The following is a 115,343-nucleotide window of genomic DNA, read 5'->3' on the forward strand; positions in this document are numbered from 1 at the left end:
ACAGGGCAAGCTCGAGCTCGTACACGAATCCTCGCTGACTGCCTTCGGCGGGCAGCCTGATCAGGCTGACCACCGAGATCCGGGCCGTTTTGCCGGCCGTCGGAGTAAGCAGGACCGATGGGTCGACAGGTGTTCCTCCGCCGCCCAGCATCGTGTAGATGATCATCGCGGCCTTGAGGTTCTCCGCCAGGATGCACGCGGGCTTTTCGGTGTCGGTCAGTCCACTCATGTCATCCGTCATCTCTGACAGGAGGGCGACGTATCTGGCGATTGACCCGCCGCCTTCTCGGCTATACAGCGCTATGGATCGTATGAGGATGGCTGCTTGCGGAGCCGCTTTCGGGCCGCTGACCCTACGCAGGTTTGAGCGCGGACACTCCGGCGCGACGGCCAGATCGAACTCGTCCGGGTTTTCTTGGACGGCCGCAGAATCGGGAGAGGCTGAAAGCTCAACGGGCGCCACCGCTAAGTCCCGCCGTCCAGATCACGGCCTCGACGTTCGCGAAATAGTCGACTGCCTTCGCGGCATCGTCGCCGGACCATGCTGGCGGCGGGTCGCGCCAGGCGGTTCCGAGCTTCGAGCAGGTCGTTGTTGGGATCGAGGATGATCGCGGAAACGCCTTGCGGTGCTCATCCTTCGATCAGCCGCCAGATCATCACCGTCTTTGCCCGAGCCGGAGCCGGCGAGGATCGCTGTGTGCTTGCGCAAGGCCTCGAACTCGACAGTGGCCTCGCGGACTTCGCGACACCGAGCCGGATGGTGGTCGATACGGTGGTTTGGGGTGAAACCGCGGGAGCTGGCTCGTCGACGGGTGGGACGACCGGGGTTTCGGCGGTGGTCTCCGCGGACACCACCGGCGTCGTGAAGCAACGTCCTTCTGGTTCCGAGGCGACTGGCTCGGGTTCGGGATTTTGGCGTTGATTCCCGCTGTTCCGAGCGAACTGGTCAGCAGGTCGACGTCGTGGGCCGGTTGTCGACCGTGCAGCCAGGTGTCGCGTCCGGCCGGCGTCTTCTTCAGCATTCTTTGAGCGCAATGTTTCGCGATGTCGGATGCCGAGAACCTGGCCGCCTTCAGCCAGGTCGGAGACCACGTCCGCGGTCTTCGGTCCGCCGGGCCATTCGACGTTCCGCAGTATGAAGAGCTGACGCCGGGACGCGGTCATCGCCAGACCCGCGTCAATGGTCGCGTTGCGTAGACGCGATTCGACGGCTCCGGCATGGGTGGCCGAGATGGCCCGGAACGCCCAGTACTGTTCGTCGTCGATCTGGGAATCGAGGGTTTGGCGGAGCCAAGAGTGAATACAAAACTGGCTGCCGATCGGATCGAGAACGAATTCCGCGCCCGACCCGGATTCGATGACCCAGGCCCTGCAGACCTGCACTCAGCAAGGGGGTGGCACGACGGTATCTTCCTTCTTGGGTCGACGGCTGCGGCGGTGAGCGCATCGCTGATGTGGCGTTGGTAGATGCCGTCGAGGCCTGCGGGCGGTGTCTCGACCTTCGAAGTGGTCGCCTTCGAAGACAACTTGGTCGACTCACTGACGAGGAATTCGAGTTCGGTGACCTCGTCAGCGCCCAAGTATTCGTTGATGTGCCGGTCGACGTGTTTGATTAGCAGCCTCGCGTTGAGCGTGGCCGCTTCGGCGAAGGCCTCGTCCTCAATTGGCCAAGTGGGGTAGGGCGGCTTGAAAGCAGCGCCTGCATACGACCGGTGAGGCGCCGTTCGACCAGGTGCCTGCAACTGTGCCGTTGGGAAGGATAATGTGCTGCGGAACTGACTGATCCGGAACCGAAGCTCGCTTGTGTCTCAATGATCGTCCATACCGACGGGAGGCAGGACACCACCGTCACCGTTCGCAGCAGCACCTCGCGCAACGACATCAACCCGTGCGCGACCTGGTCAACCACAAGGCTGGGATTCGATGTTCCGGGTGAAACATCGGTGCGAAATCGATATTGAGCCTGCATTGTGTCGATCTGATCGATCGCCAAAACGGTGGGCCCACTTGCGGCCAACTACGAATATGCGTGGACGGTCTGATCATGCGGGAGGGCGCGCGGCGGCAACTGCCACTCAGTTCGTTCGGTGGCGTCGATCTCGCCGATGTTGTTTCTTGAGTTACGCAATTCCTAGATCGTTCAGTTGCGGACTCGGCGCCGCCGTCAACACCAGCGCGCGCAGCGTGGCGTGGTGACTGCGGATTAATGGCGCTGGCGGGTCTGATCCTGGGTTACTCCTTCCTGGTGGGTTGCTAATCTACTGGTTGGTGATCGCCATCGTGGCGATCGCCGACAGCGGTTCGAGTTACTAAAAGCCCGTCCCTGTATTACCTTGTTTAACTATCTAATTCGGAGTCATCAACTCGATCTCGTCGACTCATTTCGCCCGAGATCGGGTACCGGGATGTGTCATCATCGCCTACGTCGGTCGTCCATTCGGATCGGGGCATGATGCCAAACAAGAAGTCGCGTAGTGAATGGCTGGCCAGCGTCACACCGCCGTTCAGAATCGCCGGTCATCGCGTCGCCGCTGCGGCTGTCGCCGGCGCGCTAGTCGTCGGTGCGGCCCTGCTTATCTGGAAGATCGATGAAGCGTCGCCGACGGGTATCGTCGCGTACGAGTTCGGTCAGAACCCGATCGATGCAGACGCCGCTCGCACTGCGATCGAAGCCGATTGGTGGTTTCTCGCCGGCTATGGCCTTATCTTGCTTGCCTCGACATTGAGTGCACGACTGCTTGCGTTCTCCGATTTCGGTAAAGGCGTCACATCATTCGGTGTTGCCGCAGCGGTGGTGACGATAGTCGCTGATGTCGCCGAGAACTGCCTGTTGTTAGGCCATGACCGCAATCTCGCGGCAGTCGCCGCGACCATCAAGTTCGTGGCGCTCATCCCTGCGCTGGTTGTGGCATTGATGTCGGTAGGAGCTGTTCTTCGGCTGTGCAGATCTCGATTCCTGGTTCGCGGCGGCGGCCTCTGGGGCGACGTCATCGAGCGAGATGCAAGAACGGCGCGTGGTGAAGATGAACTGCGTTGGCACCGGGGATACTGGATCCCCCGCGAAGGTAGAAAGGCCGGGGCAACCGCAATTTGTCTGTCCGGCGGTGGTATTCGATCGGGGTGCGTGGCAATGGGTGCCATGCAGACCTTCTCGGGCACCAATCCCGATCCGAATGGCAAGGATCTTCCCAAGGTGATCGACGAAGTCGACTACATCATCTCAGTCTCGGGCGGTGGCTACAGTGCCGGTGCTCGGCTGTTGGCCATGCAGAAAAAGGAGGGTGACAGCATGGCACCCTCCAAGCTATCCGACAGATACGCGGCCGGCTCGCCCGAGTTCGAGCACATGCGCAAGCACTCTAGCTATATCGCTGATACGCCGGCCCAGCTGCTCGACGCGTTGACAAAGGTCGCGAAGAACATGATCTTGTCCCTCGTTGTTCTCTTTGCGCCGGCGGTAGTGCTGGGTGTGCTCGTCGGTCTTTTCTACGACCAGGTACCGCTGGCGGCGTTTGTTCCGGTTCCAGATGCTTTCCTTGGCGAGACCGACAACAACTTGATCGGCGGATGGACCGCGTCCATGGATCCTCCGGCGTCGGGCCTCGTCGACAATTCAGGAGCTGTGTGGCTGGCCGTCGTAGTTCCTGCTGCGCTGGGGATTGTCATGTTCTCGTTCAGTGTGCTGATCGAAGTCTTTTGGACCAACGAGTGGGCCGAGAGCTGTCGCTACGCCACTCGAAAGGTCGCCATGGCGTGGACAGCATTCACGCTCCTGATGCTGCTGATCGTCGCTGGTCTGCCAGCCTTGATCCGCGCATGTGCGGCATTGGCGAACGATGACGGCGAAACTGCCTTCGTGCTGGCCGGTTCCACGGCTTCGGCAGTGGTGGTGCTGAACTACTTCGGGGTCCTCGCCGCGATGGCGTGGAAGAACAAGGCATTCTTCTCGCGGTTTGCTTCGAAGTTCGGCGCCGGAGGAGTTAAGCCAGGAGCCGCCAAAGCATTGCCACGAGGCGTCTTCCAGCTCATACTCGTTGTCCTGACGCTGGTTGTCTTGGCCGCGGCCTGGCTGGCGACCGTGGGCGGGGTGGGTGCTGTCATCTTCTATGTTGCTGCGACTAACGGCGATCCGTTGGTGCCAAGAGCTGCCTGGACAACTCTCCTGGTGGCATTAGTTGCAATCGTGGTGGTTGGTTGCCCCGACGTCACGTCGTTCAGCCTCCATCCGTTTTATCGGCGTCGGCTGGCGCGTGCGTTCGCGGTGCGACGACGCAACCGCGCCGGTCGGGTCTTCGCGGAGCCCTACCCCGACAAAGAAGGCACTCGCCTCGACGAATACGGGTCTGTCGGGGGGGTCGACATTCCTGAGTTCGTATTTGCGGCCGCCGCTACCGTCTCAGGTGAGATGAAGCCCGCGCCCGGCCTGAATGTCGTCTCGTTTGCGCTAGGACACAATTACATTGGTGGCCCCGACGTCGGCTGGATGAAAACCGGGAAGCTATTTGAGAAGTCCACCAGCCGGATCAAGCGCGACCTCACTGTGGAGGCGGCTGTCGCGGTCAGTGGTGCCGCGTTCGCCTCCGCCATGGGGCGGCAGAACAACGGCTACCAGACGCTACTGGCGGTGTCCGGAGCTCGCCTGGGGACGTGGCTGCCAAACCCGAACTACCTGCGGTTGTCGATGGAGGAGCAGAACCTCCAGGCGTGGTCGTGGCCTCAGGGACTGCCGCGTTTCCGTGGATTCACATACCTGCTTCGGGAGGTGTTCGGTATCAACCCCGATGCTGGCCGGCTGGTGCAGGTCACTGACGGTGGGCACTATGAGAATTTAGGGCTGGTCGAGGCGCTGCGGCGACGGTGCACCCTGATCTACTGCATCGACGGCAGCGGGGACACTCCGCCACGTCTAGGCACCCTGGCCGACGCGTTGCGGCTGGCCAAATACGAACTCGGCGTCGACATCGTCTTCGATCACGGTGACGACTTGAACCCGAGCAACCTGGTGCCGGGAAGTGGTACGACCTTCGGGCCCGATGACCAGTTCGAGGCGCTGAACGACCGCATAACCAAAGGAGCAGTGATCCGCGGGCAGATTTACTATCCCGACGCTGCAGGACTGCCAAAGGACACAGGTGCGACCCTCATCTACGCGAAGGCGGTTCTGTCGGAGCAGTGCCCGCTTTGGCTGCAGACGTACGCCGGTGCGAACGACATCTTCCCCCATGACAGCACATCCGACCAGTGGTTCAATGAGGGCCAGTTCGCGGCGTACACGGAACTGGGCCGATTGATCGCCGCCGAGGCGTTGACAGCGGTCCTTTCGGCCTCGGCGGCTCCCTCCGATCAGCAGGACACCGCCTCATAGTGATTCAGTTCCCGCCGATGACCACCGGAAGCACGTTCCACGGGCGATCGGTGAGCCAATCGATGACGTTGGAGAGCCCTGGTGTCTCGTCCGCATCGAGGTCGTCGAGAAGCGGATCCCGTGTGGGGTCGCCCTCGGACACACCGGCATTAGGTGAGGGCTCGTCGCACACGATCATCGTGTTGTCGGCTTCGCCCCATGCCTCCTCGAACTCGTCGAGTGGGACTTCCATGCGGTCGCCGTCGGGATGCCCTGGGTCGCTGAGGTAGACCACGCCTTTGTCGGTGTCGATCTCGCTGATCACCACACAGTGATCGCCTCCCTGGTCGCGACCCATGGCCTCGTCGCGCTCCTCCTGCTCCGGATCCCAGTACTCTCCGGAGTCGACGTACAGCATGACGCCGCGCCCTTCCTCCAGAGCCGTCGCGAGGTCGTTCATCGTGCCCGTCTCGACGGTGGCCGGGATCCCGTTCTGTTCGAGCAGGTCTGCCGCAGCGTAGATGGGCATGCCGTTCTCGATCTCGCCGTCGAGGAAGTAGCCGTTGTCCTGGGCCATCTCGACAAAGGCTTCTTCGCTCTGGATGTCTTCGCCGGTGTACTCCGCAACGATCTGGGCGACACTCGCCGGCACACAGGTGCCGTTCACGGCTTGCTGGAACCAGTGTTCGGAGTATTCGTCGGCGTCGCCGCCGACTCCGTCAGACGGTTCCGCGGGCTCGTCCGGCGGAGCCGCATCCTGATCGGGCCACAGTTCGGTCAGCACCGACTCGAGTTCGTCCAGTGCGCCGGTGTCGTCGGCCGCCGACGCTGTCGAGCTGTCCTGCGGGCCGTATTCGGCATCGCCTTCACCCATGGCTGTTCCCTTCGATCAGATCCGATGTCGATTGGATCGGCGTCATGGCTCGAATGTTCCCGTGATGAGCGAACCCGGAATGTCGGGCGTCCAGGAAGCTCACAGCCAGGTGCCAGAGTTCTACGAGTTCGCGTTTCTACCTTGTGAGGAGTCGGCCCGGGCAAAACAGGCCGGGCTTCAGGAAGGGAGGACAACATGCAGGTCAAGAAGGCGTTCACGCGGACGGTGGCAACGGGGGCAATCGGCCTGGCTTCGCTGGGAGTCGGCGGGGCTGTGGCCGAGGCGACGGCAGCGCCGGCGGCGACATCATCGACAACGACGCAGGAGGGCCCCACCCGGACAACCACATCGTCCCCGGGCGCGGTCAAACGCCCGGATCTTGCGACATTCACTTTCCGCGGGCAGGAGGTCACCCCCACCTACGACCGGTACAAGCGTGGTTGGGGCTTCTGGTTCTTCGGCTTCTGGGTCCCAGTCGTTCTGTGACAACCGCTCGGCAGCCTCAGTCGACGTGACGAAATAATTCGGACCACGGTCCGGTTATGATGAACGTAGCTTTTACCGAGGAGGTAGCCATGCAGTTCGGAATCTTCACCGTCGGCGATGTCACCGTCGACCCCACCACCGGTGTGGAACCCACCGAGAACGACCGGATCAAGGCAATGGTCGCCATCGCCAAGAAGGCGGAAGACGTCGGACTCGACGTATTCGCCACCGGTGAGCACCACAACAAGCCGTTCGTACCCTCTTCTCCCACAACGATCCTCGGCTACATCGCGGCCCAGACCAAGACTCTTCAGCTGTCGACATCGACCACACTGATCACCACCAACGATCCGGTGAAGATCGCCGAGGACTTCGCGATGTTGCAGCACCTGGCCGACGGTCGTGTCGATCTGATGCTGGGCCGCGGCAACACAGGCCCGGTCTATCCGTGGTTCGGCAAGGACATCCGTCAAGGCATCCCGCTCGCGATCGAGAACTACCATCTGCTGCACCGACTCTGGACCGAAGAGGTGGTGGACTGGCAGGGAAAGTTCCGTACGCCGCTCACCTCGTTCACCTCCACGCCGCGACCGCTCGACGGCGTCGCGCCCTTCGTCTGGCACGGGTCGATCCGTAGTCCGGAGATCGCCGAGCAGGCCGCCTACTACGGGGACGGCTTCTTCGCCAACCACATCTTCTGGCCCAAGGAGCACTTCCAGCAGCTGATCGGTTTCTACCGCGAGCGCTACGAGCACTACGGTCACGGCACCGCCTCCCAGGCCGTCGTGGGACTCGGCGGGCAGTTCTTCATCCGCCCCAAGTCGCAGGATGCGGTCAACGAGTTCCGGCCGTACTTCGACAACGCGCCGGTCTACGGCCACGGCCCCTCGCTTGAGGAGTTCACCGCGGACACACCGCTGACCGTCGGCAGCCCACAGCAATTTGTGGACAAGACGCTGAGTTTCCGTGAGCACTTCGGCGACTACCAGCGCCAGCTGTTCCTGGTCGACCATGCGGGACTGCCGCTGAAAACCGTACTCGAACAACTCGACCAGCTCGGTGAGGTGCTGCCGCAACTGCGGGCGGGATTCGCCGAGGGGCGCCCCTCGGACGTTCCGGACGCGCCCACCCACGCATCGCTGGTGGCCGCACGAAGCACTGCGGTCACCGGTGAGGACACAGTCGAGGCGGAGGCGGTCAGCCGATGAATCCGACTCGTGTGGTGGTCGTGAGTGCCGGGGCCGGTGAACCGTCGTCGACTCGGCTACTGGCCGACAGGCTCGCCGCTTCGGTTCAGGCGCAACGTGATTCGGTTGTCGTCGAGACCGTGGATCTGCGGGAGATCGCGGTGGACATCGCCCGGAGCATGATCACCGGATTCCCGGTGGGTGCTGCGGATCCCGCGGTGAAGGCTGTTGTCGAATCCGATGCCGTCATTGCCGCGACGCCGGTGTTCAACGCGTCCTACAGCGGATTGTTCAAGTCGTTCTTCGACATCATCGACAAGGACAGTTTTGCCGGTAAGCCGGTGCTGATCGCTGCCACCGGTGGTAGCCCGCGACACTCGATGGTTCTCGATCACGCTGTGCGGCCGATGTTCTCGTATCTGCGCGCTGTGGTGGTCCCGACCGGTGTGTATGCCGCGTCCGAGGATTGGGCGGGTACCTCCGGCGACACCGCCACGCTTGCCGACCGGGTGGATCGTGCCGCCGGAGAACTGGTGGCGCTGTTGGGCGGCACCCGTACGACGCCATCGCCGGTCGACGGAGACGAAGCCGGGATCGCCAACTTCGCTCGGCTGCTGGGGGAGTCCTTCCACCAACCGAACTGATCGCGCGATCGGCCCACGGACACACTCCATGGCATCAGCGCCCCCGGCAACACTGCCGGGGGCGCCTTCGCGTCAGCGGGCTGGACACCGGATGTGCGAGGTCAGCGGTGGCCTTTTGATCTACATAGGCGATTCGATCGCGTCGGCGAACGGTGGACAAGCGCCGAAAATTGGGATCGGTAGCCCCTCGGCCGGGCTTTAGTTGTCCCATGCCGGAGCCACACGGAAGGCGCCGCACAACGAAAGGAAGACCAATGAAACGAGTCCTCACAGCCACCCTCGGACTGATCGCCAGCGCAACCCTGCTGATGGCCTGCTCGGACGACAGCAGCAGCAACGCAGACAGCAGCCCCGCGGCCAACCCGGTCGCAACCAGCCAGACGAACGGAACCGAGGTTTCCACCGGCGGCGACACCGAGGTGAAGGTAGAGGGCAAGGATCTCGCCGGCGTCGACCTGAACTCGGTGAGCTGCGTGAAGCAGGGCGGCAAGATCAACGTCGGCAGCGGCTCCACCGGCGGCCAGCAGGGCCTGGGCATCGTGATGACGGATGAGGCCACCCCGAAGGTCGAGTCGCTCGGACTGGTGGTCGACGGCAACGCGCTGGCCGTGACCAACGGGATGGGGATGTCGGTCGGATCGGCGAAGGTCTCGGTGGACGGTGACACCTACACCATCACCGGTGAGGCCGAAGGCGCTGACATGAAGAACCCGACGGCCGGGATGATCAAGAAGGAGTTCAGCATCAAGGTGAGCTGCAACTGATCTGAACCGATGAGAATGCGGCGGACGTGCATCGCACGTCCGCCGCTTTCGTGTGTGGTGCCCGTGTACGCGGTTGCCCGCTGGTCCGCGATCAATATGATGCAGCCATGTCGGTGGCCGGTGATCTCGAGCGCGCGCGTGACCTCGCCTGCGCCGACGACCACGCCGCGGCCCGCGATCTGTTGTTGTCGCTGATGCCGAAGATCGAACAGCTCGACCGAGACGATCTGATGCTCGAGGTGTTCGCCCAGCTCGGCGCGATTTACCTGACTCGCAGCGCTCACGACGGGGTCGTCGAGTGTATCCGCAGGATTCGCGATTGCGTCGGTGTCTATTCGGAGATCCTCGCCGGGAAGATGCCCGAAGCCGAGGCGCAGGTGACCATGTCATCCGACGACATCACCCGGATGGTCCACCGGTACACCGGGCACGCGGATGTCCTCGACATCGGCTTGGCATCAGCTCGCGGTGACCACGACGAAGCGGCGCGGCGGCTTGCGCATCTGAGCGGCAACGCAGTGGGCGACCCCGATTCGGACCCCGACCAACGATTTCATGTCACACATGCACGCATCCTCACCGCGATCGCGCTCGGTGATGTCGACGAGCACATGGCCGCAGCGCCCCTTTGGGAACTCGGCCTCGAAGAGTTGCACACCTTGAGGCGGAGCGTGTCGGAACCCGGCCCGCCCTCGCCCTCCGATGCCTGGAGCGGTCCGGGCCCGGTAGATGTCGACCGGCTTCAGGTGGACGCTGGGATCGGCTACGGCAGATTCTGTGTGCTGACCGGCCGGCTCGACGAGGCCGGCTCGCAGCTTCGTCGTGCAGGTGCGCTTGCGTCGCAACGCGACTGGCCGCTGGCATCGGCGCGGAGCGAACTCGAACGCGCGGCTCTCGCCTGGGCTCGGTCCGACCATGCGGACACCGAACGCCTGGCCCAGGCTGCGTACCCGGTGTTGGCCACGTATGCGGTCGCGGATGACGTCTCCAGATGCTGGTTGTACCTGGGACTCACCCGGATGGCCGCGGGCGAACTGCAGGCAGCCGACCACTGCTGGGAACAGGCGCAGCGGCACTGGGACGAACTGGGTATACCCCTGCATCGTCACCGGATTTTGATGCAGCGCAGTTGGATACCGGTGTTTTGTGGACAATTCGATCGCGCCCGGGAAATGGTCGGGCAGGCCCGGATGCTCCTGGACGCGACCCCCCAAGCGACTTGGCTGCATCACGCCCGCCTCGATGACCTGACCGGATCGATCTGGCGAGCAGAAGCCCTCGCCGACATGGGTTTCGACGGCATCGGTGATCCGCTCGCCGACTGGAGTTCGGTGGAGGCGCGGGTTGCGATGTCGGAGGGCATCACCACGGCGACCGACGGGACGGCCGGCCATCTCTCGGCCCAGCCCAAATTCGAACGGGCCGCCGCGCTGAAGATACCCGCGGCGCTTGCCGTCGACAGTGTGCGGCATTCGATGCCCGACGCCGAGGCTCGTTCGCGCTGGGCCCGGTCGGTCTCGGCCCCGGTGATGGCCGGCGCCTTCGCTGTGGCGTGGGAATGGGACAACACCTCATTGGTCGCCGAGATGATCGAATACGTCAGTGCACGGGGAACATTCGGCCTCGACCCGAGTGTGTCCGATGCTGTCGGCAGTGAGTGGGCACTGACTGCGACGGGGGCCACCCCGGTGCACTCCGTTGCCGACATCGACGAGAACCGCGCGGTGGCTGCCGGGGCCACGACCACCGCGGTCACCGGCGGTCTGACCCGGCTGGGTCCGTTGCCCCCGCTGCAGATGGACCGCGGTGGCGGCGCGATCCTGGCAGAGTATCGACGGCTGGCCGCCGAACGCTACGGACGCGAGGTCACGAGTGACGAGCCGATGTGGCCCACGTGGAGATGACCAGCGCGCCACCAACAAGATTGGTCCTGCGGTTTGCCGACGTGGGAGTTGCGACATACGCCAGTCTGCGGGTGGTGGGCGAGCCCGCACGCACCGTCACCTGGGTGGTGGAGGAGCCGTTTGTGGTGGCCGCGATCGAGCAGGTGGCCGATGCACTGCCCTCGCCGCGCGACGGCGAGACGATGGTGGATGCCCTTCAGCGGTCACTCCTGTCGGGCCCGTTTGCCGATCCGTCGACCGAGTTGCGTGCGTCGTACCATCTCGGGCTGCTGTTGCTCTCGCAACAGGCATGGTCTCTTTTGCTCGAATGTGTGGCGGCCATTCGCCCCGTTCTGCATCTCACTCCCACGGCGCGGCTGGCACAGATCCCGTTCGCCCTGCTCGCGTTGCCATCGGTGTATCCGACCGCCGACCAGTTGGTGCGCGCCAAGGCCGGGGCCGTGTTGGCCACCGGAGAGGTACTCGCGCGACTGCCCTGGGAGGCAGGCGATCTCACCGCGTACACCGAGGGTTACCGGCTGATGGAACTGGTGGATCTCGTGATGTCGCCCCCGGCGAACATCGTCCACGCTCCGAGACGCCCGGCGCGCTGGGAGGAGCGCCGCACCTCACCTCCGGTTCTCATCCTCGATCCCCGCGTGCCCGGGCAGACACCTTCCTCGCCTCTGGGTTCGGTGTTGGGCAGACCGTCGCCGGACAGCATGGTGGCGGAACACTTCGCCGGAGCACTGACGAGCCATGCCGTGTATCCGCCGGTTTCGGACACGGTCGAGTTGTTCAGGCGCCGCGACACGGACCGGAACTGGTTGTCGGTTGTGTTGCATGACAAGCCGAGCAGGCTGCTGTTCGTCGGTCATGCCAGTGCGGCCGCGAGCGAGGTGGGCTACGCCGAGCGGTCGGCGTTGCACCTGTCGTGTACAGCTCTGCATCCCGGGCTGGCGGATGCAGTGGGCAGCCATCGACCGTGGACGGCCGCCGACCTCCTCGCCGACACCGAGCGCTGGCCGATGCCCCCGCGAGTGGCCTTGGTGGCGTGCGCATCCGGCACCGATCACCGGTTCGACGAGCCGAACGGTTTGGTCGCGGCCATGATCCTGGCCGGGTCGGAACTGGTGACGGCGACGTTGTGGTCGTTGCCGACAACGGCCGGGTATCGAAGCCTCGCCGAAGGCGATACCGCCATCGACCCCATGGGGGAGTTGATCACAGCCGTGGACAGCGCCCACGAGAGCGATGACCCGGTGGTGGTACTCGGTCGGTGGCAGCGCGCGCAGATGAGACGCTGGCGATCGGGGGATGTCACTGCGCACCCGGTGTTCTGGGCGTCCCTGGTCACCTTCTCAGTGCCTGATCGGGAACGTGAGATCGGTGCTGTGCCGGCTCAGCTTCGTGGGACACAGACCGCGACACGGGAGGAATCAGAGGAGCGGTAGTAGGTGTCGATGATGCTGCCCGGTTCGACGTTCGTCACCGAGCTGGCCGGAATGAACGTAACCTCGTGTGCGGGGAACTGGCCACCTTCGGGCCGGTTCACGATCACGTCGAGTTCGACCTCACGGTAGTCCTCGCACACCCGGCCGGTCGGCTGCATGGCCGTCACCACCGCATGCGACCTGACGCCCCGCCGGATGAGGTCGAGTTTGTCCGCCGTGGTCAATCCCTTACGGATGAGCATGGTGTCGAAAGCCGCTCGCGCTGCGGTCATGTCGTCGGCCAGTCTGACTTCGGACGGTCGTGCGGGGTCGAACCGGACGGCGAGCACCACACCCGGCCACAGGGTGGCTCGTGAGCCCTCGGCGTCGAATCCGTGGTGATTCAGTTGGCCCCGAAAGTGCTGTCCGGACACGGTTTCGACGTCGACGATGATCGTGGGTGCCGCGGCCCTGTGGCCAACCGCGGCCCTGTCGTCAACCCAAGCGCTGTCGCCGACCGGCGGCATGTCCTCGACGGCATGGACTGTGGCCATGCCGATACCCGGTTCGTCCAGAGGCGCGGGCTTCGGTTCGTCGTCGGAACAAAGGCTCATGCGGGACGACGGCCGCATCTCGCCGAACGACACCAGAGCCGCGCCGGCGAGGGCAACGGCCCCGACCGAGACCAATGCGGCGCTCGGCAGGAGGAATGCGACGGTCGCGATCAGCGCGACCGTCGTCCACGACGCCAAGGTCGCCACCGCAGGAGTCGAGGTCGAACCGAACTGGGGGTGGGGTGCTTGTTTCATGGATCAAGGGTCACTGCAGGTGCCGGCTACCGAACCCAACTTCTCGCGCCACGCGGCTCTGGTCGAGCGCACAGTGCCTCGTCTAGCATCACCTGGTGACTACCGGGTACGACGTGGCGACGGAGGTCGCCCTCGCCCGTCCACGTCGGGCGGTCATCGACGAGGCCTGGCGCCGGCTCGGTCCCGGTGTGGAGGTGCTCAGCGGCAGCGACGGTGGCCCGCTGCGCCGGACCGTGAAGCGTATTCTCGATCCGCTGGTGCTGCGGCTTCGTGTGAATCCTCAGTTCTCGGCAGCGATCCTCGCCCCCGACGTGGCGCGCGACCTACATGACGTGATCATCGCGCACGGCGATCAATTGCTCCGCACCGCACAGTGGTTCGAGGTGCTCAAGAAGAGTCGCAGGCGGCTGCGCATCACCACCGGCAACGCGCAGGAACTCTATTTCCCGGTCTCGTACGAGCTGGCCGTCACCCGCGGCGCGGCAACGGGGGACGTGGAAGCTGTCGCCGATTCCGTCCTACGTGACGTTCACTCGGATCGGGACCGTACCGCGACCGCAGCTCTGGACAAGCATCTGGCTGTGTCCCAGACCATCTTGACCCTCACTCGACAACTGGAGAGGAGCTGGCGCGACGTGCGTCCCGGTGGGGCGATCACCGGGCCATTCCTGTCGGGACTGAGCACCGTACTGGCGGAGACGGGCGACCATCGGGCGCGGGCGGCACGGCAACGGGTGTGGACGGCCTTGGTCGCCGACGACACGCCCTTCAATCTAGGGGCGGGCGCTCGGGTCGATCCTGCGGCGTTGCCCTGGCGGTTGGTGGACCTCGGTCTGACATCTACTGAGCCGCAACGACGTCCGCATCTGACGGAGAGGTCCTCCGGGGAGCGGCCGCTCGACCGGGCCGTGGTGGACCGTGTCCGCGCCACACTGCGTCGAGCGCTCGACCGCGACGAACTCCCCGACATCCCGCTGTTGTGTGCCGAGGAGGTGGACCGGGCGTGTTCTCCCTGGGGTCTGCTGGCAGAGGACATCCAGGCAACTCTAGTTGCCGGCATCGAGGTGGCTGTGGAGTTGATGCCGCTGGACGAAAGACACAGCGCCCGACACGGATTGGCAGCGCTGATCCAGGCCCGGCTGCGCAAGGAGGCCTACGTGTTGCACGCTCGCCGCTGCCTTGCCGCCGGCGCCCCCGTTCATCCGCGTCAGCAGAGGGTCGTCGACGACCTACGCGCGTTTCGCCGCCCGTATCTCGGCCGGCTGTGGGCACGGCTGCACGGGCGTGATGTCTGGCAGGAGTCCTGCGACGATGTCGAGGACATTCGATCACTGCTCGATGGGGTCGCCCGGTCGGCGAGTCTGGACCAGCGGCAGCGGATCAAGGCCATGCTGGCGAACGTGAGCGGGTCCGAGATCGAGGTGGCCGGGTGAGGGTCGTGTCATGAGAATCGGAGTCGAGTCGGGGCTGTGGACCACTGGCAATGTGGAGCGTGCACTACCGCTGGTGACGGTGCTCGAGGTGAGCGGCGCGGTGATGTCCTGGACGCTCGACGAGCAGAGCGCGCCGCAGATCGAGTTCACCGACGCATCGCGAGCCGACTGGCTGTGGCGAGTGGTCGGTGAACGCGGCCATGTCGTGGTCGTGGCGGTCACCGACGGCCCGACCGATTCCGCGGTGGCGATCGAACTCGACGGCATCGACATGGATACAGAGGCCGTCGAGATCCCCCGACGACTCGCCTTGGGACATTGGCTGCGCAGATGGTGGCCCGCCGGTGTCGGCGATGGCATCACCGCTCTCGACCGGCCTCTGCTCGACGCGGAGATCGCGATTCTCACCTCTGCCGCGGAGGTCTTCTTCACCGATGACACCATCGATTCTGGTGTCGCCGAACTGCTCTCGCAACACGCCGCAGCGCTCACCGAACATGTGCGTTGGGGCGATCCACGTGTGGTCGAGATGGTGCGTCGATGCGTGGACCTGGTGGAGGAGGTGGGGATCGACGATCCGGTTCACCGGTCCGAGTGGGCTGAGCTCTCGGCACTCACTGCGCACATGGACGCCCTCGCTACACCGCCATCGGGACGTCAGGATGACTACGCCCTGGCAGCGGGAAGTGGTTCGGCGCCCCGAACCGATGCGATTGCCGCCGGCACCGACACGATTCGCTGGGGTGGTGTGCCTGCGGAAACCTTCGATTCCGCCGAAGACACCGTCGACTGGTACGTGCGAGCCGATCCGGCTGTCGCCGTGATCATCGCGGCGGCAGTGGTACCGGGCGCCGACCCGGCGGGCATCGATGTGTCGGTGCGCGCCGGCGGTGTCAGCGGCTCGGCGGTCCTGGGATCAGACGGCCGCGCGAGTGTCCCGCTGGTGGACACCGACGGTGAGCCGATGAACGACGACCAGGCGTGGTCCCACGACTGGTCGTCGACGTCGGTCACGGTCGGGGTCCCCGTCGAGGAGACACGCGAAACCAGGGACCGGGTGCGAGCATTCGCGCGCCGCCGGCTCGATGAGCCAGGGCCGGACGCTTTCCTGGCGGAGATCCTGGCCGCGGAGGCCGACTACTGACAGTCGTTCACCTCAGCGGCTGGCGACGGTCCGGTAGCGCCACAGCGACAGCGGGACGAACACCAGCAGGATTGCCAGCGAGGTGATCAGTGAGTATCCGACGGCATGGTCAGCCACCCAGCCGGTGGCCTGCGGGAAGTCCGGGGGCGCGGAGTTGCCGAGCAGATCACGAGCCGCCGTGGCCACCGCGGTGATCGGGTTCCATTCGGCGATCGCCTTGAGTGGTCCGGGCAGGCTCTGAGCCGAGATGAACGCACTCGACAAGAACGTCGCCGGGAACATCCACACGAAGCCGACGCTCTGCGCCACCTCGACGTTGCGGGCCATCAATCCGGTGAAGGCGCCCACCCACGACATGGCGAAGGCCAGCAGAAGGATCAGACCGAGCGCGAGCAGGGCATCAGCGAAGCTACCGCGGATACGCCAACCGATGACCAGTCCGGTGATGGCCATCACGGCAACACTGACGATGCTGACCACCAGATCGGAGAGCGTTCGGCCGAGGACCACCGCCAACGACCACATGGGCAGGGTCCGGAGCCGATCGACCAGGCCCGATTGCAGATCGCCTGCCAGTCCGACGGTGGTGAAGGCGGAGTTGAAAACGACTGTCTGCGTGAAGATGCCGGCCATCAAGAACTCGCGATAGGACGCCCCGCCCAGCGTTGCACCGAAGACGTACGCGAAGAGGAACACGAACATGAACGGCTGAACGGTCGCGGAGACCAGCAGGGTCGGAACGCGGCGGATGGTGAGCAGGTTGCGTCCGGCCATCACCGAGCTGTCGGAGAAGAGTCCGCCACCGGACATCGTCGGTGTGGATTTCGAGGAGGCGGCACGCGGTGCGCCGGTCCTGGCGGATCGGGCCTCGGTGGTCGCGGTCATGCGGCGTTCTCCTCGGGATCGGGCGTGGGATTGGACGTGAGGGAAAGGAACACGTCGTCGAGCGTCGGTGCTTCCACCGAGAAATCGTGCACCGCGACACCGGCCTCGGACAGGGCCTGGATGATCGTTGCGGCGCTGGCAGTTCCGTCGCTCACGGCAACCTGCCACTCGGTGGAGTGCGCGGTTCCGTGCGGTTCCGAAGACCCGTGCTGGGACAAGACGCGGTGCACCAGATCCCGGTCGATGTCGAGCCCGACCTCCACGGTCAGCAACGTCGACTGGCTCGCGGCCTTCAGCTCGGCGGCCGAGCCCATCGCAACCACTTCGCCGTGATCGATGACGGTGATGGTGTCGGCCAGTGCGTCGGCTTCCTCCAGGTACTGGGTCGTCAGGAGCACCGTGGTGCCGCCGCGCACGAGCTGATTGATCAGAGCCCACATCTCGCGTCGGCCGCGGGGGTCGAGTCCGGTGGTCGGCTCGTCCAGGATCACCACACCGGGCTGCGCGATCAGGGCGCCGGCCAGGTCGAGACGGCGACGCATGCCACCGGAGTAGGTGCGCGCCGGACGGTCGCGCGCTGACTCGAGGCGGAAATCGTTGATCAATTCATCGGCACGGGCGCCGGCTGCACGTTTGGACATCCCGTAGAGACGCGCGACCATCCGGAGGTTCTCCCAGCCGGTGAGGTTGCCGTCGACGGCCGCGTACTGACCGGATACGCCGATGCTGCGGCGCACCTGTGCCGGATGCGCGAGTGCGTCGATGCCGAGTACGTGCGCCGAGCCTGCGTCCGGCTTGAGCAGGGTGGAGATGATGCGCACGGTGGTGGTCTTGCCCGCGCCGTTGGGACCGAGCAGCGCGTGCACGGTTCCTCGGCGCACCTTCAGGTCCACCCCGCCGAGTGCCTGATGGGATGCGCCGCGGCCGAAGCGGCTCCCGAATGTCTTGAACAGGCCCGACACCTCGATGGCGAACTCGGACCCGTCACCCACCGTGTTGTCGGGCGCCTCACCGTCGGGCCCCTCGTTCACCGGGTGGTCGAGGTGCGTCTGCGTCTCCTCACCCATTGATCCACCACTCGCCGTCGCGAGCCGAAGCCGCGACGGCCTTGCGTTCAGGCATTGTTCGCTTCAAGCTCGCCGGCGCGATGTCGCGCCAGTTCTGCTCGACGAACTGCAGGCAGTCCTCGCGTCCGGACGGCCCGTGCTGCGAGGTCCACCCGCCCGGGACGGGCGCGAAATCGGGCCACAGCGAATGCTGCCCCTCGTGATTGACCAGCACGCGGAAGGTGCCCCGCTCGTCATCGAATGGATTGATCATCATTGGTCCCTTCATCAAGTGTTGCAAGGTGATCGCCGAGTGCCTCGGCGACCGGATGGACGTGATCACCGTCGAGTAGCTGGCTGTGCCGGCAGTAGGCGACGGTGTGCCCGATGTCCCCGGCGACGTGGTGACGCCAATCGTCGACAGCGGGCCGTCCCGGCGGTGGGTCTTCGGCCGCGGTGACGAACATGGCTGCGCCGTCGTACACCCGCGGCGTCCACTCGCGGGCCACCGCAGTGGCAGCGACGTAGGCGTCGTACAACGACTCGAGATCCGATACCGACAGATGCGCCAACGGGCCCTCGGAGGCGCGGATGATCTCGGTCGCCTCGTCGATGCCGATGTCGCCGCCCACATCACCGGTCAGCTCACCGTCGCCGAAGCCGAACTCCGTCAGCAACTCTCCGACCGACGGTGTCACATCGAGCTCGGGACGGCCGGGGATCACATACGAATCGAGCAGCATCAGTGTCTCGACCTGGTGGCCTTGCTCCCGTAGTTGCACCGCCATCTCATGTGCGATGGAACCGCCCAGGGACCAGCCGATCAGGTGATACGGACCCTCGGGTTGCACGGCCCGGACCTGCTGCAGGTAGTACGCGGCGAGGTCGGGCACCGACCGGAGTCGGGGACCGCCCGACAACGCCGGGTTCTGTAGCCCGTAGAGCGGCCGGTCGGAATCGAGATGCGGCAGCAGTGCGGTGTAGCTCCACGCGACACCGAGCGCCGGGTGCACCGCGAAGAGCGGAGCCCGGGTTCCCTGCGCCCGCAGGCCGATCAGCGGAGCCAGCGCCGGATCGACACCCGGCGCGGACCCGGTGTCAGCCTGATCGCTGTCAACGCCCTGCTCGTCGATCCGTGCCGCGAGCTCCTCCGGGGACGAGTCGCTGAACATCCAGCCGACCGGAACCGCGATACCGGCCTCGTCGCGGAGCGTCGCGATCACCTTGGTGGCCAGGAGCGAGTTGCCGCCGAGATCGAAGAACCCGTCGACAGCGCTGACTGATTCGACGTCGAGGGCCTTGGCGAAGGCCTGCGCCACAATGGTTTCCGTTCCCGGGGCCGGTTCGCGTCCGGGTTCCGACGAGAATTCCGGCTTGGGAAGCGCGTTCTTGTCGAGCTTGCCCACCGGTGTCAGGGGCATCGAGTCGATGACCGTGATCGCCGACGGCACCATGTGACGAGGCAACTTGTGGGCCAGCTTGTCGCGGAGAGCGGCGGTGTCGATGTCCGCACCGTCATGGGCCACCACATAACTGAGCAGCCGTGCGGAATGGCCCGCTTCCTCACCGGTGTCCACGATGGTCACCGAATGCCGTACCTGCTCGAGGCCGGACAACACGGCGTCGATCTCACCGAGCTCGATGCGGAACCCGCGCACCTGAACCTGATCGTCACTGCGGCCGACGTACTGCAGCGTGCGGGTTGCCGTCCAACGCACCACGTCACCGGTGCGGTACATCCGCTCACCACCGACACCGGTCGGATTGGCGATGAAGCGGGCCGATGTGAGGTCGGGGCGCCCGAAATAGCCACGGGTCACCTGATCCCCGATGAGGTAGAGCTCACCGGCCACCCCGACGGGAGTGGGGTGCAGGCGGGAGTCGAGCACAAGCGCCCGGACGCCGCGGTTGGGCGCCCCGATCGTGATCGGGGCGTCAGGGGCCATCGGTTCACTGCTGGTGGTGATGATGGTGGTCTCGGTGGGGCCGTACACATTCAGCATCAACCGGTCAACGGACCACCGGCGGACTAGATCGCTGCCGAATGCCTCGCCACCCACCGCGATGGTGCGCAGTCCGCGGACCCGCCGGTGATCCAGACTGGCCAGTGCCGCGGGGGTGATGAAGGCGTGGGTGACCGCGCTGAGCTCGAGGAAGTCGGCGAGCTGATCGCCACCGAAGACATCGGTCGGGCTGATCACCAACGCGGAGCGCCCTGAGATGGCCAGCAACATCTCGAGGATCGACGCGTCGAAACTCGGCGATGCGAAATGCAGCACCCGCGAGGCCGATTCGGGCGACATCTTCGCCTTCAGCTCGTCGTGCACGGCCGCCAGACCTCGATGGGGCACCATCACACCCTTGGGCCTGCCGGTGGAACCGGAGGTGTAGATGATGTACGCCAGTTGATCGTGCCGCGTACCGTGCCCGACCTCGGCCGGGGTGAGGGGCAGTGCAGACATCGAGACGGTTGCCCCCTGCACGGCGGAGTCGTCGAGAACGAACCAGTCCACTGCAGGTGGCATCGACTGTGCGTACTGCTCGATGGTGATACCCACGCGCACCCGGCTGTCGGCGAGCATGTGCTCGATGCGGCCTGCCGGGTACGTGGGATCAACCGGCAGAAATGCCGCACCGGTCTTGCTGATGGCAATGGTCGCGATGATTGCGTCCACCGACCGCGGAATCGCCATGGCCACCAACGAATCCGGACCGAGTCCACGCCGCAGCAACAGCCTGGCCAGTTTGTTCGATCGGGTGTCGACCTGCCGGTAGCTCACACTCGTGTGAGCGTCGATCAGCGCGGTGCCGTCCGGATTGTCGTTGACCGCCGCGGTGAACAGCTCCACCAGTGACCTGGGCCTCGGGGCGGGCAGACCGCGCACAGGGGCCAGGGTGGCCTCCTCGACGAAATCGGTGACCGGCGTGTCGCCGACGGGCATCGTCGGTGAGTCGGTGACCGCCCGGAGAACACGGATCAACCGCGCCGAGATGGCCTCGGCGGTCCGCTGGTCGTAGCGAGCCCGTGCGTAGGTCATCTTGATCCGCGCCTGACCTTCGGCGCCGGGGTTGATGCCGGTGACGGTGAACTGCAGGTCGAACTTCACCGACTCCGTGTCGACCTCGGTGACCTGGGCCAGGAGTCCGGCGCCGGCATCGAGGTTTCCGCCGAGGCCGGTCTCGGACCAGTCGTGAACCGACAGGGCGACCTGGAAGAGGGGATGACGTCCGGGTACCCGCTGAGGGTTGACGGCGCTGACGACATCGTCGAACGGTACGTCGACGTGCGCGAGTGCTTCGAGGTCGCTCTCGCGGATCGACGACAACAGCTCGGTGAACGACGCCGCGGGATCCAGCGTGCTCCGCAGTGCGAGGGTGTTCACGAACATGCCCACGACTCTTTGCAATTCGGGCTCGAACCGGCCGGCCACGGGGGTGCCGATCAGCACATCGGACCCCGAACCCATGCGGTACATCAGAACCGCGAGCGCGGCGTGCATCAGCATGAACGGGCTGACACCTTCTCGGCGTGCGAGTTCCGCGATGGCGCCGCGCAGATCATCGTCGATGGTCAGCACCGTGTGTCCGCCACTGTGCGCGGCGGCAGCATCGAGGTCTGCGGTTGTCTCTGCCTGCGAAGGGATCGTGGAATCGACCGGGGCATCGGCGAGTACACCCCGCCAGTAATCGATCTGCCGGGCCGCGGCGCTGCCGGGATCGTCGGGTGAACCCACGGTGGTGTGTTGCCACAGGGTGTGGTCGATGTAGCTGACAGGCAACGGGTCGAACTGCGGTGCCTCACCCCCGCTGCGCGCCCGGTAGGCGAGCATCAGATCACCGAGCAGCGTCGGCAACGACCATCCGTCCGCGGCGATGTGGTGCAGCACCACCACCAGCGTGTGGCTCAGGGGCCCGGTACGCAGCAACCGGACGCGGATGGGCGGCTGGTTCGACAGGTCGAAACCCTGTGCAGCGGTGGTCAAGACCAGGCTTTCCAGGTCAGCGGTGTCGTGATTCTCCACCAGTAATCGGTGACCGATCACCTTCGCGGCGTCGGGCTCGGGCACCTGGGTGGCCTCCCCATCGACCTCGGGGAACAGCGTCCGCAGACTCTCGTGCCGCTCGACCAGGTCGATCAAGGCCGAATGCAGTGCGTCGACGGACAGTTCACCGTGGAACTCCACCGCGAAAGGCACGTTGTACGCCGCCGACTCCGGATCGGTGCGGGAGAGGAACCACAGGCGCCGCTGCGCCAGTGACAGCGGTGCGGACGTGGCGTGGTCGCGGTGGCTCAGCGTCGCTCGCTCACCTCGGTCCGCAGCCACGTCTCCGGTTGCGGCGAACCCGGCGAGGTCGGAGACCCTCGGATGATCGAAGACAACCCTCACGGGCAGTTCGGTACCCAATGCCCGGTTGATCCGGCTGATCAACTGGGTGGCGGTCAGCGAGGTACCGCCGAGTTCGAAGAAGTCGTCGTCTGCCCCGATCTGGTCGGCGGGTATGCCGAGCACCTCGGCGAACAACGTGGCAAGGGCCTCCTGGGCATCGCCCGTCACGGGGCGGCGATCGGTGTCGGTCCCGCCGACCACAGGTTCGGGGAGGGCAGCGCTGTTCAGTTTGCCGTTGGGGGTCAACGGGATCGAGTCGATCGGTGTGATCGAAGCAGGCACCTGATGGCGCGGCAATCGGGCCTGCAGGTGGCGCCTCACGTCGTCGAGATCCACATCGCCGTCGACGGGGACGACATAACTCGCCAGCGTGGCACCCTCCCCGCGACCGCGCACCACCGTCACCGCGAAGCGGATGTCGGGTCGTGCGGTGAGTGCCGTGTTGATCTCACCGAGCTCGATCCGGAACCCGCGGAGCTTGACCTGGTTGTCACTGCGTGAGAGGTAGGTGATCACGCCGTCTGGGTTCACCGTCACCACATCGCCTGTGCGGTAGAGCAATCCGCCCGGTTCACCGTAGGGGTTCGCGACGAACCGCGTGGCAGTCAGACCCGCACGCCGGACGTATCCACGTGCGAGACCCGCCCCGCTGAGATACAGCTCGCCGGGTACACCCGCCGGTACCGGCCGCAGGGCGGCATCGAGAACCACTGCGCCCTCACCACGTACGGGCGTGCCGATCGGGATGGGTCCGCTCGGCAACGGCCGATCGTCGTCGCCGTTGATCGTGGCCATCACGGACACGACAGTGGTCTCGGTGGGACCGTACGCATTGAGGAACGTGCGTCCCGGGGCCCAGGTACGGATGAGGTCGGGACCGCATGCCTCGCCGCCCACAGCCAGCGTGCGGAGATCGGGCAGATCTGCGCTCGGAACGGTGGCGAGGGCCGCGGGTGTGATGAACGCGTGGGTGATGCGCTGCGACCGCAGGAACTGCTCGAGTTCGGACCCGCCATAGATTCGTGGGGCGATGACCATGGTGGCACCGGCCGAGACGGCCAGCAGCAGTTCGAGCATCGATGCATCGAAGCTCGGGGACGCGAAATGCAGGGTGCGCGAATCGCTGTCGACTCCGTACCGCTCACGTTGTTCGGCCGCCAGCGGTGCCAGACCGCGGTGGGTGACCGCCACGCCCTTGGGCACTCCCGTGGAGCCCGACGTGTAGATCACGTACGCGATGTTGTCCGGCTGGGCCCACCGGTGACGGGTGAGTCGACGACCACTCATGGTGTCCACGGCTGCACCGAGCTGGCCGTCCAGGCTGATCCACCGGACACCGACGGGTAGATCATGCGCGGTCGCCTGATCGGTCAGGCCCACGACGGCTTTGCTGTCGGTCACCATGTGTTCGATGCGTTCAGCTGGATAACCCGGGTCCACCGGCAAGAAAGCTGCGCCGGTCTTGGTGATCGCCCACATCGCGGCCACCGAGGTGGCTCCCCGCTGCAGGGCGATGGGGACGATGTCCTCAGGTCCGATCTCCAGGCTGAGAAGGTAACGGGCCCAACGGTTCGACCACTCGTCGAGTTCCCGGTAGGTGAGCACCTGGCGACCGTCGTCGGTCAGCGTGCGCGGACCGGCTTCCGAGGCCGGCCACTGGCCCGCGTCGAAGACGAGCGCCGGGGCGTCCGGGTTGCGGCTCACGGCATCGGCGAGCAGATCGGGCAACAGGGTCTGCTGGTCCGACCATGCATCGCCCGCCTCGTCTGTTCCCGCCAAGACATTCTCGGGCCACTCGTTTTCGGTCAGCACGTCGAGGTCGCCGATGGTGATCTCGGGGTCTGCGACGACGCTCTCGAGGACGCGGACGAAGCGCTGCGCCATGGCTTCGATGACGGCTGCGGGATATTTGTCCCGCGCGTAGGTCAGCCGCATCATGTGCCCGGTGACCCGGAGCTCCAGATCGAAACGCGTTCCCGCGGTGTCGATCTCGGTCACGTCGGCGAGCAGCTCCCCGAGCTGGAGGGCAGGACCGGATTCGTCGGCGAACGCCAGGGCGACCCGGACGAGGGGATCCTGCTGGCGGCGGTCGTCCGCGACCGCGGTGGCCAGTTGGTCATAGGGAACGTCGGCGTGCGAGAACGCGTCGATGTCGGCGTCGCGAACGCGGTCGATGAGCTCGGTGAACTGCGCACCGGACGTCACCGGCGTGCGCAGCACAACGGTGTTCACGAACATGCCGACCAGGTCGGCGAGATCGGGGTGGTCGCGTCCGGCGACCGGGCTACCGATCACCACATCGGAATCGGCGCCCTCGAGGTGGACGTCGGAGTGGGTGCTCAGGCGGTGGAGTAGCGCGGCAAACGCGCTGTGCATCACCATGAACAGGCTCGCGTCACGCGAACGGGCGACGCTGGACAGTCCGTCCAAGACCTCAGGGGCGATCTCGAAGTCGACCGTTCCACTGCCGTGTTCGCCAGTCTCGGTGTGAGCGAGAATCGACTCCCGGCTCACCCCCGACAGGGTGTCGCGCCACCAGGTCAGCAAATCGCTGATCCGGCTGCTCGGATCCTGGTCGTCCCCGAGTGCAGCCCGCTGCCACTCGGCGAAATCACGGAAACGAACGGGCAGCGGGGCCAGGTCGGGTGTTCGTCCCGCGCACCGCGCTTCGTATGCGACGGCGAGATCGGTTGCGAGGGGACGCAACGACCAGCCATCGGCGGCGATGTGGTGGATCACCATCGTCAGCACGTGGGTGTCGACATCCGTGCGGACGAGTTCGGCCCTGATCGGCGGCGAGGTGCGCAGATCGAATCCTTCGACGCCCAATGCTGTTTGCCGCTCGGCCAACTGATCGCCGGCTGATTCAACGACCGGTAATTCGAACCGCGGGGCTTCGAGCACCTCGACCTGTGGCCGGCCGTCGTCCTCGGGATAGATGGTGCGCAGTGGTTCATGGCGGGCGACCACGTCGGAGAGTGCGAGTTCGAGCGCCGGCACATTCAGGGCGCCACGCAAGGTGACGGCGAAGGCGATGTTGTATGCGCCGGATTCGGGTTCGAGTCGGTTGAGGAACCAGAGTCGTGAGGCGGCGAGCGCCGGAACGGAGTCACGCCCGAACACCGGGCGTTCACGGGCCACCAGTTCGGGCAGAGGTGCGGCCGCGTCGTCGCCGGGCTCTGCTGCACAGGCCCGGGCGAGGCGCGCGATGGTGGGGTTGTCGAAGAGGGTACGGACCGGGACGCGGCGTCCCAGCATGACCTCGAGACGCGCTACCACCTGAGTGGCCATCAGCGAGTTGCCGCCCATCTCGAAGAAGTCCTCGCTGCGGCCGATGGTGGCGGCATCGCGGCCGGTCACCTGCGCGAAGATGGCGGCGATCTGCTGCTCGCGGAGGCCGCGCGGTCCACCGCCGTTGTCTGTCGGGCTGTCCGCGGAACGCGACGGTTCGGGAAGCGCCCGGTAGTCGATCTTCCCGCTGGGGGTCACCGGCAGGCGATCGATCACCATGATGGAACGCGGCACCATATGACCTGGGAGTTGAGCTGACAACCGTTCTCGCAGCGAATCGGCCTGCAAGGTGTGGGCGGTCACCGGGCTGACGTACGACACCAATTCCGTGGTGCCGTCGCGGCCCGGCCGGGCGACCGTGACGGCCTCGGCCACCAGGTCGTCACGAATGAGGGCGGCATCGATCTCACCGAGCTCGATCCGGAAGCCACGCACCTTGACCTGGCTGTCGGCACGCCCGAGGAACTCCAGTTCACCGGCCGATGTCCAGCGCACGAGGTCGCCGGTGCGGTACATGCGGTCACCGTCGCGTCCGAATGGGTTGGCCAGGAACGATTCCGACGTGCGCCGTACCCGTCGGTGGTATCCGCGCGCCAGGTGTCCGCCGGCGAGGTACAACTCGCCAACGGCGCCGGTCGGTACCGGCTGAAGCCGCTCGTCCAGGACCAGCAGATCCATACCCCGTACCGGCCCGCCGATGCTCAGGGTCTCATCGGGCGCGATCGGGTCGGAGATGGTGGCGGCCACCGTGGCTTCGGTGGGGCCATAGGCGTTGAACAGCCGACGACCACGGGCCCACCGCGAGATGACCTCGGGGTTGGGATGCTCGCCGCCGACGATCACCGTGGACAGAGCAGGCAGGGCCTCCGATTCCATGGTGGCGAGCACCGACGGCGTGACGAACGCGTGGGTGACCGACTGTTCGGCCAGGACTTCCTGGAGTTCGTTGCCGCCGAGAACGTGTGGCGGAGCGATCACCATGGTCGCGGCTCCACCAACTGCCATGAGTACCTCGAGGACCGACGCGTCGAAGCTCGGTGATGCGAAATGTAGTGTGACGCTGTCGGTCTCGACGCCGAATCGCTGCACCTGCTCGGATGTGAAGTCGACCAGGCCGTGATGGCTGACCACCACACCCTTCGGCACGCCGGTGGTTCCCGAGGTGTAGATGAGGTACGCGGGGTTGTCCAGTGTCAGTGGGCCGACCCGGTGGTGGGACCGGACCGGGTTGTCCGGGGCTGCGCGCAATTGCTCGAGCAGTTCGGGGTGGTCGACTGCGATAGCCGGGGTTCCCGGGGGCGCCACCGGCGAGTTCCGCACGGTGAGGCACAGTTTCGCGCCCGAATCAGCCAGGATGTGGTCGATGCGTTCGGCCGGATACCGCGGGTCAACCGGCACCCAGGCAGCGCCTGTCTTGGCGGTGGCCCACAGCGCGATGATCCATTCGAGCGAACGCGGGACGGCGATGGCCACGAAGTCCTCCGGGCCGATGCCTTCCGCGATGAGGAGGTGCGCGAGGGCGTCCGAGCGGGTGTCGAGTTCGACGTAGGTGAGTTCGCGGCCGACTTCGCGGACCGCGACCGCGTCGGGGTTGACCGCGACCGCCTCGGCGAGGATGTCAGGTAGCACCCGCGCGCGGCGGGGGGTGGGACCGGTGGCCGGCACCAGCGCCATCTCCTCCGCACGGCCGAGGATGTTGATGTCGCCGATCGGCCGGGTGGGGTCGGTGATCACACCGCGGGCGACCTGCTGCAGTCGCTTGCCCAGTGTGCGGATCGTCGCGTGGTCGAACAACTCTGCGGCGTAATCGATCTCGACATCGAGGCCGGCCGGATTGCCGTCCGCCGTGTATTGCTCGGTGACGGTGAACTGGAGGTCGAACTTGATGACCCCGGCGCTGATCGGTGCGGCCGACACGGTGAGACCCGGCAGTTCGAGAGAGATGTCGGTGTTCTCGTTGAGAGCAATACTCACCTGGAACAGCGGATGTGCTGGATTCGAACGGTCGGGATTGACGGCCTGCACCACTTGTTCGAACGGGGCGTCGGCGTGTGCCAACGCATCGACCGTGATGGCCTGCAGGCGCGATACGAGATCGCCGAAGCTGTCCGACTTGCTGATCGATGCGCGCAGTACGACGGTGTTGACGAACATGCCGACCAGTTGGTCGAGTGCGTCGTCGCCGCGGCCACCCACCGGCGTGCCCACCGCGACGTCGTCGTCGTTGGCCATCCGACGCAGCAACGTCGCGATCAATGCGTGGACAACGGTGAACAGTGTCTGCTCACCTGGCGCCTGTGCGGCAGCGAGCAGTCCGCGGTGCACGTCGGCATCGAGTTCGACGGTGTGACCACCGGCGCGCATCGTGGGGTTCGCCGGCCGCGGCCGGTCTGTCGGGAGGTCGGTCTGCGCCGGCATGTCGGCGAGCGTGAGCGACCAGTAACGTAGTTGCGCCGCAATGGAATCGGGGCTGCTGTCATCGGCCAGCTGCTCGGCCTGCCAGATGCTGAAGTCGCTGTATTGCACGGGTAGCGGCTGCCAGTTTGGCTGGTGACCGGCCGAGCGGGCGGAGTAGGCGATCGACAGGTCGCCCGCGAGCGGGGCAAGTGAGAGGCCGTCGGCCGCGATGTGGTGCAGGACGACGACCAGCACGTGTTCGGTGTCGGAGATGCGCAGCAGCCGCGCACGGATCGGGATCTGCTGGCCGAGGTCGAAGCCTCCGCCGGCCAGGTCACGGCTCACGCGTTCGACGTCCGATCTGCTGACGTCGGTCTCGGCGAGGTCAAGACCCACCTCGTTCACCGGCAGAACGCGCTGGAACGGTCCGTCGTCATCAAGCGGGAAGACCGTCCGCAACACCTGCTGACGTTCGGCGACATCGACCAGTGCCTGCGCCAGTGCGTCGTGGTCGAGCGTGCCACGAAGCGTCAGGCGGAACGGGATGTTGTAGGCCCCGGATTCCGGATCTGACCGGTTGATGAACCACACCCGCTGCTGAGCCGCCGACAGTGGGATCCGGGTGTGATCGGTGGTGACCGCCTTGATCGTGGTGACGGCTCGATCGGGCCGGATCAGCGACTCGTCGACACCCATGTCGCGCAACGCCTCGGCCAGATTCGAAGGGGTGGGTGCCGCGAACAAGGTCTTGATACCGATGCGCCGGCCGGCCAGCGCGGTCAACCGGGCGACGATCTTGGTGGCAAGCAACGAATTGCCCCCGAGATCAAAGAACGACGCCTCGGCGCTGACGGTCTCTCGCCCGAGTATGCCTGAGAACAATTGGCACAGAGCGAGTTCGAGATCGTCGCGAGGGGCGACGGTCGTGTCCTCGGCCGGGGTGAACACGGGCTCCGGCAACGCTCGGCTGTCGAGCTTGCCGTTCGATGTGGTTGGGATCTGGTCGAGTTCCACGATGGCCGACGGGATCATGAACTCGGGCAATGTCTTCCGGAGCGCACGGCGGATGTCACCGGTGTCGGGTGATGTCCCGCCCGACGGGGTGATGTACCCCACGAGCATGGGATCGCCTGAGCCCGGATCCACGCGGACGACCACCACTGCCTCGCCGACGCCACCAGCGGAGGTCAGCGCGGCCTGGACCTCGCCGAGTTCGATGCGTTGACCACGGATCTTCACCTGGAAGTCGCTGCGCCCGATGTAGTCGAGGGTGCCGTCCGCACGCCACCGGACGAGGTCGCCGGTGCGGTACATCCGTCGACCCGGCTGATGGGGATCGGCCACGAACCGATCGGCCGTCAGGTCCGGGCGTCCGACGTATCCACGGGCCAGTTGCGTTCCGGCCAGGTACAGTTCGCCCACTGCGCCGACAGGCTGGGGGCGAAGCTGCTGGTCGAGTACATACACCGCGGTGTTCCACACGGGGCGACCGATCGGCACGGACGCCCCGGTGCTCGAGGCACTGTCGTTCTCGAAGGTGACGTCGACGGCGGCTTCGGTGGGACCGTAGAGGTTGTTGACCGGAGCATTGCTGACGCGGCGGAACCGCACGGCAGTCGCCGTGGCGAGGGCCTCGCCACTGGTGAAGACCAGCCGCAGGTTGTCGAGCCCATCGCGACCGTCTGCGGTCTGCGGATCGGACTCGAACGCGGAGACGAAGGCCGCGAGCATCGACGGAACGAAGTGAGCGACCGTCACGGCATGTGCCGACATGACATCGCGCAAGTACCACGGATCCCGATGTCCGTCAGGGGTGGGCACGATGAGATGCGCACCCGCCACCAGAGGCCAGAAGAACTCCCACACCGATACGTCGAAGGTGGCCGGGGTCTTTTGGATGACACGGTCGTTCTGGTCGATGTGATACTCGTGCTGCATCCACTGCAGCCGGTTTGTGATCGCTCGATGACTGACGGTGACGCCCTTGGGTTTACCGGTCGAACCCGAGGTGAAGATCACGTACGCGGGGTGCTCCGGTCGCAAGGGTGCGCGGCGGTCGGCGTCGGTGATCGCCCGGTGGTCGATGTCCGAGGTGTCGTCGAGACCGACGTCGAGAACGGTCGCGGTGGTCTCGGGAGCCTGCTGATCGGCGGCGACCAGCACGATGGACGGAACGGCAGTGTCAAGGATGTGGTCGATGCGGTCCGCTGGGTCGTCTGGGTTGATCGGCAGATACGCGGCACCGGTCTTGACGACCGCATGGATCGCGACCACTTGTTCGACGCTTCGGGGCAACATCACTGCTACCACCGATTCCGGCCCTGCACCCTGTGCGATGAGTCGCCGCGCGAGACGGTTCGTATGCCGCGCGAGGTCCGCGTAGGTGAGCGGATGTGCTGCGGTCTCGGCCGCTTGCAGGGCGGGGCGGTGGGCGTGTTGTTCGGCTGCCGCATCCAGTAGTTCGGTCAGCGTCTGCGCCGGCAACTCCCGGTAGGTGTCGTTCCAGACGTGCAGGACCTGCCTGCGCTCATCGGCCGGTACGGTGCCGACCTGCGCGATTTTGCGGTCGAGGTCGCCGCGGACGATGTCGGTGAGCAGAGCCTCGATCCGGCGATGGTGATCGTGGACCTCGTCGCGCGAGTACCGATTGGGATTCGCCTCGAGGTCGAGCATGATGTGTTGGTTGCCGAAGTTCTCGTAGACGTTGAACGACAGATCTTCGACAGGTCCGGTGGACAGCAGGTGTACCTCACCGCTGACCGATCCGAAGTCGATATGGCTGAAGAACAGCATCACGTTGACCATCGGCCCGTAGAAGTCCCGCTCGGTGCCGGTGTCGCCGAGGAGTTCCCGGTTGATGTCCTCGTGGCGGAAGCGCTGGTGTTTGAGGCCGTGCTTGATGTGCAGGTTCGCCTGGGTGAAGAGCTCACGGATCGTCATGGACGGATCGGTGGGGACCTCGATGGGCAGGACGTTGGACGTCATCCCTGCGCTCACCCGCAGCATGTCCGAGGTGCGAGCGGCCACGGGGAGACTGATGACGGTCTCATTCCGGCCGGTCAGTCCGGAAAGGTACAGAGCGACAATGGCAGTGATCGCCGAGGCCGGCCGCACACCACAGGCCTTGGCCGCGGCACGCAGGTCTGCCGCGAGTTCCTCGCTGAGCTCAGAAGAGGCGATGGTCGCGGTGAGGGCGGCGGTCAGGTCGTCGGTCTCGGCGCCACGGCGCAGCACCTCGCTGCGGGTGAGGGATGCCCGCGCGGTCGCCGCGACATCGGGGTCGATGTTGTCGAGCTGGTCTTTCCAGTACTGGCGGTCGGTTTCGAACCGCTCCGAGGCGCGGTACTCGCGGTCCATCTCGGAGATGTGCAGCATCGACGCGGACGTTGGGGGTGTGTAGTCGCGTCCTTCGACGATCGCACCGTAGTGCGCGGCGACGGCGGTGAGCATGAACATGGCCCCGTAGCCGTCGAAGGCCAGGTGATGGCCCCAGCAGTACCAGATCACGTGCTCGTCGGCGAGCCGGAGTACGTAGGTCTCGAGCAGGTGGTCAGTCACCAGATCCACCGGTTTGAGTCGGTGGGTCTTCATCCAGTGCAGAGCTGCGGCATGGGGGTCGGGATCGTCTCGGAGGTCGACGTAACCGAGTTCGACCTCTCGGTCACGATCGACGGTCAGTACCGGCTCGTCGTCGGTCTCGATCACGCGCAGCAGCGCGGACTCGGTGTCTCGGGCGGTCTTGTGCACGGCGTCGGCCAGGACGTCGAGATCGACGGGCCCGCGCAGTTCGACATAGGCCGAGACCGACAGCGGAACCTCGGAATCGAACTGGTGGGCGTACCAGATGCCGCGCTGAGCGGCGGTCATCGGAAAAGACGGCTGTGTCCGTGCCTCGTCTGCCGGCCTGTCCTCGTTGCCCAAGGTGAACTCTGCGACGACCAGATCCTGATCGGTGCCGATGGTTTCAGGCATGCTTGTACCGCTAAAGGCTCGCTTCACAACGCCCCTCCCGTAACTTGGTCGCTCGTTGTGCAGTGTCTTGCGTAGTTGTTCGGTGCTGACGCTGCAATAGATTGGTCAGACTGACTATTAGTCTTGCCCCGATCGAGTCTGGCCTGGTGACAGCCCTATCGCTGTCCGGAAATACTTTGTTACAAGGGGACTTACGCGCACGGCGGGCTAGTTACCCACGGTCGCAACACAATAAACGAGCGACGTTCGCCAGGTGGCCACTCAGTGTTTGCTCACGCCTGTTATCGAATGATCTTCGCGGTCACGATTGCCGTTAGCATATCGATGATTTCGTCGGGTTCGGAGTCGGATTGCACGCCGGCTTCGGTGCGCCGCTCGTAGTCGGCGATCAACGCGAACATCGCCGTGGCGACGGCTGCAACCCGCCGGGTGCGGGCGGCCCGGTCGGCGTCGATCGACTTGGTCAGTCGTTCAAGTACTTTGGGCCATTCGGTGTCGTGTCGCTGCAGCGTTTCATCCGGCCAGGCCGTTCGGATCACCTCGAGGAAGCGTGCGTAGTGGGTGCCTTTCATCTGGAGGATGGGCAGGACCAGGACGCTGATCAGGTCGCGGATGCTGGGCTCTTTGTTCTGTGCGGCAAGATCTTTCAGCATCTGTGATCGGACGAGTTCCATGGGTCCGAGACGTCGGGCGACGATCGCGGCGATCAATCCCTCGCGGTTCCCGAAGTGATACTGCACGGCCGAGTTGTTGCGGTGCCCCGCTTCGATCGCGATGTCGCGGAGCGGGACCTCGTAGCCGCGGGTGGCGATCAATCTCTCGGCTGCGTCGAGCAATTCTCGCTTGCCGCGGTCGATTCCGGCATCGGTCACTGTGGCCCCTCCCGTCACATCCCGCCGAGTCGGCCCGAATGAAGTTCGTAAGCCACATCACCGTTAAGCGGCCATGCTTATATTGAACGATGATTACCGACCCGCTGCACAAAAAAGTGGTCTTTGTCACTGGCGCCTCATCCGGTCTGGGATCTGCTGTGGTCGAACTGTTTTCTGCGCGCGGCGCGGAAGTGTTCGGCTTCGCCCGTGATGCCGACCGACTGGCGGCAGTGTTCGAGGGCGTGCCGGACGGCCGGTTTCAGATCGGCGACCTCGTCGACGCTCAGCAGTGCCGGCGCGCGATCGCGGCCTGTGTGGATCGCTTCGGCAGGATCGACGCACTCGTGAACGTGGCGGGCGCACACACCATGCGTCACACCACGGAGGTGACCGACGACGATTGGCAGCGCGATCTCGCTGTCAATCTGAGTGGCCCCTTTCATCTGATCCAGGCGGCATTGCCTCAGCTGATCGAGAACCGGGGGAGCATTGTCAACGTCTCGTCGGTGGCGGGGGTCCAGGGTCAGGCGTACTCCGCCGGCTACTGCGCTGCCAAACACGGTCTCGTCGGTCTCACCCGAGCGCTCGCCGTGGAATACGCTCACACGGGGTTGCGGGTCAATGCGGTGTGCCCGGGAGGGATGTTGACCCCTCAGGTGACAGACTTCGCGCCGCCCTCGGACGCCGACTTCGACCTGGTGATGCGAGCGGCGTCACCGCGAGGATTCGCCGACACCGCGGACGTGGCGAAGTTGATCGCGTTCCTCGCCGGCGACGATGCTGCAGCCGTGCACGGTGCGGTCTACGCCGCCGACAACGGTCGGTCCGCGGACTGACTCAGTCGCCGATCCGTTGCCACGGATTGGTGTGACCGTCGGGGATCAGCCCGTCGAACATCGCACGCATGTCGTCGGACAGTTTCATCAGTTCGACGTAGGACCCGATCGGACCGCCTCCGATGTAGGCGAACTCCATACCGACGCCCTCGAACACGCCGTCCTGGAGGACCTGTGTTCCCGCAGCCTTCAGGTCGGCGATGGCTGCATCGAAATCATCTGGGAGCCAAGCGATATGGTGAAGGCCGGGCCCGTGCGCATCGAGGAACTCGGTGTATAGGTTCACTCCTGAGACGGGCTGGATCAATTCGAGCTGCTGGCCGCCGGCGTACCCCAGCGACACGTGGATCGAGTAGTCGGCGGGTGCACCGCGGTAGGAGCACGAGCCGGGGCCGAACGCCACGTCCGGGATGCGCAACCACGATCGGACACCGTAACGGTCGGTGAACTCCTTTTCGGCGGCGTCGATGTCGGCCACCACCCACGCGACCTGAAAGATCGGCCCGTCGGCAACGTTCACCTCAGGAACCGATCGCCAGCGCGAGTGCCATGAAGAGCATCAGGACAAAAGACGTCATGAGTCCGCCGATGGCAATGCCTGTCCATGCCTGGGCCTCGCCTGTCTCCCCGGTGTTCTTCATCTGACCCAAGCCGACGAATCCCATGACCACCGCCGCGGGGGCGAGCAATGCTCCCAGGCAGATGAACGTGGCGGGTACGGAGATGAGGGCGCAGATCATGGCCGCGTTGGCCATCGAGTTCGTCCGGGGGCGGGCAGTCGCATATGGGTTGACCGGGTACGCGTAGAGGCCGGGTGAACCGCCTGAATACGTCAGCGACGGGTAGGCGCCGGGGTATGGGGGATATGCCGGGTCGAGGCTCGCGAGGGGGTCTCGGAATCCACCCGATCCGTCGAGGTCGTACGACGGCCAGTGGGCGGATGATCGTGAGTCGGTGACGATGGGCTCCGTGCTGTGCGTTCGACCGGCGGGCGTGGGCTTGGTGAGATCAGGCCGTTGACGATCGGATTCCTGGCCTTGTGTCATCGGTGCGCTCCGCTCATTCGGCTGTTCATCGCCTGCTCGTGCCAGCTTATGCGTCGCCCACCAGGAGCCGGCGAAATCTGTGGCGCATTCGGCGGTCACGGCGGCCGTCTGCGACGACGAAGCGCGGTGCCCGGCCACCTAAGTGACCCGGCACCGCGCATCGGTCCCGGCCAGGTTGCGGTCGCGTCAGCCGCCGTGCGTGGACCCCATGGAGACGAGGGCCGTGATGGACGATCCCGCAAGCTTCCACGTGCCGTCGGCGTACACGTAGTCGATGGGCATGGCCACCGGCTGCGGGGTGTGCGGGCTCGCCACCTCGACGTTCGCGGTGGCCTTGTTCTCTCCGTTCACCGTCACCGTGGTGACCGTGAACTTGTCCGGGGTGTAACCGGCGGCGGTGAAGCCGCGCGACAATCCGGTCAGCTGTGTGCCGATGGACGGATCCGTCGAGTCGACCAGCTTCGCCGAGTCGGCAGGCGCGGTCTCGGGCGTGAGGACCGTGCGCAAGATCTCCTGTGCCGTGGAGCTCTCGAGGGTCGACCCGGACTCGGTGGCCGTGCCGGACGTGTCCGCGGAGCTCTGGGATGTCGCCGAGGCCGTGGTCGAGGATGCGGATTCGGACTCGCTGTCGTCGCTGCACGCGGTGACTCCGAAGGCGGTCAGGCCGACCAGAGCGATGCCGGCCACACTCTTGCGAAAGTTCATATGCACTCCTAGAACCGATTAAGTAAGCCAACACTAACCCAGGTGCGCTCGGCGTGTCCGACGAGGTCAGGTGCCCCTCCGGTGGGTTTCGATGCCTCGGTAGGCGGTACGGGTTCTTCATCGCCGCGGTCCATCCGGGCGGTGCGGACGACTAGTGACCTTTGCGAAACATGTTGTGATTGAGCGTTTTACGGCATCAAGCGCTAGATTTGCGGTGCCGGTCGCCATTCGAGGGGGTGCGGTCGGCGTAGTGCACACCATCGCAGCGGGTCGTCTCGGACATGGTGTGCGCTGCGACGGTCATCACGGAGGGGGGAGCGAAGTCCATGACAGTCGAAGATGTGCATCCGGGGCGTACTCCCGGCGCGGGAGGTCAGGCGGATTCGGTGGCCGTACCCACCCTCTCTCCGCGGGAGGTGGAGGTGCTCCTGGCCTGGTTCGCCGCCGACTCCAAGGTCGAGGCGGCGGCATCGCTGTTCATCACACCGGCCACCGTCAGCACCCACATCACGCGGATCCGGGGGAAGTACGATCTTGTCGGCCGACCGGCCCGGACAAAAGCGCAGCTGCTCGCGCGGGCAATTCAGGACGGGTACACGCACCTCGACGACTGGTGAAACCCGACGTCAGTGTGTTGTGTCCCGGGCCCATCCTGCAGCAATTTGGTTTCCACCTGCTGGTTCTCTACACTTGAGCGGTTGCCTGGGCACAGCTGTGTCCGGGCGGCGAGACCGCGTGCGTCGGGTCGGAAATTCGGCGTGCAAGAAGTAAACCAGGTCAAGGAGACTACAAAGTGATCCAGCAGGAGTCACGCCTGCGGGTCGCCGACAACACGGGTGCCAAGGAAATCTTGTGCATTCGCGTGCTCGGAGGCTCGTCACGGCGCTACGCCGGCATCGGTGACGTCATCGTCGCCACTGTCAAAGACGCCATCCCCGGCGGAAACGTCAAGCGGGGAGAGGTTGTCAAGGCGGTCATCGTGCGCACCACCAAGGAGCGCCGCCGTCCGGACGGTTCGTACATCCGTTTCGACGAGAACGCCGCCGTCATCATCAAGAACGAAAGCGATCCTCGCGGAACCCGCATCTTCGGCCCGGTCGGCCGTGAGCTGCGTGAGAAGAAGTTCATGAAGATCGTCTCGCTGGCTCCGGAGGTGCTCTGACATGAAGGTTCACAAGGGCGACACCGTGATCGTCGTGTCCGGCAAGGACAAGGGCGCCAAGGGCAAGGTCATCGAGGCCTACCCGCAGCGCAGCCGCATCCTCGTCGAGGGCGTCAACCGCATCAAGAAGCACACCTCGGCCTCGCAGAATCAGCGTGGCGCATCCTCGGGCGGCATCGTCACCCAGGAAGCCCCCATCCACGTGTCGAACGTGATGGTCGTCGATTCCGACGGCACCCCGACGCGCATCGGCTACCGCACCGACGACAACGGCAAGCGCGTGCGCATTTCCCGCAAGAACGGGAAGGACATCTGACATGAGCACAACTGAGAAGATCCAGCCGCGACTGAAGCTCCGCTACCGCGAAGAGATCAAAGACGCGCTGAACAAAGAGTTCGCCTACGACAACGTCATGCAGATCCCCGGCGTCGTCAAGGTCGTGGTCAACATGGGCGTCGGCGACGCCGCCCGTGACGCCAAGCTGATCAACGGCGCCATCAAGGACCTGGAGCTGATCACCGGTCAGAAGCCAGAAGTTCGTCGGGCCCGCAAGTCGATCGCACAGTTCAAGCTGCGCGAAGGCATGCCCATCGGCGCCCGCGTCACCCTGCGTGGCGACCGCATGTGGGAGTTCCTCGACCGCCTCGTGTCGATCGCACTTCCGCGTATCCGCGACTTCCGTGGCCTGAGCGATCGCCAGTTCGACGGCAACGGCAACTACACCTTCGGTCTCAACGAGCAGTCGATGTTCCACGAGATCAACATCGACAACATCGACCGTCCGCGTGGCATGGACATCACCGTTGTCACCACCGCGACCAACGATGACGAAGGTCGGGCACTGCTGCGTCAGCTCGGCTTCCCGTTCAAAGACCCCAACGTGAAGGACAACTGACATGGCAAAGAAGGCTCTGGTCAACAAGGCCAACAAGAAGCCCAAGTTCGCCGTGCGTGGCTACACCCGCTGCAACCGTTGCGGTCGCCCGCACTCGGTGTTCCGCAAGTTCGGCCTGTGCCGAATCTGCCTGCGCGAGATGGCACACGCAGGCGAGCTGCCCGGCGTGCAGAAGAGCAGCTGGTGATCTGGTAGCCACCAGGCTCACCGTCAGGCTTTGACGAAAGGCGCTCCACCTTCGGGTGGGGCGCCTTTCGCGTCGGCGGGGGGCGCGTGGTCAAGGTCTGTTCTTGCGTCGCTGCGTGTGACGTCGCTGGGCTCGGTTCGGTCCGGTGTGTGGGGTGATGACTCGCGGGCCCCTCGGTCGGTTGTCATCGCTCGGCAGGACGCCCTTGAGCAGCTGATGTTCGGGGCGCAGAGCGTAGCCCTCCTCCCACGGGTGCTGACCATACTCGTCCGGCCAAACGGCCTGCAGCGCAGGCGAATCGGGGAACAGTTCGTTTGTGATGATCAGATCGTCCATGTCTAGCAGCTCGATGAGGCGGACAGGGACATCGATCGATTGCAGTGGCACGTCGACACTCTCGTTGACGATGTCGGTCCACTCGTAGCGGTGGAGTAGGTTGCCGAGCTCGTTCAGGACCGAACCGCTTGTCCTGGCGTCGAGCCCGTACACGACGAGTTCGGGTAGTGAATGCAGGCCTAGGCCGGTCGGACAAGTCACCACGATCGGCCCGCTGAGTGGCCGTCGAGGGAAGTGTGCCCTTCACTGCAGGTCAGGGGGATGATCCCGGTGTGAGTGGGGCCGTCCACATTGTCGGTGCGTCTGATCGCCATGGACATCGGTGTCTACAGTCGTGCGGAGCTGCAGCAGCGGGGGCTGGGTGGGTGGCAACTGCGCAAACTGGTTCGCGACGGTTCGCTGATCAGGCTGCGCCCCGGCTGGTACGCAACGGAGACGGCCAACACTGTTGTCGTGGAGGCTGTTCGAAGCGGCGGAGCGCTCAGCTGTGTGTCGGCCCTGCGCCACCACGGACTGTGGGTACCTCCGGGCTACGACCGCGTTCACGTGCGGGCAAGAAAACACAACCAAGCGCACGGCACACGTTCGTGTCAGGGTCACGGGCGGCCGATGCCGGTCACCACCGCGGTCGACTCGATTCCGGTGGCGCTCGACTCCGCCGCCCGGTGTATGGGTGCCGAGGACTGGATTGTCGTCTGCGACTCCGCGCTGAACTCAGGTGGCCTGACGATCGCCGGGCTCAGATCAGCGATGGGCTTTGTGACACAACGAGTTTCGGACCTGATGGACAAGTGCGAACCAGCAGCTCAGTCGGGGACCGAATCGATCACGCGCCTGCGGCTCCGTGCAGCGGGATTCACCGTGGTCGTGCAACCGGTGATCCTCGGGATCGGCCGAGTCGACATGCGGGTCGGCCGGTTGCCCATCGAGTGCGACAGCCAGAGCCACCACACCAGCCTGGAGAACTACCGCAACGATCGTCGTCGCGACCGAAAGGCTGTGCTGGACAGGTGGCTCACGCTGCGGATCACGTATGACGACGTCCTGTACGGCTGGGACGAGGTCCTCGCCGACATCCGGTCCATCACCCGGACCGACCGCCATCGTATTCGCACCACGATCGTCCCCGTCGCTGGTAACGAAGGGTTATCTGCCCTTGGTGACCTTGTTGGGGGATGAAGGTGGTGGGATCAGCGGCCGAGTAGTCCGCCGAGCCCGCCCTGTACACCGGATTGCTGCCCACCGCCGGTTCCTCCGATGAGTCCACCCGGTGGCATCTCGGACGGCTGCACGACCACAAAGCCGTGGCCGCTGAACGCCAACGTGAATCGCTCGCCGGTGCTGCGTCCCATCAGGGTTCCGAGATTGAACGAATCGTTGCGCTTGACGCTGGTCTGCAGGCTCGACGACCACGCGACGGCGGCATTCGGGTCGGCGTAGGTCTGCTGATCGACGGTCAGCACCACCGGATTGCCGTCGGTTGTGATGGCGATCCGTCCGCGGCCGGTGAAGACGCAGTTGAACAGACCGGCATTGCTCTGTGCGGCTGCGCCCTGCATCCGTTTGACGTCATAGCTCAGCGTGGAGTCGAAGGCGAGGACGTTGGCGCCGTTGATGGTCAGGCCGTCGGTGCCGTCGAGGTCGATCAGATGGACGTCGCTCGCGGCATCGGCAAGGAACAGATCGCCGCGTCCGGTGACCTTCATCAGCGGGACCCCCTCACCGGTGAGGGTGTTGCGGATGGCCCGGCCGATACCCCCGGATCCGAGGGCCTCGAACTTCAGATCGCCCTGGTAGGCCACCATCGACCCGGATCGCGCCATCACCTCGCCGTTCATGCCGACCCGGCACATCTTGCTGCCCTGCTTCTGGATTCCGGTGCCCGACACCTCGGCATGTGCCGGCGCGAAAAGGTCACTGTTCATGGCGTGGACTCCCTGGTTCTGGGGTGATGGCGAGTTCGTCGGCTGTGACACCGGCTGCGCCGGGGCGTATGACGATGCAACCGGGGGCTGCGTGGGCTGGGTGGGCTGCCCGGCCGGTGGCCAGGGCATGGGGGCGGGCGCGGGGGGAGTGGTCACCGGATCGTCGTCGACCTGGATGCCGAAGGCTCTCGCGAGTCCGGCGAGTCCGTCGTCGTATCCCTGGCCGACGGCCCGTACCTTCCACGCGTCGCCGCGCCGGTACACCTCCATACACACCACCGCGGCCTCGGTGGTCAGACGTGCCGGCGTGAACGACACGGACGGCACACCTGCGCCATCGCGCAGTTCGGCGCGCAGCGTTCCCGCGGTGGCGAAGGTGGTCGGACCGTTGCCGTCGAGACTGGCGGTGATGGCGATCGTCTCGATGTCGGCGGGCACCCGGCCGGTGTCGATGCTGATGACGTCGGATGCACCGGCGTCGCGATAGCTGACACCGGGCCCCGACGCCTGGTTGTAGAAGATCAGGTCGTCGTCCGAACGCACCCGGCCGCCCTGGCCCAGCATGACCGCTGACGTGTTCACCGGAGATGCGCAGGTCACCGACACGCTGATCTGCGGCGACGGGATCGCGGTGTTCTCTCCTGGAGCGAGTTCTCTCATGGTGTGTGCCATTGTTCCAGGCGGCGGGTCAGTCGCGATTCAGTAGCGGGACCAGGGCCTCGGTTTTCGCCTGGTTCCAACCCGGCGGGTCCAGAATCGCAGCCCACGCGTAAGGGATGGCGGACAGGTAGTCGTGACCATGACCGTCGGGGACATCGGTCGACACCGCCAGGTCCGCCGAGACCTGTAAGAACGACACGAACGGGATCCACCGGGTCGACGACAGGACGTCGTCACCGCGGGCTTCCTTCAACCAGTCCGGCTCGTTAAGGATCAATCGGGGACTCCACCAGGCGATCGGGTCGCTGGCGTGCTGCAGGTAGATGATCCGTGACTGCTTCCACGGTGCATCCGGTCGTTCGAGGTCTGTTTCATCGGCGATGAACCGGACCTGGCTGCCGTTGTCGTAGATCGGGAGGATCTGGGGCGATCCGTCATCACGATCCGCTGTCGTGTCGTTCCACAGCGTGTTGTTGAATGTCGGACCGCTGAAGAGTGCACCGTCGGTGCGCGCGGCCAGCGCCGGGATGCTGCCGAACGCGGACTCGCCGGCAAACGACCCGAGACTCTCTCCGAAGACCACCAATTTCGGTCGCTGCCCCTCCGGGATCGCCTGGACCCGTTCTGAGATCGCCTCGAAGAGTGCCCGACCGGCCTGCCGGGCGCGCTCCTTGTCGACGAGGAACGACAGCCAGCTCGGGAGATACGAATACTGCATGCTGACGATGGCGGTATCGCCGTTGTACATGTATTCGAGCGAATCCACGGTCCCCTTGTTCAGCCAGCCGCTACCGGTGCTGGATCCGACCGCGACCACCTGGCGCTCCAGGCCGCCGGTCCGGACCAGTTCATCCGCTGCGAGTTCGGCGATCCCGCGGACCGAGTCGGCGGACTCGAGGCCGGCGTACACGCGGATCGGCTCCGTGGCGGGATCACCGTTGAACCGGGTCAAAGCCGCGACGTCCGGGCCTTTGGAGATGAACACCCGACCTTCGCGGCCGAGCGAATCCCAGGACACGAGCGACCCGGGTCCACCGGAACGGAGTGAGGATGTCGGTGGCGCTGAGTCAGCCTTCGTCTCTTCGTTGGCGGCGGCGAAACTGGCATTGAGGGCCTGCATCGAGTAGTTCACGATCACGCCGTTGAGGATGAACACCGTCAAGACGACGACGACTCCGGCACCGATGACCGCGGAGATTCGAGGCGGCGCAACCCGGTTGAGCTGTCGTACGCACCATCGCACCGCGGACCCGAAACCCTGACCCAGGGACATGAGAAGGAAGAACACGACGAGCCCGATCACCGCGATCGTCGGGTAGGCACTCCACCTCAGGTGATCGACCCCCATCAGGTCTCGGATCTCGGCCTGCCAGGACGAGAACCACACGAGCATCAGCGAGGTGCCGACGACCGCGGACGCTGCGAGCGCGAGCCACGCCACCCGGCCCGCGCTTCGCCAGGGTTCGTCCCGCGAGATCATGAACCGCACGAGCCAGGTGAAGAACACGCCCAGGCAGTAACCGACGGCAGCGGAGCCGCCGCTGACGACACCCTGGAACAGCGGGCCCCGTGGGAGCAACGACGGTGTCAGCGAGAACCAGAGGAAGACGAGCGCGACCACCATGCCGGCGTATGCGTACCGCTGCAGGTGTCGACGCCACCACGACGGCTCCGACTCTCTCGCCGATGTCCCGCCGGATACCTGCGGGTCTACGGGTGCCTCAGGTGCATCTGCACCGGAGTTGTCCGTTGTGGAGATGTCGTTGTCCGCTGCCACCGGATAGACTCCCTGCTGTTTCGGGATTCGCAACCTTATCAACGGAGTCCGCCCTCGAAGGCGGGTCGGCGATCTCGAGCAATTTGGCCTGAGCAGCGCCGTTCCCTACACTAGAACGGTTGCCTCGGCTGACCCGTGCCTTCGGTCGGTCAGAAACACCCAGGTGACCACTTTTTCTTGGCTTCCGGCTTTGAAAACTCCCGAGTGCATCCGTGCATTCGGGGGAGCACTACCCCCGACTGGCTTGCCAGTCGGACTGAACTGCCCTGACCGGCAACGGTCGGTCAGGGACACGTAACTCACTTCGTAGTAGGCCCACGATGTGACGTGCAAGGCCCGCGACGGCCAGGCGATCGCCTGGAGGTCAACGGAACCGGTATGCGCATGCTGCATGGGAACCGCCGCGAGAAAGGTTGACGGTCTGATATGACCATGACTGATCCGATCGCAGACTTCTTGACCCGTCTGCGCAACGCCAATTCGGCGTTTCACGATGAGGTGAGCCTGCCGCATTCGAAGATCAAGGCCAACATCGCCGAGATCCTCAAGCGCGAGGGCTACATCACGGACTACCGCAGCGAAGATGCCGAGGTCGGCAAGAACCTCGTCGTCACGCTGAAGTACGGCCCCACCCGCGAGCGGAGCATCGCCGGTCTCCGGCGCGTCTCCAAGCCGGGTCTGCGCGTGTACGCGAAGTCCACCAATCTGCCAAAGGTGCTCGGCGGCCTGGGCGTGGCGATCATCTCCACTTCCTCGGGTCTGCTGACCGACCGCCAAGCCGCCAACCAGGGCGTGGGCGGCGAAGTCCTCGCGTACGTCTGGTAAGGGGCAAAACTAATGTCGCGTATTGGAAAGAACCCGGTCGCAATCCCGGCCGGAGTAGACGTGAAGATCGACGGCCAGACCGTCAACGTCAAGGGCCCCAAGGGGCAACTGTCAGTTGACATCTCGGAGCCGATCAGTGTCGCAGTCGAAGATGGCACCGTTGTGGTGACCCGTCCCAACGACGAGCGACGTAACCGTGCACTGCACGGCCTGAGCCGCAGCCTGGTGGCCAACCTGGTCACCGGTGTCACCGAGGGCTACACCCGCAAGATGGAAATCTTCGGTGTCGGTTACCGCGTGGCGCTCAAGGGCAGCGACCTCGAGTTCGCGCTCGGTTACAGCCACCCGGTGCCGATCAAGGCGCCCGAGGGCATCACCTTCGCGGTGGAATCGCCCACCAAGTTCTCGGTTTCGGGAATCGACAAGCAACAAGTCGGACAGATCTCGGCGAACATCCGCCGCCTGCGCCGTCCGGACCCGTACAAGGGCAAGGGCGTTCGCTTCGAGGGTGAGCAGATCCGTCGCAAGGTCGGAAAGACGGGTAAGTGACATGAGTGAAACTGTGAAGACCAAGCGTCTGCCCCTGGGCAAGGACGTGTCCACCCGTCGTCGTGTCTCCAACGCCCGCCGGCACTTCCGGCTGCGTAAGAAGATCAGCGGCACTCCCGAACGGCCGCGGCTCGTGGTGAAGCGCTCCTCGCGCCACATCCACGTGCAGCTGGTCGACGACCTCGCCGGCAACACCGTGGCCGCAGCCTCGACCATCGAGGCCGACGTCCGCAGTGCCGGTGGCGACAAGTCGGCACAGAGCAAGAAGGTCGGCGAACTGATCGCCGCCCGCGCCAAGGCTGCCGGTGTGCAGACCGTGGTGTTCGACCACGGTGGCCACGGCTACCACGGTCGTATCGCCGCTCTGGCGGATGCCGCCCGTGAGGGAGGGCTCGAGTTCTGATGATTGATACGAATACTTGCAACGGAAGGACCATCTGATGCCGGGACGTCAGCGTCGTGACGGCGGTACCGGAAGCGGACCCGCCGGAAGTACCAGCAATGACCCCAACGCCAACAACGCGGGCGGCGACCGCCGCGGTGGTGGCGGCAACCGTGACCGTCGCGACAACCAGCGCGGTGGTGGCCGGGAAGACAAGAACCAGCTCGAGCGCGTCGTAGCCATCAACCGCGTCTCCAAGGTGGTCAAGGGTGGACGTCGGTTCTCCTTCACCGCTCTGGTGGTCGTCGGCGACGGCAACGGTCTGGTCGGTGTCGGTTACGGCAAGGCCAAGGAAGTTCCCGCGGCGATCCAGAAGGGTGTCGAAGAGGCTCGTAAGAACTTCTTCCGCGTCCCGATGATCGGCGCGACCATCACCCACCCGGTTCAGGGTGAGGCTGCGGCCGGAGTCGTGATGCTCCGTCCGGCCAGCCCCGGTACCGGTGTGATCGCCGGTGGCGCGGTGCGTGCCGTGCTCGAGTGCGCGGGTGTCCACGACATCCTCGGCAAGAGCCTGGGCAGCGACAACGCCATCAACGTCGTGCACGCAACCGTGGCAGCGCTCAAGCTGCTGCAGCGTCCCGAAGAGGTGGCCGCACGTCGTGGCCTGCCGATCGAAGACGTCGCACCGGCCGGTATGTTGCGAGCCCGAGCAGGACAGGGAGCGTAGTGAAATGGCAGAACTGAAGATCACCCAGGTGAAGAGCACCATCGGTTCCAAGCGCAACCAGCGTGACAGCCTGCGGACCCTCGGACTCCGGGGCATCCGCAAGACCGTCACCCGCGAGGACAATGCCCAGAACCGCGGCCTGATCAATGCGGTCCGGCACCTCGTGACCGTCGAAGAGGTTTAGTTCCATGACAATCAAACTGCATCATCTGCGGCCCGCCCCAGGGTCGAAGACAGAGAAGACCCGCCTGGGTCGCGGTGAGGGTTCCAAGGGTAAGACCTCGGGACGTGGCACCAAGGGCACCAAGGCACGCAAGAACGTGCCTGCCGGCTTCGAGGGCGGGCAGATGCCCATCCACATGCGGCTGCCCAAGCTCAAGGGTTTCAAGAACCGCAACCGGGTCGAGTACCAGGTTGTCAACATCGGCGACATCGCCCGGCTGTTCCCCGAAGGGGGCACCGTGGGTGTCGACGAGTTGGTCGCCAAGGGTGCCGTTCGCAAGAACGAGCTGGTGAAGGTTCTCGGCGAGGGCGAATTGTCGGTGGCCGTGCAGGTCTCCGCCAACAAGTTCTCGTCGTCCGCGAGCGAGAAGATCGCCGCCGCGGGCGGGTCCACGACTGTCCTGTAGGGCAGACGTCGATCACCCACCACCCAGGACTCGCTACAGTGGCGGGCGGCGCGTGTGCAACTGCGCGCGCCGCTCGCCACTTCAGTGGTCGCACGCCGGATCCCCGGCACGTGACTGTTAGAGTCCAAGAGTTGTTTGTAGCCCGGTGCAACGCTGCTGCCGGAGCGACATTGCCCAGGAGGAGTTAGTGCGTTCCGCCGTCATATCGGCCTTCAGGACACCCGACCTGAGGCGGAAGATTCTCTTCGTACTGGGAATCATCATTCTTTATCGTCTCGGCGCGACCATTCCGTCGCCCGGCGTGGATTACAAGCAGGTTCAGCAGTGTCTGGACGCGGCGTCTCAGGGCGACTCGGCCGGCATCTACTCCCTGATCAACATGTTCTCCGGTGGAGCCCTGCTCCAGCTGTCGGTGTTCGCCATCGGCATCATGCCGTTCATCACCGCCAGCATCATCGTTCAGCTGTTGACCGTGGTGATCCCACGGTTCGAGCAGCTGCGTAAAGAGGGCCAGTCCGGCCAGGCGAAGATGACGCAGTACACGCGGTATCTGACGCTCGCCCTGGCCCTGTTGCAGTCCACCGGCATCGTCGCTCTCGCCGACCGTGGCGACCTGCTCCCCGAATGTGAGAACGGTGACCAGATCCTCCGGGATCAATCGATCTTCGGACTGCTCATCATCGTTCTCGTGATGACTGCGGGCGCGCTTGTGGTGATGTGGTTCGGTGAATTGATCACCGAGCGCGGCATCGGCAACGGTATGTCGCTGATGATCTTCGCCGGTATCGCCGCCCGCATCCCGTCCGAGGGCAAGACCATCCTCGACACCCGTGGTGGACTTGTCTTCTTCCTGGTGTTGCTGGCCGCTCTGGCCATCGTCGCCGGCGTGGTGTTCATCGAGCAGGGGCAGCGCCGGATCCCGGTGCAATATGCCAAGCGAATGGTCGGTCGCAAGATGTACGGCGGTTCGTCCACCTACCTCCCGTTGAAGGTGAACCAGGCCGGCGTCATCCCCGTCATCTTTGCGTCGTCCTTGCTGTACCTGCCGAACCTGATCCTCCAGCTGACGCAGAGTTCCACCGAGGAACCCTCGTGGTGGCAGCGTCAGATCCAGACGTACCTAGTGGACCCCAGCAATCCGGTCTACATCCTCGTCTACTTCTTGATGATCATCTTCTTCACGTACTTCTATGTGGCGATCACGTTCAACCCACAAGAGCGTGCGGACGAGATGAAGAAGTACGGCGGCTTCATCCCGGGCATCCGCCCGGGTCAGCCGACGGCGGACTACCTCGGCTACGTGTTGAGCCGGATCACTCTGCCCGGCTCCATCTATCTCGGCACCATCGCCGTGTTGCCCAACCTCTTCCTCGAGATCGGCAATTCGGGATCGGTGCAGAACATCCCGTTTGGCGGCACCGCGGTGCTGATCATGGTCGGCGTCGGGTTGGACACCGTCAAACAGGTCAATTCGCAGCTCATGCAGCGCAAGTATGAAGGGTTTCTCAAGTGAGACTGGTGATTCTCGGCCCGCCCGGCGCCGGCAAGGGTACGCAGGCAGAACTCATCTCGGAAAGCCTGGGAATCCCGCACATCTCCACCGGAGACCTGTTCCGCGCCAACATCTCGCAGGGCACCCCGATCGGACTCGAAGCGAAGAAGTATCTTGATGCCGGCAATCTGGTGCCGTCGGAGATCACGATCGACATGGTTCGCGCTCGCGTTGCCGAGCCGGATGCCGCCAAAGGTTTCATCCTCGACGGTTTCCCCCGTTCGACCGACCAGGCCGATGCGCTCACACACATCCTCGAGGAGCTCGACACCAAGCTCGATGCGGTGCTGTCGTTCGGCGTCGACGAAGATGTTGTGGTCAAGCGGATGCTGGCTCGCGGACGTGCGGACGACACCGAAGAAGTGATCCGCAACCGTATGCAGGTCTACCTCACGGAGACGGCGCCGCTGCTCGAGTACTACGCCGACACGGTCAAGACCATCGACGCCATGGGCGACGTCAACGAGGTACACCAGCGCGTGTTGCGGGCCATCGGCGCCTGAGCATCTGAGAGTTGTAGGTTCTGATGGGGTTTCGTAAACCCAAGCCCGTTCCGTTCCGTTCGGCGGGCGAGGTGGATGCGATGGCCGCTGCCGGTGAGGTTGTCGGCCGCGCGCTGGTTGCCGTACGCGAAGCCGCCAAGGCAGGTGTCTCCACCCTGGAACTGGACGAGGTCGCCGAGACGGTGATCCGCGAGGCCGGGGCCGTCCCATCGTTCCTCGGGTACCACGGGTTCACGGGCTCCATCTGTTCGTCGGTCAACGACGTTGTGGTGCACGGCATCCCGTCCAAGGACGTGGTGCTCGCCGAGCATGACCTGGTGTCCATCGACTGTGGTGCGATTCTCGACGGCTGGCACGGTGACTCCGCGTGGACCTTCGGGGTCGGTGACCTGTCGGCGGCTGACCAGGACCTCAACGACGCGACCCGCCTGGCCATGGAAGCAGGTATCGCCGCGATGGTCGACGGCGGCCGGCTCACCGACATCTCGCATGCGATCGAGACAGCCACGCGTGCTGCGGAGAAGACCTACGGCCGGACCTTCGGCATCGTGGACGGTTACGGCGGTCACGGCATCGGACGCGAGATGCATCTGGACCCGTTCCTGCCGAATGAGGGCAAGGCGGGCCGGGGCCCGCAGCTGGTGGTCGGATCCACGCTCGCGATCGAGCCCATGCTCACCCTCGGCACGGTGGAAACCACTGTGCTCGACGACGGTTGGACCGTCATCACCAACGACGGCACCCGTGCCTCCCATTGGGAGCACACCGTGGTGGCCACCTCCGACGGTCCGCGCATCCTCACCGTCCGCTCGTAATCCCATAGTGGTGGGTTCGGGTGGGTGAACCTGCAGGTCAGGTTCACCGGAACCCACCAAGATCGGAACTCAGACCTCCAACATGATGGTCACCGGGCCGTCGTTGACCAGGCTGACCCGCATGTGCGCCCCGAACCGGCCGGTCGCCACCTCAGCGCCCGACGACCGCAGGGCTGCGACCACCTCGTCCACGAGTGGTTCTGCCACCGGACCCGGCGCTGCCGCATTCCACGACGGCCGACGTCCCTTGGCGGTGTTGGCGTACAGGGTGAACTGACTGATCACGAGAATCGGTGCGCCGAGGTCGGCAGCTGACTTCTCCCCGTCGAGAATCCGGAGCCGCCAGATCTTGTCCGCGAGGGTCCTGGCGTCGTCGGCGCCATCGGTGTGCGTCACCCCGATGAGCGCGACCACGCCATGGCGACCGTCGCCGGGTTCGATCCGGCCGACCACCTCACCTTCGACCTCGACCGACGCTTCGGTGACCCTCTGCAGAAGTGCTCTCACCCGGCCAACTTAGCGGGTACCTGGACCTACTCGCCGGAGGAGACCATGTCCGATGACGCGCTCAGCCGGTCGCGGATGGAATCGGACGTGCGGTCGAGGGCGGCAACCTGGATCGGCACGCCGGTCATGTTGGCCATCCCTGCCAGACGCTCGAGATCCTCAGGGTCCGAGGAGATGAGCTTGTTGACGTTGACCCCGCCGGTGCCGAGGTCGTTGCTCGCGGCGTCGTTCGCTCTGGTCCACCCGCCGTTTCCGTTGTGACCCCAGCCGTGTGGGATGGCGACGACGCCCTGTTTGATGTCGTCCGTCAGCGTCACCGGAAGCGCGATCTGACCGTGCCTCGAGGCGACACTGATCAGCTCACCCTCCGCGATTCCTCGGTCGGCGGCATCGGTGGGGTGCATGCGGGCGGCATGAGTCCTGCCGCCGCGCAACAACATCGGGGCGTTGTGCTGCCAGCTGTTCTCCGAACGGATCTCGCGCATGCCGATGAGCCGTAGAGGGTAGCGGGGGTCGGTATTCCGCTCGAGGCGGTCGATCTCGGCGAGCAACTCGGGCGCGTCCAACCGGATCTTGCGCGCGCGATGGGTGACGATCTTGCGCAGCTGACCGGGCTCGAGATTGTCCGCGACTATCTTGCCGTGCGGGAACTTGTTGATCAGCTTCTCGAAGGTGAGGCCACCCCGGCGAAGACCGAAACGGTCACCTCCGATCCCGATGCGCACCACCAGATCGGAGAGCATCGTCGGGGTCCACGGCTTGCCGACCAGATCGGCGAACTTGTTGAACAGGTGCAGCCCGCCCAACAGCGGTGCCTGTCTGGCAAGCGACGCCACGAGCTCGTTGATGATCTCCCATTCCTCGCGCGCTTCCCCGCGCGGCGGGATGACGGCTTCGGTGGCCTGTTTGAACGGTGTGGTGAACAGGGCCTGGAAGGGGAGGAGGAAGTCGGACCGCTCGTACATCGTGGTGGTGGGCAGGATGTAGTCGGCGTGAGCGTTGGTCTCGTTCTGATAGAAGTCGAGGGACACCATCAACTCCAGGTCGCCGAGCGCCTTGGAGAGTTCGTCGCCGTTGGGCACCGACAGAACCGGATTGCCGGCGCTCACGAACAGGGCCTTGAGTTGTCCTTTGCCCGGGGTGAGCATCTCCTTGGCCATCACCGAGGCCGGAGCGGTGCCCAGAACCTGCGGCAGGTCGCCGACCCTGCTGCGCCGTCCGTTCCACGTGAACCGCGAGACATGTTGCAGCGCTGCCACTCCCAGACGTTGTCCGGGGATGCCCAGATCGCCGAACATCGATCCGCCTGCGACGTCGAGGTTACCGGCGACGAGGTTGACGATGTCTAGCAACGCGGTGGTGAGGGTGCCTGCACGACCCAACGACGTCCCGATCCGGCCATAGATCGCGGCGCGGTCGGTGACCACCAGGGTGCGGGCCAAATCGCGCACGGTTTGAGGATCGATGCCCGTGCGATCGGCGGTCATTTCGGGAGCGAAACCGGCGGCCAGTTCTTTGATCGACTCGAGACCGGTGGATTGCTCGGCCAGCTGGTCCTCGTCGGCGAGCTTCTCGGCGAACATGACGTGCAGGAGCGACAGGAGCAGCAAGGCGTCGGTATCCGGGACAATCGGCTGCCATTCGAACTCGCGGGCGGTCTCGGTGCGGCGAGGGTCGATCACCAGCACGCGTCCGCCGCGGTTCGTGATGGCCTGCAGGCTTTCCCGGATGCGCGGTGAACTCATCACACTGCCGTGGGAGACAACGGGATTGGCGCCGATGATCACCAGGAACTGGACCCGGTTGATGTCGGGAATGGGTGCGGCAACCGGGGTGCCGTAGAGGAAGTGACTTGCCACGAATCGGTTGTTGACGTCTTGTGACCCGGCCGAGTAGACGTGCGGTGTGCCCAGCAGCGTCATGAAGTTGGCCACCCAGAGTGTGTGGCCGGTGGAGAATGTCGCCGGATTGCCGAAATACCATCCGATGCTGTCGGCACCGTCACGGCGGTGGATCGCGCCGAGGCGAGAGGTGATGTCGGACATCGCGGTGTCCCAGGAGACCTCTTCGAACTCGCCGAACTCGTTCTTGCGTAGGGGGTGAAGAACGCGGTCGGGATCGTTGACGATCTCCGTGAAGGCGATGCCCTTGGGGCAGGCGAAGCCTTTGGACAACGGGTTCTGCTTGTCCGGCCGCAGCGAGAGCAGCTTCCCGTCCTCGACGGTGGCGATCATCCCGCAGAGCGGTTCGCAAATCCGGCAATAGGTGGTCTTCTCTTCGTGCACGCGCTGCCTCCTTGTGACCCCGTTCACATCTGACAACGAGTGTTTCACGATTGCGGGGCGTGCGCCAGCGGTCAGCTGCCGATGGCCTGATCGCTCGGTGTCGCGCCCACGGTGGAGGCACGGGCGACCAGCTCCGGCTGAAAGAGGATGTGCTCGGGACCGGCGCCCGGAGCCCTGTCCGTCTCGGCGAGCAGCAGGTCCACGGCGTGAGTCCCGAGTCGGCCACTGGGCTGACGGATCGACGAGAGAGGAACGACGGCTGACTGTGCGAAGTCGATGTCGTCGTACCCGATCAGCGCGATGTCCCCGGGAACCGACACGTCTCCGAGCATCGTCAGTGCTTGCAGTACGCCGATGGCCAACAGGTCGTTGGCGCAGAAGATGGCGTCGGGACGGTCGGCCGCCGGGCGCGAGCGGATGCCCTCACCGGCAGCGCGTCCCGCGAGCACGCTCAAGGCGCCCGTGGTGATGACCTCGAGCTGGGCATCCTCGACTTCGGCGACCGCCTCACGTGCACCGCTCAACCGGTCGGCGACCTGGTGAAGACCTGCCGGTCCGCCGATGAAGGCGATGCGCCGGCGACCGATCGCGCAGAGATGTTCGCAAGCGAGTCTGCCCCCGGCGACATCGTCGACTGCCACCGACGAAAACGGGCTCCCCTCGCCGCGACGGTCCACCAGCACCACCGGGGTCCCGCGTCGGTGGAGCTCGGCGAGACGGCTCAGGTCGTCTCCGACGGGGGAGACCAGGACGCCGTAAACGCGTTGTTCGTCAAAGGTTTCGACGTATGCGCGTTCTCGTGCCGGGTCATCGTCGGAGGTCCCGAGGAGTACGGTGAGCCGGTTCTCGGCGGCCCTGCGTTCGGCCGCCCGCGCCAGGTCGGTGAAGAACGGGTTACCGACGTCGAGGACGATCAGCCCGACACACCGTGACCGGCCCGCCTTGAGCTGGCGGGCCGCATCGTTGCGGACGAATCCGAGGTCGGCGATGGCTCGATGGACCCGTTCGACGGTGGTCGGGGCGACCTTCTCCGGTGCGTTGAGGACGTTGGAGACCGTCCCGACGGACACCTCTGCCGCAGCGGCGACGTCGCGAACGCTCACCGCCATCGCCGCACGCTCCTCTCGACGCCACCCAGGGGACCGCAGACCGGATGATCGGTCGAGCGGGTATCTGTCCGAAAGGCTATCGGGTCGTCTCCGGCGACGGGGCGTGTGCGGGCATCGGGGCGAGCCGGATGAGTTGGGTGACGTGCCCTGGGTTGAGCTCTTCGAGACAGGTGACACCGAGCAGCCGCATGGTGCGTTCGATCTGCTCGGCGAGGATGTCGACGGTGCGGTTGACGCCTGCCTCGCCGCCCGCCATCAAGCCGTACAGGTAGGCCCGGCCGATGAGGGTGAACCGGGCTCCGAGCGCAACTGCCGCCACGATGTCCGCGCCCGACATGATGCCGGTGTCGAGGATGATCTCGGTGTCGCGGCCCACCTCGGCTGCGACGTGGGGCAACAGGTGGAACGGGATCGGGGCCCGGTCGAGTTGCCTGCCGCCGTGATTGGACAGCACCAGCCCGTCCACCCCCAGCTCGACGACGGCCTTGGCGTCGGCCACCGTCTGGATGCCTTTGACCACCAGCTTGCCGGGCCACTGGGCGCGGATCCAGGCCAGGTCGTCGAAGGTGACCGTGGGGTCGAACATCGTGTCCAGCAGTTCCGCGACGGTCCCCGACCATCGGTCCAGGGACGCGAAAGCCAGCGGTTCGGTGGTCAGGAAGTCGATCCACCACTGGGGGCGGGGCAGTGCGTTGATGACGGTGCCCGGTGTCAGGGCCGGCGGTATCGACATCCCGTTGCGCTTGTCCCGCAGGCGAGCCCCGGCGACCGGTACGTCCACCGTCACCAGCAGGGTGTCGTACCCGGCCTTGGCTGCGCGGTCGACAAGCGCCATCGAGCGCTCGCGTTCCTTCCACATGTACAGCTGAAACCAGTTGCGGCCGAGCGGGTTCGCGGCCCTCACATCCTCGATGGAAGCAGTTCCCATGGTAGACAGCGAGAACGGGATGCCTGCGCGGGCGGCGGCGTGGGCACCGGCGATCTCGCCTTCGGTCTGCATCATCCGGGTGAACCCGGTGGGTGCGATGCCGAACGGCAATTGCACCGGGCCGCCGAGCACGTCCCAGCCGGTGGAGACCTTGGACACGTCTCGCAGGATCGCCGGATGGAACTCGATGTCGGCGAAGGCCTGACGGGCGCGGGCGATCGACAGCTCCGCCTCGGCTGACCCGTCCGTGTAGTCGAACGCCGCGCGCGGGGTCCGGCGTTTGGCGATGGCGCGCAGGTCCTCGATGGTCAGGGCGGCCTCGAGACGTCGCTTCTTGCCGTTGAACTCCGGCTTCTTGAACTGCATCAAGGGGGCGAGGTCGTGGGGCTTGGGAATCTGCCGCTTCATCGTCATGCCTTTCTCAGAGCCGCTGGTCGCGGATCATACTGCTGTGGGGGGAAGGCCGCCGCGACCATCGCGCGAGCAGCGGCGAGATCGGCGCCGATCAGTTGTTGTGTGCGAGCCGAGATCAGTACGTTGCCGATGGCGGTGGCCTCCACCGGACCGGCGAGCACCGGCAGGCCGAGCCGGTCGGCCGTCAGCTGGCACAGCAGACGGTTCTGGGCTCCACCGCCGACCATGTGCACGGTGCGTACCTCGGTTGCCGAGAGCTGCGAGGCCTGTTGCACGCGTTCGGCAAAAGCGGCGGCCAGACTCTCCAAGATGGCCCGCACCATCTCGGCATGCCCGTTCGGGGCCGGTAGGCCCCGCTGGGTGTACCACCTCGAGATGCGCGAAGGCATGTCGCCAGGGGTCAGGAACTCGTCGGCGTCGGTGTCGAAGACCTGGGCCGGAGGCTGGGCGAAGGTGGCCCCGTCGATCAGGTCGGGAAGGTCGATAACGGTGCCCTCGCGTTCCCATTGCCGTACTGATTCGCTGAGCAACCACAAACCCATGACGTTGCGCAGGAAGCGGATACGGCCATCGGCACCGACCTCGTTGGTGAAGTTCGCCGAGCGGGCGGCCTGATCCACCACCCGGTGCGCCAGTTCCACGCCGACCAGGCCCCACGTGCCGCAGGAGATGTAGGCGGCATTGTCGGGGTTCATCGGTACAGCGGCAACGGCCGATGCGGTGTCGTGGGATGCGACCGCGTTCACAGTCGCACCCCCTGTCAGACCCAGGCCCGAACCGACCGACGGCAACACCTGCCCGAGTTCGCAACCGGGCTCGATCAGCGGACCGAACAGGTCTGTCGGGAAGCCCAGGGTCGACATCAGGTCGTCGTCCCAGTGCCCGTGGATGTCGAGCAGTCCGGTTGTCGAGGCGTTGGTGAGCTCGGTGCGCATCTGACCGGTCAGCCAGTATCCGATGAGGTCGGGGATGAGTAGTGCGTGGTCGGCCAACGTCAGGGTGCCGCACGCCTTCTCCGCGGCCAACTGGTACACGGTGTTGAACGGAAGGAACTGAAGTCCGTTGCGCGAGTACAGGATCTCCGGCGACACGGCGTTGTGCACGATCTCAGTGCCGGCGGACGACCGGTCGTCACGGTAGTGGTAGGGCAGACCGAGCAGGCGTCCATCGCGGACCAGGCCGTAGTCCACCGCCCACGAGTCGATGCCGATGCCCGCCAGATCGGGCGCCCGCCTCGCGGCCAGTGCCAGCCCCTCTCGGATGTGCGCAAAGAGTCCGGGCACATCCCAGTGCAGGCCCGTCCGGGCCCCGTCCCAGATCGGTAGGGGCCCGTTGGCGAAGCGGGTGAGTTGCTCGATGCGCAGCTGCCCGCCACCGACCTCGGCGAGCATGACCCGGCCGCTGGTGGCGCCGAGATCCACCGCCACCAGCTGCCGTGTCGACACTGACCTCGTCATCGCAGGAAGGCCGCCGCCACACCGGCGTCGACCGGCACGTGCAGGCCGGTCGTGTGCGACATGTCCGCGCTGCACAGGACAAACGCCGCGTTGGCGATGTTCTCCGGCAACACTTCACGTTTGAGCAACGTGCGCTGCGCGTAGAACTCACCGAGCTCCTCCTCTGGCACTCCGTACACCGCAGCACGTTTGGCGCCCCACCCACCGGCGAAGATCCCCGAACCGCGGACAACGCCATCCGGGTTGATGCCGTTCACCTTCACGCCGTGTTCGCCGAGCTCTGCCGCGAGCAGGCGAACCTGATGTGCCTGGTCGGCCTTCGTCGCCGAGTAGGCGATGTTGTTCGGGCCGGCGAACACCGAGTTCTTCGACGATATGTAGAGGATGTCGCCGCCCATCTGCTGCTCGATGAGGGCCTTGGCGGCCGCCTTCGACACCAGGAAAGAGCCACGGGCCATCACGTTGTGCTGCAGGTCCCAGTCCGCGGCAGTGGTGTCCAGCAACGACTTCGACAGTGAGAGGCCGGCATTGTTCACCACCAGATCGATGCCGCCGAAGGCCAGCACACACGCGTCGACCGCTGCCTGCACCTGCACTTCGTCGGTGACGTCGGCGCGGATACCGATTGCCACGTCGGACGAACCGATCTCCTCGGCGGTTGCCTGTGCCTTGTCGGCGTCGAGATCGGCGATCACCACGCACGCACCCTCGGCGGCCAGGCGCTGCGCGATGGCCTTGCCGATACCCGAAGCTGCCCCGGTGACAAGCGCGATGCGTGTTGCCAGTGGCTTCGGTTTCGGCATCCGGGCCAGTTTGGCCTCTTCCAGCGCCCAGTATTCGATCCGGAACTTCTCGGCCTCGTCGATGGGGCGGTAGTGCGAGATGGCCTCGGCGCCACGCATCACGTTGATGGCGTTGAGGTAGAACTCACCGGCAACCCGCGCGGTCTGTTTGTCCTTTCCGTAGCTGAACATCCCGACCCCGGGAATCAACACGATCGCCGGATCGGCACCGCGCATGGCGGGGGAGTCGGGGGTGGCATGGCGCTCGTAGTAAGCCGTGTAGTCCTTGCGGTACGCGGCGTGTAGTTCCTTCAGTCGGGCGATGCAGTCGTCCACCGACGCGTCGGCAGGCAGATCGAGCACCATGGGCTTCACCTTGGTGCGCAGGAAGTGATCGGGGCAGGAGGTGCCGAGAGCTGCCAGCTGCGGATGCTCTGCAGCAGAGAGGAATTCGAGGACGGGATCGGTGTCCGTGAAGTGACCGACCTGAGGATTGTCGGTGCTCACCAGACCGCGCAGTGTCGGCGCCAGTGCCGCCGCCTTGGCCCGCCTCTCGTCGTCGGGCAGCGGCCCGAACCCACGCAGCGCCGGGCCGAAAGGCTGCGGTCGCCCGTTGCGGGCGATGTACTCTTCGGCCGCCCTGATGATCTCCAGTGAATTCGCCTCGGCCTCCTCGGACGTCTCGCCCCACGCTGTGATGCCGTGTCCGCCGAGGATGGTGCCGATGGCCTGCGGATTGCGGCGTTTGTGTTCGGCGATGTCGAGACCGAGCTGAAAACCCGGTCGCTGCCACGGGATCCAGATCACCCGGTCGCCGTAGATCTGCTTGGTGATGGCCTCACCGTCCGCAGCGGTCGCGATGGCGATCCCGGAGTCGGGATGCAGGTGGTCGACATGGGCGGCGTCGACGAGGCCGTGCATGGCGGTGTCGATCGACGGCGCGGCGCCGCCGCGCCCGTGCAGCGTGTAGTCGAATGCGGCGACCATCTCGTCTTCACGCTCGACACCGGGGTACACGTCGACCAAGGATCGGAGTCGATCCAGGCGCAGAACGGCCAGGCCCTTCTCGGTCAGTGTGCCGAGGTCACCGCCGGATCCCTTGACCCACATCAAGTCGACGTCCGCGCCGGTGACAGGGTCGATGTCGGTGCCTTTGGCCGAGGTGTTGCCGCCGGCATAGTTGGTGTTCTTGGGGTCGGAACCGAGTCGGTTGGACCGCTCGATCAGCGCGCTGACGGTGGGGTTGGTACTCGGGACTGCCCGGGTTGTGGCTGCTTTGTCGGTCATTCGAATTCCCTTCGGTGAGCTCATGCGTTCCAGGACGACTGGGTGCCCGAGGCCCGCTCGGTCGCCATCTGTTCTCGGTATCCCGACGCCGCGAACGCGGCCATCGGATCAGCGGGCAGCCCGCGTTCGGTGCGCCACTGGGCCAGCATCGGCCTCACGTCCGTGTAGAACGCGTCCATCACGATTCCGTTGGCACCCAACACATCTCCCGCTTCTTGAGCGGATGCCAGTGCGTCGGTGTCGACGAGCAGGGCTCGTGCTGTCATCTCCTGCACATTGAGCACGGAGCGGATCTGCCCGGGGATCTTCTCTTCGACGTTGTGGCATTGGTCGAGCATGAGGGCCACCGGGGAGTCGGCGTCGAGACCGCCGCCGCGGATCACCTCGCACATGATGCGGAACAGCTGGAACGGGTCAGCCGCCCCGACGATCAGGTCGTCGTCTGCGTAGAAACGCGAGTTGAAATCGAACGACCCGAGCTTCCCCAGGCGCAGCAACTGGGCCACGATGAACTCGATGTTGGTACCGGGTGCGTGATGCCCGGTGTCGAGGCAGACCATCGCTCGCTCGCCGAGGGCACTGACCTGCGTGTAGGAGGTACCCCAGTCCGGCACGTCTGTCATGTACATCGCCGGCTCGAAGAACTTGTATTCGAGCACGAGTCGCTGACGTTCACCGATGTGCTGGTAGATGGTTGCCAGTGATTCGGCGAGGCGATCCTGCCGGCCCCGGATGTCGCCCTGGCCGGGGTAGTTGGTGCCGTCGGCGAGCCAGATCTTGAGGTCCCGCGACCCGGTCTGGTCCATCACCTCGATGCATCGCAGGTGGTGGTCGATTGCCTTCTGGCGCACGGTCTTGTCGATGTGGGTGAGGCTGCCGAACTTGTAGTCGTCGTCCTGGAAGGTGTTGGAGTTGATGGTGCCGAGCCGCACGCCGTGGTCGCCGGCGTACCGTCCCAGCGCCGAGAAGTCGTCGGTCATGTCCCAGGGGATGTGCAGCGCAACCGAGGGTGCCAATCCGGTGAGGCGGTTGACGACGGCGGCGTCGGCGATTTTCTCCTCGACGGTGCGAGGCGTGCCCGGGGTACCGAAGACCTTGAAGCGGGTCCCGGAGTTCCCGAATGCCCAGGACGGCAACTCGATTGCGAGGTTCTCCAGGAGAGACCCGGGTGCGTTCACAGCTGTCATCGGTGTGGAGTCCTTGCGATCGTCCGGTGGTTGAAACGTTTCAATTCTGACATGTCGAGGTGATGCCATCGCTACAGACCCCCACCCGTGGGCACCGAGGCGGGCGCCGGTCGGTCAGCGGGCTCGGACGGGACGGGACGATCCGCAGCCACGTTCGATGCAGTCGCCAGTTCCGGACTGAGGGGTTCGCCATAACGCTCGATCTCGATCTGCTGCAATGTTTTGCCGCGGGTGTTCGGGGCGGCGATCGCACCGATGATCAGGGCGACGGTCAGCAGGGTCACGAGCAGCAGGCCGACCCAGGCCAGTCCGACAGCAGCGAGCAGGGTGGGGAAGAAGTAGCTCAGTGCCCCTGTCGCCGTGCGGACCACGAAGAACATGAAGCCTTGTGCACTCGCGCGATACGGGGTGGCGAACAACTCGCTGGCCCAGAGGCTGTAGAAGGCCTGCGCACCGACACCGCTCGAGATGCCCCAGCAGATCGCGAAGATGAGCAACGTGGGCAGACCGCCGTCGGTGAACAACACCAACACGCCCCATCCGATGATGCCGGGGACGGCGCCGGCCACGTACAGCGTGCGCTGCGAGACGCGGTCGCCATAGCGCATGAACCCGAAATAGGTTGCCAGGACGGTCATTCCCCACACCAAGACCTGCAGCAGGTTCTGCTGCACCTCGCTGTCGAGGCCTGCGGTCTCGTACACCCGGGGCATGAAGATGCCCGCCTGGCCCGCCACGGTGTTCCAGAACCCGTAGATGCCGATCAGGACGAGCAGTGCGGTGATGTTCTTCTTGCGCGAGAACAGTCCGCGCAGACCGTTGCCACCGCTGACGCGCTGTGCCTGGTCTGTGGTGGTGTCTTGGCCCTCTTCGGTCCAGATCTTCGATTCGACGAGGCCTTGCCGGATCCACCAGACGATGGCCGCGACCACAAACAGATGCAGGAAGATCAACCGCGAACCCAGCAACTCCAGCGGCGCCAGTGCGGCGGCCAGGGCGAAACCGATCAGCGGCCCGACGGACCACGCCAACTGTGCTGTTCCCACATGGCGGGCTCGCGCGCCCGAGGGCGCCTGTTCGGCGATGTACGTCCACGATGCCGGGACTCCCGCACCGACCGCCAGGCCGGTCACGACAAACGCCAGGAGCAGCATGGTGAAGTTCATCGCGAACGCGGCGATCAGCACACCCACCATGTACAGCAACAGGTCGTAGGTGTAGATCGCCTTGCGGCCGTACCGGTCACACAGTGGCCCGCCGATTGCTGCGCCGACGGCCGCACCAAAGGCGTTGGCGCTCAGCGCGGCGAGAAGCCCGACCGCGAAGTTGCTGATCCCGAACTCGTCTTGCCAGAATCCGAGGCTCGTGGCGATCGCGATGATCGAGCCGGCCTCGATGTAATTGGACATGGCCACGGAGATGGTCGCTTTCCATCCCGTGGTCTTCTTGGCCCCCAATTTCATGGGTACTCCTTGTGGGGTGAGTCTTGTGCAGGGTAATTGGTTGATGCGATCTGGCGGATGCCGATGAGACGCAGCCGCGACGGGATTGGCAGGGGATCTCCCCTCAGTCGAGGTGGAAGTAGTCGGTGAGTCGGTCGAGCGTCTGATCGGGTCCGCGACCGGCGGGGTCGGTGAAGTACTCGGCCATCGAGGACTGCCAGCGGGCGTTGACATCAGTCGCGTTCATCTCGGCCACCGCACGGTCGAAGTCGTCGGTCTCGAGGTACCCGACTACCAGTCCGTCGCCGCGCCGCAGGAAAAGCGAGTAGTTGTGCCAGCCTGCGGTGCGCAGGGCATCGAGCATCTCGGGCCAGACGTGCTCGTGCGCCGCGAGATAGTCGTCCACGCGTTCGGGTCGCAGGTTCATGGTGAAACACACTCGCCGGCGTGCCGGTGGTCCATCTCCTGCCCGGGAGTCCGTGAGATGAGTGGTCGGGGTGGGAGCCATCGTGGGTCCTTGAACTGATCGGGCATCCGGTCGGGGGGCGGCGGATGAGACGGGAATGAACGCTTTTGAAACGTTTCAAATCGATGTGATTGGAGTCACCGTAAACTGAAGGGGAGTGGCCGTCAAGAGGTGACTTCGTGGGCCTTCGGAATCCGGCGCCCCACACCTGCGGACTAAAGGCGACGGCACGAGGTGCCGAAAACGCCCGGTCGGCGGGGATCTGAGCGGCCCGAACTGGGCGTATTTGTCCTGAGCTGCGCGAACGCGTAATGTAGATCAACGGTGCGCCCGCGCGCCGGGTTGTTTTTGTGCCCAGATCCGCAGAGCTCGTTCGAGTCCCCTGCCAACTGAGACTCGAAAGCCCGGGACAAGTGCGTGCCAAGAAGGTAACCGAACAGAACTGTTCAGGTGTGGTCAACACACCAGAATCGTGGAGGCTATGGCCAAAGAAGGCGCGATCGAGGTCGAGGGCCGTGTTGTCGAACCCTTGCCCAATGCGATGTTCCGCATTGAGCTGGAGAACGGCCACAAGGTGCTTGCCCATATCAGCGGCAAGATGCGGCAGCACTACATCCGCATCCTGCCCGAGGACCGCGTGGTCGTGGAGCTCTCGCCTTATGACCTGACCCGCGGCCGCATCGTTTACCGCTACAAGTAAACGACCGGTACCTCGGCCCGCTGATGCGGGCGAGAGGGCCAGTGCAACATGCCCGGTACCGCCGGGTGTGAACACCAACGACAGGCGTGGCCCCAGGGCCACGCCGCAGGCTTTGAAGGAGATCACTGACGTGAAGGTTCAGCCGAGCGTCAAGCCGATCTGCGAAAAGTGCAAAGTGATCCGGCGTAACGGCCGAGTCATGGTGATCTGCGAAAACCTGCGCCACAAGCAGCGCCAGGGCTGATCAGCACTTGTAGGAGATCGCTTGTGAGAGCGACACAACTCAATACAGGCACGACAGAAGACCTTCCAGCACCAGCGGCCATAAACGGATGACCGCCTACCCCCGGCACGGAGGCCGGGGCCCCTCGCAGAGAAGGGGACGGACTGGGAGCAGACCTCCGAGAACCAAAGGAAACGCCACATGGCACGTGTTGCTGGTGTTGATCTTCCGCGCGAGAAGCGCCTGGAGATCGCACTGACCTACATCTACGGAGTTGGCCGCACCACCTCCAAGGAAATCCTCGACGCCACCGGGCTCAGCCCGGATCTGCGCGCCAAGGACCTCACCGACGAAGACGTCTTGAAGCTTCGTGAGTACCTCGAAGCCTCGGTCAAGGTCGAAGGTGACCTGCGCCGCGAGGTCCAGGCCGATATCCGTCGCAAGATCGAGATCGGTTGCTACCAGGGCCTGCGCCACCGTCGTGGCCTGCCCGTCCGCGGACAGCGCACCAAGACCAACGCTCGGACCCGCAAGGGCCCGAAGAAGACCATCGCCGGGAAGAAGAAGTAATCCATGCCTCCTAAGTCACGTAGCGCTGGCCCGAAGAAGGGCACTCGCCGTCGCGAGAAGAAGAACGTCCCGCACGGCAGCGCGCACATCAAGAGCACGTTCAACAACACCATCGTCTCGATCACCGACCCCGCCGGGAACGTCATCGCATGGGCATCCTCGGGCCACGTCGGCTTCAAGGGCTCACGTAAGAGCACCCCGTTCGCCGCGCAGCTCGCTGCCGAGAACGCTGCCCGCAAGGCGCAGGAGCACGGCGTCAAGAAGGTCGACGTGTTCGTCAAGGGACCGGGCTCCGGTCGTGAGACCGCGATCCGCTCACTGCAGGCCGCCGGCCTCGAGGTCGGCACGATTTCCGATGTCACCCCGCAGCCGCACAACGGTTGCCGCCCGCCCAAGCGGCGCCGGGTCTAACGGGAAAGAGAGAACTAGAAAATGGCTCGTTATACCGGACCCGTCACCCGTAAATCACGTCGTCTCCGCGTCGACCTCGTCGGCGGAGACCAGGCGTTCGAACGTCGCCCTTACCCGCCCGGCCAGCACGGCCGCGCGCGGATCAAGGAGAGCGAATACCTGCTGCAGCTCCAGGAGAAGCAGAAGGCCCGCTTCACCTATGGAGTGATGGAGAAGCAGTTCCGTCGCTACTACGAAGAGGCCAACCGTCGCAACGGCAAGACCGGTGACGAGTTGCTGAAAATGCTGGAGACCCGCCTCGACAACGTGGTGTACCGCGCAGGCCTGGCCCGCACGCGTCGCCAGTCGCGTCAGATGGTCAGCCACGGCCACTTCACCGTCAACGGTGTGAAGGTCGATGTGCCCAGCTACCGCGTCTCTCGCTTCGACATCATCGATGTCCGCCCGAAGTCGCTGCAGACCACCCCGTTCCAGATCGCCAGGGAAATCCAGGCCGATCGCAAGGCGCCGGGCTGGCTGCAGGTTGTCCCTGACACGCTGCGCATCCTGGTGCACTCGGAGCCTGAGCGCGCGCAGATCGATGTGCCCCTCACCGAGCAGCTCATCGTCGAGTTCTACTCGAAGTAACCGCCGTTCGTCGCTGGGCAGGGTTCGCCCTGCCCAGCGTCTGGTCGGCCCCTGGCAGCAGACACAAGGGTTTGCTGTCGCAGTCGAGCGTCATATAGCGGACGTTCACACAGGAGGAAAAATCTATGCTCATTTCACAGCGACCCACACTCTCCGAAGAGGTCATCTCCGGCGATCGCTCGAAGTTCGTCATCGAGCCGCTCGAGCCGGGCTTCGGGTACACGCTCGGCAACTCGCTTCGCCGCACCCTGCTCTCGTCGATCCCCGGCGCTGCTGTCACCAGCATCCGCATCGACGGTGTGCTGCATGAGTTCACCACCGTTCCCGGGGTCAAGGAAGACGTCACCGACATCATCCTGAACCTCAAGGGCCTGGTCGTGAGTTCCGAAGAGGACGAGCCGGTCACCATGTACGTGCGCAAGCAGGGACCGGGTGCAGTCACCGGTGCCGACATCGTGCCTCCGGCCGGTGTCACCGTGCACAATCCCGATCTGCACATCGCCACCCTGAACGACAAGGGCAAGCTGGAGATCGAGCTCGTGGTCGAGCGCGGTCGCGGTTACGTCCCGGCCGTGCAGAACAAGGCCTCGGGCGCCGAGATCGGCCGTATCCCGGTCGACTCGATCTACTCGCCGGTCCTCAAGGTCACCTACAAGGTGGAGGCCACCCGCGTCGAGCAGCGCACCGACTTCGACCGTCTGGTCCTGGACGTCGAGACCAAGAACTCGATCACCGCGCGGGACGCGCTGGCCTCGGCCGGCAAGACCCTCGTCGAGCTGTTCGGGCTCGCTCGTGAGCTGAACATCGAAGCAGAAGGTGTCGAGATCGGACCCTCGCCCGCCGAAGCCGATCACATCGCATCGTTCAGCCTGCCGATCGAGGATCTCGAGCTCACCGTTCGCTCGTACAACTGCCTCAAGCGCGAGGGAGTGCACACGGTCGGCGAACTGGTGGCCCGCACCGAGTCAGACCTTCTCGACATCCGCAACTTCGGCCAGAAGTCGATCGACGAGGTGAAGGTCAAGCTGCACGCACTCGGCCTGGCACTCAAGGACAGCCCGGCCAGCTTCGATCCGTCCCAGGTGGCCGGATACGACGTGGCCACCGGCACGTGGTCAGATGACGCCGCATTCTCCGATGCCGATGCCGGCGAGGATTTCGCGGAAACCGAACAGCTTTAATCGCAACCCAGCTCACGGCCGAGAGGCCGAGAGTTAACCCTAGGAGTTCGAAATGCCCAAGCCCACAAAGGGTACCCGCCTCGGTGGGTCGGCTTCGCACCAGAAAGCGATGCTGGCGAACCTGGCCACCTCGCTCTTCGAGCACGGCCGGATCACCACCACCGAAGCCAAGGCGAAGCGGCTGCGTCCGTACGCGGAGAAGCTGATCACGCACGCCAAGGCCGGCAACCTCGCCCACCGTCGTGAGGTCCTCAAGGACATTCGCAACAAGGACGTCGTGCACACCCTGTTCGCGGAGATCGGCCCGTTCTTCGCCGACCGCAACGGTGGCTACACCCGCATCATCAAGACCCTGCCGCGCAAGGGCGACAACGCCCCCATGGCAGTGATCGAGCTGGTCCGGGAGAAGACGGCTTCGTCGGAGGCCGATCGGGCCACCCGCGCTGCTGCCTCGAAGCAGAAGGCTTCCGAGCCCGTCGCCGAGGTTCCCGCCGAGGTGTCCGAGGGCGACAATGTCGTCGAGGCCACCCTGGATGAGGCCACCGACGCACAGGTCGAGAACGCCGACGCCGTCGCAGAGGGCTTCACCGAGGAGACGACCGCGGAGAGCGCCACCGAGATCGTCGACGAAGGCAAGGCCGAAGGCTCCGACGACAAGAAGTCGGACGCCTGAGCGAGAACATGTCTGACGAGCCCGTCACCGGATTTTCCGGTGGCGGGCTTCGTCATTTCGTCTCGCCGGTCCGGCTGCGTATGCAGATCGGTTATGACGGAACAGATTTCGCCGGATGGGCCAGACAACCCGGGCAGCGCACGGTGTGTGGGGTTCTGGAGCGGACACTGTCCACCATCGTCCGAGAGCCCGTCACCCTGACGGTCGCCGGACGCACCGATGCCGGCGTGCACGCCACCGGTCAGGTCGCCCACTTCGACGTGTCCGGTGAGGCGTTGCAGACCAGGTCGATCGCCGGTGAACCCGCGAACCTCGTTCGACGGCTGGCGAAGATGTTGCCGCCCGACGTCCGGGTGAAGGATGTCGAGACCGCACCCGTCGAGTTCGACGCCCGATTCTCGGCGCTGCGCCGGCACTACGAGTACCGACTGGCCGATGATCCCTGGGGTGCCGAGCCGGTGGCTGCCCGCACCACGGCGGCATGGACACGACCTCTCAACGTGGACAGGATGCAGCAGGCATCCTCAGAACTGGTGGGTCTGAACGATTTCGCCGCCTTCTGCCGCCGGCGTGACGGGGCGACCACCGTTCGGGACCTGCAGCGATTCGAATGGGTGCGTGACGACTACGGCGTGCTCGTGGCCCAAGTGAGTGCCGACGCTTTTTGCTGGTCGATGGTGCGCTCACTCGTGGGTGCGGTCGCCGTGGTGGGGGAGGGTCGACGGACACCCGAATGGTGCGCCGGACTCCTCCGACAACGGGTTCGCTCCAGCGAGGTGCCCGTTGCGCCGGCGTGCGGCCTGAGTCTCGTCGGGGTGGACTACCCTCCCGATGAGCAAGTCGCCGAACGAAATTCCGTGACCCGCGAGGTCAGGTCGGCGATCGACCCGGCCGGGTGCTGCGGCGACTGACCGCTTCCACGGGCCTCCCGTGCATCTCCAGGCCGCCCGATGGTCAGGGACGCAGCTTGAATCCCCGCGGGTCTCGCACCGCGCCGGTGAACATCATGATCGCATCGATGATCACCCAGATGCCGAGGCCGAACAACACCAGCCAGCCGACCAGGACGAGGGTCAGCAGCCAACCGACGAACAGCGTGATGAGCTGAGTGACGGCGATACCGTTCGAGCCGAGGTAGAAGCGGCCGGCGCCGAAGCCTCCCAGAAAAAGCTGTAACAGGCCGGCCGTCGCTTTCGACTTGTCCGACAACGGTTCTCCGGTGAACGGGTCACGACCGAACGGTGCGCCCGGGTCGCCGCCTAACCCGTACCCGGGCCCGTACGGCTGATTGTAGAACGGTTGCGGAGCGAACTGCGGCGCCGGAAACGGCTGCTGCTGATAGTGCGTCTGATCCCACGGCTGTGACGGATTTGCCGCCCGCGTCGGATCGTATGGATCAGGAACGCCCGAATCGTCGTATGGCATGGGATAGTTCATTCTCGTACCTCGCTGGTCGACCGGATGGGTCAGGAGTTGTAAAAGGGCTCGCCCCGTCGCGATGCGGTGGTCGAGAAGTCCTCGGCGACCGTGGCCGCCAACTCGACAAATGCCCTGCGGGTCGTCTTGCCGAGAAGGTCGAGGTCGACCTCCGCGCCTTCGGCGAGGTGGTCGTCGAACGGGATCTGCTGCACCGCGCGACAACGGGTGAGGAAGTGGGCGCTGAGCTGACCGGTGTCGATGGTGGACGCCCCGGGGCGCGACGAGCTGAGTACCACCACCGCGCCGGAGACCAGATGCCCGAAACCGTGCGCCTGCAACCAGTCCAGGGTGGCACCCGCGCTGCGGGCACCGTCGATGGCGGGCGAGGTGACGAGGATGAGTGAATTGGCCATGTCGAGCACACCGTTCATCGCCGAGTGGCTCAACCCGGTGCCGCAGTCGGTGATGATGATGTTGTAGAACCGCTGCAGCACCGTCATCACGCCGCGGTAATCGGTCTCGCTGAACGCCTCGGCAACCGCGGGATCACGTTCGGAAGCAAGAACTTCCAACCGGCTCGGCGCCTGGGAGGTATGGGCCCGCACATCCGAGTACCGGTAGATCGATTCATCGGAGAGCAGGTCGCGCACGGTGGACCGCGTCTGCTGCGGAATGCGCTGAGCAAGCGTGCCCAGGTCGGGGTTCGCGTCCACCGCGATCACTCGATCGCCGCGCAGAGAAGCGAAGGTCGATCCCAAGCCGACTGTTGCGGTTGTCTTTCCGACGCCGCCCTTGAGAGAGAGAACCGCTATGCGGTAGTCGCCGCGCACCGGCTGGTTCACCCGATCGAGGAGCTGCTTGTAGATCAGGTCATCCGGGGACTCGCCTGGGTTGATGGCGCCTGCGGACAACTTGTGGACGGTGCGTCGCCATCCACTGGCCGGGGCGCGCCGTGCCTTGCGGAGTAGCGCCACCTCGTCGAGGGTGGCCGGCCCCGACACCGGGGGTTGCGGTGCGAATCCCGCCGGGCCGGGATAGGTATGTGGCGCATGGTGCTGGGGAGTCATGTGCTGGGCCGGGCCGGGGCCGGTGTGCGATGCCGGTTGCGATGCAGAGATGTGCGGTGGCGGCGTCGTCGAAAAGTGTTGAGAGGGTGCGGGGCCCGGTCCGGTGACGAATGGCGGAGTGGCGAAGTGCTGGGCGGTCTGCTGATCGGGGGTCGGGTACTGGGGCGGGCCGGGATGGTGCGGCGGGCCGGAATGGGGAGGGCCGGGTTGCGGTGCCGGGGCCGGCGAAATGCTCTGCGACATCAGAGGATCGAATGCCGTGGGCGCGGGTCCGTCATGCGCGGCGCTGAAGTGTGGCTGCGGAACTGCTGTCGGCACCACGTCCGGCGATGGGCGGTTGTGCGGCGTGGGCGTTGGGTGTCCGTCGTGAGTCGATTGTGGTTCGTCTATTGGAGGTTCGGAGGCGCTCGTGGGCGCCTGTCCGTGCCTGCCCGGTGCGTGTTCGGTCGACGGTTCCTGCAAACGGGCGTCGGGAACCGGTGACGAATCCTGCTGTGGGACTGAATGATCGGTGGCTCGAGGCGCGCCGAACGCGGCGACATCCACCTCTGCTGCGTCCTGCAGCCAGGGCGGAGCCGCCGGCACGTCGGCATTGTCGAAACTCAAAGTACTGCCCCCTGTTGCACGATCGAACCCCCGGACACAGTTCTACGATCTCCCCGAACTGCCCCGCACCCCGGCGTGCTCACGGCGCCGGCGACATCACCCGGCCCTGTCTTGCACACCGCCTGCACGGACTATAGACCAACGGGCGGTTCGCCGGATGTTCTGGACTGGCGTTGTCGGCGCTTGTGGGTACTATCTGCAACCACAGGGGAGAAGAAATCTAGGGGGGAACGTGGCTGCCGCGACTTCGCGCACCGGGAACATTGCCGTTTTGACCACTGATCAGGGGTTGCCCACATCGGTGAGGATCGAGCCGGCTGAGCTCCGGAAAGATCCAGGCCTGTTGGCCGCCGAGGTGCTCAGGCTGTGTCAGCAGGCCGCGATGAAAGCCGGTGTCGCGCGGCGTGACGAACTGCGTGCCGGTGGGGTGAGCAACGAGATCATCGATGCGATGAACCTGCCGCGCCCCGACGACCTCGCCCGGGCCGAGTACGAGGACGACGCGGTCGCCGGTGCTCCCGGTAGCTGGATGAGGTCGGTATGAGTTCGGCCATGGACGAACTCGAGGCGCGGGCGCGGGCGCAGCTCGATGGACTCCGCGAGGTCAACGAGAAGCTCGCTGCCATCTCGGTACGGGAGACCTCACCCGATGATCGGGTCACGGCCGAGGTCGACGGGGTCGGTGCGCTGACCGGCTTGTGGTTCAGCCCCACTGCACACGCCATCGGCGCGACAGAGCTGGGTGATCTCGTGGTCGCCACCGCGTCCACCGCTGCCGCTCACGCTTTTGCGCGGCGTGCTGCTGTGCTCGAGGACTTCAACGAGTCCTTCACCGAGCTCGTCGCCAGCCGGCCGGGCGCCGTGCGTCGGCGGTCTCCGATCGGAACCACACCGCATTCGCCGGCGTCCTAGTTCACGACGCAGTCATCAGCACGACCGGCCTCGGCCGGTCCGCTTCTGCAAGTACATGCTTCACCATTCACATCAACGGGGGTTCGATGTCCGAGATCACTGCTGTTCCTGCTGCCATCGAGGCGTTCGGTGACACGGCGGCACTCATGTCCGCTGCCGTGGCCAGTGCGGGATCCATCAACGCCGCGGCGAACATCGCTCAGATGGTGCCGGTCTTCGGGTTGATCGGCCAGGAGTTCCTTCTGGCGTTCGCCGGGGCCCAGGCAAGCCACCTGCTCGGGGTCGGGCAGCTCGCAGCGGTGCATGCGGGGACCGCAGCTGCTGCGCTGGCAACGGCATCGGAGTTCACGGACACCGATGATGGGGCCGGCCGAGAATTCACAGCCATCCAGTCGGCGCTGTGAGAAAACGCGACCAGTGACCGAATCCGAGCCTGCCCCGCCGGCTTCATCTCCTCCTGTCGACTCCACCATCAATGACCTCCTGCAGGCGAGTCCGCTGGGTCCGATCCTGGACACCCCGGTCAGTCAGGTGCTCAAAGACCTGGGAATAGCCGGTCTTCCGCAACTTCCGCCTGCTCCACCGATGCCTGGACTGCCGCCGCTTCCGCCGCTTGATCTGGACGTCCTCGTCAAGCCGATCACCGACTTGCTCGGTGGTTTCGGAACGGGGAACCTCGGCGGTGGGGACTTCGATCCGACCTCGATACTCCAAGGGCTCTCCCAGATTCTCGACCTGTCGATGTCCATGGGTTCGGGGGCGCTCAAGGCGCTCGACCAGGTCTGGACGGGCCAGGCGGCCACTGCCACCGCAGCCAAAAGTGTGCAGGCAAGCGCTGATACGGCCGCGCTGTCCGCGCAGGGAACCACGATGACGGCCGACACCCAGGGTGCCGCGGCCATCGTCGGCACCGGACTGGCGCTGGTACAGGGCATCATCGCGAAAACTGTTGCCATCATTGCCGCTTCGGCCCCTTTCCTGGTGACGCCTCCGGGTCAGGCAGTGGCACTAGGTGCCGCTGCCGATGGTCTCGCCGAGGCCACGGCCGTTGTCGCGGCCACGCGGGCAGAGCTGTTGGCGCCGACGGGGCACATGGTCGTGAACGGACAACCGGTGCCGGTGACCGGGGCACCGATGGCGGGTCCATCGCCGTTCTCCATCGCCGGGACGGTGCTCGACAGTGTCGGCAAGCCGATGGTCGCGGGCGTCGGGCAACTCGGCGGGATGGCAGGTCCGGCGGGCACTCAACTGCTCAGAACCCATGAGGCGCAACTGAAGAAGTCGACTACCGATCCGTCAATGGATCCGGCGAGAACCATGCCTGCCGGCCTTGCGGGTGGCCTGGGCGGCGGCGCTGGTGGCGGAGGCGGCGGTGGCCTGGGTCCAGGAGGCGGCGGGCCCAGTGCGCTGAGCGCCCGTACCACCCCAGGACTGATGAGCGGCGCCGGACCGGAAGGTGTTCCGGCAACGAACAATCGCAATCAGAGCACGGTGGTCCCGGCTGCGATGGGAAGCCCGATGGCGCCGATGGGTGCGATGGGAGCCGGGCGCGGAGCCGGCGCGTCAGACGACCAGCACGAGACGGCGGACTACCTCGTCACCGAGCTCAACGGAACTCAGATCATCGGGGACATACCGGACGTCGCGCCTCCTGTGTTGGGAGAAGTGCAGACCGAAGACCGGGAGTCCTCACCTGACGTGAGGTTGCGCCTGGGACCGTCGGGCAGAGACCAGGAGATATGACACCGATGAACAACGGAGAAACGATGACCGGATCGCAGTTGAAGGTCGATCCCGACGAATTGATCCGCGCAGCAACGGATCTCGACCGTCTGGCCGATCAGTTGGGCAGTGCCCTGACACAGCACCTGCCGACGCTGTCCGTCGCTCCGGCCGGCCGCGACGAAGTGTCGACCGTTGCCGCACAGACCCTGACGGCAGTGGGGGCCGAGTTCGCGGCAACCACCTCGGCCGGGGTGAACGAACTACGAAAGATCGCGGCCGTGTTGCGGGCTCAGGCCGGCGGCTACCGCGGTGCCGAAGAGAGTGTCGAGGAGGCTTTTCGGCTGTGACCGGGTTCACGGGGGTGGTCTGGGAGGCGCGGCCTGCGCAGCGGCTCGCCGCGGATCTCGCCGAAGGCGGCGCCGGGGCGACACCGTCTGCGCAAGCGGCTCTTGCCTGGGGCTGCGTCGCGGGGGTGCTCGCCGATGCGGGATTGGACTACGCGGCAATTCTGACGCGCCTCGGAACCGGTTGGGAATCTGTGACGTCCGGCGATGCGTTCGCCAGGCTCGCCGATTTGGCGACCTGGTTCACCGAGGTTTCCGCGGCCGCTGTGGAGAACGCGGGGAGGGCCACGGCTCAGTGCGCCGCCACCACCGTTGCTCATGCCAACATGCCCAATCTGCCCGAGATCGCTGTGACAAAGGGTATTCGGGACACAGCGGCTACCGTGGGTGCCGCCCTGGGCGCGCCGATCGGCGGCGTTGCGGCCGATGCCGAACGCGCTCTGCACGACCAGAAGCAGCGTGCTGCCCGGGTCATGGACACGTACGAGGCCGCGAGTGCACCTCTCGCCGAACCGTGGCTTCCGCCGCGTCTGACGGAGGTCGTCTCGTCCACCGCCCTGACCGGCGAACAGATGTCACGCCCGCCTGCGCATGTCGCGCCGGTATCGGCGCCCACCTCGACGACATCCCCCGGGCCACCGCTGCTGGGCGGATTCGCGCCGGCCCCACAGACCCTGCGTGAGAAGACCCGTTTCGCCACAACGGTTCTGGCCGGTACCACAAGTCCGTCCGCGGCGGCCGAAGCTGCGGGCCAGCCAACACCTCAGCGGTCGACAACTGCGATGACGCCTGCGCCCCCGGTGTCGCCGCTCGCGACGGTCGGCCAGGAGCCGGCACGTGCGGCCCGGTCGCCGCAGGGCGCGGGTATAGACGCAGCGGCCGGCACCCAGGACCCGACCGGTCGGTTCGGTGACGAATCAGGCCCGGCAACCGAGGTCATCGACGCGCGATACCGCACGGGTGCACTCGATCTGCCGCCGGCCACGTCGGTTCCGGCAGTCCTCGGTGCCCCGGACACAGGACGATGACACCGATGTGGATCAAGGACATCGCACCGGAGTACCATCTGGCCCTCAGCGATATCGACTATCTCGCACAGGTTCTCGACATCCAGACGTGGCCGACGGTGCTCGACGTGACGCCGATTCATGACACCGCAGTGGAGCGAGCCGCAGCGCATGCCTCTGCGTCACGAAAGCTGCTGGATGCCGGGATCACGAGCAGGGATGCCTGTTCGACCGCCGGCGTGACCGAGCCGCTGGCGGACGCGCTGACCGTCCTTGCCAACCCCGACGCCGTTGTGGAACTTCGGCGATACGGCATCGAGATGTCGGCGCGTATGTGTCTGGCCCGAAGCGGCGGCAGACATGTTGTGGCACATCGACTGCCGGACGGACTCAGAATCCGGATGCTCGGGACGGTCGACGCGAGCGAGGTCGGGCCTCTGATCGCCGCTGAACTCGGTGCGATGCCGGTGGCGGACGTGCAGTCGATCAGCGCGCCCGCGGCCGAACTCCGCGAACGACTCGATCGTGCGGCCACAGCGGCCGACTATGCGGATGCGCTGTACGCCGTCGGTGCGACGCACGCTGACGCAGCCAGGTACGCGGCGGCATTCGAATCGTGTGTCGGCCATGCCGAGATCATTGCGCGGGAGGCAGGCCCGGGCAGAAATCTACGGACGTCAGGCGCGGTCGCGGTGTACGACACCGCCCGTGGCCGGATCGTGGCGAGTCCGACCATGTCGCCCGATGGCCGGATCTGGACGACGTTGTCCGCGGGCACACCGCACCGCATCGCTCAGGCAACCGACCTGTTGATGGAGACGTTGCCGACCGGCAGATGGATGCCGTGATCGGGGGGAATCGAGAGGGGGAGTAGATCCCGGCCGTCGATGCCGATCGACGAACGGGAGTCAGTCGCTGTACACGCGGACGTCATCTGATTCCGCGGCAATCACACACAAAAGGGGAAGCATCATGAGCACCGGAACCAACGGTCTCGATCTCGACGTCGCGGCCGGGTTGGCCTCGACGAAATCGGTGGGGGACATCGTCGACGACATGGGCACCGTCCTGGCCCGCATCACCGCAGACGCCGAGGAGGCGCTTGCACTCTGGAAAGGCAACGCGAGTGGCGCCTTCCAGGGCGCGGTGACAGCTTGGAAGGACGAGGCGACACAGTTGCAGACAGCTCTCGACACGCTCAAGACGTCGCTGTCGACCGGCTTCAACGGCTACGACGCCGACGACCAGGACAACGCCGGCATCTTCAACAACGTCGCCGGATCCGGACCCGCGCTCAAGCTCTGAGCGCTCACACTTCCACCGAGTCAGAAAGCAGACCAACCATGAGCATCATCCAGTACAACTACCCGCGGATGGAAGAGCTGGCATCTCAGCTCAACAGCAACTTCAACCAGCTCGAACACCTTGCCACCACATTGAAGTCCGAGGTGTCCCGGCTGCACGAGAACTGGCAGTCACAGCAGGCATCGCAGGCCTATGGCGCCGCGCAGCAGTCGTGGGACACCAGCTTCACCGACTCCCGCGCGCTGCTGACCGCGCTGTCGTCGAAGGTCACCGAGGCATCGAGCAACATGCAGGCCGCCGACCAGCGGACGGCCGGCTACTTCAGCTGATCGTCGGAGCACCTCGAACAACCCGAAACCCGCCGGCCACCTGAGTCGGCGGGTTTCGGCGTCTGGCAGGTGGGTTCTTGTCTGCGACGCACTTCCTCCGACTGCGGTGAGTTCCTCCGGTTGCAGCCGGAGGTTGTGGCGGGAGTCGGAGGGTCTGCCGCCAATTCACGCCGATCGACCGGGTGCCGCACAGCCGCCAATTTCGTTGCCGTAAGAATCTTCGTGTGCATCGCGGCGGATTGGGCAATCTACGCCGGTTGCGTCCGATAGTTTGCAGACAGGCTGCACGCTGGGGCACGCCGCGTTCGAGTGAGGGAGTTCCTGCATGGGTAATCCGCTGACACGGACAAAGTCCGTAGAGCAATCGATGGCTGACACCGAAGAACCCGGTTCGCAGCTGAAGAAGAGTTTGACCTGGTGGGACCTCACGGTCTTCGGTGTATCGGTCGTCATCGGTGCCGGCATCTTCACGATCACCGCGTCCACCGCGGGTAACAAGGCCGGACCGGCGATCTCGCTGTCATTCGTGATGGCCGCAGTGGCGTGCGCATTGGCAGCCCTGTGTTACGCCGAGTTCGCTTCCACGGTTCCGGTGGCCGGGTCTGCCTACACCTTCGGTTATGCCACCTTCGGCGAGTTCCTGGCCTGGATCCTCGGCTGGGACCTCATCCTCGAGTTCGCGGTGGGCGCCGCGGTGGTGTCCAAGGGGTGGTCGAGCTATCTCGGCACGGTCTTCGGATTCGCGGGTGGCACAACGGAAATAGCGGGGCACACCGTCGACTGGGGCGCCTTGGTGATCGTTTCGGTGATCACCCTCCTGCTGGTGCTCGGCACCAAACTGTCGTCGACGTTCAGTGCAGTGATCACGGCCATCAAGGTGACGGTTGTGCTGCTGGTCATCGTGGTGGGCTTCTTCTACATCAAGGCCGACAACTACAAGCCGTTCATCCCGGAGTCGCAGCCATCGGAATCGGGTGGCAAGTCCGTTGACTCCACGCTCTTCTCGTTGATCACCGGTGGTGGCGACTCGAGCTACGGCTGGTACGGCGTGTTGGCGGCGGCATCGATCGTGTTCTTCGCGTTCATCGGGTTCGACGTGGTGGCAACAACTGCCGAGGAGACCAAGAATCCCAAGAAGGACGTTCCGCGAGGCATCCTCGGTTCCCTGGCCATCGTGACGGTGCTGTACATCCTGGTCACGATCGTGGTGACCGGCATGTTGAGTTACAAGGAACTGGCGACATCGGCGGGCGACGGGGAACCGAAGAACCTGGCGTACGCGTTCGGGCAGAACGGTGTCACCTGGGCAGAGAAGGCGATCTCGATCGGCGCCCTGGCCGGACTGACCACCGTGGTGATGGTCCTAATGCTGGGCCAGTCCCGGGTGTTGTTCGCGATGGCCCGAGACGGACTCCTGCCGCGGTCGTTGTCGAAGACGAGCAAGTTCGGCACACCCGCACGCATCCAGATCATCGTGGGCGTCGCCGTCGCGGTTGTCGCGGCGTTCTTCCCGATCGAGAAGCTCGAGGAGATGGTCAACGTCGGCACGCTGTTCGCCTTCGTCGTGGTCGCGGCCGGGGTCATCGTTCTCCGACGCACCCGCCCGGATCTGCCTCGAGGCTTCAAGGTGCCGTTGATGCCGATCCTGCCGATAGCGGCAATCGTGGCCTGCCTCTGGTTGATGCTGAACCTGTCGGCGCTGACGTGGATCCGGTTCCTGATCTGGATGGTCATCGGCATCGCGGTCTACTTCCTCTACAGCCAGCGTCATTCCATGGTGGGCAAGCGTCAGCGTGGCGAGATCGACGATGCTGTCGGGGACGCGGCGCTGGCCGCCGAAGCGAAGAGAGCAGGACCGAATCGGCCGTAACGGCTGACCCGCACAGAGCCCCGGTCGAGAGCGCGACTCTCGATCGGGGCTCTTTTGTGAACTGGGGCACTTTACAAATAACCCTGTATGTATAGACAACAGACGTGACACTGGCTATTGTCAAACTCATCACGTTCTACTCGACGAGGAGGTAGTTGATGAGAACCGATCTCACGGCACAAGGTGGCCAGGGGGTGTCGCCGGCTCTCGAGTGGCGAGAACGCAAGCGGTACCTCTGGTTACTCGGCCTGATCCCGCCGACCGCACTGTTTCTCGCGGCCGGTCTGATCGCCGGCTTCAACGCACTCGGATGGAGCGCGGTGTCACCGGTGTGGTGGTGGATCGGACCTCTGCTCGTCTACGGTCTGCTACCCGTCCTCGACATCTTCTTCGGACCGGACGGTCAGAACCCTCCCGAAGAGCTGATGGAGCAACTGGAGAACGACAAGTACTACCGGTATTGCACCTATGTCTACATCCCGTTCCAGTTCGCGAGCCTGATCTTCGCCTGCTACCTGTGGACAACCAGCGATCTGAGCTGGCTGGGTGTCGACGACGGGCTGGGGATCGTCTCCAAGATCGGTGTGGCGCTGTCGATCGGTGTCATGGGCGGCATCGGCATCAACACCGCTCACGAACTGGGCCACAAGAAGGATTCGCTCGAACGCTGGCTCTCGAAGATCACTCTCGCGCAGACGTTCTACGGTCACTTCTACATCGAGCACAACCGGGGCCATCACGTCCGTGTCGCGACGCCAGAGGATCCGGCCAGCGCCAAGTTCGGCGAGACGTTCTGGGCGTTCCTGCCACGCAGCGTCTGGGGTTCGCTCACCTCAGCGTGGAAGCTCGAACGCACCCGGATGAACCGCCTGGAGCACTCTGTCTGGAACATCCGCAACGACGTGCTCAACGCCTGGCTGATGTCAGTGGTGCTCTGGGGCGCGCTGACGGTCGTTTTCGGCTGGGAGATATTGCCGTTCATGGTGATTCAGGCGGTGTACGGGTTCAGCCTGCTCGAGACGGTCAACTACCTCGAGCACTACGGACTGATGCGCCAGAAGCTTCCGAGCGGCCGGTACGTACGCGCGGCACCCGAGCACAGCTGGAACTCCGACCACATCTGCACCAACATCTTCCTCTATCACCTGCAGCGCCACAGCGACCACCACGCCAATCCGACCAGGCGTTACCAGGTTCTGCGGAGCTTCGACGACGCCCCGAACCTGCCCAGCGGCTACGCGAGCATGATCACGCTGGCGTACTTCCCTCCGATCTGGCGCAAGGTGATGGACCACAGGGTGATCGACCACTACGACGGCGACCTCACCAAGCTCAACGTGGTACCCGGCAAACGGGAGAAGGTGCTCGCCCGAGCGGCTGGGAGCAAGCAGCGATGAGCGCGTACCGATGCCCGGTCTGCGACTACGTCTACGACGAGTCGGCCGGGGCGCCGCGTGAGGGTTTCCGGCCGGGCACAGCGTGGAACGACGTGCCGGACGACTGGCCGTGCCCCGATTGCGGGGTCCGCGAGAAGGTCGACTTCGAACCAGCTCCTGGGCGCTGACCGCAACGGCCGAACACCACCGATGACATCGCCACCAACACATCACCACCAAGGACATCACCATGAACTTCAAGCTGTACGTCTGTATGCAATGCGGGTTCGAGTACGACGAGGAAAAGGGTTGGCCTGAAGACGGAATCGCGCCGGGAACTCGCTGGGACGACATCCCGGATGACTGGAGTTGCCCTGACTGCGGTGCTGCGAAGGCTGATTTCTACATGGAGGAGGTAACCAGGTCTTGACCACCGGTGCGGTGGTGCCATTGCGGCCCGGTGTCGCGGTGCGCGTGGGCACGCGCACACGGGCCGACGGGCACACTGCGGCCGACCGATATCCTGACCGCATGTCTGAACCCCATGTCGAGCCGGCGTCGGCACGCCACGCACCACGGGGCACAGCATCAACGGACGTCGGTTCGGTCCCGGCGCCGCAGACCCCCTTCGCACAGGCGAGCAAGAAGCTGTTGCGGGACAGCCTGCTCGACGGGATGCGTGATCTCCTGCGTACCCGCGACTGGTCGGCGGTCACCATGGCCGATGTTGCGGCGGCCTCCGGGGTCAGCAGGCAGACCGTCTACAACGAGTTCCGTTCGCGACAGGGCCTTGCCTCGGCGTACGCGCTGCGGTTGGCCGACGAACTCGTGGACCTGGTGTCAGCTGCGATCCTGGCGCACGAGGGGGAGGCGAAAGTCGCCCTGGCCGAGGGTTTCTCGGACTTCTTCGCGACCGCGGCCGACGACCCACTCATCCAGTCGCTGCTCACCGGGCGGGCGAAACCGGATCTGCTCCGGCTGATCACCACCGATGCTGGGCCGTTGATCACGCAGGCCAGCTCCAGGGTGGTGGGCCTGTTGCAGACGAGCTGGGTCCAGGCAGACGAGACAGCGGCGGTCAGGATCGCCCGTGCCATCGTCCGGATGGCGCTGAGCTATGTGTCGATGCCTCCCGAGGCCGACCGCGACGTCGCAGACGATCTGGCCGAGATCTTCGGGCCGGTGGTGGATGCCGCAGCCGGGGGCCGAGTCGGTTCATCCACCCGTTAGCCTGGTACCCATCATCCAAGTTGGACTTGAGGAGTGGTTAATGACATCGGTCCAGACCGGTTCGCTCACGGCGGACAACCGCAACGGTATCGACTTCAAGGTCGCCGACCTTTCGCTTGCAGAATACGGGCGTAAAGAGATCGGCCTGGCCGAACACGAGATGCCGGGCTTGATGGCACTCCGACGCGAATATGCAGATGTGTTGCCGCTCAAGGGAGCTCGGATCTCCGGGTCTCTCCACATGACCGTGCAGACCGCTGTGCTGATCGAAACTCTGGTGGCTCTCGGCGCCGAAGTGCGTTGGGCCTCCTGCAACATCTTCTCCACCCAGGACGAGGCCGCCGCGGCCATCGTCGTGGGACCTCATGGCACCGTGGACGAGCCCAAGGGCGTCCCCGTGTTCGCGTGGAAGGGCGAGAGCCTCGAGGAGTACTGGTGGGCTGCCGAGCAGATGCTCACCTGGCCCGGCGAACCGGCCAACATGATCCTCGACGATGGCGGCGACGCCACCATGCTGGTGCTGCGCGGCGCTCAGTTCGAGAAGGCCGGGACCGTGCCACCCACCGACGACGACACGGATTCGGCTGAATACAAGGTGTTCCTGGCGCTGCTGCGCGAGCGGTTCGAAACCGACAAGGGCAAGTGGTCGGCGATCGCGGAGTCGGTGCAGGGCGTCACCGAAGAGACCACCACCGGTGTGTTGCGCCTGTACCAGTTCGCCGCCGCCGGCGAGCTGACCTTCCCCGCCATCAATGTCAACGACTCGGTCACCAAGAGCAAGTTCGACAACAAGTACGGCACCCGCCACTCGTTGATCGACGGCATCAACCGCGGCACCGATGTCCTGATCGGCGGCAAGAAGGTGCTGATCTGCGGCTACGGGGACGTGGGCAAGGGCTGCGCCGAGTCACTCGCAGGCCAGGGGGCCCGCGTGCAGGTCACCGAAATCGACCCGATCAATGCCCTGCAGGCGTTGATGGATGGATACGACGTCGTCACGGTCGAGGACGCGATCGGCTCCGCCGACATCATCATCACCTCCACCGGCAACCTCGGCATCATCACCTTCGAGCACATGAGGCAGATGAAGCACCACGCCATCCTCGGCAACATCGGTCACTTCGACAACGAGATCGACATGGCCGGCCTCGAAGCGTCGAAGGACATGACCCGGATCAACATCAAGCCGCAGGTCGACCAGTGGATCTTCCCCGACGGCAAGGCAATCATCGTCCTGTCCGAGGGTCGTCTGCTCAACCTGGGCAACGCCACCGGCCATCCGTCGTTCGTGATGAGCAACAGCTTCTCGAACCAGGTCATCGCCCAGATCGAACTGTGGACCAAGAACGACGAGTACGACAACGAGGTCTACCGGCTGCCGAAGGCCCTCGATGAGAAGGTCGCCAAGATTCACGTCGAAGCGCTCGGCGGCAAGCTCACCAAGCTCACCAAAGAGCAGGCCGAGTACATCAATGTCGACGTCGAAGGGCCGTACAAGCCCGAGCACTACCGGTACTGATCCACATCTGAACAGGTAACGACCACCGAGATGGTGGGTCCAGGGGCATCACTCGGTGATCGCCTCCGGGCCCACCATTTTGTTGTCTGGGCTGTGGTGGCGATCAGCCGGTGATGATCCCGCCGCCTTCTGGTTCGTCGGCGGTGGAGCGCTCGGACAGGCTGGGGCAGAAGCGCCACTGATCCTCTTCGTTCCGGAATGCCCAATGCACCTCGCCTGTCTCGGACTCGATCGTCATCACGCCGTCGATCTTGCCGACGATGCCGCTGACCGTGACGTCCTGGATGTCGATGCGGGCGGTGATCGACCCATTGCGGTCGAAGAGCTGCTGATACCCGGCCACGGACTCGGTTCGTGAGTCCGCGGCGCAGGCCATGTCGTGCAGCCCGATCGCGTCCTGGTCGTTGATGAGCTGAACGCGCCTTTCCGCAGCGGCCTGGACGGCATTTTCCTCGGCCGTACCGTCCAGTCGGCCGGTTGTGGTGACCGGACCCTGGGTGGATGAGGACGGTCCCGCGAACGGGTCGCTGTTGTTGCCGCCGTTGAACGAAAGGACAGCGGCCAACGCCACGGCCAGCACGACCACCACGCCGATGACTCCGGCGACGATCAGTCCGGTGTGTGAACCTCGTCGAGGTGGGGGTGGAGGCGATCCCCATGGGGTCGGCTGTCCGAAAGGCTGGGCCGGCGGGGGAGACGGGTTCCATCGACCGGAAGGTGCGGGCCCCCACTGACCCGGCCGCGGTGCCTGCCATGGACCGTTCTGTCCTGGTCCGTTGCCGGCACCATGCCGGCCGCTCGGTGGGCCGGGCTGTTGTGAGCCGCCTTGACCGGGGTGCTGCTGACCGTGTGTGCCGGGCCGTCCGTACGGCTCCGACGGACCTGGGTCACGCCAGGGCGACGAGCCCGGTGGTGGGTGGGTCAAGGAGTCCTTCCCGAGGACCGCTCAGATTTCTCGGGTCGAGCAGATCAGCCAGTCCCCGGAGCGGTTCTCCATGTCGAAGGTATAGCGATTGGTGTCGAGGTCGGATTGGTTGTCCGGGTCGACGAAGGTCAGTGACACGGTTGCCTGCGCGCTGTCCCCGGTGACATCGATACCGGTGACCGAGTTCAGCTTCATTCCGACGGTGGCGGTGTCCTTGGCCTGGATGTCCTCGATCGTCGCCTCTTCGGCGCCGCAGGTGACCGCGATCGCTGCGTCCCAGTCGCGTGCGGTGAACGCCGTCGTGTACTCGCGCACGGCCGCCTCGATCTGCTCCTCGGCGTCGGCGGTCGACGTCTGCGAACTGTCGGTGGTGTCCGACGACCCGGTGGATTCGGAGGTTGCCGTCGAGCTCGTCGGCGAGGCCTTCGGGTCGTCGTCGTTGCCGCCGAGAACCAGGAACAGCACGACGCCCAGGGCGATCACCACAGCCGCCGCGATCCCGATGCCGATGATCCAGGGCGTTTTCGACGGCTTCGGCCCGGAGGGCGGGCCGTATCCCGGGCCGCCGGGCCCGCCTCCCGGTGGCGGCGGGGTGGCACCGTATGGCTGCTGATACCCGCCGTACTGGCCGGAGTTGTATTCACCCAGGCGGTACTCGCTAGTCGGTTCATACTGCGGTTGTCCAGCGCCGGGCGAGGAGGGTTGTCCCCAACCGGGCTGTTGCCCGGCCTGACCACCCCAGGTGGGTTCACCGGGCTGGCCCCAATTCGGCTGCTGTCCCGGTTGTCCGCCCCACGTCGGTTCGCCCGGGCCGGAACCCCATCGAGGGTCGCCCTGGTTGTCGCCCGAGCCGTAGGGGCCTTGCGGTGGTTGCGTCATCGGGGCCTCCGGGCGAGTTCGTGAGCGGCTGGGTGTCAGCTCGGTGCGCGGTGAATATCGTTTGCGCAGCGGCGGTTTGCTGTGTTCGAACATTACTGGGGATACCGGCACCCACCAACAGGGGAGTCGACCACACGCCGGGTCGTTGCCGACATGTGATGGTGGTGAGAGACGGCTTCTGTGAAATCAAAGATAATGGATGGGCGATTCGTTATCGCTTGGTTGGCACATCTTCCAGCCGGTTTGTTCTCGAGTGAAGTGCGTGAGTTCGGAAGGTCGCGCGGAGATGGCCCCATTCGCGGGCTCGGCGATCGCCAGCGTCACGTGTGCCGTTGCCATCTGGTCGTCTCCGGATCCGATGAACTGGATGTCGGCTATGCGGGTGACACGGACGAGCGCCCCCTGCGAAGGCGGCCCGAGGGCCTCGACGATCTGGCGTGCCACCACGGCCTGTTGATCGCAGTACGTGAGCGAGAGCGCGGCCGGGTCGCGGTGATTGAGCGCGTCGATCTGCTGATGGACCAGTTCGCGGATCTGGCTCTCGTCGCCGGCCGCGGCCGGTCGCAGAGCAAGGGCGGACCACACCAGCGCGATGTTCAGGACGAGAACGATCAGGGCGAGCAGGGCTGCGGTGCGGACGGGTACGTAGTGAGTCGGGTGGGGCAGCGTGAGGCTCATGGCTGACCTCCCTCCACCTGGATCGTCCCGCGTATGTGCGCCTCGGGAACCACCTCAGGTCTCTGGTCGAGAGGCTAGTGACGCGACGACGTGCGGCAGCGGATATAACGGCTGTCGTTGCAGTGTCTTGATCGAGTTGTGATCGCTGGTCGGCGCTTGGCTATAGCGCAACGCCGGGAGATCGTCGCTAGATGGCGATGAGGCGGTCCGCGAGTTCGGGATCTGCTTCGGTGCCCAGGCGCGACCACGGGGACATCCAGCCCATCTCGGCGAGCGCGCGGTAGACGAGCCCGGTGCGCTCCTGGAGCTCATGATCGCGCTCGTAGTGGTCGCGCAGGCGTGAGGCATCCAGCTCGGCGCGCGACTTGGCCCTGTCGATGGCGACATCGGTCGGAACGTCGAGCAGCAGATGATGATCGGGTACCGGCAGCCCGAACCTGCTGAACTCCAGAGTCGTCACCCACTGCACCACTTCGCCATCGGCGTCCTGCCCCAAACGGGCTGCGCTGTAGGCGGCGTTCGACGCCACGTAGCGGTCCAGGATCACGGCGTCGTTGGCAGCCAACAGCTTTCGTAGATACTCCGCGGCGTCGCGGCGATCGAGGGCGAACAGGATTGCCATGGCGTGCACGCTCGAACGCAGATCGCCGTGCTCTCCGTGCAGTGCCTCGGCGGCGATGTCGGCGGTGACGGACTCGCTGTACCTCGGGAACGTCAACGTCTGCACCCGATAACCCTGTGTGGCCCAACGGTTGACGAGTCCGGTGACCAACGTGTGTTTGCCGGCGCCGTCGAGACCTTCCACCGCTATCAATACGCCCACTCCTGCAGGGTAGCCGCGTTCGGCGGCCAAACGCCGCAGCCCGGTGGGATGGGCCGGTCGGCGCGTCAACCACAAATAAGGGCCATTCGGTGACACGATGAGACGATGAAACCCAGGATTCTGGTTGTCGATGATGATGCGGCATTGGCGGAGATGCTCACCATCGTGCTGCGCGGAGAGGGCTTCGAGCCCTTCGTGGTCGGCGACGGCACTCAGGCGCTCACGGCGGTCCGCGAGATCCGGCCGGATCTGGTGCTGCTGGACCTGATGTTGCCTGGGATGAACGGGATCGACGTGTGCCGGGTGCTCCGGGCGGACTCGGGAGTCCCGATCGTGATGCTGACCGCCAAGTCCGACACCGTCGACGTGGTCCTCGGGCTCGAATCCGGTGCCGACGACTACATGATCAAGCCGTTCAAACCCAAAGAACTGGTCGCCCGGGTGCGTGCCCGCCTACGCCGCACCGAGGACGAACCGGCCGAATTGCTCTCGATCGGTCCGGTCGAGATCGACGTTCCCGCGCACAAGGTGACGCGTGAGGGCGTGCCCATCTCGCTGACCCCGCTGGAGTTCGATCTCCTGGTGGCGCTCGCTCGCAAACCCCGTCAGGTATTCACCAGGGACGTGCTGCTCGAGCAGGTGTGGGGCTACCGGCACCCGGCCGACACTAGGCTGGTCAACGTGCACGTACAGCGCCTGCGGGCCAAGGTCGAACACGATCCGGAAAACCCAGAAGTGGTTCTCACGGTGAGGGGGGTCGGCTACAAGGCCGGACCACCGTGATCGGACGCCCTCGGCGCCGCATCAATGGTTCGTTCGGACCGTGGATGCGTCGGGTGGGCGCGGTCGGAAGGATCGTCGGACAGCTGTGGCGGCGTTCGCTGCAGCTGCGTGTTGTCGTGTCCACGCTCGCTCTGTCTTTTGTGGTGCTCCTCATTTTGGCGTTCGTCCTGACCAGTCAGATCACCGATCGGCTGCTCGACCTCAAGTTGCAGGCGGCCACCGAAGAACTCGACCGCACCCGGGTCGCCGTGGAACGCGACCTTTCCGGCGCCGATCCGAACACGTCGCTGGTCAACCGGCTGCGTCAGACCCGGTCGATCCTCACCGACCGCGATGTCGACTCGGGCGATTCATCGGGTGTGGTGGGTACCTTCGACACGGTGTTGCTCGCACCAGGTTCCGGACCCACCGAACCGACAGGCGTCGGCCCGGTGGGCGAGATCCCGGAGAACCTGCGCCAGATGGTGCAGGGCGGCCAGATCGCCTACCGATACTCGTCGGTGACGGGGTCGAGTGGGCACCAGAGTCCCGCGCTCATCATCGGCAGCCCCACGAACTCCGACATCCCCGGCCTCGAGCTGTATCTGGTCTTCCCCCTCACCAATGAGGAGAACACCGTCTCGCTGGTGCGGGGCACGATCTTCACCGGTGGACTCGTTCTGCTCGGGCTTCTCGCGGCCATCGCGATCCTGGTGTCGCGGCAGGTGGTGATCCCGGTTCGATCGGCGTCGAGGATCGCGGTGAGGTTCGCGGACGGACGTCTCAAAGAACGCATGCCGGTGCGCGGCGAGGACGACATGGCCAGGTTGGCGATGTCGTTCAACGACATGGCCGAGAGCCTGTCGAAGCAGATCACCCACCTCGAAGAGTTCGGCGGTCTGCAGCGGCAGTTCACCTCGGATGTCTCCCATGAACTGCGCACCCCGTTGACCACCGTGCGGATGGCCGCCGACGTGCTCTACGAGAGTCGCGAACAGCTCGAGCCGGTCCTCAAGCGTTCGGTGGAACTCCTCGACAAAGAGCTCGATCGATTCGAGACGCTGCTCAGTGAGTTGCTCGAGATCTCCCGCCACGACGCCGGTGTGGCTGAACTCGCCGCCGACAGGCTGAACATGTCGATCCCGATCGATGCCGCGGTGAGGACGGTGCAGCATCTTGCCGACGAGACGGACACCGAACTGATCCTCGATCTCCCCGACGAACCCGTGATCGCGGAGATCGACCCCCGAAGAGTGGAACGTATTCTGCGAAATCTGTTGGCCAACGCCATCGACCACGGCGAACAGCGGCCGGTGACGCTGACGATGCGCAGCGACGGTGATGCCGTCGCCGTGACGGTCCGAGATCAGGGGATCGGTTTACGACCCGGTGAAGAGAAGCTGGTGTTCAACCGATTCTGGCGGTCTGACCCCTCGCGGTTCAGAAGGTCGGGCGGCACCGGCCTCGGTCTGGCCATCAGCGTCGAAGATGCGCGACTGCACCAGGGCCGGCTCGAGGCGTGGGGAGAGCCGGGGCAGGGCGCCTGCTTCAGGCTCACGCTTCCGCTGGTCCGTGGACACAAGGTGCTCGGGAGTCCGCTGCCGCTCAAGCCTCCGTCGATGCGACGCAGCCGGGATTCGGGGCAGACCCATGTCTGAGCGATCGAGGACCCTGCGGACCGGAATCGCACTGGCGGTGATCATCGCTGCCGCCGCCCTGCTGTCGTCGTGCGTGTCGATCCCGAACAACTCCAGTCCGCAGCCCTTGGGGTCGCTCGAACGGCATCAGCCCACCCGAAACGTCCCCACACCGCGCCCGGACATGGACCCCGAGGCCTTGGTCCGCGATTTCCTCAAGGCGTCGGTGCAGCCGGGATCAGGCCATCTCGCGGCACGTCAGTTCCTCACGCAGGAGGCGTCGAACTCCTGGGACGACCAGGGCGGGGCGCTGCTGCTCGACGAGATCAACGTGCTCAGTGACAACCGCACCGACGACACCATCACGGTGCGGGTGAACGGCGAGAACACGGGTGAACTACAGCCCAGCGGCCAATTGATCCCGAGCTCGGGTCGGATCGAGACCCGATTGTCGCTGCGCAAGGTGGACGGGCAGTGGCGCATCGACGGTCCGCTCCCGGTCGGGGTGGTGATGGACCGCGAACAGTTCGAGTCGTCGTACCGGCCGCACGTGCTCTACTACCCGAGCACCGACGACCAGCACTTGGTGGCCGATCCCCGGTGGATGTACTCCGGCGGCGACCAGCTCGCCGACCAGCTCATCGGTCTGCTGATCGCCGGACCGGTCGACGACCTACGGGGCGCTGTCACCAACGAGTTCCCGGCCCGGTCGTCGCTGCACGGCTCGATCGAGTCACTGCCGACGGGCGGGATCAGACTCGATCTCGCCGGGCTCAACGGTGTGGGTGACGCCGAACGTAATCGTCTTGCGGCGCAAATTATCTGGACGCTCACCGAGTCCGACATCACCGGGCCGTACGTGATCGACGCCGATGGCGCACCGCTCGACGAACGACACTCGGGCGGGTGGCAGACCAGCGATGTGGAGTCGCTCGATCCGAGTCCGGCGCCGGACTCACCCATGGGACTGCACATCGTCCGCGGCGGATCGCTGTCTCTGGTGGCCGACAATGCGGTCACACCGGTGCCCGGGGTGCTGGGGTCGACGCGCAGTCTGTTGTCGGCCGACATCTCGGCCAACGGCAGGCGGGTGGCGGTGGTGTCGCAGAATGCGGCACCGGGTCCGGCGCCGCGCCTGGCGCTCGCGGTCGGGGACTACGGCGCCGCCGTCACCCCGGTCCTCGAGGGCGAGATGATCACCCGGCCGTCGTTCGCCGGTGACGACCAGACGATGTGGGCAGTTGTCGACGAAACGCGGGTCACGCAGGTGACCCAGGATGCCGGTGGTGGGCAGATCACCGAGACGGAGGTCGACTCGTCGGCCATCAGGGCGGTCGCCCAGGGGCCGATCACCGAACTGCAGGTGTCGCAGGACGGTGCCAGGGCCGCGATGATCGTGAACGGTCAGGTGGTCCTCGCCGTCATCGAGGACCGGGCCGACGGCAGGCCGGTGCTCACGAACGCGCAGGGCGCCGCGGCGCTCAACATCTCGGGGGCGGTGTCGCTCGACTGGTTGAGCAGCGAGATGCTCGTGATCGCGAGGAATGCTTCAGACGGACCGGTGGTGCAGTTGCGAATCGACGGCACCCCACCTGGGGCCCTGCCGAGCGGCAACCTCAGTCCGCCGGTGACCGCGGTGGTGGCCGGCCAATCGACGATCTACGCCGCGGACAGTCGCGGAGTGCTCAGGCTCGGGAGCACCAACGATGAACCCGACCAGTACTGGAGTGAGGTCACCCCGACGATGGGGTCGGGTGCAATCCCCGTCCTACCTCACTGAGCCCTGCTGTGGACAACCATCGGGCTGTGGACAGCCGCAGCTGACACAGTCGCGCGCCCGTTGTACGAGTATCTGTCGCCGCCATGCTGGCGGCATGGTCAGACGTGTGGTCGATGCCCTCGCCGACCTGGTGGTGCCGCGACTGTGTGGCGGCTGTGGGCGTCCTGGTCTGAACTGGTGTGCGCAGTGCGCATGCCTCCTCGCCGATGCACCCACGGCTGTGCAGACCCGCGTGCCACTCGCGGTGCCGGTCTACGCCGTTGGTCCCTACACCGGGCCGCGCCGCCGGGCGATCCTCGAACTCAAGGAACACGGCCGCGTCGATCTCGCCGCGCCGCTGGGACGGGCGCTCGCCGAAGCACTCCGGATCCTCGATGGTTGGTCGGAGTTGCCGATGGCCACGAGCCTGGTCCTCATCCCGGCTCCGACGAGGAAGCTCTCGGCACGTCGGCGCGGTGGCGATCCTGTGACCGCCATCTGTCGGTCCGCCGCAGCGCACCTGGGGTCGGCGGTGGCGGTCCTCCCGGTCCTGACGACGTCGCCGTGGGCCAGGGATTCGGCCGGACTGTCGGCGTCTGCCCGCAGCGCGAACCTGGCCGGCGCGATAGGCATCGGCGGGCGTGGCCTCCGGGACGTCGTGACCGCGCGGGCCAGCGACACCGCCGTCGTCTTGGTGGATGACGTGGTGACCACCGGAGCTACGGCGGCCGAATCGATCAGAGTTCTCGGTCGAGCAGGAATCGGCGTACATCTGGTGCTGGTGATCGCTGCAGTGTGACGGGGGTTTCGGTGTATGTCATCCGTTGGCGCCGAACATGTTTCGTGGCGCGGGGGCAGGGGTTCTGAAGCCGGGTGGCGCTCCGCCGGAGGTGAACACCTGTTGACGAAACTGTGGCGAACACCTGCCGGGCGGACTAACGTCAGGGGTGCGATCTGATTGCCAGACCCAAGGCCACCGACGGTGGCGACGGGGGGAGGTGATGCCGAACATTCAGACCGGTACCAGGTCGCTTGCGGCCGCGGTACCGGAAGTCCTGTTCACCGATCCAGGAGGTATCGCAAGTGACGACAAGTGTCGGCAGGAATGCCGTTTCCGAATCCAGCGTCGACAACCAAGCGAGTGTCGACCCCGAAGCCGCAGGTGCCCCCGAATCCGCCGCGCACGATCCGTTTGATCCCGGCATATACATACGAACCGAATCCTCTGACGCGCCCTCGCGACCTGATGCCGAAGTCCAGGTCAGTGGCCGCAACGTCGAGATCCCCGACCACTTCCGCATCCATGTGATGGACAAACTCTCCCGGGTTGAACGCTTCGATCCCACGATCTTCCGCTTCGACGTGGAACTGCACCACGAACGCAACCGGCGTCAGTCGAAGATCTGTCAACGACTCGAGATCACCGCACGCGGCAAGGGCCCCGTGGTTCGGGGCGAAGCCTGCGCCGACAACTTCTACGCCGCCCTGGACGCAGCGCTCACCAAGCTGCAATCCCGTCTGCGTCGCACCAAGGACCGGCGCAAGGTCCACCACGGCCTGCGCACCCCGATCTCCGTTGCCGAAGCGACCGCCGCTGCTGATCCGCTCCTGAACGGCAATGCATCCGCACCGGCCGGCGAGGTCGACGACGACCGATGGGCCGACCACAGTCCCGAGGCCGCGGGCCCCGGTCAGATCGTCCGAATCAAGGAACACGACGCGGTTCCGATGACCGTGGACGACGCGCTTTACGAGATGGAACTGGTCGGTCACGACTTCTTCCTGTTCCATGACAAGGAAACCGACAAACCCACGGTCGTGTACCGGCGCCACGCGTTCGATTACGGATTGATCCGTCTGTCCTGACCGTCGAGAGGCACCTGATCTGCCTCGCGTGACCGCGATGGCGCTGACCGTGGCTACCATGGAATCCGACCTGCTCCGAATCTGCAGGTCGGATTTCGTGTGTAGTCAATTGGATCGAGGATAAAACCAGTGCTCAACAAGCTGCTGCGCGTCGGCGAAGGCCGGATGGTCAAACGCCTGGATGCCATCGCTTCGCATGTGGAGACGCTCGACAACGAGACCGAGGCGCTGACCGACGAGCAGCTGCGGGCCAAAACCGATGAGTTCAAGGAGCGCTACGCCGGTGGCGAGACGCTCGATGACCTCTTGCCGGAAGCGTTCGCGGTCGCCCGGGAGGCCGCCTGGCGGGTGCTCTCGCAGAAACACTTCCACGTTCAGATCATGGGCGGCGCCGCCCTGCACTTCGGCAACATCGCCGAGATGAAGACCGGTGAGGGCAAGACCCTCACCTGTGTGCTGCCCGCCTACCTCAATGCGTTGGCCGGCGACGGCGTGCACGTGGTGACCGTCAACGACTACCTCGCCAAACGTGACTCCGAGTGGATGGGCCGCGTGCACCGCTTCCTCGGGCTCGAGACCGCCGTCATCCTGACCGGGATGACGTCTGATCAGCGCCGCGAGGCCTACAACGCCGACATCACCTACGGAACCAACAACGAGTTCGGTTTCGACTATCTCCGCGACAACATGGCCCACTCGTTGAACGACCTGGTGCAGCGCGGGCATCCGTTTGCCATCGTCGACGAGGTCGACTCGATCCTCATCGACGAGGCCAGGACGCCGCTGATCATCTCGGGTCCCGCCGACTCGTCGAGCAAGTGGTACGCCGAGTTCGCCCGCATCGCGCCGCTGCTCAAGAAGGACGTGCACTACGAGGTCGACATCCGTAAGCGCACCATCGGTGTGCACGAGGAGGGCGTCGAGTTCGTCGAGGACCAGCTGGGCATCGACAACCTGTACGAGGCGGCCAACTCGCCGCTGGTGAGCTACTTGAACAATGCGCTCAAGGTCAAAGAGCTGTTCGAGCGTGACAAGGACTACATCGTCCGCAACGGTGAGGTCCTGATCGTCGACGAGTTCACCGGCCGCGTGCTCGAGGGCCGGCGTTTCAACGAGGGTCTGCACCAGGCGATCGAGGCCAAAGAGCGGGTGGAGATCAAGGCCGAGAACCAGACCCTGGCCACCATCACGCTGCAGAACTACTTCCGCATGTACGACAAGTTGTCGGGCATGACGGGTACGGCGCAGACCGAGGCCGCCGAGCTCGACCAGATCTACAAACTCGGTGTGCTGCCCATCCCGACGAACAAGCCGATGGTGCGCGCGGATCAGACGGATCTGATCTACAAGACCGAAGAGGCCAAGTTCGACGCGGTGGTCGACGACATCCTCGAGCGCCACCAGAAGGGCCAGCCGGTCCTGATCGGTACCACCAGCGTCGAGCGGTCCGAGTACCTCGCCCGGCAGCTCAAGAAGCGTGGCGTTCCGCACAACGTGCTCAACGCCAAGTTCCACGAGCAGGAAGCCCAGATCATCGCCGAGGCCGGTCGCAGCGGTGCGGTCACCGTGGCCACCAACATGGCCGGCCGTGGCACCGACGTCGTGCTCGGCGGCAACCCCGACATCCTGGCCGACATCCGCCTGCGCAAGGCGGGGCTGGATCCGGTGGACACTCCCGAGGAGTACGAGGCCGCGTGGGACGAGATGATCGAGCTCGTCAAGAGCGAGGTCGCCGACGACGCGGAGAAGGTTCGGCAGGCCGGCGGGCTCTACGTACTGGGTACCGAGCGGCATGAGTCCCGCCGTATCGACGACCAGCTCCGTGGTCGTTCGGGTCGCCAGGGCGATCCCGGCGAATCCCGTTTCTACCTGTCGCTCGGTGACGAGCTGATGCGCCGATTCAACGGCGCAGCCCTCGAGTCGATCATGAACCGGGTCAACCTCCCGGACGACGTGCCCATCGAGGCCAAGATGGTCACCAAGGCCATTCGCAGCGCACAGACCCAGGTCGAGCAGCAGAACTTCGAGGTCCGTAAGAACGTCCTCAAGTACGACGAGGTGATGAACCAGCAGCGCAAGGTGATCTACGCCGAGCGTCGCACCATTCTCGAGGGCGAAGACCACCGCGAGCAGGTCCAGCGCATGATCGACGACGTCGTCGGCGCCTATGTCGATGCCGCCACGGCCGAGGGTTACGTCGAGGACTGGGACTTCGAGCAGCTGTGGACCGCGATCAAGACGCTGTACCCGATCGAGATCGACTACAAGGAACTGGTCGAGGAGAACGAGTTCGGCGAGCGCAAGGAGATCAGCGCGCAGGAACTGCGGGACATGCTGATCGCCGACGCCCATGCTGCGTACGAGAAGCGTGAGAAGGAGATCGAGTCGATCGCCGGCGAGAACGCGATGCGCCAGCTCGAGCGGACCATCCTGCTCAGTGTCCTCGACCGCAAGTGGCGTGACCACCTTTACGAGATGGACTACCTGCGCGAAGGTATCCACCTGCGCTCGATGGCGCAGCGTGACCCCGTGGTCGAGTACCAGCGCGAGGGCTACGACATGTTCACCGGCATGCTCGAAGGCCTCAAAGAGGAGTCGATCGGCTTCCTGTTCAACGTGGCTGTCGAGGCGACACCCGCACAACCTGCCGCTGCAGCTGCACCAGCTGCCCCCGCCGCGCCTGCTGCCCCCACGCCGCCGGCCCCCTTGCCGACCGAACAGCCGGTCCCGGCGCGTAAGCCTGCTCCGGCTGCTCTGCGCGCCAAGGGGATCGACGACTCGGGCGATGCCGCACTGACGTACAGCGGTCCGTCGGAGACCGGCGGCACAGCAGTCCGCCAGACCGGTTCGTCGAACGGCCAGGCGTCCGGTACCCGCAAGGAGCGGCGCGCCGCCGCACGCGCGGGCACCAAGACGGGTGGGCCCAAGCCGGCCAAATCGCGCAAGAAACGGTGACACGGGCGGCGATCTGGGGTCGCCGTCAGCGTCACCTCTCGGGACAACGGAACCCGGATACCGCAGGGCACGTCGTACTGCTGGTATCCGGGTTCCCCGGTTTACCGGGCCGGCCACCAGTGCCGGTCGTGTGCCGATGGGTCCGGGGGGACCATGACAACAACAACGCTCGGGCCGGCCACGGAGCTCGCCCCGATCTCAGAATCGAGCTCACCCGCACAAGAGGGTCCGTTTGGATGTTCCCGGCCGACAGGGCAGTCCCATTCGTCCGTCGCAGAGGTCGTGGATCGCGCTGGTTTTCGGGTGACTGCTGCACCGCGATACGAACCGGAACCGGTTGATCCGAGTCAGCCGCGGGTCATCACACTCGGCCGGTCGGCTCCGCTCCGTCGGTCTCCGCTACCCGTGGTGCCTGATGGTGTGGACCTCGAGATGCGGCAATTCGCCATCGGGGCAATCAAACTCGTGCTCGAGGTGATGAACCGCCGCCGTCCCGTGACGCAGTTGTCGGCAGTGGCGATCCCGCATATCGCCGACCAGTTCCGCACGCTGCTGTCCACGGGATCCGACCGGGGTGGCCCGCCTGCGGCGTTGCTGCGCCTGCATACGCAGAGCATCCGGCCGGACGTCGCCGAGATCACCGTCGTCTACGGACGGGGCCACAGAGTGTTCGCGATGGGCGCTCGTGTTGAGCGCCGCCGGGTGGTGATGCGCGCAGCCGAACCCGGGGGAGCACGCCGGCGAACGCAGCGCTGTCTCCTGACCGCGGTGACCGTCGGATGATCGGCGACCATGCGCTCGCCTGCCACGACGCCGCAACGCCGGCGTGGCCGACAGGTGGGCCCCTTCGGCCACCGACGGCTAGCATCGAACTGTGAATCGGCTGTCGCCCCAGGACTCGATGTACTACTACCTCGATGAGCGCGGCACCACCACGCAGGTCGGATCGCTCCTGATCCTGGAACGGCGCCCTGGAGGACTGGACTACGCGAGTCTGCTGACGACGGTCGAGTGCCGCCTTCAACTGGTACCGCGATATCGGCAGAAGATCCGCGAGGTCACGCTGGGGTTGGCGCGGCCGGTATGGGTCGACGACCGCGACTTCGACATCACCTATCACGTGCGACGCTCGGCGCTGCCGAGTCCCGGCGCCGACGATCAGCTGCACGATCTCGTCGCGCGCCTGATGTCGCGACCGCTCGAGCGCAGTCGGCCGCTCTGGGAGATGTACCTCGTGGAGGGCCTCGCGGACAACCGGATGGCCATCCTCACCAAGACCCACCGGGCGCTGGTCGACGGGCACGAAGCGCTCGAGATCAATCAGGTCATCGTCGACGACACGCGCGAACCCGCCCAGATGCCCGAAGACCTCTGGCTTCCGGACCGCGAGCCGAGCAACAGCGAGCTGGTGGTCGGGGCGATCACCGACGTCATCACCCGGCCCTGGGAGATGGTCGACCAGGTGCGAGCCGCCACCAACCAGGTGACCTGGGTGGGCCAGGCCGTAACGGCGACGGCCCGCAGGGTGGAGACGGTGATGAAGATGGCGGCCAGCACCGCCCCCGCGAGTCCACTCAACGGTGCGACGGCGCCCACCCGTCGTTTCACGGTCGCCTCGTTCGCGGTCGAGGACTGCGTGGACATCGCCGAGCGGTACAGCTGCCAACCCAACGACGTGATCCTCGCCGCCATCGCGGGGGCCATCCGGCGGTGGCTGCTCTCCCGCGAGCAAGCGGTGGACCAGGTCGAGACGATCCGCGCGATGGTCCCTCTCTCGGCGTACCCGGTCGACAACGACGCGGCGGAGTCCGACGCCGACCTCGAGGCCCGTGGCATGGCCACATCGGCCGAATGGATGGCAGGCGGTCTACACGGTTTTGTCACCGATCTCCCTGTGGGAGAAGCAAATCCGGCAGTGCGTCTCTCGCAGGTCGCGCAGCTTGCCGAACGGTACTCGCAGTCGGGCCGGCGGGGGTCGGTGGGCGTGGAGCCCTGGATGCCCGAGATCGGACCGGCGACCTTCCATGCGATGAGCGCGCGCGCGACAGCTTCGCTGTCGCGACGGTCGTTCAATCTGCCCATCACGATCGCCCGGGGTCCGAGAGCCGCGCAGTACCTCGGTGGCAACGAGATCCTGGCCATCTACCCGGTTCCGGTGCTGGTGCGCAACCGCGCCCTGGCCGTCGGCCTCACGTCGTACAACGGCCGGATCTACTTCGGCCTCAATGCCGATCGCGGTGTGATGTGGGACCTGGGTGCCATGGCGGAGTACCTCACCGACTCGTTCGACGAATTGCTTTCCGGTGCGCGCTGAGCCGGTGCCGGCCCCTCGAGAAAGGTCACATGAGAATCTATTTGCCCGCCACATTGTCGATGCTGTTCGAACTCAACCAGTCCGGTGAGTTCCGGCCGGTCGGCGGTACGGCTTTCGCGCTGACCCCGGCGCTCCGGGAGGCGTATCACGATGGTGACGACGAGGAACTCGCCGAAGCGGCCATTCGCGAAGCAGCCAGGGCGTCGCTGCGGTTGCTGGCAGCAGAGGACGACGACCGGTCCGACGAGGACGGACAGGCCCAGCTACCTGCCCGGCGTGTGGTGATCGCCGCCGACGTCGACGAGGTGAAGCTGCGGCCCGACCTTGATGTCGCGGTGGTCAAGGTTCCCCCGGTGGTGGACCGCTCGGCGATCGCATCGGTTCTCATCGACGGTGGTGATGCCGAGGGCAAGGTGGTCCGAGCTGTGGGGATGGTGGATTCGGCCGACCTCGGCGACGAGGACTCCGAGCTGGCGATCGGCGACGTCGAGGATTTCGACTTGGGTTGGTATGCAACGCAAGAGCTTCCGTTCCTCTTGGAGCTGCTCTAGGCGCGCTTGCGCCGACCTCCCTCTGCGGCTGTTCTACGCGTAACCTACGGTTGCGTAAGTTTGCGCCCGAGAATTGACGGCGGCAGTTGAATGGAGGCAATCAGATGGGTTGGCGAGAACGTTTCGAGGCACCCGTGCGGGGCATCGCCAGCAGCAACCGGGCGGCCAACAGTGTGCGGGCGGTGGCGGCGAGGATCACCACCCCGTTGTTGCCGGACGACTATCTGCACCTCGCGAATCCACTGTGGTCGGCGCGTGAGCTGCGCGGCAAGATCGTGGAGGTCCGGCCGGAGACCTCGGACTCTGCCACCATCGTCATCAAACCGGGGTGGGGGTTCTCGTTCGATTACCTTCCGGGCCAGTACATGGGGATCGGGGTACTCGTCGAGGGGCGCTGGACCTGGCGTTCGTATTCTCTGACATCGGTGCCGCAGACCTCGGGAGGTGCCCGTGGTCGGGTGGTCACGATCACCGTGAAGGCGATGGCCGAGGGTTTCCTCTCCGGACACCTGGTTCGGGGTCTGGCACCGGGCACCGTGGTCCGGCTCGCACCGCCTCAGGGTGAGTTCGTCCTTCCCGCCGACCTCCCCGAGAAGCTGCTGTTCGTGACGGCCGGCAGCGGCATCACCCCGATCATGTCGATGCTGCGCACGATGGAGTCGCGCCATCAGCACACCGATGTGCGACTGATCCATTCGGTGCCGACGGCGGATGACCTGATGTTCGGCTCGGAACTCGAAGCGATGCAGGAGGGCGGGCTGCTCGACGCCCACATCCAGTTCACCCGCAGCGAGGGCAAGGTGGACATCGAGCGTCTCGACGATCTGTGCCCGGATTGGGCGTCTCGCCAGACCTGGGCCTGTGGTCCGGCCGCGCTGCTGGATTCGTTGACCCACAAGTGGACCCAGGCGGGGCTGCGGGACCACCTGCACATCGAGCGGTTCGCGTTGGAGCGTGGCGAGGTCGGTGCCGAGGGCGGCACGGTGACCTTTTCTCGTACCGGTAAGACGGCGACCGTGGACGGTGCCACCACACTGATGACGGCCGGTGAGGATGCCGGCGTGCAGATGCCGTTCGGCTGCCGGATGGGTATCTGCCAGAGCTGTGTGGTGATGCTCGAGAAAGGCTGCGTGCGAGATCTGCGCAGCGGCGCCGAACACGTAGAGGGAGAACGTATTCAGACCTGCGTCAGCGTCTCGGCAGGGGATTGCACTCTCGAGGTCTGACACACCGACCCCCGATGATGTGCTGTTCTGGCGGAACTCACCTGGAGGTTTGTTCGCCAGAAGGGCACATCATCGGGGGTCGGGACGTGTAGCGGGCCTCTAGCGTGCGGAGCCGGTCCGGCTGGAGGTGCTGCTGCGACGGCTGCCACCCTGGCCGGTGTGGCCGCGGGTACGGCCGTTCTCTGCGCGGCCGCCTTCGGATCGTGCGCTCTGTCCACGGCCACGACCCTCATACGGCGCGGAGCCGTTGGCGGTGGGGCGAGGACGACGCGAGCCGGTCGAGCGGCTGCCTGGCGCCTTGGCGGTCCGGTTCGGGACGTTGCTCACGGCGGGCGGCGCAACCAGGTCGGCCGGTTCGCCGACCAGCGTCTTGAGCTGCTCGGAGTCGGCGGTCACCCGGATCGGGGTGGCCTTGATCGCGGCCTTGCGCAGCAGCTGTGACATGTCGCGACGCTGTTCAGGAAGGGTCAGGGTCACCACGTCGCCGGCACTGCCCGCCCGAGCTGTGCGGCCCGAACGGTGGAGGTATGCCTTGTGCTCGGTGGGCGGATCCACGTGCACAACCAATTCGACGTCGTCGACGTGCACGCCGCGTGCCGCGACGTCGGTGGCGACGAGCACACGGGCCTTGCCGCTGGAGAAGGCGAGCAGGTTGCGATCGCGGGCGCCCTGCGACAGGTTGCCGTGTAGGTCGACACTGGGGATGCCGGCGTCGGTCAGCTGCTTGGCGAGCTTGCGGGCCTGATGCTTGGTGCGCATGAACAGGATCCGGCGACCACGCCCTGAGGCGAGTGCGAAGACGACGCCCTTCTTGGAGTCCTGTCCGGAGACTTCGAAGATGTGGTGGGTCATCGCGGAGACGTGCGAGGTGGCCTCGTCGACCGAGTGCATGACCGGCTGGTTCAGGAAACGCTTGACCAGCTTGTCGACACCGTTGTCGAGGGTGGCCGAGAACAGCAGTCGCTGTCCGCCTTCGGGCGTGGCGGTCAGGATACGTGTGACGCCGGGGAGGAAACCGAGGTCGGCCATGTGGTCTGCCTCGTCGAGGATGGAGATCTCGACGCGGTCCAGACGCACCAGACGCTGGCGCATGAGGTCTTCGAGGCGGCCCGGGCAGGCCACGACGATGTCCACTCCGGCGCGCAACGCGGAGGCCTGACGGCCCTGCGGTACGCCACCGAAGATGGTCGTCACGGTGAGTCCGAGGGCCGAGGCCATCGGCTGCACGACAGCGGTGATCTGGGTCGCCAGTTCGCGGGTGGGCGCCAGGATCAATCCGCGGGGGCGGCCGGCTCCTGCGGGGCTTCCGGCAGACAGACGGGCGACCAGCGGGATGGCGAAAGCGAGGGTCTTGCCACTACCGGTCTTTCCGCGACCGAGTACATCGCGGCCGGCGAGACTGTCGGGCAGCGTGTCGGCCTGGATGGGGAACGGGGCGGTGATGCCGCCGGCGGTGAGCACCTTGACCAGGCGCGGGGGAACGCCGAGGTCGGCGAAAGTCGTTGAGGCAGGACTGGATACAGAAGTCATCAAAAAATCACGTTTTCCGTGTTACGCGGTGCTCCGAGCTCGATTCACCGCTGGTTGGCGCGACTGCCGCTGATCAGGGCCGAATACCTCGGCCACCATTCGGTGGGCAGTAACGATCGCCGTGTGAAAGCTCGGTGGGGTTGATCAACTCGCACATGATGCGCATCGAATCTCTTCGGGTGCGACGGTGCGAGGAAGCAGTTCCACGACGGTTCCGCGCATATGGCGCGGAGTACCCGTCAACTATAGCCCGCCGTCGCCGCGTTCTGGGTATTTGCGCCTGCGTGACCTGAGTCTCACCGCACTGGACAGCCTCGGGATCGGAACCTACGATTGCGTAAGTTACGTTCCCGTAGGTTGCTCTCTCGATCCGGTTCGGCCTCCCCCAATCCTCGAGAAGAGAGGTTTGATTCAGATGGCAATAGCTGACATTCCCGAATATGCCCACCTGACCGACGCCGACGTCGAAGCCCTCGGCGCGGAACTCGACGCGATCCGCCGCGACGTCGAATCCGTCCGTGGCGAGAAGGATGCCAAGTACCTCCGCAACACCATTCGCTTCCAGCGCGGTATGGAGCTGACGGGCCGTGCGTTGCTGTTCGGCGCCCGCGATCGCAAGCTGTGGGCACTCGGTGCCGGCGCCCTGGGCGTCTCCAAGATCGTCGAGAACATGGAACTCGGCCACAACGTGATGCACGGTCAATGGGACTGGATGAACGATCCGGAAGTGCATTCGACCAGCTGGGAATGGGACAACACCGGTCCATCCGCCCACTGGAAGCACACGCATAACTTCATCCATCACAAGTACACAAACGTGCTGGGGATGGACGACGACGTGGGCTACGGATTGATCCGTGTGACCCGGGATCAGCGGTGGAAGCCGTTCAACCTGGGCAACCTGGCCTACAACACGCTCCTCATGCTTTTCTTCCAGTACGGCGTCGCGGTCCAGCACCTCGAACTCGGCCGGGTCGCCGCGGGCAAACACCCCAACCCCGACGAGTTCAAGAAGGACCTCAAGGACGTCGGCATCAAGGTGGGCCGGCAGATCAGCAAGGATTACGTCGTCTACCCGGCGCTGGCCGGTGCGGCCAACCGCTCGTGGACGAGCTGGGGACGGGCGATGACCGCCACGCTCGCCGGAAACACCATCCGCAACATCTGGACCAACGCAGTGATCTTCTGTGGTCACTTTCCCGACGGGGCGGAGAAGTTCACCAAGCAGGACATGGAGAACGAGACCCAGGCGCAGTGGTACTTGCGGCAGATGCTGGGCAGCGCCAACTTCCATGCGGGCAAGCCCCTCGCGTTCATGAGCGGCAATCTTTGTTACCAGATCGAGCACCACCTGTTCCCCGATCTGCCGAGCAACCGGCTCGCGGAGATCTCCGTTCGCGTTCGCGAACTGTGCGAGAAGTACGACCTGCCGTACACCACGGGCCCGTTCCTGGTGCAGTACGCGAAGTCGTGGCGCACCATCGCCAAGCTGTCGCTACCGAACAAGTACCTCAAGGCGACCACCGACGACGCACCTGAAACGGCGTCCGAACGGCGCTTCAAGTCGCATCCCGAGCAGCGACTCGTCGCCGAGATCGACCCGGCGACAGGCCGCCGCCGTGGATTGCGCAGTGCGATCAACAGTCTTCGCGGTCGCCGTTCATCGGTGATCTCCATCCGTAAACGCACTCAGACCGACGGCGTCAGGGCTGCCTGAACGTTCCGGGTCGCCCCCGACAACCCCGGCGTGGACAATGGTGGAACACCACCAGTCCACGCCGGCTTCATCCGGTGGACAACGCCGACAAGGAGTTACAAGGCGCGATGGCAATCACTGACATCAATGCGTATGCGCATCTGACCGAAGCCGATGTCGAGGCCCTCGGCAACGAGCTCGATGCACTGCGACGCGAGATCGAATCCGACCTCGGCGAGCGTGACGCCAGGTACCTGCGCCGCACCATCGCGGCTCAGCGTTTTCTGGAGGTCGGCGGCCGACTCGCCCTGCTCGGTAGCCGTCACCGGTTGTTCTGGCTCGGTGGCACGGCCATGCTCTCGGCGGCGAAGATCATCGAGAACATGGAACTGGGCCACAACGTCATGCATGGCCAGTGGGATTGGATGAACGACCCCGAGGTGCACTCCACGTCGTGGGAATGGGACATGGTGTGTGCATCGACGCACTGGAAGCATTCGCACAACTACATCCACCACAAGTACACAAACGTGCTCGGGATGGATCACGACGTCGGCTACCGGCTTCTGCGGGTGACCCGGGATGAGCCGTGGCAGCTCAAGCATCTTCCTCAGCCGTTCCTGAACCTGTTCTTGGCTGCAACCTTCGAGTGGGGTATCGGCCTACACGACCTCGAGACCAGCGAGTACCTGGCTGGACGCAAACCTGCGGAGATCGCCATTCCGCAGTTCAAGGCCTTCGGAAAGAAGGTCGCGAGGCAATTGGCCAAGGACTTCGTCATCTTCCCGCTGCTGTCGGGCAAGGCTGCTCGGCGTACCCTCACCGCCAATCTGACCGCCAACCTGGTTCGTAACTTCTGGGCGTACCTCGTGATCTTCTGTGGCCACTTCCCCGATGGCGCAGAAAAATTCAACGAGGAAACGCTGATCGACGAGACGCACGGCCAGTGGTACCTGCGGCAGATGCTCGGCACCGCCAACTTCAATGCGGGCCCGGCGATGGCGTTCATGAGCGGCAACCTCTGCTACCAGATCGAACACCACCTGTTTCCCGATCTGCCGTCGAATCGTTATGCCGAGATCGGTGTCCGGATACGTGAGCTGTGCGAGAAGTACGACCTGCCGTACACCACGGGGTCGTTGCCGAATCAGTACTGGCTGACGTTCCGGACCATCTGCAAGCTGTCGCTGCCCGACGGTCTGCTCGTCGACACCGCCGACGATGCGCCGGAAACCGCTTCGGAGAAGAAGTTCGCGGGCCTGCGTGGAGCCGCTGCGGCCAGTGGACGACGGCTCGCCGCCGACAAGCGGGAGGGCCTCAAAACCGCTCTCGCCGAGGCGCGTTCACGGCGCCGGACCCGCGCAAAGCAGTTGCGCGCCTAGTCCCAGTGGTTGGCCACGCTCAGCGCGGCCAGTAATTCGCGCACAGCCATGGCGCGGCGGTGGTGCTGGCCCTCGAGCGCGTCCAGAGCGCATTCGGGGTCTGCGGGCGGACCGAGGTGGGTGCAACCACGGGGACAGGCCTCGATGGCGACGGCCAGGTCATCGAAGGCCTTGATGACGTCCTCCGGCCCGATGTGGGCGAGCCCGAACGAGCGGATGCCGGGAGTGTCGACCACCCATCCACCGCCGGGCAACGGCAGCACCACCGACTGTGTCGAGGTGTGCCGGCCCTTGCCCACACCTGACACCACCGCGGTCGCACGGTAGGCGTCGGGAACCAGTCTGTTCACGAGCGTGGATTTTCCGACGCCGCTGTGCCCGATCAGGGCGGTCAGCTTGCCCTGCAACAGTTCCTGCGCGGGTTCGATGGGATCGTCCCGCCCGGCGATCAGTACCGGCAGGTCGAGGTCGGCGAATGCCGCCCGAAAGGACTCGGGGTCGGCCAGATCCCCTTTGGTCAGGCACAGTATCGGGGTGAGACCGCCGACATAAGCTGCGGCCAACGCCCGTTCGACGAATCCGGTGCGCGGCGGTGGGTCGGCGAGGGCGGTGACAATCAACAGTTGCTCGGCGTTGGCCACCACGATGCGCTCGTACGGATCGGTGTCATCGGCCGTGCGCCGCAACACAGTTCGTCGCGGCGCGACCCGGACGATGCGCGCCAGGGTGTCCGCTTTGCCGGACAGATCGCCCACCACCGAGACGTCGTCACCGACCACGATGGGGGTACGGCCGAGTTCGCGGGCGCGCATGCAGACGACTCTGGTGTCGGGGTCGTCGGCGAGTACGCATCCCCACCGTCCGCGGTCGACGGAGACCACCATGGCCGTCTCGGCATCCTCATGTGTCGGACGGGTTTTGGTGCGTGGCCGAGTGCCCCGGCCCGGGCGTACCCGGACATCGGTCTCGTCGTACTGCCGCTTGCTCAAGCGTTGATCATCCTCGCCCACATCGCAGGGAAGTCGGGGAGTGTCTTGGCGGTGGAGCCGATGTCGTCCACCGAGACGCCCTCGGTGACCAGGCCGACAAGAGCGCCTGCGGTGGCCATCCGGTGATCGGCATACGCACGCCAGGTCCCGCCGTGCAGGGTCCTGGGCTCGATGACAAGACCGTCCGGGGTTTCGCTGCACCGCCCACCCAGTCGGTTGATCTCGGCGGTCAATGCCGCGAGGCGGTCGGTCTCGTGGCCCCGCAGATGGGCGATGCCGGAGAGCGTCGAAGGTCCTTCCGCGAGCGCGCACAGCGCGGCGACGGTCGGGGTCAGTTCGCCGACTGCGCTCATGTCCCACGAGATGCCTTGCAGCGCAGTGGGTCCGGTGATCGTGAGAACGCCGTCCTCGTTCTGGCTGCGGCACCCCATCGCCTCGAGGATCTGGACGATCACCGCCCCTGGCTGGGTGGTCGTCACCGGCCACCGGGGAACCGAGATCGTGCCGCCGGTGGCTGCAGCGGCGGCAAGGAAGGCCGCGGCGTTCGACAGGTCGGGCTCGATCTGCCAATCGACGGCGCGGACCGTGGCAGGCGCCACCTGCCAACGGTTCGCGGTCGAGACGTCCACCGCGACACCGGCTGCGGCCAGCATGTCGATCGTCATCGTGATGTGGGGGGTCGACGGGACAGGGTCGCCGACGTGGACGATCGTGAGACCGTTGTCGAAGCCTGCCGCACTGAGCAGCAGGCCCGAGACGAACTGCGATGACGCCGACGCGTCGATGGTCACTTCGCCCCCTCGGACCGAACCGGTTGCGGTGATGGTGAAGGGGAGCGAATCGCCCGCGACCTGGACACCGATGTCGCGTAGTGCCCCGAGGATGGTGTGCAGCGGCCGGCTGCGGGCCTGTTCGTCACCGTCGAACTCCACAACGCCGTCCGCCTGGGCAGCCAGCGGCGGAACAAACCGCATGACCGTGCCGGCCAGCCCACAATCGACCTTTCCGCTGTGCATGGGCGCGGGGGTGATGGTGACGGTGGCGGGATCGTCGGTATCGATGTCGACCCCGACGCCGAGCGCGGCCAGTGCATCGAGCATCAGGTCGCTGTCACGGCTGCGGAGTGTGCCGGTCAGTGTCGACGGACCGTCGGCCTGCGCCGCCAGCACCAGTGCCCGGTTGGTGATCGACTTGCTGCCGGGGAGGCTGACAACGGCGTCGACGGGCGCGGGAGCGTGAGGGGCGTTCCATGCATTCACCCGGACAGTCTTTCATGCCTTCGCAGCAGGTCCGATGGTCCGAGGTGGCCTCGGGGCGGCGTCGGCCGATGGTGGTCTGCCGAATAGCTGACAAGACGCGAATTTGTGGCTGTTCGCCCGCTATGTTCTTTCCATGAACCTTCGCCCAACTCGCCCCGCCGCGCTCGTCGCACTATGTGCCGCAGCCGTTTTGACCCTCTCGGCGTGCTCCGACGACTCGTCGGACAATGCGGATCCGTCCGCGAGCGCGCAAACGTCCTCGAGTTCGGAGCCCACGGCCGCCGAACTCGACGCCCGTGCCGAAGATCTGATGCTCCCCGAGTCGGAGTTCCCTGGCGGCGGCACGTATGTGGTGATGGACAAAGCCGCGATCGACGCCGACAACGAGTCCGATCCCGAGGTCACGCCGACGGGCTGCGCGAACATCGCCGATGAGACCGATGCCAGCAAGCAATTCGACCGTGCGAAGGTCAAGTACGACCTCGAAGACGGCAGCACCATCGAAACCCAGGTGATCCTCGGGCAGGACGGTTCCTTCGAGGAGCTGGAGAACGACATCGCGTCCTGTCCTGCGATGACCATGCGCGACGACCTCCCGGATGGTTCGCAGTTGGTCGCCGAGATGGAGAACTCGCTCGAAGATCCCCAGGGCACCACCGTCCCGGCGAAGACCGTCGTGAGCACCGGCACCGCAACCGTGGGTGCCGACACCCTGCCGCTGACCATCCGGTCAACCGGGGCCTACGTCGACGGCGTCACCGTGAGCGTCGACGTGACGCTCATCGGAGAGGACGCCGGCACGTGGGGCACCGCCGACGAGGCGGCAGTGGTGGACCTCCTCAACAAGCAGATCGCCATCGTTCAGGACGCAGCCAACGCCTGATACCGACCGGACCGGCGCCCTCTCGACCTGTCGAGGGGGCGCTGGTGTTTGTGCGGGGCCCGTACCGGGACATGCGTCAGTGCCGAGGTCGGCGCTCGCGCGGGGGATAATGGGCCGCATGTGTGGGCGATACGCCACGACGGCGAGTACATCAGATCTGGTTGCCGCCTTCGACGCTGCTCTGGCCGCCGAGGACGCGGCCAAACTCGACAATCCCTCCTACAACGTGGCCCCGACGACGACGGTCCCGACCGTTCTCGAGCGGGCGGAGCGATCAGAGTCGGACCATCTGTCTGATGGCGAGCCCGCCGTGCAGCGACAACTGCGGGCACTGCGCTGGGGACTGGTGCCGAGTTGGGCCAAGGACCCGTCCATCGGCAGTCGGATGATCAACGCGCGATCGGAGACGCTGACCGAGAAGCCCTCGTTCAAACGGGCCGCGGCGAAACGCCGCTGCATCTTGCCGGCGGCCGGCTTCTTCGAGTGGACCAAGGGCGAGGACGGCAAGAAGCTGCCGTTCTTCATGCACGACCCCGACACCCCGATCCTCGGTTTCGCGGGTCTCTACGAACTGTGGCCCGACCCGGGCAAGGCCAAGGATGATCCGGACCGCTGGTTGTGGACCACCACGGTGATCACCCGTCCCGCGGCGGATGCGCTGGGCCACATCCACGACCGCACGCCGGTCATCGTGACCCCGGACATGCGCGACGACTGGCTGGATTGCTCGAGCGGCAAGGTCGATGTGGCCCGAGACCTGCTGGCGGCCCTGCCCGAGCCACATCTGGTGCCGTACCGGGTGTCCACCGACGTGAACAACGTCCGCAACAATCGCGCGGATCTGATCAAGCCGCTCTGAGGGTCCGCGCAGCACGGTTCCTCGGCGCTTGGGCAGCCCCGGTGCCTTCAGGCAGTGATGTCTGCGACGACGGCGCCGGTGACGGCGATCAGGTCGGTGGGGGACAGCTCGATCTCGAGGCCGCGTTTGCCCGCACTGCAGAACATCACGGGCCACAGCTCGGCCGTCTCGTCGACGACGGTGGGCAGCGGCTTTCGTTGACCGATCGGTGACACCCCGCCCAGGACGTAGCCGGTGACCCTCATGACGTCCTTCGGCTCGGCCATCGCAGCTTTGCCGCCCAGCCCCAAGGCGGCAGCGGCGGCCTTGAGCGAGAGCCGCGTGGGAACGGGGATGACCGCCACGGCCAGCGTGCCGGCAACATCGAACACCAGCGTCTTGAATATCTGGTCGGGTTCGGCGCCCACCGCGTCGGTCATGAATGTGACGGCCTCAGGACCCCAGGCCCCATCCGAACTCGCCGAATACTTGTGAACGCGGTGGTCGATGCCTGCTGTCTGCAGGGCCAGCAATGCCGAAGTCGCTGCCATGGGGATCCATTGTCCTGCCCGAGGTGGGTGTCCGGTCCGTCCACCCCGTTGTCGTGACGAGAGTGCCCTGTAAGCCTCTGATAAAGCCCAGGGTGGGCGAAACCTGACGTCTTCCGGAACAAGGTGCGCGGTGATGGTGTTCTTTACTGCGAAGGAGGTGTGGTGTGCACAGCAACTCAGCAGATACCGGGTCGGTAGGCTTGCTCGACAGACCTGATTTTCCCGCAGGTCTCGAAGGGATTGTCGTGACCGAAGCCGAAACACCGGAAGAGCACCCAGAGACCCCGGAAGAGCAGTACGCGCGATTCGAGCGCGACGCTCTGCCGTTGCTCGACCAGATGTACGGGGCCGCGCTGCGGATGACCCGTAATCCGGCCGATGCCGAAGATCTGGTGCAGGAAACGTATGTGAAGGCGTTCACCGCGTTCAAGTCGTTTCGCGCCGGGACCAACCTGAAGGCGTGGCTGTACCGGATTCTCACCAACACGTACATCAACGGCTATCGCAAGAAGCAGCGACAGCCCGCGCAGTACCCGACCGACGAGATCACCGACTGGCAGCTGGCGGCCACCGCCGAGCACACGTCGGCAGGTCTGCGGTCGGCTGAGATCGAGGCGCTGGACGCCCTCCCGGACGACGACATCAAGGCAGCTCTGCAGGAGCTGCCCGAGGACTTCCGCATGGCCGTGTACTACGCGGACGTCGAAGGTCTGCCCTACAAGGAGATCGCCGAGATCATGGACACCCCGATCGGGACCGTGATGTCGCGATTGCACCGTGGCCGGAAGCAATTGCGCGACCTGCTCGGCGACGTCGCTCGCGAGCGTGGATTCAACAGAGGAACTGGCGGCCGATCGGCCGGTGGCCGCAAGGGTCACGAACAGGAGGTTGCCGGATGAGTACCGGGAATGCAGGCGATGGAGTGGGACACGACGCACGTGCCGACGAGGCCATCGACGAAAACGACCGGCTCGACTGTTCGGCGGTCATCGCCGATGTCTGGCTGCTGCTCGACAACGAGTGCGACCAGAACGCGCGGGCGCGGCTGCAGACGCACATCGATTCGTGCGCGCCATGCCTCGAGCACTACGGGATCGAGAAGCAGCTCAAGAGTCTGGTGAGCCGCAAATGCGGCGGGGATCAGGCACCTGAAGGCCTGCGCGAACGCCTGACCCTGGAGATCCGCAAGACGGTCATCGTCCGCGAGACCCGCGGGTAGTTTCTCCACACACGGCCCCCAAGCAAACGATCCACTTATCTGAAGACAGTCCGCCGTGCAAGCGGATCGTCCTCGGATAAGTGGATCGGTTGTTTTTCGGGCACTCTTCGATGAAGCGCCCAACGCTCAGGCGTTGGGGCGCTTACCGTGGTTGGCCGCGTTCTTCTTGCGGGCCCGCTTCTTACGTCCACGTTTTCCCATGACAGTCTCCTTTCGACAGCGCTCCATTGTGACACGAAGGGGGTCGCCGCCGAGAATCGCGGACGGTCTTCGTGCGATAGGTTGATACCGCAGAACATCAACGTGGGAGGACGGCATGGCAGAAGAGGTCGTGGCAGAGATTGTGGCGAGCGTTCTCGAAGTGGTCGTCACCCCTGGTCAGGCGGTGGAAGCCGGTGACACCATCGTCCTCTTGGAGTCGATGAAGATGGAGATCCCGGTACTCGCCGAAGAGGCGGGCACGGTCACCGAGGTCAAGGTCAATGTCGGCGACGTGATCCAGGCCGGGCACCTCATCGCGGTCATCGACAACTGACCGCCGATCTTGCGGTCGTGATGTCGGCCAACACTGACGTGCGCCCCGCTCACACTCCGAACAAGCGGGGTCTGTCCTGATGTCGACGCTGTCCGAGCTGCTCGCCGAACACACCGAGCTCTCCGGCGCCGCAGGTGGCCATCTCCAGCGTGTGGTCGCCGAGTGGCAGTTGCTGGCCGATCTGTCGTTCGCCGACCTGCAGATGTGGGTCCACTCGCAGCGGGCCCACGACAACTCAGACGACGGTACGTCCGGCGACACCACCCACATGGTCTGTGTTGCCCAATGCCGTCCCAACACGGCACCCACCGTCTTTCCGTCCGACGTGGTCGGTACATCGATCACCGTCGACGAGAATCCTCAGGTGTTCGGTGCACTGGGCACTGGCCGCATCTTGCGTGAGGAGGATCCGACGTGGGTGGGATCGGTGGCGATCCGGCGTGAAGCGGTGCCCGTCAGGTTCGAGGGATCGGTTGTCGGAGTGCTCGCCCGAGCCATCAATCTGACGCAGCCGAGGCTGCCGTCACCGCTGGAGCTCTCCTACCAGGACTGCGCAAATGACTTGTGCCAGATGGTGTCTGAAGGCACGTTCCCGCAAAATGAGGGCAACCCGAGGGGGTTGTCCACGCCGCGCGCCGGCGACGGTTTCATTCGCGTCGACGAACACTGCGCCGTGCAGTACGCCAGTCCCAACGCACTGTCGGCGTATCACCGGATGGGGTGGACGTCCGAGCTCGGCGGCAACAATCTCGCCGATGTGACCGTGTCATTGCTGACCGATCCGTTCGAATCAGAGGAAGCCGCTGCGATGTTGCGCGCCGCCGCCGAAGGGCACGCCGGCATGCGGATCGAGGCGGACGCGCACCGTGCCACGGTGCTGATCCGCGCTGTCCCACTCCGACCCCGCGGCGAACTGGTCGGCGCCGTGATCCTCGTGCGCGACGTCACCGAGGTCAAGCGCCGGGACCTGGCCTTGATCAGTAAAGATGCGACCATCCGCGAGATCCACCACCGGGTGAAGAACAACCTCCAAAGCGTGTCGGCGCTGCTGCGTCTGCAGGCCCGCCGTACCCCCAACGAAGAGGCCCGGCAAGCGCTCGGCGAGGCGGTGCGCCGGGTCGCCTCGATCGCGCTGGTCCACGAACTGCTGTCCGGCAGCGTGGATGAGGAGGTCGATCTCGACGTCGCCATCGACCAGCTCGTCCCGGTGATGGCGGATGTGGCGTCCGGTGGCAGTGACGTCGTCGTCCGCCGGGTCGGAAAGATCGGAGTGGTCAAGAGTGATCTCGCGATGCCGATGGTGATGGTGCTCACCGAGCTGATCCAGAATGCGGTCGAGCACGGATTCGCGCCCGAACAATCGGGCCTGGTCTTGATCGAGACCTCCCGCACCACCCGTGAACTCGTGATCACGGTGCACGACAACGGGATCGGGTTGCCGCCGGACTTCGATCCGCAGAAGTCCGACCGGCTGGGGTTGCAGATCGTGCATACGCTGGTGCAGATCGAGCTGTCCGGCACGTTGGAGCTCCGTAGCGGCACCGATGGTGGTACCGATGCCGTGCTCACCGTTCCGTTGCGCTGAAAAGCGCTGACGCTCTTTGCTTTTAGCCTGAAACAACACAAACCCGGTGGCTGGTGTGCCACCGGGTTGGGTTGTCTGTTGTCGGGTGATCAGTGGGCTGTGATCACCCAGGTGGGGCTATACGGAACTGCGTGTGCGACTGCGTGCGTTGCGCCGCTTGAGCGCACGTCGCTCGTCTTCGCTCATTCCGCCCCAAACGCCTGCGTCCTGTCCGGACTCCAATGCCCAAGTGAGGCAATCAGCTGTAACCGGGCAGCGGTTGCAGACGAGCTTCGCATCAGCAATCTGCGCGATGGCCGGGCCACTGTTTCCCACCGGGAAGAACAGCTCCGGGTCCTCGTCGCGACAAATTGCGTTGTGACGCCAGTCCATCCCTCTGCTCCTTCAGGCGCTTCTTCGCGCCGCTCGTAACCGTCAGTTCATGCGTGCGTAGTTATTGTTTCCGCACTGTTGCTTGTGAATACTTTCACGAATCCAGATGAAGTCAATGGTGTTGCGTTAACACGTGTGCAATATCACTGTGTAGGGGGTGCCTTCATTGGTCCACCTCCCGTTGTACTACTGTGCAGACGGTTTTGCCTGTGATTTATCAAGCAAACATGGTGTGACCTCGGACTCTTTACAGACGTCCAACGATCAGCTAACACGCGGACGAGAGGCACATCACTCGCGCGGAGCGACCACTTCCAACGCGCCGGGCCTGCAACCGAACGTCAGGGCGGTACGCGTCCCGAGGTATTCGCCGTCCATCTGCATGTCTATCGGTGCAGTACTGCTGACCACCACGGACGGGACGTCGTCGGCTCTGAGCAGGTGGCGTGCGCTCGGCTGCGCCGTGCGCGAGAGCAGTTGGCGGGCGAGCGGCAGGTTGCGCAGCGGACTCATCGATCTCGACGCGAACACGCCCAATTGGCCATCGAAGCTGGTGTCCGGATTGGTCTCGATGGGCCGCGCGCCCAGATAGGTCCAGGGCCGGGAGTTGGAGACGAACAGATAGTGGACGCCGTCTACAGGTTCGGCATCGGGAAGGGTGACGGTCAGGGTCGGCTGCCCGCCCGCGGCCCCGATGAAGGTGCGTACTGCGGTCCACAGATATCTCGTGGCGGAGGCCCGGTGACCGGCCACACGCTGTTCGTCGATCGACTTCACCACCTGGGCGTCGACACCCAGGCCCGCGTTGAACAGGAACCAGCGGTCGTCGGTGTGGCCGAGACTGACTCGGCGCCGCGCTCCGCCGGCGAGCAGGTCCACGAGCTGGCCGGTGGCCTTGAGAGGATCGGGATCGATACCCAACGCCCTGGCGAAAACGTTTGCGCTGCCTCCCGGCACCACCGCCACGGCAGGAGAGGGCAACCCGCTCGACTGAGCGGATCCGGGCGGATCGATGACCCCGTTGACCACCTCGTTCACGCTGCCGTCGCCGCCGTGGACCACAACGACGTCGTAACCCTCGAGCCGAGCCTTCGACGCCAGTTCGCCGGCATGGCCACGGTGGGTGGTGTGTTCGACGGTTATGTCCACAAATGGGGTCCGGTGGTCCCCGGGCCGGCGCAGTGACGCAGTCAGGGTGCCCACCAGCGCATCCCGCCCCGCCTCGGTGGTCGAGGTGGCGAAGGGGTTGACGATCAGCATCGCGCGCACGAGAAGTGAGCCTAGCGGGATGTGGGGATCCACCGCCGACGCGATCCTCCACCGTCCGTCCGGCCGGGGGGCCACTAGGCTGGTCCGGTGCCGGAATCAACTCCTCCGATCAACGTTCGCCGGGCAGGCGCCATCGTGGCGCTCGAGGGCGCCGCCTTCATCGTCTATGCGATCGTCGCCGTTGTCCGCGGCCTGATGGGCCACGAAGAGGAAGCGATCAGTGGGTACGGCACCGCAGCGTGGTTCGCGATCCTCGGCGGCGGCATCTTCGCAGGCGGGCTCGCGCTGCTGATGGGCCGGCGATGGGGGAGGGCGATCGCGGTCATCGCGCAGGTCCTGCTGCTGCCGTTTGCCTTTGCGCTGATCACCGACAGTGACCTGCCGGTTCTGGGTACGCCGATCTTGATCGCTCTGGTGGCGGCGCTGGTGTTCCTCTTCAGTCCGTCCTCGATGACGTGGTTCGCTGCCGCGTACGCGATCGACGGCTCGGACGACGGCACGGAAGAGGCTGTGGCAGACAAAGAGTCGGCCCCACAACGCGCGCAGTCACGCAAGAAGAAGCGCCGCCGGTAGCGGGCGCCGACGCTCGGTCCCTCCCATGGTCGATATCGGGGTGGCTGGCGGGACACGCCCGGGCCGGTTCACGTGACGGTTCGCACATGGGCCGGGCGACCCGCATCCACGTAGTCGGCGCTGCGATAGCCGGTGATCCCGAGCGACTGGATCTGATGGGTCTCGCCGTCGAAGCCGAGAACCGCCAGCGATGCGGGCAGCATCGCAAAATGAGCGCCGAATCTGACCGGTGCGCCGATCCACCGTGCGAGCAGCGACCGCGAGAAGTGTCCGTGGCCGATGACCACCACCGATCGATCGCGTAAGTACTGCACGAGATCTGCGATCACACCGTCCATACGGTCACTCATCTGCTGCGGTGACTCACCATCGGGTCCGCCGCGATTCCACACCGTCCAACCCGGGTCGGTCTCGCGGATCTCCGGTGTGGTGAGTCCTTCGTATCTGCCGTAGTCCCATTCGGCGAACTCCTCGCCCGTGCGGGTGATGGTCAATCCGGCCAGTTCGGCGGTGTGGCGGGCGCGCAGCCTCGGCGACGACAGCACCAACGGATCGGTCAGGAGCAGCTCATCGAGTGGCGCGCGCAGGCTCTCGGCCTGCTGTTCACCGAGCTCTGTCAGAGCTATATCGCTCGACCCGGTGTGCTTTCCCACCTTCGACCACTCCGTCTCACCGTGGCGGATGAGGATGAGGCGATGGATTGCCGAAACTGCAGCGTTCTCTGCGGACAAATTGCTCGGTGGGCGCATAGGGTCAAGGGAACACAGGCTGCGACGGCACCGCAAGCCATCTTCTGTTCCTGACCGGCGGACAGAACATGTAATTGTAGGCGCTGTCGGAGACAGAGCAGGGCGAAGCTCGATCAGCTCTTCCAAATGCATGGCCGGAGGGAGTCAAGCAATGAGCAAGGTACTTGCCGTGGCGAATCAAAAGGGTGGCGTCGCCAAGACGACAACTGTGATCTCGCTGGGGGCGGCGTTGGCGGGGATGGATGTGTCGGTCTTGGTCGTGGACCTCGATCCTCAAGGCAGCCTTACGTTTTCGTTGGGTCACGACCCTGACAAGTTGCCCGTCTCGGTGCACGACGTGCTGCTCGGTGAAGCAGAGATCGCCGACGTACTGCTCGACACCGAAGACAAGATGACGCTGCTGCCGGCGACCATCGACCTCGCCGGCGCCGAGGCCCTGTTGCTGATGCGGCCGGGGCGCGAGTACGCGCTCAAACGGGTGCTGGCAAAGGTGGCCGACGACTACGATGTGATCATCATCGACTGCCCGCCTTCCCTCGGTGTGCTCACCTTGAACGGACTCACCGCGGCGGACGAGGTGATCGTGCCCCTGCAGTGCGAGACGCTTGCGCATCGGGGTGTCGGTCAGCTACTGCGCACGGTCACCGAGATCCAGCAGATAACGAACCCTGATCTGGCGCTGCTCGGCGCGTTGCCGACCCTGTACGACGCCCGCACCACCCACAGTCGCGACGTGCTCGCCGACGTCTCCGACCGGTACGACCTCCCCGTGCTGGCTCCCGCGATCCCACGCACGGTCCGCTTTGCCGAGGCGTCCGCGACCGGTGTCAGCGTGCTCGGGGGTCGCAAGAACAAGGGGTCGGAGGCCTACCGGGAGCTCGCGGAGAACCTGTGGAAGCACTGGCAGGTGGGAGCCGACCTGGTGACGATCGACGCGGAGTGATCTCCACTCGGCCTAAGTCGCGGAGGGCTTGAGTACCGAGACCGTCGATCCCCATTGCTGGACGACGTTGTCGCCGATCAGTCCGAGTGTGACGATGCCGCCGCCGTAGCCGCTGCGCTGCACCGGGATCGACCGTATCGGCCTGCCGTCCACGATGTTGTGTTCGCTGATGCCCGACGCACTGGGCAGCAGCAGAGAACCTGCCATCACCACGCCGGGCCCCAGTGTCGCGGGTACCTGGAATCGGGCTTGCAACGTGCTCGCGTCCAGGACCACCGTGGCCTCGCCGGTCCAGAAGGTGATGAGCCCGCCGCTACTGACCGGCGTGCTCTCGACACCCACCGCACGCCCCAGCAGGGTGGTGCGGCCCCGCAGGGTGCCGTCGAGTGCGTAGGTCTCGAGCATGGGGCTCGGGGACGAGACGTAGACGGCCACGCCGTTCGCGCCGACCGCCACCACGCGGGGCGGTGAACCGAGATCAGCGGTGATCAACGTCGACCCCTGCTCGTCCAGCTTCTCGTCTTTGTCCAGCGTCGCACCGAGAACCGTCAATCGGTACCCGGGCTCGATCCCGCACCGCTCGACGACTGCCACTCGGCCCGAACCGATTGCGCTGGAGAGCAACTCGCAGCCGGACCGGGGTTGTGCGCCTGGGTTCACGGGTGCGTCCACGCGACCGTATTCGATGGTGCGAACCAGATCGCTACGCCACGTCTCCAACCGGGTGTCGCCCTGTGCCAAGAAGTAGTCCTTCTCGATGCTGAAGTCGAGTGTGCTGTCGGCGTCACTACTGCGGGACGCCGCGCGCTCACCGGTCGCGGAATAGAGAGCCGTCACCTCGCTGCAGCCGCGGGCATTGCGATAGACCGCGATGACGTAGTCGCGTCCCGAGCCGGGCCAGCCGGCGACGCCGCACAGCGGCAGGTCGCGTCGATACGACCAGAGTTCACGGCCCGTCGACGGGTCGTGTCCGATGACGGTCCCGCGGTCGCCGGTGACCACCACCGGGCCGATCACCACGGGAGCCGTGGTCGCGTTGCTGGCAGCGCGCCAGGCCTCGGTGAGACCTGACGGCACCGACGATGCCGAGGTGGGCGGAGGTGCTGAGTTCTGAGCGGGATCCGAGCTGGTGCCGCGCACGGCGCTGGTGGACCAGATGGCAACGCCTGCAACGACGATCACGACAACGATGACCGCGGCCACCGCGAGATCGACCCGTGTCCGCCGCTCAGGCTTTGGCACCGTCAGTTACTCCGAGGTGCTGCTCACGGTCTCGCCGTTACCTTCGGCGCCGCCCGAGGTCTGCCCGCCACGGCGACGCCGACGACGCCGCGGACGGTCGCCGCCGCCCTCGGTGCCCGGTCCGGAAGTCTCCGACGGTGCGGTCGAGGCGGTCGAGGCGGTGCTCGCGGACTCGGTGGTGGTGGTGGTCGCGCCGGCGCCTTCGCCCGGTGTGCCGCCGCGGGTGCGGCGACGCTGACGAGACGGGCGTTGGCCTCCCTCGCGCTGGCCGGACTCGCGGCCTGCCGATTCTCGGCTTCCGGATTCGCGGCGACCCGACCCCGAGGAACGTCCACCCGAGCGGGGTTCACGTTCCTTGCGGTCTTCGCGCGCCGCGCCGCCCGATCCGATCCGGCCGTTGGCTGTCTCCGGGATGTTGAGGTCGGAGCGCAGATGCGGTGAGCTGGAATAGGTTTCGGCGGGCTCGTCCTTGGCCAGGTCGAGCGCCTTGCTGATCATCTCCCAGCGGTGCAGCTCGTCCCAGTCGACCAGCGTCACGGCGATACCGGTCCGTCCGGCGCGCCCCGTGCGCCCGATGCGGTGCACGTAGGTCTTCTCGTCGTCGGGGCACTGGTAGTTGATGACGTGGGTGACGTCGTCGATGTCGATTCCTCGGGCGGCGACATCGGTGGCCACCAGTACGTTGATGCGCCCCTCGCGGAAGGCAGTCAGGGCCTTCTCGCGCGCGACCTGTCCGAGGTCTCCGTGAACGGCACCGACGGCGAACCCGCGCTCGGCGAGGTCGTCGGCGACCTTCTGGGCTGTGCGCTTGGTCCGGGTGAAAACCATTGTGGCGCCGCGACCCTCGGCCTGAAGGATGCGGGCGACGAGCTCGGCTTTGTCGAGGGCGTGCGCGCGGTACACGTACTGGGTGGTGCGCTCGTGGATCGCCGAATCGTTGGCATGCTCGGCGCGGATGTGCGTCGGCTTGGTCAAGAATGTGCGGGCCAGGGTCACGATCGGTCCGGGCATCGTGGCCGAGAAGAGCATGGTCTGACGGGCATCCGGCAGCGAACTCATGATTCGTTCGATGTCGGGGAGGAATCCCAGGTCGAGCATCTCGTCGGCCTCGTCGAGAACCAAAACCTGCACCTTGCCCAGGATCAAGTGGCCCTGGCGGGCGAGGTCGAGCAGACGCCCGGGAGTGCCCACCACGACGTCGATGCCGATCTTGAGCTCGCTGATCTGGTGCTCGAACGGCCGGCCGCCGAAGATCGAGAGCAGGCGGATGGGCCGGTTCTGCCCATCCGCGGTGTCGACGTGCAGGCCCTTGGCCGCGACCTCGAGGTCGTCGGTCACCTGGATGCACAGCTCGCGCGTGGGCACGATGATCAGCGCGCGGGGAGTGCCGTCGAGCTTGCGGATGCCGGGCTCGCCGGCGTCCGCGGTGGCCTGCGACACCCGCTGCAACAGGGGGACGCCGAAGCCGAGGGTCTTGCCCATGCCGGTCCGTGCCTGGCCGATGAGGTCGTCGCCAGCCATGGCCAGGGGAAGCGTGAGCTCCTGGATCGCGAAGGTGTTCGTGATGCCATCGGCGGCGAGGGCGTCGACGATCTCCTGCCGGACGCCGAGCTCGGCGAAGGTGGGGGAGACGTGGTCCTCGGCGACGATGACGTGCTCTTCGGCCTCGACGACGTCGTCCAGGGAGACTGCAGTCTCGGTGTTCGTATCTGAGGTGTGATTGTCGGTGTTCAGTTGATTGCCTTCCGCAAAGTGCTGTCCCGCGCGCACTGTAAGAATCAACCAACAGGTCAGCTCTGGATCCTCGATCTGCCGAGGACTCGCATGACCGGTATCGGGCGAATCGGGCCGATTTCGTTCAATCGGGCTGCCGTCGGTGCGCGCACAATGTCCGTGTGAGCCAGCTAAGGCGCTTGGCTTACCCCTCGCAGTGTACGTGTCCTCGGCATATTGCCAACATCGAGTCGCGAGCTGCCGGGTATCGGTGCAGCCTGTCCGTGTGCTGAGTCGCCGAACACGGTGAGCTGCTGA

At 65.3% G+C, this 115,343-nt stretch carries 108 protein-coding genes (1 of these 108 cut by a window edge); 69 read left to right on the forward strand and 39 right to left on the reverse strand.

Going from position 1 to position 115,343, the window contains the following annotated elements:
• Window positions 1–229: the 5' portion of a hypothetical protein gene (locus tag CSW57_RS17800; RefSeq protein WP_143696571.1), read on the reverse strand. 95 nt of this gene lie to the left of the window's left edge; only the first 229 of its 324 coding nucleotides appear in the window; its start codon is at window positions 227–229; its stop codon lies off the left edge, out of view.
• Window positions 230–1,044: 815 nt separating this feature from the next.
• Here CSW57_RS17800 and CSW57_RS24520 point away from each other — a divergent pair.
• Both CSW57_RS24520 and CSW57_RS17810 read left to right on the forward strand, forming a co-directional pair.
• Window positions 1,045–1,197: a hypothetical protein gene (locus CSW57_RS24520; protein ID WP_189339307.1), complete on the forward strand. Its 153-nt coding sequence runs from the start codon at window positions 1,045–1,047 to the stop codon at window positions 1,195–1,197.
• A gap of 1,933 nt (window positions 1,198–3,130) precedes the next feature.
• Window positions 3,131–5,365 (forward strand): hypothetical protein, encoded by a 2,235-nt coding sequence (locus CSW57_RS17810; RefSeq protein WP_143696572.1) that lies wholly within the window; start codon window positions 3,131–3,133, stop codon window positions 5,363–5,365.
• Between the two features lie 4 nt (window positions 5,366–5,369).
• On the opposite strand, the gene CSW57_RS17815 is transcribed toward CSW57_RS17810, so the two are convergent.
• A complete protein-coding gene (locus CSW57_RS17815) occupies window positions 5,370–6,218 on the reverse strand; it encodes a C39 family peptidase (RefSeq protein ID WP_099383959.1) in 849 nt (282 codons plus the stop codon).
• Between the two features lie 195 nt (window positions 6,219–6,413).
• Between CSW57_RS17815 and CSW57_RS17820 the strand changes: the two genes are divergently transcribed.
• From CSW57_RS17820 to CSW57_RS17845, 6 genes are all read left to right on the forward strand, one after another.
• Entirely contained in the window at window positions 6,414–6,704 is a 291-nt protein-coding gene (locus CSW57_RS17820; protein ID WP_099383960.1) for a hypothetical protein, read from the forward strand.
• A gap of 89 nt (window positions 6,705–6,793) precedes the next feature.
• Window positions 6,794–7,912, forward strand: a complete 1,119-nt coding sequence (locus CSW57_RS17825) for an LLM class flavin-dependent oxidoreductase (protein ID WP_099383961.1) — start codon at window positions 6,794–6,796, stop codon at window positions 7,910–7,912.
• Entirely contained in the window at window positions 7,909–8,535 is a 627-nt protein-coding gene (locus CSW57_RS17830; RefSeq protein ID WP_099383962.1) for an FMN reductase, read from the forward strand. The genes CSW57_RS17825 and CSW57_RS17830 overlap by 4 nt, the downstream gene beginning before the upstream one ends.
• Window positions 8,536–8,789: 254 nt before the next feature.
• Window positions 8,790–9,299, forward strand: a complete 510-nt coding sequence (locus CSW57_RS17835) for a lipoprotein LpqH (RefSeq protein ID WP_099383963.1) — start codon at window positions 8,790–8,792, stop codon at window positions 9,297–9,299.
• Between the two features lie 107 nt (window positions 9,300–9,406).
• The gene (locus tag CSW57_RS17840) at window positions 9,407–11,203 is read left to right on the forward strand and encodes a hypothetical protein (RefSeq protein ID WP_099384580.1); all 1,797 of its coding nucleotides are present in this window, start codon (window positions 9,407–9,409) and stop codon (window positions 11,201–11,203) included.
• Window positions 11,200–12,636, forward strand: a complete 1,437-nt coding sequence (locus tag CSW57_RS17845) for a CHAT domain-containing protein (protein WP_099384581.1) — start codon at window positions 11,200–11,202, stop codon at window positions 12,634–12,636. The genes CSW57_RS17840 and CSW57_RS17845 overlap by 4 nt, the downstream gene beginning before the upstream one ends.
• Here the strand turns inward: CSW57_RS17845 and CSW57_RS17850 are convergent.
• Window positions 12,585–13,424, reverse strand: coding sequence for a hypothetical protein (locus CSW57_RS17850; RefSeq protein WP_099383964.1), 840 nt, complete (start codon window positions 13,422–13,424; stop codon window positions 12,585–12,587). The two genes, CSW57_RS17845 and CSW57_RS17850, sit on opposite strands and share 52 nt — an antisense overlap.
• A 95-nt stretch (window positions 13,425–13,519) precedes the next feature.
• On the opposite strand from CSW57_RS17850, the gene CSW57_RS17855 reads away from it, so the two are divergent.
• Both CSW57_RS17855 and CSW57_RS17860 read left to right on the forward strand, forming a co-directional pair.
• Window positions 13,520–14,857, forward strand: a complete 1,338-nt coding sequence (locus tag CSW57_RS17855) for a hypothetical protein (protein WP_099383965.1) — start codon at window positions 13,520–13,522, stop codon at window positions 14,855–14,857.
• 10 nt (window positions 14,858–14,867) lie between these two features.
• The gene (locus CSW57_RS17860) at window positions 14,868–16,001 is read left to right on the forward strand and encodes a hypothetical protein (RefSeq protein WP_099383966.1); all 1,134 of its coding nucleotides are present in this window, start codon (window positions 14,868–14,870) and stop codon (window positions 15,999–16,001) included.
• A 12-nt stretch (window positions 16,002–16,013) separates the two neighbouring features.
• On the opposite strand, the gene CSW57_RS17865 is transcribed toward CSW57_RS17860, so the two are convergent.
• From CSW57_RS17865 to CSW57_RS17885, 5 genes are all read right to left on the reverse strand, one after another.
• On the reverse strand, window positions 16,014–16,811 hold the full coding sequence (locus CSW57_RS17865) for an ABC transporter permease (protein WP_030164726.1): 798 nt from the start codon (window positions 16,809–16,811) through the stop codon (window positions 16,014–16,016).
• Between the two features lie 71 nt (window positions 16,812–16,882).
• Complete coding sequence (locus CSW57_RS17870) at window positions 16,883–17,953, reverse strand: ATP-binding cassette domain-containing protein (RefSeq protein WP_099383967.1); 1,071 nt, start codon at window positions 17,951–17,953, stop codon at window positions 16,883–16,885.
• Window positions 17,946–18,206 (reverse strand): MbtH family protein, encoded by a 261-nt coding sequence (locus tag CSW57_RS17875; protein ID WP_099383968.1) that lies wholly within the window; start codon window positions 18,204–18,206, stop codon window positions 17,946–17,948. The genes CSW57_RS17870 and CSW57_RS17875 overlap by 8 nt, the downstream gene beginning before the upstream one ends.
• The gene (locus CSW57_RS17880) at window positions 18,187–31,980 is read right to left on the reverse strand and encodes a non-ribosomal peptide synthetase (protein WP_099383969.1); all 13,794 of its coding nucleotides are present in this window, start codon (window positions 31,978–31,980) and stop codon (window positions 18,187–18,189) included. Before CSW57_RS17880 ends, CSW57_RS17875 begins: the two co-directional genes overlap by 20 nt.
• A gap of 281 nt (window positions 31,981–32,261) precedes the next feature.
• Window positions 32,262–32,852: a TetR/AcrR family transcriptional regulator gene (locus CSW57_RS17885; protein ID WP_223249331.1), complete on the reverse strand. Its 591-nt coding sequence runs from the start codon at window positions 32,850–32,852 to the stop codon at window positions 32,262–32,264.
• An 89-nt stretch (window positions 32,853–32,941) separates the two neighbouring features.
• Here CSW57_RS17885 and CSW57_RS17890 point away from each other — a divergent pair, with 89 nt between their 5' ends.
• Window positions 32,942–33,688, forward strand: a complete 747-nt coding sequence (locus CSW57_RS17890; RefSeq protein WP_099383970.1) for an SDR family NAD(P)-dependent oxidoreductase — start codon at window positions 32,942–32,944, stop codon at window positions 33,686–33,688.
• Between the two features lies 1 nt (window position 33,689).
• Here the strand turns inward: CSW57_RS17890 and CSW57_RS17895 are convergent, their stop codons facing one another.
• The 3 genes from CSW57_RS17895 to CSW57_RS17905 all read right to left on the reverse strand — a co-directional run bounded on the left by CSW57_RS17895 (window position 33,690) and on the right by CSW57_RS17905 (window position 35,439).
• Complete coding sequence (locus CSW57_RS17895; RefSeq protein ID WP_099383971.1) at window positions 33,690–34,208, reverse strand: VOC family protein; 519 nt, start codon at window positions 34,206–34,208, stop codon at window positions 33,690–33,692.
• A 1-nt stretch (window position 34,209) separates the two neighbouring features.
• Complete coding sequence (locus tag CSW57_RS17900) at window positions 34,210–34,734, reverse strand: DUF4190 domain-containing protein (RefSeq protein ID WP_143696573.1); 525 nt, start codon at window positions 34,732–34,734, stop codon at window positions 34,210–34,212.
• 186 nt (window positions 34,735–34,920) lie between these two features.
• Window positions 34,921–35,439, reverse strand: coding sequence for a DUF4878 domain-containing protein (locus tag CSW57_RS17905; protein WP_099383973.1), 519 nt, complete (start codon window positions 35,437–35,439; stop codon window positions 34,921–34,923).
• Between the two features lie 326 nt (window positions 35,440–35,765).
• Here CSW57_RS17905 and CSW57_RS17910 point away from each other — a divergent pair, with 326 nt between their 5' ends.
• The 5 genes from CSW57_RS17910 (at window position 35,766) to CSW57_RS17930 (ending at window position 37,684) form a co-directional block, all read left to right on the forward strand.
• The gene (locus tag CSW57_RS17910; protein WP_081906635.1) at window positions 35,766–36,056 is read left to right on the forward strand and encodes a helix-turn-helix domain-containing protein; all 291 of its coding nucleotides are present in this window, start codon (window positions 35,766–35,768) and stop codon (window positions 36,054–36,056) included.
• 176 nt (window positions 36,057–36,232) lie between these two features.
• Window positions 36,233–36,601 (forward strand): 50S ribosomal protein L14, encoded by a 369-nt coding sequence (rplN, locus tag CSW57_RS17915; protein ID WP_023955972.1) that lies wholly within the window; start codon window positions 36,233–36,235, stop codon window positions 36,599–36,601.
• A gap of 1 nt (window position 36,602) precedes the next feature.
• A complete protein-coding gene (gene rplX, locus CSW57_RS17920; RefSeq protein WP_099383975.1) occupies window positions 36,603–36,917 on the forward strand; it encodes a 50S ribosomal protein L24 in 315 nt (104 codons plus the stop codon).
• 1 nt (window position 36,918) lies between these two features.
• Window positions 36,919–37,497, forward strand: coding sequence for a 50S ribosomal protein L5 (gene rplE / locus CSW57_RS17925; RefSeq protein WP_023955968.1), 579 nt, complete (start codon window positions 36,919–36,921; stop codon window positions 37,495–37,497).
• 1 nt (window position 37,498) lies between these two features.
• Window positions 37,499–37,684 carry a type Z 30S ribosomal protein S14 gene (locus CSW57_RS17930; RefSeq protein ID WP_023955966.1) on the forward strand — a complete coding sequence of 62 codons (186 nt, stop codon included), beginning with the start codon at window positions 37,499–37,501 and terminating at the stop codon, window positions 37,682–37,684.
• 90 nt (window positions 37,685–37,774) lie between these two features.
• Here the strand turns inward: CSW57_RS17930 and CSW57_RS17935 are convergent, their stop codons facing one another.
• Window positions 37,775–38,221, reverse strand: coding sequence for a DUF4262 domain-containing protein (locus CSW57_RS17935; RefSeq protein WP_223249332.1), 447 nt, complete (start codon window positions 38,219–38,221; stop codon window positions 37,775–37,777).
• Between the two features lie 75 nt (window positions 38,222–38,296).
• Here CSW57_RS17935 and CSW57_RS17940 point away from each other — a divergent pair, with 75 nt between their 5' ends.
• Entirely contained in the window at window positions 38,297–39,199 is a 903-nt protein-coding gene (locus CSW57_RS17940; protein ID WP_317615606.1) for a type IV toxin-antitoxin system AbiEi family antitoxin domain-containing protein, read from the forward strand.
• An 11-nt stretch (window positions 39,200–39,210) separates the two neighbouring features.
• On the opposite strand, the gene CSW57_RS17945 is transcribed toward CSW57_RS17940, so the two are convergent.
• Both CSW57_RS17945 and CSW57_RS17950 read right to left on the reverse strand, forming a co-directional pair.
• On the reverse strand, window positions 39,211–40,605 hold the full coding sequence (locus CSW57_RS17945) for an AIM24 family protein (RefSeq protein ID WP_099384583.1): 1,395 nt from the start codon (window positions 40,603–40,605) through the stop codon (window positions 39,211–39,213).
• 28 nt (window positions 40,606–40,633) lie between these two features.
• Entirely contained in the window at window positions 40,634–42,382 is a 1,749-nt protein-coding gene (locus tag CSW57_RS17950; protein ID WP_223249333.1) for an alpha/beta hydrolase, read from the reverse strand.
• 426 nt (window positions 42,383–42,808) lie between these two features.
• Here CSW57_RS17950 and rpsH point away from each other — a divergent pair, with 426 nt between their 5' ends.
• The 9 genes from rpsH to map all read left to right on the forward strand — a co-directional run bounded on the left by rpsH (window position 42,809) and on the right by map (window position 48,364).
• Entirely contained in the window at window positions 42,809–43,207 is a 399-nt protein-coding gene (gene rpsH, locus CSW57_RS17955) for a 30S ribosomal protein S8 (protein ID WP_023955959.1), read from the forward strand.
• A gap of 12 nt (window positions 43,208–43,219) precedes the next feature.
• A complete protein-coding gene (gene rplF / locus CSW57_RS17960; RefSeq protein ID WP_023955957.1) occupies window positions 43,220–43,756 on the forward strand; it encodes a 50S ribosomal protein L6 in 537 nt (178 codons plus the stop codon).
• Window position 43,757: 1 nt separating this feature from the next.
• A complete protein-coding gene (gene rplR / locus CSW57_RS17965) occupies window positions 43,758–44,159 on the forward strand; it encodes a 50S ribosomal protein L18 (protein WP_099383977.1) in 402 nt (133 codons plus the stop codon).
• Window positions 44,160–44,196: 37 nt separating this feature from the next.
• Complete coding sequence (gene rpsE / locus CSW57_RS17970; RefSeq protein WP_023955953.1) at window positions 44,197–44,865, forward strand: 30S ribosomal protein S5; 669 nt, start codon at window positions 44,197–44,199, stop codon at window positions 44,863–44,865.
• A 4-nt stretch (window positions 44,866–44,869) separates the two neighbouring features.
• Window positions 44,870–45,049: a 50S ribosomal protein L30 gene (gene rpmD / locus CSW57_RS17975; protein ID WP_023955951.1), complete on the forward strand. Its 180-nt coding sequence runs from the start codon at window positions 44,870–44,872 to the stop codon at window positions 45,047–45,049.
• A 4-nt stretch (window positions 45,050–45,053) separates the two neighbouring features.
• Window positions 45,054–45,494 carry a 50S ribosomal protein L15 gene (gene rplO / locus CSW57_RS17980; protein ID WP_030164682.1) on the forward strand — a complete coding sequence of 147 codons (441 nt, stop codon included), beginning with the start codon at window positions 45,054–45,056 and terminating at the stop codon, window positions 45,492–45,494.
• 187 nt (window positions 45,495–45,681) lie between these two features.
• Window positions 45,682–47,007 carry a preprotein translocase subunit SecY gene (secY, locus tag CSW57_RS17985; RefSeq protein ID WP_099383978.1) on the forward strand — a complete coding sequence of 442 codons (1,326 nt, stop codon included), beginning with the start codon at window positions 45,682–45,684 and terminating at the stop codon, window positions 47,005–47,007.
• Window positions 47,004–47,549: an adenylate kinase gene (locus CSW57_RS17990; RefSeq protein WP_099383979.1), complete on the forward strand. Its 546-nt coding sequence runs from the start codon at window positions 47,004–47,006 to the stop codon at window positions 47,547–47,549. The genes secY and CSW57_RS17990 overlap by 4 nt, the downstream gene beginning before the upstream one ends.
• Before the next feature lie 23 nt (window positions 47,550–47,572).
• A complete protein-coding gene (map, locus tag CSW57_RS17995) occupies window positions 47,573–48,364 on the forward strand; it encodes a type I methionyl aminopeptidase (RefSeq protein ID WP_099383980.1) in 792 nt (263 codons plus the stop codon).
• A gap of 69 nt (window positions 48,365–48,433) precedes the next feature.
• Here the strand turns inward: map and dtd are convergent, their stop codons facing one another.
• The 9 genes from dtd to CSW57_RS18040 form a co-directional block, all read right to left on the reverse strand.
• Complete coding sequence (dtd, locus tag CSW57_RS18000) at window positions 48,434–48,871, reverse strand: D-aminoacyl-tRNA deacylase (protein WP_099383981.1); 438 nt, start codon at window positions 48,869–48,871, stop codon at window positions 48,434–48,436.
• Between the two features lie 26 nt (window positions 48,872–48,897).
• Window positions 48,898–51,156 (reverse strand): molybdopterin-dependent oxidoreductase, encoded by a 2,259-nt coding sequence (locus CSW57_RS18005; RefSeq protein ID WP_099383982.1) that lies wholly within the window; start codon window positions 51,154–51,156, stop codon window positions 48,898–48,900.
• Between the two features lie 71 nt (window positions 51,157–51,227).
• A complete protein-coding gene (locus CSW57_RS18010) occupies window positions 51,228–52,265 on the reverse strand; it encodes a LacI family DNA-binding transcriptional regulator (RefSeq protein WP_099383983.1) in 1,038 nt (345 codons plus the stop codon).
• 76 nt (window positions 52,266–52,341) lie between these two features.
• Window positions 52,342–53,601, reverse strand: coding sequence for an alpha-hydroxy acid oxidase (locus CSW57_RS18015; RefSeq protein ID WP_099383984.1), 1,260 nt, complete (start codon window positions 53,599–53,601; stop codon window positions 52,342–52,344).
• Between the two features lie 2 nt (window positions 53,602–53,603).
• Window positions 53,604–55,064, reverse strand: a complete 1,461-nt coding sequence (locus CSW57_RS18020; RefSeq protein ID WP_099383985.1) for a rhamnulokinase — start codon at window positions 55,062–55,064, stop codon at window positions 53,604–53,606.
• Complete coding sequence (locus CSW57_RS18025; protein WP_099383986.1) at window positions 55,061–57,133, reverse strand: bifunctional aldolase/short-chain dehydrogenase; 2,073 nt, start codon at window positions 57,131–57,133, stop codon at window positions 55,061–55,063. The genes CSW57_RS18020 and CSW57_RS18025 overlap by 4 nt, the downstream gene beginning before the upstream one ends.
• A 20-nt stretch (window positions 57,134–57,153) precedes the next feature.
• On the reverse strand, window positions 57,154–58,320 hold the full coding sequence (gene rhaI / locus CSW57_RS18030) for an L-rhamnose isomerase (RefSeq protein ID WP_099383987.1): 1,167 nt from the start codon (window positions 58,318–58,320) through the stop codon (window positions 57,154–57,156).
• Between the two features lie 71 nt (window positions 58,321–58,391).
• On the reverse strand, window positions 58,392–59,783 hold the full coding sequence (locus tag CSW57_RS18035) for an MFS transporter (RefSeq protein ID WP_099383988.1): 1,392 nt from the start codon (window positions 59,781–59,783) through the stop codon (window positions 58,392–58,394).
• A 103-nt stretch (window positions 59,784–59,886) separates the two neighbouring features.
• Entirely contained in the window at window positions 59,887–60,270 is a 384-nt protein-coding gene (locus tag CSW57_RS18040; protein WP_099383989.1) for an L-rhamnose mutarotase, read from the reverse strand.
• Between the two features lie 439 nt (window positions 60,271–60,709).
• Between CSW57_RS18040 and infA the strand changes: the two genes are divergently transcribed.
• The 8 genes from infA (at window position 60,710) to truA (ending at window position 65,524) form a co-directional block, all read left to right on the forward strand.
• Window positions 60,710–60,928: a translation initiation factor IF-1 gene (gene infA, locus CSW57_RS18045; RefSeq protein ID WP_020109371.1), complete on the forward strand. Its 219-nt coding sequence runs from the start codon at window positions 60,710–60,712 to the stop codon at window positions 60,926–60,928.
• A 130-nt stretch (window positions 60,929–61,058) separates the two neighbouring features.
• Window positions 61,059–61,172: a 50S ribosomal protein L36 gene (gene rpmJ / locus CSW57_RS18050; protein ID WP_005207978.1), complete on the forward strand. Its 114-nt coding sequence runs from the start codon at window positions 61,059–61,061 to the stop codon at window positions 61,170–61,172.
• Window positions 61,173–61,352: 180 nt separating this feature from the next.
• Window positions 61,353–61,721, forward strand: a complete 369-nt coding sequence (rpsM, locus tag CSW57_RS18055) for a 30S ribosomal protein S13 (RefSeq protein ID WP_023955920.1) — start codon at window positions 61,353–61,355, stop codon at window positions 61,719–61,721.
• Window positions 61,722–61,724: 3 nt separating this feature from the next.
• Window positions 61,725–62,132, forward strand: coding sequence for a 30S ribosomal protein S11 (gene rpsK / locus CSW57_RS18060; protein WP_023955919.1), 408 nt, complete (start codon window positions 61,725–61,727; stop codon window positions 62,130–62,132).
• A gap of 21 nt (window positions 62,133–62,153) precedes the next feature.
• A complete protein-coding gene (gene rpsD / locus CSW57_RS18065; RefSeq protein ID WP_023955918.1) occupies window positions 62,154–62,759 on the forward strand; it encodes a 30S ribosomal protein S4 in 606 nt (201 codons plus the stop codon).
• A 125-nt stretch (window positions 62,760–62,884) separates the two neighbouring features.
• Window positions 62,885–63,940: a DNA-directed RNA polymerase subunit alpha gene (locus CSW57_RS18070; protein WP_030164647.1), complete on the forward strand. Its 1,056-nt coding sequence runs from the start codon at window positions 62,885–62,887 to the stop codon at window positions 63,938–63,940.
• 52 nt (window positions 63,941–63,992) lie between these two features.
• Window positions 63,993–64,613: a 50S ribosomal protein L17 gene (gene rplQ, locus CSW57_RS18075; RefSeq protein ID WP_062798836.1), complete on the forward strand. Its 621-nt coding sequence runs from the start codon at window positions 63,993–63,995 to the stop codon at window positions 64,611–64,613.
• Window positions 64,614–64,621: 8 nt separating this feature from the next.
• Complete coding sequence (gene truA, locus CSW57_RS18080; RefSeq protein ID WP_099383990.1) at window positions 64,622–65,524, forward strand: tRNA pseudouridine(38-40) synthase TruA; 903 nt, start codon at window positions 64,622–64,624, stop codon at window positions 65,522–65,524.
• 43 nt (window positions 65,525–65,567) lie between these two features.
• Here the strand turns inward: truA and CSW57_RS18085 are convergent, their stop codons facing one another.
• Window positions 65,568–66,050 carry a TM2 domain-containing protein gene (locus CSW57_RS18085; protein ID WP_099383991.1) on the reverse strand — a complete coding sequence of 161 codons (483 nt, stop codon included), beginning with the start codon at window positions 66,048–66,050 and terminating at the stop codon, window positions 65,568–65,570.
• A gap of 29 nt (window positions 66,051–66,079) precedes the next feature.
• Window positions 66,080–67,705 (reverse strand): AAA family ATPase, encoded by a 1,626-nt coding sequence (locus CSW57_RS18090; protein ID WP_099383992.1) that lies wholly within the window; start codon window positions 67,703–67,705, stop codon window positions 66,080–66,082.
• Window positions 67,706–67,976: 271 nt separating this feature from the next.
• Between CSW57_RS18090 and CSW57_RS18095 the strand changes: the two genes are divergently transcribed.
• The 15 genes from CSW57_RS18095 to ahcY all read left to right on the forward strand — a co-directional run bounded on the left by CSW57_RS18095 (window position 67,977) and on the right by ahcY (window position 79,322).
• Window positions 67,977–68,249 (forward strand): hypothetical protein, encoded by a 273-nt coding sequence (locus tag CSW57_RS18095; RefSeq protein ID WP_197037636.1) that lies wholly within the window; start codon window positions 67,977–67,979, stop codon window positions 68,247–68,249.
• Window positions 68,246–68,617: a YbaB/EbfC family nucleoid-associated protein gene (locus CSW57_RS18100; protein WP_189339309.1), complete on the forward strand. Its 372-nt coding sequence runs from the start codon at window positions 68,246–68,248 to the stop codon at window positions 68,615–68,617. Before CSW57_RS18095 ends, CSW57_RS18100 begins: the two co-directional genes overlap by 4 nt.
• An 86-nt stretch (window positions 68,618–68,703) precedes the next feature.
• Window positions 68,704–69,021: a type VII secretion target gene (locus tag CSW57_RS18105; RefSeq protein ID WP_023955911.1), complete on the forward strand. Its 318-nt coding sequence runs from the start codon at window positions 68,704–68,706 to the stop codon at window positions 69,019–69,021.
• A gap of 13 nt (window positions 69,022–69,034) precedes the next feature.
• Window positions 69,035–70,360 (forward strand): hypothetical protein, encoded by a 1,326-nt coding sequence (locus tag CSW57_RS18110; protein ID WP_099383993.1) that lies wholly within the window; start codon window positions 69,035–69,037, stop codon window positions 70,358–70,360.
• Window positions 70,361–70,365: 5 nt separating this feature from the next.
• A complete protein-coding gene (locus CSW57_RS18115; protein ID WP_317615607.1) occupies window positions 70,366–70,689 on the forward strand; it encodes a PE family protein in 324 nt (107 codons plus the stop codon).
• Complete coding sequence (locus tag CSW57_RS18120; RefSeq protein WP_099383994.1) at window positions 70,686–71,714, forward strand: PPE domain-containing protein; 1,029 nt, start codon at window positions 70,686–70,688, stop codon at window positions 71,712–71,714. Before CSW57_RS18115 ends, CSW57_RS18120 begins: the two co-directional genes overlap by 4 nt.
• A gap of 5 nt (window positions 71,715–71,719) precedes the next feature.
• Window positions 71,720–72,541 (forward strand): ESX secretion-associated protein EspG, encoded by an 822-nt coding sequence (locus CSW57_RS18125; RefSeq protein ID WP_189339310.1) that lies wholly within the window; start codon window positions 71,720–71,722, stop codon window positions 72,539–72,541.
• Between the two features lie 124 nt (window positions 72,542–72,665).
• Complete coding sequence (locus CSW57_RS18130; protein WP_023955907.1) at window positions 72,666–72,998, forward strand: WXG100 family type VII secretion target; 333 nt, start codon at window positions 72,666–72,668, stop codon at window positions 72,996–72,998.
• Window positions 72,999–73,036: 38 nt separating this feature from the next.
• A complete protein-coding gene (locus CSW57_RS18135) occupies window positions 73,037–73,327 on the forward strand; it encodes a WXG100 family type VII secretion target (protein ID WP_023955906.1) in 291 nt (96 codons plus the stop codon).
• A 325-nt stretch (window positions 73,328–73,652) separates the two neighbouring features.
• Window positions 73,653–75,197, forward strand: coding sequence for an APC family permease (locus CSW57_RS18140; RefSeq protein WP_099383996.1), 1,545 nt, complete (start codon window positions 73,653–73,655; stop codon window positions 75,195–75,197).
• Between the two features lie 158 nt (window positions 75,198–75,355).
• Complete coding sequence (locus tag CSW57_RS18145) at window positions 75,356–76,594, forward strand: alkane 1-monooxygenase (protein ID WP_099383997.1); 1,239 nt, start codon at window positions 75,356–75,358, stop codon at window positions 76,592–76,594.
• Entirely contained in the window at window positions 76,591–76,761 is a 171-nt protein-coding gene (locus tag CSW57_RS18150) for a rubredoxin (RefSeq protein WP_023955903.1), read from the forward strand. Before CSW57_RS18145 ends, CSW57_RS18150 begins: the two co-directional genes overlap by 4 nt.
• Before the next feature lie 62 nt (window positions 76,762–76,823).
• The gene (locus CSW57_RS18155; protein ID WP_084835458.1) at window positions 76,824–77,003 is read left to right on the forward strand and encodes a rubredoxin; all 180 of its coding nucleotides are present in this window, start codon (window positions 76,824–76,826) and stop codon (window positions 77,001–77,003) included.
• 101 nt (window positions 77,004–77,104) lie between these two features.
• Entirely contained in the window at window positions 77,105–77,803 is a 699-nt protein-coding gene (locus tag CSW57_RS18160; RefSeq protein ID WP_099384587.1) for a TetR/AcrR family transcriptional regulator, read from the forward strand.
• A gap of 40 nt (window positions 77,804–77,843) precedes the next feature.
• Complete coding sequence (ahcY, locus tag CSW57_RS18165; RefSeq protein WP_023955902.1) at window positions 77,844–79,322, forward strand: adenosylhomocysteinase; 1,479 nt, start codon at window positions 77,844–77,846, stop codon at window positions 79,320–79,322.
• Window positions 79,323–79,425: 103 nt separating this feature from the next.
• Here the strand turns inward: ahcY and CSW57_RS18170 are convergent, their stop codons facing one another.
• The 4 genes from CSW57_RS18170 to CSW57_RS18185 form a co-directional block, all read right to left on the reverse strand.
• A complete protein-coding gene (locus CSW57_RS18170; RefSeq protein ID WP_099383998.1) occupies window positions 79,426–79,911 on the reverse strand; it encodes a hypothetical protein in 486 nt (161 codons plus the stop codon).
• A 357-nt stretch (window positions 79,912–80,268) separates the two neighbouring features.
• Window positions 80,269–81,126, reverse strand: a complete 858-nt coding sequence (locus CSW57_RS18175; protein WP_143696575.1) for an Rv0361 family membrane protein — start codon at window positions 81,124–81,126, stop codon at window positions 80,269–80,271.
• 186 nt (window positions 81,127–81,312) lie between these two features.
• Window positions 81,313–81,804 (reverse strand): Rv0361 family membrane protein, encoded by a 492-nt coding sequence (locus tag CSW57_RS18180; RefSeq protein WP_099384000.1) that lies wholly within the window; start codon window positions 81,802–81,804, stop codon window positions 81,313–81,315.
• Between the two features lie 187 nt (window positions 81,805–81,991).
• The gene (locus CSW57_RS18185) at window positions 81,992–82,627 is read right to left on the reverse strand and encodes a dTMP kinase (protein ID WP_099384001.1); all 636 of its coding nucleotides are present in this window, start codon (window positions 82,625–82,627) and stop codon (window positions 81,992–81,994) included.
• Window positions 82,628–82,732: 105 nt separating this feature from the next.
• Here CSW57_RS18185 and mtrA point away from each other — a divergent pair, with 105 nt between their 5' ends.
• The 10 genes from mtrA to CSW57_RS18235 all read left to right on the forward strand — a co-directional run bounded on the left by mtrA (window position 82,733) and on the right by CSW57_RS18235 (window position 95,697).
• On the forward strand, window positions 82,733–83,410 hold the full coding sequence (gene mtrA, locus CSW57_RS18190; protein ID WP_023955897.1) for an MtrAB system response regulator MtrA: 678 nt from the start codon (window positions 82,733–82,735) through the stop codon (window positions 83,408–83,410).
• Window positions 83,407–85,047, forward strand: coding sequence for an MtrAB system histidine kinase MtrB (gene mtrB / locus CSW57_RS18195; protein ID WP_099384002.1), 1,641 nt, complete (start codon window positions 83,407–83,409; stop codon window positions 85,045–85,047). Before mtrA ends, mtrB begins: the two co-directional genes overlap by 4 nt.
• Window positions 85,040–86,806 (forward strand): MtrAB system accessory lipoprotein LpqB, encoded by a 1,767-nt coding sequence (gene lpqB, locus CSW57_RS18200; RefSeq protein WP_099384003.1) that lies wholly within the window; start codon window positions 85,040–85,042, stop codon window positions 86,804–86,806. The genes mtrB and lpqB overlap by 8 nt, the downstream gene beginning before the upstream one ends.
• 94 nt (window positions 86,807–86,900) lie before the next feature.
• Window positions 86,901–87,584 (forward strand): ComF family protein, encoded by a 684-nt coding sequence (locus CSW57_RS18205; protein WP_099384004.1) that lies wholly within the window; start codon window positions 86,901–86,903, stop codon window positions 87,582–87,584.
• A 284-nt stretch (window positions 87,585–87,868) separates the two neighbouring features.
• Entirely contained in the window at window positions 87,869–88,651 is a 783-nt protein-coding gene (gene hpf / locus CSW57_RS18210; RefSeq protein WP_099384005.1) for a ribosome hibernation-promoting factor, HPF/YfiA family, read from the forward strand.
• A 129-nt stretch (window positions 88,652–88,780) separates the two neighbouring features.
• Window positions 88,781–91,606 (forward strand): preprotein translocase subunit SecA, encoded by a 2,826-nt coding sequence (gene secA, locus CSW57_RS18215; protein WP_099384006.1) that lies wholly within the window; start codon window positions 88,781–88,783, stop codon window positions 91,604–91,606.
• Window positions 91,607–92,014: 408 nt separating this feature from the next.
• Window positions 92,015–92,389: an Rv3235 family protein gene (locus CSW57_RS18220; protein WP_143696576.1), complete on the forward strand. Its 375-nt coding sequence runs from the start codon at window positions 92,015–92,017 to the stop codon at window positions 92,387–92,389.
• A 91-nt stretch (window positions 92,390–92,480) separates the two neighbouring features.
• Window positions 92,481–93,920, forward strand: a complete 1,440-nt coding sequence (locus CSW57_RS18225; RefSeq protein ID WP_223249334.1) for a WS/DGAT/MGAT family O-acyltransferase — start codon at window positions 92,481–92,483, stop codon at window positions 93,918–93,920.
• Window positions 93,921–93,949: 29 nt separating this feature from the next.
• Entirely contained in the window at window positions 93,950–94,471 is a 522-nt protein-coding gene (locus CSW57_RS18230; protein WP_099384008.1) for a DUF6912 family protein, read from the forward strand.
• Window positions 94,472–94,575: 104 nt separating this feature from the next.
• Window positions 94,576–95,697: a ferredoxin reductase gene (locus CSW57_RS18235; RefSeq protein ID WP_099384009.1), complete on the forward strand. Its 1,122-nt coding sequence runs from the start codon at window positions 94,576–94,578 to the stop codon at window positions 95,695–95,697.
• A 99-nt stretch (window positions 95,698–95,796) separates the two neighbouring features.
• On the opposite strand, the gene CSW57_RS18240 is transcribed toward CSW57_RS18235, so the two are convergent.
• Window positions 95,797–97,227 (reverse strand): DEAD/DEAH box helicase, encoded by a 1,431-nt coding sequence (locus CSW57_RS18240; protein ID WP_099384010.1) that lies wholly within the window; start codon window positions 97,225–97,227, stop codon window positions 95,797–95,799.
• 415 nt (window positions 97,228–97,642) lie between these two features.
• Between CSW57_RS18240 and CSW57_RS18245 the strand changes: the two genes are divergently transcribed.
• Together CSW57_RS18245 and CSW57_RS18250 are read left to right on the forward strand one after the other, a co-directional pair.
• Complete coding sequence (locus tag CSW57_RS18245) at window positions 97,643–98,944, forward strand: fatty acid desaturase family protein (RefSeq protein ID WP_099384011.1); 1,302 nt, start codon at window positions 97,643–97,645, stop codon at window positions 98,942–98,944.
• Between the two features lie 107 nt (window positions 98,945–99,051).
• A complete protein-coding gene (locus CSW57_RS18250; protein ID WP_099384589.1) occupies window positions 99,052–100,305 on the forward strand; it encodes a fatty acid desaturase family protein in 1,254 nt (417 codons plus the stop codon).
• On the opposite strand, the gene rsgA is transcribed toward CSW57_RS18250, so the two are convergent.
• Together rsgA and aroA are read right to left on the reverse strand one after the other, a co-directional pair.
• On the reverse strand, window positions 100,302–101,294 hold the full coding sequence (rsgA, locus tag CSW57_RS18255) for a ribosome small subunit-dependent GTPase A (RefSeq protein ID WP_023955884.1): 993 nt from the start codon (window positions 101,292–101,294) through the stop codon (window positions 100,302–100,304). The genes CSW57_RS18250 and rsgA overlap by 4 nt on opposite strands.
• Window positions 101,291–102,553 (reverse strand): 3-phosphoshikimate 1-carboxyvinyltransferase, encoded by a 1,263-nt coding sequence (gene aroA / locus CSW57_RS18260; RefSeq protein ID WP_099384012.1) that lies wholly within the window; start codon window positions 102,551–102,553, stop codon window positions 101,291–101,293. The genes rsgA and aroA overlap by 4 nt, the downstream gene beginning before the upstream one ends.
• A 133-nt stretch (window positions 102,554–102,686) precedes the next feature.
• On the opposite strand from aroA, the gene CSW57_RS24525 reads away from it, so the two are divergent.
• Window positions 102,687–103,436, forward strand: a complete 750-nt coding sequence (locus tag CSW57_RS24525; RefSeq protein WP_189339311.1) for a hypothetical protein — start codon at window positions 102,687–102,689, stop codon at window positions 103,434–103,436.
• 118 nt (window positions 103,437–103,554) lie between these two features.
• A complete protein-coding gene (locus CSW57_RS18270; protein ID WP_099384590.1) occupies window positions 103,555–104,295 on the forward strand; it encodes an SOS response-associated peptidase in 741 nt (246 codons plus the stop codon).
• A gap of 47 nt (window positions 104,296–104,342) precedes the next feature.
• Here the strand turns inward: CSW57_RS18270 and CSW57_RS18275 are convergent, their stop codons facing one another.
• Complete coding sequence (locus tag CSW57_RS18275) at window positions 104,343–104,825, reverse strand: YbaK/EbsC family protein (RefSeq protein ID WP_099384013.1); 483 nt, start codon at window positions 104,823–104,825, stop codon at window positions 104,343–104,345.
• 239 nt (window positions 104,826–105,064) lie between these two features.
• Here CSW57_RS18275 and CSW57_RS18280 point away from each other — a divergent pair, with 239 nt between their 5' ends.
• Complete coding sequence (locus tag CSW57_RS18280; RefSeq protein ID WP_165842425.1) at window positions 105,065–105,724, forward strand: sigma-70 family RNA polymerase sigma factor; 660 nt, start codon at window positions 105,065–105,067, stop codon at window positions 105,722–105,724.
• Window positions 105,721–106,044: a mycothiol system anti-sigma-R factor gene (rsrA, locus tag CSW57_RS18285; protein ID WP_023955878.1), complete on the forward strand. Its 324-nt coding sequence runs from the start codon at window positions 105,721–105,723 to the stop codon at window positions 106,042–106,044. Before CSW57_RS18280 ends, rsrA begins: the two co-directional genes overlap by 4 nt.
• Before the next feature lie 126 nt (window positions 106,045–106,170).
• On the opposite strand, the gene CSW57_RS24875 is transcribed toward rsrA, so the two are convergent.
• Window positions 106,171–106,245 carry a 50S ribosomal protein bL37 gene (locus CSW57_RS24875; protein ID WP_369758845.1) on the reverse strand — a complete coding sequence of 25 codons (75 nt, stop codon included), beginning with the start codon at window positions 106,243–106,245 and terminating at the stop codon, window positions 106,171–106,173.
• Between the two features lie 115 nt (window positions 106,246–106,360).
• Here CSW57_RS24875 and CSW57_RS18290 point away from each other — a divergent pair, with 115 nt between their 5' ends.
• A complete protein-coding gene (locus CSW57_RS18290) occupies window positions 106,361–106,579 on the forward strand; it encodes a biotin/lipoyl-binding carrier protein (protein WP_030164534.1) in 219 nt (72 codons plus the stop codon).
• A gap of 79 nt (window positions 106,580–106,658) precedes the next feature.
• On the forward strand, window positions 106,659–108,164 hold the full coding sequence (locus CSW57_RS18295; RefSeq protein WP_099384014.1) for a sensor histidine kinase: 1,506 nt from the start codon (window positions 106,659–106,661) through the stop codon (window positions 108,162–108,164).
• A 117-nt stretch (window positions 108,165–108,281) separates the two neighbouring features.
• Here CSW57_RS18295 and CSW57_RS18300 read toward each other — a convergent pair whose 3' ends face one another.
• Both CSW57_RS18300 and CSW57_RS18305 read right to left on the reverse strand, forming a co-directional pair.
• A complete protein-coding gene (locus CSW57_RS18300; RefSeq protein ID WP_023955875.1) occupies window positions 108,282–108,536 on the reverse strand; it encodes a WhiB family transcriptional regulator in 255 nt (84 codons plus the stop codon).
• A 291-nt stretch (window positions 108,537–108,827) separates the two neighbouring features.
• The gene (locus CSW57_RS18305) at window positions 108,828–109,805 is read right to left on the reverse strand and encodes a diacylglycerol/lipid kinase family protein (RefSeq protein ID WP_099384015.1); all 978 of its coding nucleotides are present in this window, start codon (window positions 109,803–109,805) and stop codon (window positions 108,828–108,830) included.
• Between the two features lie 87 nt (window positions 109,806–109,892).
• On the opposite strand from CSW57_RS18305, the gene CSW57_RS18310 reads away from it, so the two are divergent.
• Complete coding sequence (locus CSW57_RS18310) at window positions 109,893–110,378, forward strand: hypothetical protein (RefSeq protein WP_223249335.1); 486 nt, start codon at window positions 109,893–109,895, stop codon at window positions 110,376–110,378.
• A 68-nt stretch (window positions 110,379–110,446) separates the two neighbouring features.
• Here the strand turns inward: CSW57_RS18310 and CSW57_RS18315 are convergent, their stop codons facing one another.
• On the reverse strand, window positions 110,447–111,127 hold the full coding sequence (locus CSW57_RS18315; RefSeq protein WP_099384016.1) for an acid phosphatase: 681 nt from the start codon (window positions 111,125–111,127) through the stop codon (window positions 110,447–110,449).
• Window positions 111,128–111,278: 151 nt separating this feature from the next.
• Between CSW57_RS18315 and CSW57_RS18320 the strand changes: the two genes are divergently transcribed.
• The gene (locus CSW57_RS18320) at window positions 111,279–112,070 is read left to right on the forward strand and encodes a ParA family protein (protein WP_023955871.1); all 792 of its coding nucleotides are present in this window, start codon (window positions 111,279–111,281) and stop codon (window positions 112,068–112,070) included.
• A gap of 12 nt (window positions 112,071–112,082) precedes the next feature.
• On the opposite strand, the gene CSW57_RS18325 is transcribed toward CSW57_RS18320, so the two are convergent.
• Complete coding sequence (locus CSW57_RS18325; RefSeq protein ID WP_317615610.1) at window positions 112,083–113,312, reverse strand: Rv3212 family protein; 1,230 nt, start codon at window positions 113,310–113,312, stop codon at window positions 112,083–112,085.
• 6 nt (window positions 113,313–113,318) lie between these two features.
• On the reverse strand, window positions 113,319–114,995 hold the full coding sequence (locus tag CSW57_RS18330) for a DEAD/DEAH box helicase (protein ID WP_223249410.1): 1,677 nt from the start codon (window positions 114,993–114,995) through the stop codon (window positions 113,319–113,321).
• Between the last annotated feature and the right edge of the window lie 348 nt (window positions 114,996–115,343).

The sequence above is a fragment of the Williamsia muralis genome (assembly GCF_002735905.1).
In the GTDB taxonomy this organism is placed as follows: Bacteria; Actinomycetota; Actinomycetes; order Mycobacteriales; family Mycobacteriaceae; genus Williamsia; species Williamsia muralis_A.

Coding starts and splice junctions, on each gene's coding strand:
- CSW57_RS24520 (WP_189339307.1), top strand. CDS start 1,045: ATGTCGGATGCCGAGAACCTGGCCGCCTTCAGCCAGGTCGGAGACCAC.
- CSW57_RS17810 (WP_143696572.1), top strand. CDS start 3,131: ATGGGTGCCATGCAGACCTTCTCGGGCACCAATCCCGATCCGAATGGC.
- CSW57_RS17815 (WP_099383959.1), bottom strand. CDS start 6,218: ATGGGTGAAGGCGATGCCGAATACGGCCCGCAGGACAGCTCGACAGCG.
- CSW57_RS17820 (WP_099383960.1), top strand. CDS start 6,414: ATGCAGGTCAAGAAGGCGTTCACGCGGACGGTGGCAACGGGGGCAATC.
- CSW57_RS17825 (WP_099383961.1), top strand. CDS start 6,794: ATGCAGTTCGGAATCTTCACCGTCGGCGATGTCACCGTCGACCCCACC.
- CSW57_RS17830 (WP_099383962.1), top strand. CDS start 7,909: ATGAATCCGACTCGTGTGGTGGTCGTGAGTGCCGGGGCCGGTGAACCG.
- CSW57_RS17835 (WP_099383963.1), top strand. CDS start 8,790: ATGAAACGAGTCCTCACAGCCACCCTCGGACTGATCGCCAGCGCAACC.
- CSW57_RS17840 (WP_099384580.1), top strand. CDS start 9,407: ATGTCGGTGGCCGGTGATCTCGAGCGCGCGCGTGACCTCGCCTGCGCC.
- CSW57_RS17845 (WP_099384581.1), top strand. CDS start 11,200: ATGACCAGCGCGCCACCAACAAGATTGGTCCTGCGGTTTGCCGACGTG.
- CSW57_RS17850 (WP_099383964.1), bottom strand. CDS start 13,424: ATGAAACAAGCACCCCACCCCCAGTTCGGTTCGACCTCGACTCCTGCG.
- CSW57_RS17860 (WP_099383966.1), top strand. CDS start 14,868: ATGAGAATCGGAGTCGAGTCGGGGCTGTGGACCACTGGCAATGTGGAG.
- CSW57_RS17865 (WP_030164726.1), bottom strand. CDS start 16,811: ATGTCCGGTGGCGGACTCTTCTCCGACAGCTCGGTGATGGCCGGACGC.
- CSW57_RS17870 (WP_099383967.1), bottom strand. CDS start 17,953: ATGGGTGAGGAGACGCAGACGCACCTCGACCACCCGGTGAACGAGGGG.
- CSW57_RS17875 (WP_099383968.1), bottom strand. CDS start 18,206: ATGATCAATCCATTCGATGACGAGCGGGGCACCTTCCGCGTGCTGGTC.
- CSW57_RS17880 (WP_099383969.1), bottom strand. CDS start 31,980: ATGCCTGAAACCATCGGCACCGATCAGGATCTGGTCGTCGCAGAGTTC.
- CSW57_RS17890 (WP_099383970.1), top strand. CDS start 32,942: ATGATTACCGACCCGCTGCACAAAAAAGTGGTCTTTGTCACTGGCGCC.
- CSW57_RS17900 (WP_143696573.1), bottom strand. CDS start 34,734: ATGACACAAGGCCAGGAATCCGATCGTCAACGGCCTGATCTCACCAAG.
- CSW57_RS17905 (WP_099383973.1), bottom strand. CDS start 35,439: ATGAACTTTCGCAAGAGTGTGGCCGGCATCGCTCTGGTCGGCCTGACC.
- CSW57_RS17910 (WP_081906635.1), top strand. CDS start 35,766: ATGACAGTCGAAGATGTGCATCCGGGGCGTACTCCCGGCGCGGGAGGT.
- rplX (WP_099383975.1), top strand. CDS start 36,603: ATGAAGGTTCACAAGGGCGACACCGTGATCGTCGTGTCCGGCAAGGAC.
- rplE (WP_023955968.1), top strand. CDS start 36,919: ATGAGCACAACTGAGAAGATCCAGCCGCGACTGAAGCTCCGCTACCGC.
- CSW57_RS17930 (WP_023955966.1), top strand. CDS start 37,499: ATGGCAAAGAAGGCTCTGGTCAACAAGGCCAACAAGAAGCCCAAGTTC.
- CSW57_RS17945 (WP_099384583.1), bottom strand. CDS start 40,605: ATGAGAGAACTCGCTCCAGGAGAGAACACCGCGATCCCGTCGCCGCAG.
- rpsH (WP_023955959.1), top strand. CDS start 42,809: ATGACCATGACTGATCCGATCGCAGACTTCTTGACCCGTCTGCGCAAC.
- rplF (WP_023955957.1), top strand. CDS start 43,220: ATGTCGCGTATTGGAAAGAACCCGGTCGCAATCCCGGCCGGAGTAGAC.
- rplR (WP_099383977.1), top strand. CDS start 43,758: ATGAGTGAAACTGTGAAGACCAAGCGTCTGCCCCTGGGCAAGGACGTG.
- rpsE (WP_023955953.1), top strand. CDS start 44,197: ATGCCGGGACGTCAGCGTCGTGACGGCGGTACCGGAAGCGGACCCGCC.
- rpmD (WP_023955951.1), top strand. CDS start 44,870: ATGGCAGAACTGAAGATCACCCAGGTGAAGAGCACCATCGGTTCCAAG.
- rplO (WP_030164682.1), top strand. CDS start 45,054: ATGACAATCAAACTGCATCATCTGCGGCCCGCCCCAGGGTCGAAGACA.
- map (WP_099383980.1), top strand. CDS start 47,573: ATGGGGTTTCGTAAACCCAAGCCCGTTCCGTTCCGTTCGGCGGGCGAG.
- CSW57_RS18010 (WP_099383983.1), bottom strand. CDS start 52,265: ATGGCGGTGAGCGTTCGCGACGTCGCCGCTGCGGCAGAGGTGTCCGTC.
- CSW57_RS18015 (WP_099383984.1), bottom strand. CDS start 53,601: ATGAAGCGGCAGATTCCCAAGCCCCACGACCTCGCCCCCTTGATGCAG.
- CSW57_RS18020 (WP_099383985.1), bottom strand. CDS start 55,064: ATGACGAGGTCAGTGTCGACACGGCAGCTGGTGGCGGTGGATCTCGGC.
- CSW57_RS18025 (WP_099383986.1), bottom strand. CDS start 57,133: ATGACCGACAAAGCAGCCACAACCCGGGCAGTCCCGAGTACCAACCCC.
- rhaI (WP_099383987.1), bottom strand. CDS start 58,320: ATGACAGCTGTGAACGCACCCGGGTCTCTCCTGGAGAACCTCGCAATC.
- CSW57_RS18035 (WP_099383988.1), bottom strand. CDS start 59,783: ATGAAATTGGGGGCCAAGAAGACCACGGGATGGAAAGCGACCATCTCC.
- CSW57_RS18040 (WP_099383989.1), bottom strand. CDS start 60,270: ATGGCTCCCACCCCGACCACTCATCTCACGGACTCCCGGGCAGGAGAT.
- infA (WP_020109371.1), top strand. CDS start 60,710: ATGGCCAAAGAAGGCGCGATCGAGGTCGAGGGCCGTGTTGTCGAACCC.
- rpsM (WP_023955920.1), top strand. CDS start 61,353: ATGGCACGTGTTGCTGGTGTTGATCTTCCGCGCGAGAAGCGCCTGGAG.
- rpsK (WP_023955919.1), top strand. CDS start 61,725: ATGCCTCCTAAGTCACGTAGCGCTGGCCCGAAGAAGGGCACTCGCCGT.
- rpsD (WP_023955918.1), top strand. CDS start 62,154: ATGGCTCGTTATACCGGACCCGTCACCCGTAAATCACGTCGTCTCCGC.
- CSW57_RS18070 (WP_030164647.1), top strand. CDS start 62,885: ATGCTCATTTCACAGCGACCCACACTCTCCGAAGAGGTCATCTCCGGC.
- rplQ (WP_062798836.1), top strand. CDS start 63,993: ATGCCCAAGCCCACAAAGGGTACCCGCCTCGGTGGGTCGGCTTCGCAC.
- truA (WP_099383990.1), top strand. CDS start 64,622: ATGTCTGACGAGCCCGTCACCGGATTTTCCGGTGGCGGGCTTCGTCAT.
- CSW57_RS18085 (WP_099383991.1), bottom strand. CDS start 66,050: ATGAACTATCCCATGCCATACGACGATTCGGGCGTTCCTGATCCATAC.
- CSW57_RS18100 (WP_189339309.1), top strand. CDS start 68,246: ATGAGTTCGGCCATGGACGAACTCGAGGCGCGGGCGCGGGCGCAGCTC.
- CSW57_RS18105 (WP_023955911.1), top strand. CDS start 68,704: ATGTCCGAGATCACTGCTGTTCCTGCTGCCATCGAGGCGTTCGGTGAC.
- CSW57_RS18115 (WP_317615607.1), top strand. CDS start 70,366: ATGAACAACGGAGAAACGATGACCGGATCGCAGTTGAAGGTCGATCCC.
- CSW57_RS18125 (WP_189339310.1), top strand. CDS start 71,720: ATGTGGATCAAGGACATCGCACCGGAGTACCATCTGGCCCTCAGCGAT.
- CSW57_RS18130 (WP_023955907.1), top strand. CDS start 72,666: ATGAGCACCGGAACCAACGGTCTCGATCTCGACGTCGCGGCCGGGTTG.
- CSW57_RS18135 (WP_023955906.1), top strand. CDS start 73,037: ATGAGCATCATCCAGTACAACTACCCGCGGATGGAAGAGCTGGCATCT.
- CSW57_RS18140 (WP_099383996.1), top strand. CDS start 73,653: ATGGGTAATCCGCTGACACGGACAAAGTCCGTAGAGCAATCGATGGCT.
- CSW57_RS18145 (WP_099383997.1), top strand. CDS start 75,356: ATGAGAACCGATCTCACGGCACAAGGTGGCCAGGGGGTGTCGCCGGCT.
- CSW57_RS18150 (WP_023955903.1), top strand. CDS start 76,591: ATGAGCGCGTACCGATGCCCGGTCTGCGACTACGTCTACGACGAGTCG.
- CSW57_RS18155 (WP_084835458.1), top strand. CDS start 76,824: ATGAACTTCAAGCTGTACGTCTGTATGCAATGCGGGTTCGAGTACGAC.
- CSW57_RS18160 (WP_099384587.1), top strand. CDS start 77,105: ATGTCTGAACCCCATGTCGAGCCGGCGTCGGCACGCCACGCACCACGG.
- ahcY (WP_023955902.1), top strand. CDS start 77,844: ATGACATCGGTCCAGACCGGTTCGCTCACGGCGGACAACCGCAACGGT.
- CSW57_RS18175 (WP_143696575.1), bottom strand. CDS start 81,126: ATGACGCAACCACCGCAAGGCCCCTACGGCTCGGGCGACAACCAGGGC.
- CSW57_RS18180 (WP_099384000.1), bottom strand. CDS start 81,804: ATGAGCCTCACGCTGCCCCACCCGACTCACTACGTACCCGTCCGCACC.
- mtrA (WP_023955897.1), top strand. CDS start 82,733: ATGAAACCCAGGATTCTGGTTGTCGATGATGATGCGGCATTGGCGGAG.
- lpqB (WP_099384003.1), top strand. CDS start 85,040: ATGTCTGAGCGATCGAGGACCCTGCGGACCGGAATCGCACTGGCGGTG.
- CSW57_RS18205 (WP_099384004.1), top strand. CDS start 86,901: ATGGTCAGACGTGTGGTCGATGCCCTCGCCGACCTGGTGGTGCCGCGA.
- CSW57_RS18230 (WP_099384008.1), top strand. CDS start 93,950: ATGAGAATCTATTTGCCCGCCACATTGTCGATGCTGTTCGAACTCAAC.
- CSW57_RS18235 (WP_099384009.1), top strand. CDS start 94,576: ATGGGTTGGCGAGAACGTTTCGAGGCACCCGTGCGGGGCATCGCCAGC.
- CSW57_RS18240 (WP_099384010.1), bottom strand. CDS start 97,227: ATGACTTCTGTATCCAGTCCTGCCTCAACGACTTTCGCCGACCTCGGC.
- CSW57_RS18245 (WP_099384011.1), top strand. CDS start 97,643: ATGGCAATAGCTGACATTCCCGAATATGCCCACCTGACCGACGCCGAC.
- CSW57_RS18250 (WP_099384589.1), top strand. CDS start 99,052: ATGGCAATCACTGACATCAATGCGTATGCGCATCTGACCGAAGCCGAT.
- CSW57_RS24525 (WP_189339311.1), top strand. CDS start 102,687: ATGAACCTTCGCCCAACTCGCCCCGCCGCGCTCGTCGCACTATGTGCC.
- CSW57_RS18270 (WP_099384590.1), top strand. CDS start 103,555: ATGTGTGGGCGATACGCCACGACGGCGAGTACATCAGATCTGGTTGCC.
- CSW57_RS18275 (WP_099384013.1), bottom strand. CDS start 104,825: ATGGCAGCGACTTCGGCATTGCTGGCCCTGCAGACAGCAGGCATCGAC.
- rsrA (WP_023955878.1), top strand. CDS start 105,721: ATGAGTACCGGGAATGCAGGCGATGGAGTGGGACACGACGCACGTGCC.
- CSW57_RS18290 (WP_030164534.1), top strand. CDS start 106,361: ATGGCAGAAGAGGTCGTGGCAGAGATTGTGGCGAGCGTTCTCGAAGTG.
- CSW57_RS18295 (WP_099384014.1), top strand. CDS start 106,659: ATGTCGACGCTGTCCGAGCTGCTCGCCGAACACACCGAGCTCTCCGGC.
- CSW57_RS18300 (WP_023955875.1), bottom strand. CDS start 108,536: ATGGACTGGCGTCACAACGCAATTTGTCGCGACGAGGACCCGGAGCTG.
- CSW57_RS18315 (WP_099384016.1), bottom strand. CDS start 111,127: ATGCGCCCACCGAGCAATTTGTCCGCAGAGAACGCTGCAGTTTCGGCA.
- CSW57_RS18320 (WP_023955871.1), top strand. CDS start 111,279: ATGAGCAAGGTACTTGCCGTGGCGAATCAAAAGGGTGGCGTCGCCAAG.